Annotated in this window: 111 protein-coding genes, 1 tRNA gene and 2 pseudogenes (1 of these 114 running past the window's edge); 40 read left to right on the top strand and 74 right to left on the bottom strand. The window is 35.6% G+C overall.

Annotation, left to right across the window (positions count from 1 at the left end; translation table 11 throughout):
* The 7 genes from mgtE to SAUT_RS00530 all read right to left on the bottom strand — a co-directional run.
* On the bottom strand, positions 1-1,147 hold the 5' portion of the coding sequence (gene mgtE, locus SAUT_RS00560) for a magnesium transporter (protein ID WP_013325917.1). Its footprint begins 182 nt before the window's first position; only the first 1,147 of its 1,329 coding nucleotides appear in the window; its start codon is at positions 1,145-1,147; the stop codon falls past the left edge of the window.
* 18 nt (positions 1,148-1,165) lie between these two features.
* A complete protein-coding gene (locus SAUT_RS00555; RefSeq protein WP_013325916.1) occupies positions 1,166-1,909 on the bottom strand; it encodes a DUF481 domain-containing protein in 744 nt (247 codons plus the stop codon).
* A gap of 15 nt (positions 1,910-1,924) precedes the next feature.
* On the bottom strand, positions 1,925-2,575 hold the full coding sequence (locus SAUT_RS00550) for an AMIN domain-containing protein (RefSeq protein WP_013325915.1): 651 nt from the start codon (positions 2,573-2,575) through the stop codon (positions 1,925-1,927).
* 65 nt (positions 2,576-2,640) lie between these two features.
* Positions 2,641-2,919 carry a hypothetical protein gene (locus SAUT_RS00545; RefSeq protein WP_013325914.1) on the bottom strand — a complete coding sequence of 93 codons (279 nt, stop codon included), beginning with the start codon at positions 2,917-2,919 and terminating at the stop codon, positions 2,641-2,643.
* 7 nt (positions 2,920-2,926) lie between these two features.
* A complete protein-coding gene (eno, locus tag SAUT_RS00540) occupies positions 2,927-4,192 on the bottom strand; it encodes a phosphopyruvate hydratase (RefSeq protein WP_013325913.1) in 1,266 nt (421 codons plus the stop codon).
* 40 nt (positions 4,193-4,232) lie between these two features.
* Positions 4,233-5,270 carry a recombinase RecA gene (recA, locus tag SAUT_RS00535; protein WP_013325912.1) on the bottom strand — a complete coding sequence of 346 codons (1,038 nt, stop codon included), beginning with the start codon at positions 5,268-5,270 and terminating at the stop codon, positions 4,233-4,235.
* Positions 5,271-5,430: 160 nt separating this feature from the next.
* Entirely contained in the window at positions 5,431-5,913 is a 483-nt protein-coding gene (locus SAUT_RS00530; RefSeq protein ID WP_013325911.1) for a general stress protein, read from the bottom strand.
* A 102-nt stretch (positions 5,914-6,015) separates the two neighbouring features.
* Between SAUT_RS00530 and SAUT_RS00525 the strand changes: the two genes are divergently transcribed.
* From SAUT_RS00525 to SAUT_RS00515, 3 genes are read left to right on the top strand one after another with little or no spacing between them, the layout of a single operon-like run.
* Positions 6,016-6,879 (top strand): menaquinone biosynthesis family protein, encoded by an 864-nt coding sequence (locus SAUT_RS00525; protein ID WP_013325910.1) that lies wholly within the window; start codon positions 6,016-6,018, stop codon positions 6,877-6,879.
* Positions 6,879-7,145: a flagellar biosynthesis protein FliQ gene (gene fliQ / locus SAUT_RS00520; RefSeq protein ID WP_013325909.1), complete on the top strand. Its 267-nt coding sequence runs from the start codon at positions 6,879-6,881 to the stop codon at positions 7,143-7,145. Before SAUT_RS00525 ends, fliQ begins: the two co-directional genes overlap by 1 nt.
* Positions 7,145-7,945 (top strand): UDP-N-acetylmuramate dehydrogenase, encoded by an 801-nt coding sequence (locus SAUT_RS00515; RefSeq protein WP_013325908.1) that lies wholly within the window; start codon positions 7,145-7,147, stop codon positions 7,943-7,945. The genes fliQ and SAUT_RS00515 overlap by 1 nt, the downstream gene beginning before the upstream one ends.
* On the opposite strand, the gene SAUT_RS00510 is transcribed toward SAUT_RS00515, so the two are convergent.
* The 7 genes from SAUT_RS00510 to SAUT_RS00480 form a co-directional block, all read right to left on the bottom strand.
* On the bottom strand, positions 7,946-8,698 hold the full coding sequence (locus tag SAUT_RS00510) for a TIGR04219 family outer membrane beta-barrel protein (RefSeq protein WP_013325907.1): 753 nt from the start codon (positions 8,696-8,698) through the stop codon (positions 7,946-7,948).
* 180 nt (positions 8,699-8,878) lie between these two features.
* Positions 8,879-9,385 (bottom strand): thiol peroxidase, encoded by a 507-nt coding sequence (tpx, locus tag SAUT_RS00505; RefSeq protein WP_013325906.1) that lies wholly within the window; start codon positions 9,383-9,385, stop codon positions 8,879-8,881.
* Between the two features lie 283 nt (positions 9,386-9,668).
* Positions 9,669-10,646 (bottom strand): tRNA (adenosine(37)-N6)-threonylcarbamoyltransferase complex transferase subunit TsaD, encoded by a 978-nt coding sequence (gene tsaD / locus SAUT_RS00500; protein ID WP_013325905.1) that lies wholly within the window; start codon positions 10,644-10,646, stop codon positions 9,669-9,671.
* Complete coding sequence (gene dxr, locus SAUT_RS00495; RefSeq protein WP_013325904.1) at positions 10,643-11,716, bottom strand: 1-deoxy-D-xylulose-5-phosphate reductoisomerase; 1,074 nt, start codon at positions 11,714-11,716, stop codon at positions 10,643-10,645. The genes tsaD and dxr overlap by 4 nt, the downstream gene beginning before the upstream one ends.
* The gene (locus SAUT_RS00490) at positions 11,717-12,472 is read right to left on the bottom strand and encodes a phosphatidate cytidylyltransferase (protein WP_013325903.1); all 756 of its coding nucleotides are present in this window, start codon (positions 12,470-12,472) and stop codon (positions 11,717-11,719) included.
* 40 nt (positions 12,473-12,512) lie between these two features.
* Positions 12,513-12,860 carry a hypothetical protein gene (locus SAUT_RS00485; protein ID WP_245534110.1) on the bottom strand — a complete coding sequence of 116 codons (348 nt, stop codon included), beginning with the start codon at positions 12,858-12,860 and terminating at the stop codon, positions 12,513-12,515.
* 41 nt (positions 12,861-12,901) lie between these two features.
* A complete protein-coding gene (locus SAUT_RS00480) occupies positions 12,902-14,230 on the bottom strand; it encodes an NFACT RNA binding domain-containing protein (protein WP_013325901.1) in 1,329 nt (442 codons plus the stop codon).
* Between the two features lie 44 nt (positions 14,231-14,274).
* Between SAUT_RS00480 and SAUT_RS11310 the strand changes: the two genes are divergently transcribed.
* The 11 genes from SAUT_RS11310 to cbiB all read left to right on the top strand — a co-directional run bounded on the left by SAUT_RS11310 (position 14,275) and on the right by cbiB (position 24,086).
* On the top strand, positions 14,275-14,430 hold the full coding sequence (locus SAUT_RS11310; RefSeq protein ID WP_013325900.1) for a hypothetical protein: 156 nt from the start codon (positions 14,275-14,277) through the stop codon (positions 14,428-14,430).
* Positions 14,431-14,478: 48 nt separating this feature from the next.
* Positions 14,479-16,401 (top strand): TonB-dependent receptor, encoded by a 1,923-nt coding sequence (locus tag SAUT_RS00475; RefSeq protein ID WP_013325899.1) that lies wholly within the window; start codon positions 14,479-14,481, stop codon positions 16,399-16,401.
* A gap of 11 nt (positions 16,402-16,412) precedes the next feature.
* On the top strand, positions 16,413-17,231 hold the full coding sequence (locus SAUT_RS00470) for an ABC transporter substrate-binding protein (protein WP_013325898.1): 819 nt from the start codon (positions 16,413-16,415) through the stop codon (positions 17,229-17,231).
* Complete coding sequence (locus SAUT_RS00465; protein WP_013325897.1) at positions 17,224-17,949, top strand: ABC transporter ATP-binding protein; 726 nt, start codon at positions 17,224-17,226, stop codon at positions 17,947-17,949. Before SAUT_RS00470 ends, SAUT_RS00465 begins: the two co-directional genes overlap by 8 nt.
* The gene (locus tag SAUT_RS00460) at positions 17,942-18,910 is read left to right on the top strand and encodes a FecCD family ABC transporter permease (RefSeq protein ID WP_013325896.1); all 969 of its coding nucleotides are present in this window, start codon (positions 17,942-17,944) and stop codon (positions 18,908-18,910) included. Before SAUT_RS00465 ends, SAUT_RS00460 begins: the two co-directional genes overlap by 8 nt.
* Before the next feature lie 275 nt (positions 18,911-19,185).
* Positions 19,186-19,611 carry a hypothetical protein gene (locus tag SAUT_RS00455; protein WP_013325895.1) on the top strand — a complete coding sequence of 142 codons (426 nt, stop codon included), beginning with the start codon at positions 19,186-19,188 and terminating at the stop codon, positions 19,609-19,611.
* Complete coding sequence (locus SAUT_RS00450) at positions 19,611-20,411, top strand: phosphotransferase (protein ID WP_013325894.1); 801 nt, start codon at positions 19,611-19,613, stop codon at positions 20,409-20,411. Before SAUT_RS00455 ends, SAUT_RS00450 begins: the two co-directional genes overlap by 1 nt.
* Positions 20,412-20,420: 9 nt before the next feature.
* On the top strand, positions 20,421-21,431 hold the full coding sequence (locus SAUT_RS00445; protein ID WP_013325893.1) for an aminotransferase class I/II-fold pyridoxal phosphate-dependent enzyme: 1,011 nt from the start codon (positions 20,421-20,423) through the stop codon (positions 21,429-21,431).
* Positions 21,428-21,859 (top strand): thioredoxin fold domain-containing protein, encoded by a 432-nt coding sequence (locus tag SAUT_RS00440; protein WP_013325892.1) that lies wholly within the window; start codon positions 21,428-21,430, stop codon positions 21,857-21,859. Before SAUT_RS00445 ends, SAUT_RS00440 begins: the two co-directional genes overlap by 4 nt.
* A gap of 3 nt (positions 21,860-21,862) precedes the next feature.
* Positions 21,863-23,251, top strand: a complete 1,389-nt coding sequence (locus SAUT_RS00435) for a cobyric acid synthase (RefSeq protein ID WP_013325891.1) — start codon at positions 21,863-21,865, stop codon at positions 23,249-23,251.
* Positions 23,244-24,086 carry an adenosylcobinamide-phosphate synthase CbiB gene (gene cbiB, locus SAUT_RS00430; RefSeq protein ID WP_013325890.1) on the top strand — a complete coding sequence of 281 codons (843 nt, stop codon included), beginning with the start codon at positions 23,244-23,246 and terminating at the stop codon, positions 24,084-24,086. Before SAUT_RS00435 ends, cbiB begins: the two co-directional genes overlap by 8 nt.
* A 3-nt stretch (positions 24,087-24,089) precedes the next feature.
* Here cbiB and SAUT_RS00425 read toward each other — a convergent pair whose 3' ends face one another.
* Entirely contained in the window at positions 24,090-25,784 is a 1,695-nt protein-coding gene (locus SAUT_RS00425) for an EAL domain-containing protein (RefSeq protein WP_013325889.1), read from the bottom strand.
* A gap of 242 nt (positions 25,785-26,026) precedes the next feature.
* Here SAUT_RS00425 and SAUT_RS11530 point away from each other — a divergent pair, with 242 nt between their 5' ends.
* From SAUT_RS11530 to SAUT_RS00400, 6 genes are all read left to right on the top strand, one after another.
* Positions 26,027-26,158, top strand: coding sequence for a hypothetical protein (locus tag SAUT_RS11530; protein ID WP_013325887.1), 132 nt, complete (start codon positions 26,027-26,029; stop codon positions 26,156-26,158).
* Between the two features lie 37 nt (positions 26,159-26,195).
* The gene (locus SAUT_RS00420; protein ID WP_013325886.1) at positions 26,196-26,405 is read left to right on the top strand and encodes a hypothetical protein; all 210 of its coding nucleotides are present in this window, start codon (positions 26,196-26,198) and stop codon (positions 26,403-26,405) included.
* A 10-nt stretch (positions 26,406-26,415) separates the two neighbouring features.
* Positions 26,416-26,979, top strand: coding sequence for a lipid-binding SYLF domain-containing protein (locus SAUT_RS00415; RefSeq protein WP_013325885.1), 564 nt, complete (start codon positions 26,416-26,418; stop codon positions 26,977-26,979).
* Between the two features lie 15 nt (positions 26,980-26,994).
* Positions 26,995-27,804 carry a peptide deformylase gene (locus tag SAUT_RS00410; protein ID WP_013325884.1) on the top strand — a complete coding sequence of 270 codons (810 nt, stop codon included), beginning with the start codon at positions 26,995-26,997 and terminating at the stop codon, positions 27,802-27,804.
* Between the two features lie 23 nt (positions 27,805-27,827).
* Complete coding sequence (locus tag SAUT_RS00405) at positions 27,828-28,883, top strand: nicotinate-nucleotide--dimethylbenzimidazole phosphoribosyltransferase (RefSeq protein WP_013325883.1); 1,056 nt, start codon at positions 27,828-27,830, stop codon at positions 28,881-28,883.
* Between the two features lie 61 nt (positions 28,884-28,944).
* Positions 28,945-30,534 carry a methyl-accepting chemotaxis protein gene (locus tag SAUT_RS00400; protein ID WP_013325882.1) on the top strand — a complete coding sequence of 530 codons (1,590 nt, stop codon included), beginning with the start codon at positions 28,945-28,947 and terminating at the stop codon, positions 30,532-30,534.
* Between the two features lie 12 nt (positions 30,535-30,546).
* On the opposite strand, the gene SAUT_RS00395 is transcribed toward SAUT_RS00400, so the two are convergent.
* A complete protein-coding gene (locus SAUT_RS00395) occupies positions 30,547-33,342 on the bottom strand; it encodes an SUV3 domain-containing protein (protein ID WP_013325881.1) in 2,796 nt (931 codons plus the stop codon).
* A gap of 125 nt (positions 33,343-33,467) precedes the next feature.
* Between SAUT_RS00395 and SAUT_RS00390 the strand changes: the two genes are divergently transcribed.
* Positions 33,468-33,788 carry a hypothetical protein gene (locus tag SAUT_RS00390; protein WP_013325880.1) on the top strand — a complete coding sequence of 107 codons (321 nt, stop codon included), beginning with the start codon at positions 33,468-33,470 and terminating at the stop codon, positions 33,786-33,788.
* Positions 33,778-33,963, top strand: a pseudogene (locus SAUT_RS11455) (DUF309 domain-containing protein); the annotation flags it as partial. The gene SAUT_RS00390 and the pseudogene SAUT_RS11455, both read left to right, overlap by 11 nt.
* An 83-nt stretch (positions 33,964-34,046) precedes the next feature.
* Here the strand turns inward: SAUT_RS11455 and SAUT_RS00380 are convergent.
* Positions 34,047-35,180, bottom strand: coding sequence for an MFS transporter (locus tag SAUT_RS00380; RefSeq protein ID WP_013325878.1), 1,134 nt, complete (start codon positions 35,178-35,180; stop codon positions 34,047-34,049).
* 82 nt (positions 35,181-35,262) lie between these two features.
* Between SAUT_RS00380 and SAUT_RS00375 the strand changes: the two genes are divergently transcribed.
* The 4 genes and pseudogenes from SAUT_RS00375 to SAUT_RS00365 all read left to right on the top strand — a co-directional run bounded on the left by SAUT_RS00375 (position 35,263) and on the right by SAUT_RS00365 (position 38,833).
* Complete coding sequence (locus tag SAUT_RS00375) at positions 35,263-35,748, top strand: PAS domain-containing protein (protein ID WP_013325877.1); 486 nt, start codon at positions 35,263-35,265, stop codon at positions 35,746-35,748.
* Positions 35,717-36,706, top strand: a pseudogene (locus SAUT_RS11600) (methyl-accepting chemotaxis protein); the annotation flags it as partial. The gene SAUT_RS00375 and the pseudogene SAUT_RS11600, both read left to right, overlap by 32 nt.
* Complete coding sequence (locus SAUT_RS11445) at positions 36,683-37,153, top strand: CZB domain-containing protein (RefSeq protein ID WP_425358063.1); 471 nt, start codon at positions 36,683-36,685, stop codon at positions 37,151-37,153. The pseudogene SAUT_RS11600 and the gene SAUT_RS11445, both read left to right, overlap by 24 nt.
* Positions 37,154-37,333: 180 nt before the next feature.
* Entirely contained in the window at positions 37,334-38,833 is a 1,500-nt protein-coding gene (locus tag SAUT_RS00365) for a B12-binding domain-containing radical SAM protein (protein WP_013325875.1), read from the top strand.
* Here the strand turns inward: SAUT_RS00365 and SAUT_RS00360 are convergent, their stop codons facing one another.
* Complete coding sequence (locus tag SAUT_RS00360) at positions 38,834-40,330, bottom strand: HD domain-containing phosphohydrolase (protein ID WP_013325874.1); 1,497 nt, start codon at positions 40,328-40,330, stop codon at positions 38,834-38,836.
* Positions 40,331-40,381: 51 nt separating this feature from the next.
* On the opposite strand from SAUT_RS00360, the gene SAUT_RS00355 reads away from it, so the two are divergent.
* Positions 40,382-44,707 carry a PAS domain S-box protein gene (locus SAUT_RS00355; RefSeq protein ID WP_013325873.1) on the top strand — a complete coding sequence of 1,442 codons (4,326 nt, stop codon included), beginning with the start codon at positions 40,382-40,384 and terminating at the stop codon, positions 44,705-44,707.
* A gap of 16 nt (positions 44,708-44,723) precedes the next feature.
* Here the strand turns inward: SAUT_RS00355 and SAUT_RS00350 are convergent, their stop codons facing one another.
* Genes SAUT_RS00350 through SAUT_RS00325 form a run of 6 tightly spaced genes read right to left on the bottom strand, consistent with a single transcriptional unit; the run spans position 44,724 to position 48,841 of the window.
* Positions 44,724-45,152: a hypothetical protein gene (locus SAUT_RS00350; protein WP_013325872.1), complete on the bottom strand. Its 429-nt coding sequence runs from the start codon at positions 45,150-45,152 to the stop codon at positions 44,724-44,726.
* Between the two features lie 15 nt (positions 45,153-45,167).
* A complete protein-coding gene (locus tag SAUT_RS00345) occupies positions 45,168-45,599 on the bottom strand; it encodes a methyltransferase family protein (RefSeq protein ID WP_013325871.1) in 432 nt (143 codons plus the stop codon).
* Positions 45,589-46,365: a metal ABC transporter permease gene (locus SAUT_RS00340; RefSeq protein WP_013325870.1), complete on the bottom strand. Its 777-nt coding sequence runs from the start codon at positions 46,363-46,365 to the stop codon at positions 45,589-45,591. Before SAUT_RS00340 ends, SAUT_RS00345 begins: the two co-directional genes overlap by 11 nt.
* A complete protein-coding gene (locus SAUT_RS00335; protein WP_013325869.1) occupies positions 46,356-47,234 on the bottom strand; it encodes a metal ABC transporter substrate-binding protein in 879 nt (292 codons plus the stop codon). Before SAUT_RS00335 ends, SAUT_RS00340 begins: the two co-directional genes overlap by 10 nt.
* A gap of 9 nt (positions 47,235-47,243) precedes the next feature.
* Positions 47,244-48,512: a hypothetical protein gene (locus tag SAUT_RS00330; protein ID WP_013325868.1), complete on the bottom strand. Its 1,269-nt coding sequence runs from the start codon at positions 48,510-48,512 to the stop codon at positions 47,244-47,246.
* A gap of 53 nt (positions 48,513-48,565) precedes the next feature.
* The gene (locus SAUT_RS00325; protein WP_013325867.1) at positions 48,566-48,841 is read right to left on the bottom strand and encodes a hypothetical protein; all 276 of its coding nucleotides are present in this window, start codon (positions 48,839-48,841) and stop codon (positions 48,566-48,568) included.
* Positions 48,842-48,945: 104 nt separating this feature from the next.
* Between SAUT_RS00325 and SAUT_RS00320 the strand changes: the two genes are divergently transcribed.
* From SAUT_RS00320 to SAUT_RS00310, 3 genes are all read left to right on the top strand, one after another.
* A complete protein-coding gene (locus SAUT_RS00320; protein ID WP_013325866.1) occupies positions 48,946-49,374 on the top strand; it encodes a winged helix-turn-helix domain-containing protein in 429 nt (142 codons plus the stop codon).
* Between the two features lie 223 nt (positions 49,375-49,597).
* The gene (locus SAUT_RS00315) at positions 49,598-50,224 is read left to right on the top strand and encodes a hypothetical protein (protein WP_013325865.1); all 627 of its coding nucleotides are present in this window, start codon (positions 49,598-49,600) and stop codon (positions 50,222-50,224) included.
* A 12-nt stretch (positions 50,225-50,236) separates the two neighbouring features.
* Positions 50,237-52,930, top strand: coding sequence for an SIR2 family protein (locus tag SAUT_RS00310; RefSeq protein ID WP_013325864.1), 2,694 nt, complete (start codon positions 50,237-50,239; stop codon positions 52,928-52,930).
* Between the two features lie 338 nt (positions 52,931-53,268).
* On the opposite strand, the gene SAUT_RS00300 is transcribed toward SAUT_RS00310, so the two are convergent.
* The 4 genes from SAUT_RS00300 to cobU form a co-directional block, all read right to left on the bottom strand.
* Positions 53,269-53,356: transfer RNA gene (locus SAUT_RS00300), tRNA-Ser, on the bottom strand.
* A gap of 29 nt (positions 53,357-53,385) precedes the next feature.
* Positions 53,386-53,949 (bottom strand): histidine phosphatase family protein, encoded by a 564-nt coding sequence (locus SAUT_RS00295; protein WP_013325863.1) that lies wholly within the window; start codon positions 53,947-53,949, stop codon positions 53,386-53,388.
* Positions 53,946-54,671, bottom strand: coding sequence for an adenosylcobinamide-GDP ribazoletransferase (cobS, locus tag SAUT_RS00290; protein WP_013325862.1), 726 nt, complete (start codon positions 54,669-54,671; stop codon positions 53,946-53,948). The genes SAUT_RS00295 and cobS overlap by 4 nt, the downstream gene beginning before the upstream one ends.
* Positions 54,668-55,162, bottom strand: coding sequence for a bifunctional adenosylcobinamide kinase/adenosylcobinamide-phosphate guanylyltransferase (cobU, locus tag SAUT_RS00285; protein ID WP_013325861.1), 495 nt, complete (start codon positions 55,160-55,162; stop codon positions 54,668-54,670). The genes cobS and cobU overlap by 4 nt, the downstream gene beginning before the upstream one ends.
* A 69-nt stretch (positions 55,163-55,231) precedes the next feature.
* On the opposite strand from cobU, the gene SAUT_RS00280 reads away from it, so the two are divergent.
* On the top strand, positions 55,232-57,154 hold the full coding sequence (locus tag SAUT_RS00280) for a DUF1538 domain-containing protein (protein ID WP_013325860.1): 1,923 nt from the start codon (positions 55,232-55,234) through the stop codon (positions 57,152-57,154).
* A 14-nt stretch (positions 57,155-57,168) separates the two neighbouring features.
* Here SAUT_RS00280 and SAUT_RS00275 read toward each other — a convergent pair whose 3' ends face one another.
* Genes SAUT_RS00275 through SAUT_RS00255 form a run of 5 tightly spaced genes read right to left on the bottom strand, consistent with a single transcriptional unit; the run spans position 57,169 to position 62,556 of the window.
* Positions 57,169-58,542, bottom strand: a complete 1,374-nt coding sequence (locus tag SAUT_RS00275) for a chloride channel protein (RefSeq protein WP_013325859.1) — start codon at positions 58,540-58,542, stop codon at positions 57,169-57,171.
* A 57-nt stretch (positions 58,543-58,599) separates the two neighbouring features.
* A complete protein-coding gene (locus SAUT_RS00270; protein ID WP_013325858.1) occupies positions 58,600-60,042 on the bottom strand; it encodes a TrkH family potassium uptake protein in 1,443 nt (480 codons plus the stop codon).
* A complete protein-coding gene (locus SAUT_RS00265; protein ID WP_013325857.1) occupies positions 60,032-61,345 on the bottom strand; it encodes an NAD-binding protein in 1,314 nt (437 codons plus the stop codon). Before SAUT_RS00265 ends, SAUT_RS00270 begins: the two co-directional genes overlap by 11 nt.
* A 21-nt stretch (positions 61,346-61,366) precedes the next feature.
* Complete coding sequence (locus SAUT_RS00260) at positions 61,367-62,044, bottom strand: hypothetical protein (RefSeq protein WP_013325856.1); 678 nt, start codon at positions 62,042-62,044, stop codon at positions 61,367-61,369.
* Between the two features lie 14 nt (positions 62,045-62,058).
* Entirely contained in the window at positions 62,059-62,556 is a 498-nt protein-coding gene (locus SAUT_RS00255) for a YajQ family cyclic di-GMP-binding protein (RefSeq protein ID WP_013325855.1), read from the bottom strand.
* A 137-nt stretch (positions 62,557-62,693) separates the two neighbouring features.
* On the opposite strand from SAUT_RS00255, the gene SAUT_RS00250 reads away from it, so the two are divergent.
* Positions 62,694-64,409: a nitrite/sulfite reductase gene (locus SAUT_RS00250; protein WP_013325854.1), complete on the top strand. Its 1,716-nt coding sequence runs from the start codon at positions 62,694-62,696 to the stop codon at positions 64,407-64,409.
* 5 nt (positions 64,410-64,414) lie between these two features.
* Here the strand turns inward: SAUT_RS00250 and SAUT_RS00245 are convergent, their stop codons facing one another.
* The 9 genes from SAUT_RS00245 to fliK all read right to left on the bottom strand — a co-directional run bounded on the left by SAUT_RS00245 (position 64,415) and on the right by fliK (position 76,007).
* Positions 64,415-65,122, bottom strand: a complete 708-nt coding sequence (locus tag SAUT_RS00245; protein WP_013325853.1) for a succinate dehydrogenase/fumarate reductase iron-sulfur subunit — start codon at positions 65,120-65,122, stop codon at positions 64,415-64,417.
* A gap of 5 nt (positions 65,123-65,127) precedes the next feature.
* Entirely contained in the window at positions 65,128-66,651 is a 1,524-nt protein-coding gene (locus SAUT_RS00240) for an FAD-binding protein (protein ID WP_013325852.1), read from the bottom strand.
* Positions 66,648-67,583 (bottom strand): D-2-hydroxyacid dehydrogenase, encoded by a 936-nt coding sequence (locus tag SAUT_RS00235; RefSeq protein WP_013325851.1) that lies wholly within the window; start codon positions 67,581-67,583, stop codon positions 66,648-66,650. Before SAUT_RS00235 ends, SAUT_RS00240 begins: the two co-directional genes overlap by 4 nt.
* An 8-nt stretch (positions 67,584-67,591) precedes the next feature.
* Positions 67,592-69,001: an HD-GYP domain-containing protein gene (locus tag SAUT_RS00230; protein WP_013325850.1), complete on the bottom strand. Its 1,410-nt coding sequence runs from the start codon at positions 68,999-69,001 to the stop codon at positions 67,592-67,594.
* A gap of 16 nt (positions 69,002-69,017) precedes the next feature.
* Positions 69,018-70,181 (bottom strand): formate-dependent phosphoribosylglycinamide formyltransferase, encoded by a 1,164-nt coding sequence (gene purT, locus SAUT_RS00225; RefSeq protein WP_013325849.1) that lies wholly within the window; start codon positions 70,179-70,181, stop codon positions 69,018-69,020.
* Positions 70,182-70,234: 53 nt separating this feature from the next.
* Entirely contained in the window at positions 70,235-72,364 is a 2,130-nt protein-coding gene (gene flgE / locus SAUT_RS00220; protein WP_013325848.1) for a flagellar hook protein FlgE, read from the bottom strand.
* 192 nt (positions 72,365-72,556) lie between these two features.
* Complete coding sequence (locus tag SAUT_RS00215; protein WP_013325847.1) at positions 72,557-73,819, bottom strand: flagellar hook protein FlgE; 1,263 nt, start codon at positions 73,817-73,819, stop codon at positions 72,557-72,559.
* A gap of 10 nt (positions 73,820-73,829) precedes the next feature.
* On the bottom strand, positions 73,830-74,492 hold the full coding sequence (locus SAUT_RS00210) for a FlgD immunoglobulin-like domain containing protein (protein WP_013325846.1): 663 nt from the start codon (positions 74,490-74,492) through the stop codon (positions 73,830-73,832).
* Between the two features lie 12 nt (positions 74,493-74,504).
* Positions 74,505-76,007, bottom strand: coding sequence for a flagellar hook-length control protein FliK (gene fliK, locus SAUT_RS00205; RefSeq protein WP_013325845.1), 1,503 nt, complete (start codon positions 76,005-76,007; stop codon positions 74,505-74,507).
* Between the two features lie 96 nt (positions 76,008-76,103).
* Here fliK and SAUT_RS00200 point away from each other — a divergent pair, with 96 nt between their 5' ends.
* Positions 76,104-76,322, top strand: coding sequence for a hypothetical protein (locus SAUT_RS00200; RefSeq protein WP_041675087.1), 219 nt, complete (start codon positions 76,104-76,106; stop codon positions 76,320-76,322).
* On the opposite strand, the gene SAUT_RS00195 is transcribed toward SAUT_RS00200, so the two are convergent.
* From SAUT_RS00195 to SAUT_RS00150, 10 genes are all read right to left on the bottom strand, one after another.
* On the bottom strand, positions 76,319-76,738 hold the full coding sequence (locus tag SAUT_RS00195; RefSeq protein ID WP_013325844.1) for a hypothetical protein: 420 nt from the start codon (positions 76,736-76,738) through the stop codon (positions 76,319-76,321). The genes SAUT_RS00200 and SAUT_RS00195 overlap by 4 nt on opposite strands.
* Before the next feature lie 44 nt (positions 76,739-76,782).
* Positions 76,783-77,178 carry a thioredoxin family protein gene (locus SAUT_RS00190; RefSeq protein ID WP_013325843.1) on the bottom strand — a complete coding sequence of 132 codons (396 nt, stop codon included), beginning with the start codon at positions 77,176-77,178 and terminating at the stop codon, positions 76,783-76,785.
* Positions 77,179-77,184: 6 nt separating this feature from the next.
* Entirely contained in the window at positions 77,185-77,592 is a 408-nt protein-coding gene (locus tag SAUT_RS00185) for a hypothetical protein (protein WP_013325842.1), read from the bottom strand.
* Between the two features lie 15 nt (positions 77,593-77,607).
* Positions 77,608-79,278: a DNA primase gene (dnaG, locus tag SAUT_RS00180; RefSeq protein ID WP_013325841.1), complete on the bottom strand. Its 1,671-nt coding sequence runs from the start codon at positions 79,276-79,278 to the stop codon at positions 77,608-77,610.
* A 100-nt stretch (positions 79,279-79,378) separates the two neighbouring features.
* Positions 79,379-82,435: an efflux RND transporter permease subunit gene (locus SAUT_RS00175; protein ID WP_013325840.1), complete on the bottom strand. Its 3,057-nt coding sequence runs from the start codon at positions 82,433-82,435 to the stop codon at positions 79,379-79,381.
* A gap of 9 nt (positions 82,436-82,444) precedes the next feature.
* Positions 82,445-83,578 (bottom strand): efflux RND transporter periplasmic adaptor subunit, encoded by a 1,134-nt coding sequence (locus SAUT_RS00170; RefSeq protein ID WP_013325839.1) that lies wholly within the window; start codon positions 83,576-83,578, stop codon positions 82,445-82,447.
* Entirely contained in the window at positions 83,571-84,746 is a 1,176-nt protein-coding gene (locus SAUT_RS00165; protein ID WP_013325838.1) for a TolC family protein, read from the bottom strand. Before SAUT_RS00165 ends, SAUT_RS00170 begins: the two co-directional genes overlap by 8 nt.
* A gap of 71 nt (positions 84,747-84,817) precedes the next feature.
* Positions 84,818-85,135 carry a hypothetical protein gene (locus tag SAUT_RS00160; RefSeq protein ID WP_013325837.1) on the bottom strand — a complete coding sequence of 106 codons (318 nt, stop codon included), beginning with the start codon at positions 85,133-85,135 and terminating at the stop codon, positions 84,818-84,820.
* Positions 85,136-85,149: 14 nt separating this feature from the next.
* Positions 85,150-86,292 carry an SO_0444 family Cu/Zn efflux transporter gene (locus SAUT_RS00155; protein WP_013325836.1) on the bottom strand — a complete coding sequence of 381 codons (1,143 nt, stop codon included), beginning with the start codon at positions 86,290-86,292 and terminating at the stop codon, positions 85,150-85,152.
* 7 nt (positions 86,293-86,299) lie between these two features.
* Entirely contained in the window at positions 86,300-86,851 is a 552-nt protein-coding gene (locus SAUT_RS00150) for a c-type cytochrome (protein ID WP_013325835.1), read from the bottom strand.
* Between the two features lie 69 nt (positions 86,852-86,920).
* On the opposite strand from SAUT_RS00150, the gene SAUT_RS00145 reads away from it, so the two are divergent.
* The 3 genes from SAUT_RS00145 to SAUT_RS00135 all read left to right on the top strand — a co-directional run bounded on the left by SAUT_RS00145 (position 86,921) and on the right by SAUT_RS00135 (position 88,108).
* On the top strand, positions 86,921-87,232 hold the full coding sequence (locus tag SAUT_RS00145) for an ArsR/SmtB family transcription factor (RefSeq protein ID WP_013325834.1): 312 nt from the start codon (positions 86,921-86,923) through the stop codon (positions 87,230-87,232).
* A gap of 2 nt (positions 87,233-87,234) precedes the next feature.
* Positions 87,235-87,846 carry a Crp/Fnr family transcriptional regulator gene (locus tag SAUT_RS00140; protein WP_013325833.1) on the top strand — a complete coding sequence of 204 codons (612 nt, stop codon included), beginning with the start codon at positions 87,235-87,237 and terminating at the stop codon, positions 87,844-87,846.
* A gap of 70 nt (positions 87,847-87,916) precedes the next feature.
* Positions 87,917-88,108, top strand: coding sequence for a YgaP family membrane protein (locus tag SAUT_RS00135; protein ID WP_013325832.1), 192 nt, complete (start codon positions 87,917-87,919; stop codon positions 88,106-88,108).
* A 47-nt stretch (positions 88,109-88,155) separates the two neighbouring features.
* On the opposite strand, the gene SAUT_RS00130 is transcribed toward SAUT_RS00135, so the two are convergent.
* The 9 genes from SAUT_RS00130 to SAUT_RS00090 form a co-directional block, all read right to left on the bottom strand.
* On the bottom strand, positions 88,156-88,773 hold the full coding sequence (locus SAUT_RS00130) for a prepilin-type N-terminal cleavage/methylation domain-containing protein (protein ID WP_013325831.1): 618 nt from the start codon (positions 88,771-88,773) through the stop codon (positions 88,156-88,158).
* An 86-nt stretch (positions 88,774-88,859) separates the two neighbouring features.
* Positions 88,860-90,068 (bottom strand): type II secretion system F family protein, encoded by a 1,209-nt coding sequence (locus SAUT_RS00125; RefSeq protein WP_013325830.1) that lies wholly within the window; start codon positions 90,066-90,068, stop codon positions 88,860-88,862.
* Positions 90,068-91,723, bottom strand: coding sequence for a GspE/PulE family protein (locus SAUT_RS00120; RefSeq protein ID WP_013325829.1), 1,656 nt, complete (start codon positions 91,721-91,723; stop codon positions 90,068-90,070). The genes SAUT_RS00125 and SAUT_RS00120 overlap by 1 nt, the downstream gene beginning before the upstream one ends.
* A gap of 50 nt (positions 91,724-91,773) precedes the next feature.
* Complete coding sequence (locus SAUT_RS00115; protein ID WP_013325828.1) at positions 91,774-92,658, bottom strand: type II secretion system protein; 885 nt, start codon at positions 92,656-92,658, stop codon at positions 91,774-91,776.
* Positions 92,659-92,670: 12 nt separating this feature from the next.
* Positions 92,671-93,564: a hypothetical protein gene (locus SAUT_RS00110; RefSeq protein ID WP_013325827.1), complete on the bottom strand. Its 894-nt coding sequence runs from the start codon at positions 93,562-93,564 to the stop codon at positions 92,671-92,673.
* Positions 93,561-95,069: a type II secretion system protein GspD gene (locus SAUT_RS00105; protein ID WP_013325826.1), complete on the bottom strand. Its 1,509-nt coding sequence runs from the start codon at positions 95,067-95,069 to the stop codon at positions 93,561-93,563. The genes SAUT_RS00110 and SAUT_RS00105 overlap by 4 nt, the downstream gene beginning before the upstream one ends.
* On the bottom strand, positions 95,048-95,530 hold the full coding sequence (locus SAUT_RS00100; RefSeq protein ID WP_013325825.1) for a hypothetical protein: 483 nt from the start codon (positions 95,528-95,530) through the stop codon (positions 95,048-95,050). The genes SAUT_RS00105 and SAUT_RS00100 overlap by 22 nt, the downstream gene beginning before the upstream one ends.
* Positions 95,517-96,032, bottom strand: a complete 516-nt coding sequence (locus SAUT_RS00095; protein ID WP_013325824.1) for a hypothetical protein — start codon at positions 96,030-96,032, stop codon at positions 95,517-95,519. The genes SAUT_RS00100 and SAUT_RS00095 overlap by 14 nt, the downstream gene beginning before the upstream one ends.
* Positions 96,029-97,420 (bottom strand): type IV pilus biogenesis protein PilM, encoded by a 1,392-nt coding sequence (locus tag SAUT_RS00090; protein WP_013325823.1) that lies wholly within the window; start codon positions 97,418-97,420, stop codon positions 96,029-96,031. The genes SAUT_RS00095 and SAUT_RS00090 overlap by 4 nt, the downstream gene beginning before the upstream one ends.
* 170 nt (positions 97,421-97,590) lie before the next feature.
* Here SAUT_RS00090 and rpsU point away from each other — a divergent pair, with 170 nt between their 5' ends.
* Complete coding sequence (rpsU, locus tag SAUT_RS00085) at positions 97,591-97,803, top strand: 30S ribosomal protein S21 (RefSeq protein ID WP_013325822.1); 213 nt, start codon at positions 97,591-97,593, stop codon at positions 97,801-97,803.
* 104 nt (positions 97,804-97,907) lie between these two features.
* Positions 97,908-99,041 (top strand): methyl-accepting chemotaxis protein, encoded by a 1,134-nt coding sequence (locus SAUT_RS11520; RefSeq protein ID WP_013325821.1) that lies wholly within the window; start codon positions 97,908-97,910, stop codon positions 99,039-99,041.
* A 16-nt stretch (positions 99,042-99,057) separates the two neighbouring features.
* Here the strand turns inward: SAUT_RS11520 and SAUT_RS00075 are convergent, their stop codons facing one another.
* From SAUT_RS00075 to SAUT_RS00045, 7 genes are all read right to left on the bottom strand, one after another.
* Positions 99,058-100,125 (bottom strand): deoxyguanosinetriphosphate triphosphohydrolase family protein, encoded by a 1,068-nt coding sequence (locus SAUT_RS00075; RefSeq protein ID WP_013325820.1) that lies wholly within the window; start codon positions 100,123-100,125, stop codon positions 99,058-99,060.
* The gene (locus tag SAUT_RS00070) at positions 100,125-100,655 is read right to left on the bottom strand and encodes a PhnA domain-containing protein (protein ID WP_013325819.1); all 531 of its coding nucleotides are present in this window, start codon (positions 100,653-100,655) and stop codon (positions 100,125-100,127) included. Before SAUT_RS00070 ends, SAUT_RS00075 begins: the two co-directional genes overlap by 1 nt.
* A 34-nt stretch (positions 100,656-100,689) precedes the next feature.
* The gene (locus SAUT_RS00065) at positions 100,690-100,908 is read right to left on the bottom strand and encodes a hypothetical protein (RefSeq protein WP_013325818.1); all 219 of its coding nucleotides are present in this window, start codon (positions 100,906-100,908) and stop codon (positions 100,690-100,692) included.
* A gap of 8 nt (positions 100,909-100,916) precedes the next feature.
* Positions 100,917-101,750 carry an FAD-dependent thymidylate synthase gene (locus SAUT_RS00060; RefSeq protein WP_013325817.1) on the bottom strand — a complete coding sequence of 278 codons (834 nt, stop codon included), beginning with the start codon at positions 101,748-101,750 and terminating at the stop codon, positions 100,917-100,919.
* 61 nt (positions 101,751-101,811) lie between these two features.
* Positions 101,812-102,450, bottom strand: a complete 639-nt coding sequence (locus SAUT_RS00055; RefSeq protein WP_013325816.1) for a protein-L-isoaspartate(D-aspartate) O-methyltransferase — start codon at positions 102,448-102,450, stop codon at positions 101,812-101,814.
* Between the two features lies 1 nt (position 102,451).
* Positions 102,452-103,192, bottom strand: a complete 741-nt coding sequence (locus SAUT_RS00050) for a carbon-nitrogen hydrolase family protein (protein ID WP_013325815.1) — start codon at positions 103,190-103,192, stop codon at positions 102,452-102,454.
* The gene (locus SAUT_RS00045) at positions 103,179-104,201 is read right to left on the bottom strand and encodes a ribonucleotide-diphosphate reductase subunit beta (RefSeq protein WP_013325814.1); all 1,023 of its coding nucleotides are present in this window, start codon (positions 104,199-104,201) and stop codon (positions 103,179-103,181) included. Before SAUT_RS00045 ends, SAUT_RS00050 begins: the two co-directional genes overlap by 14 nt.
* Positions 104,202-104,273: 72 nt before the next feature.
* On the opposite strand from SAUT_RS00045, the gene SAUT_RS00040 reads away from it, so the two are divergent.
* Positions 104,274-105,245 (top strand): hydrolase, encoded by a 972-nt coding sequence (locus SAUT_RS00040; RefSeq protein WP_013325813.1) that lies wholly within the window; start codon positions 104,274-104,276, stop codon positions 105,243-105,245.
* A 33-nt stretch (positions 105,246-105,278) separates the two neighbouring features.
* Here SAUT_RS00040 and typA read toward each other — a convergent pair whose 3' ends face one another.
* A complete protein-coding gene (typA, locus tag SAUT_RS00035; protein ID WP_013325812.1) occupies positions 105,279-107,081 on the bottom strand; it encodes a translational GTPase TypA in 1,803 nt (600 codons plus the stop codon).
* A gap of 86 nt (positions 107,082-107,167) precedes the next feature.
* Between typA and SAUT_RS00030 the strand changes: the two genes are divergently transcribed.
* Complete coding sequence (locus tag SAUT_RS00030; protein ID WP_013325811.1) at positions 107,168-108,406, top strand: CCA tRNA nucleotidyltransferase; 1,239 nt, start codon at positions 107,168-107,170, stop codon at positions 108,404-108,406.
* Here the strand turns inward: SAUT_RS00030 and SAUT_RS00025 are convergent.
* The 5 genes from SAUT_RS00025 to dnaA all read right to left on the bottom strand — a co-directional run bounded on the left by SAUT_RS00025 (position 108,395) and on the right by dnaA (position 115,233).
* Positions 108,395-108,862, bottom strand: coding sequence for a hypothetical protein (locus tag SAUT_RS00025; protein ID WP_013325810.1), 468 nt, complete (start codon positions 108,860-108,862; stop codon positions 108,395-108,397). The genes SAUT_RS00030 and SAUT_RS00025 overlap by 12 nt on opposite strands.
* 16 nt (positions 108,863-108,878) lie before the next feature.
* Positions 108,879-110,270 (bottom strand): bifunctional diguanylate cyclase/phosphodiesterase, encoded by a 1,392-nt coding sequence (locus SAUT_RS00020; RefSeq protein ID WP_013325809.1) that lies wholly within the window; start codon positions 110,268-110,270, stop codon positions 108,879-108,881.
* Positions 110,271-112,589, bottom strand: coding sequence for a DNA topoisomerase (ATP-hydrolyzing) subunit B (gyrB, locus tag SAUT_RS00015; protein WP_013325808.1), 2,319 nt, complete (start codon positions 112,587-112,589; stop codon positions 110,271-110,273).
* 86 nt (positions 112,590-112,675) lie between these two features.
* Positions 112,676-113,743, bottom strand: coding sequence for a DNA polymerase III subunit beta (gene dnaN, locus SAUT_RS00010; protein ID WP_013325807.1), 1,068 nt, complete (start codon positions 113,741-113,743; stop codon positions 112,676-112,678).
* Between the two features lie 182 nt (positions 113,744-113,925).
* The gene (dnaA, locus tag SAUT_RS00005) at positions 113,926-115,233 is read right to left on the bottom strand and encodes a chromosomal replication initiator protein DnaA (protein ID WP_013325806.1); all 1,308 of its coding nucleotides are present in this window, start codon (positions 115,231-115,233) and stop codon (positions 113,926-113,928) included.
* Between the last annotated feature and the right edge of the window lie 110 nt (positions 115,234-115,343).

Below are 115,343 nucleotides of genomic sequence, written 5' to 3'. Positions count from 1 at the left end.
CAACACCAAGCAGCGGTATATGAAACCACATCCAGGCTATTATAGCCATAACTACAGCAAAAAGTAGACCATTCATTAAAGAAATCACTACCTCTTTTTTTATAGTTCTAAACGCATCCGTATGCGATATTTCACCTAAAGCCAGTTGACGAACAACAACAGTCAAACTCTGCGTTCCTGCATTTCCGCCCATAGAAGCCACAATCGGCATCAGTACAGCAAGAGCAACCATTAAGTTAATCGTATCTTGAAATAAGCCAATTACAAGAGAAGCTGCTATCGCCGTTAAAAGGTTTATGCCCAGCCATGTTGCACGCTTTTTACTGGCTTTGAGTATATCTTCATCCTCTTCGGCTTCATCATCGACACCGGCAAGATTATACATCTGTTCTGTTGCATGTTCGTTAATGATATCATAAATATCATCAGATGTAATACGACCGACTAAAATTCCCTTCTCATTCACAACCGGCATGACGGATAAATCATACTCTTTAAAGTAGTTTACTACCTCTTTAATATCCTCAGTGTCAGTTGCAATTTTAGGCTCAAAAGAGTCTTCGCTCTGCTCTATATTTTCTTTTATAGTTTTTGAAAAATCAAATATTAATAAATCATCTAAACCGACAGTATATAAAAGTCTGTTGTTTTTATCTACAATAAATAGATTTTGAACATTTTCAAGCTCATTTTCTTTTCTAAGACGAGCAAATCTTTTAATAACATCCTGAACTATTTCATCTTCTCTAGCCGTAAAGACCTCAAGTTGCATATAAGCACCGGCTTGATCTTCATCATACTTTTTAAGTTTTGAAATCTCTTTTTTATCTTCGGCATCAAGTGTGTTAAAAACTTTTGAAGCGACATTTTCATCAACATCTTCAAGCTCTTGCATAAATTCGAGCTGATCATCTGATTCAAGTTCACTGACTGCGTGTGAAAGCTCATCAACGCTTAGGTTTTCAACAACATCATCAAAATATCTATCAGGCAATGCAAGTGCGACATCCCCGACAAGATCTTTTGGTACCAGCTTAATTGCCTTGCTGAAATCTTTGTCATTGAGACCTTTTAAAATTTTTGCAATCTCAGCCGGATGTATCTCACTCGCATTATGAGATTTTAAATATTTACTTAATTCTTTCATTTATTATCTTATTTGTATTTAAAAATCATACACAAAGCTTGTTTTTTGTACAAAATCATATTTTTGCACCCCAATTGCCGGCTTTGTATCTTGATTATATGTTAATTCAAAATTAATTGAAAGCTGCTTGTAAATTTTGACTTTTAATTCTGCAGAATTTGATAAAATATAGTCGCTGAATATATCTACTCTCGGTTGATAATAGCCTATATATGAAAATTTCACACTCTTGGTAAATTTATTTTTGTATGCAATATACATATTTAATCTTACATTATCCTCGCTTGGATCAATATTTGTTGTATAGTCAATATGTTCTGCAAAACCACCAAAACCCAAATATATATTTCCATAACTTTGCATTGCTGCATGATATCTTAAGCCAATACCTGCTAATAATCTTTTTTGAATTTTTGTAAATTTATCTGTTTGAGACTGTACAAAAGCTTCCCAGTTTAAATCTTTTTTATAAAATGTATGAATATAACGGATATGTGCATATGTTTTATTTGTATTTGTTTGTCCTGATGCTTTCGCATAACTGAATGCTATATCACCCCATATGATATATGTGTTATTATTATCATACTGTACTCTTGCGCCTGCACTGTATTCATCACTATCTGTATTTCCTCTTTTAGTTACAAAGGAGCCTTTAACACTCCCGCTCAAACCAGGTTGTGCACCTATATCAACCGGCGCAATAGTAATTACGGCCTGTGCACTCATTATACTCATTATGAATAAAATTAAAAACTTCATTTACAACCTTGTCTTTTATAAAAGTTTAATCATATATCCACCCGGAATATGATCTAATTTGTAGCTGTAATATCCATCCAGCTCTATAACTACTCTATAGTAGTCTTTATGTGTTCCCACCCGTATTTTCGTAAACAATGATTTTTCATTGATACTTTTTATAAAACTGCCTATATCTGTGTCACGTTTAAAATCACATACTATTCTATGTGGTTTAACAAGTAAAAAGTTTCTTAGTATTTTATCTTTTGTCAAAATTTTAAGCTTATTTTTCTTTGCATAAAATGATATAAACTTTAATGATGCAATTTTTTTATAATTCACTTTTTTTGCCTGTTTTATTACTTGCTTTTTCACTACAGTTTCGCCATTTGATTCATTGTAGTTTTGCGAAATAAAAATAGGCAAATGCCAATCTATGGTATTTTGAATCAATACTTTTTTATGTGCAATTGAACCGTCAAGATTCTTATACTCTACTGTTACACTTTCTATGGTTCTTGCGGTTGAGGGCAAAGTAGCAGTTGCTCTTTTTAGCATAGGTAAAGTATTTGCCTGATTTGATGTAAAAGGAATGTCTTGGGCAGTATCTATAGGAAAAAATGGGTTTTCTCTTGCTTGAAGCAGTAAAGAACACAGACAAATCAATAATAAAACTCTTATCATATAAATAAACCCTACTTTTTTACAAACATTATAGCAAATTATATGTGTCAAACCATAATAAATGATTATTGTGCAGAAATTTCTTTGAGTTCAAAATACTCACGTTGCAATTGGGCATTTTCTTTTTTCAAATGAACAACTTCCTCTTGAAGATAGTTTTCATAATCTTGCAGCCCAAAAAGGACTTGCAGGGAGTTTGTCCCATAAAGCAGTACGCCTAAATATATGCCTAAAGCTATTACTAAAGCAAATAAAAGAAAAAACTTTTTTAATGAGAGCCCCAAATATTTTTGGGTAATCGTTTGTGATGTATCAATCTCTTCAAAAAGTTCTTCTTTATTCATAAAAGACCTAGGTAAATAGTGCTGACCCTAAATACTCGCTGTATACAATTTCATTTTCAATCTCTAACAAGCGATTATATTTTGCAGTTCGCTCACCTCGGGCAGTTGAACCTGTTTTAATTTGACCACAGTTAAGTGCCACAGCAAAATCAGCTATAAAAGCATCTTCACTTTCACCTGAACGGTGGCTCATTACACATGTATAGCCGTTTCTTTGTGCAAGACGAACTGTAAGCATTGTTTCACTTACAGAACCGATCTGGTTTGGTTTGATTAAGATAGAATTGGCAATACCTCTTTCTATCCCTTCGTTTAAAATGCTTGCATTTGTAACAAATAAATCATCTCCGACAATCTGGATTTTATCACCCAATTTTTCTGTCATCAATTTGAATCCATCCCAGTCATCTTCACTTAGACCATCTTCAATAGATACAATAGGATACTTCGCGCATAAATTTTCATAATAAGCTACAAGTTCCTCGCTGCCCAGTGTACGTCCTTCAGATTCAAGTCTGTAACCACCATCTGTAACAATTTCGCTTGCTGCGACATCTAGTGCAATGCCGATCTGCTCACCCGGTACATATCCGGCTTTTTCTATCGCTTCCATAATAACTTGAATAGGCTCTTCATTTGATGAAAGATTCGGCGCAAAACCACCCTCATCACCTAAAGATGTACTGTGACCTTTTGCCGATAAAATCGATTTAAGATTATGATACACTTCAGATGCAGCGCGAAGAGACGTTGCAAAATCTTCAAAACCGACAGGCATAATCATATACTCTTGAAAATCCACGTTATTGTCTGCGTGACTTCCACCATTGATGATATTAAGCATCGGTGTCGACATAACCATCGCATTTGCTCCGCCTAAATAGCGGTACAAAGGAATACCAAGACTCTGTGCAGCTGCGCGTGCTACAGCCATAGAAACACCAAGCACTGCATTTGCACCGAGGTTACCATAGTTTTGCGTACCATCAAGCTCTTTCATTGTTGCATCAATCACAGCCTGATTAAAAGGACTCATACCTATAAGCACATCAGAAATTTGAGAATTTACATTTTCAACCGCCTGCAACACACCTTTGCCCATGTAGCGCTCACCGCCGTCACGAAGTTCTAATGCTTCACGCTTTCCTGTACTTGCACCTGAAGGCACAATAGCACCAGCAGTTGTTCCGTCACTCAATCTTACCGTCGCTTTTACCGTCGGATTTCCGCGAGAATCCATTACCTCGATTGCACTAATATCATCAATAAACATATATCTTACCTCATTAAAATTTTAAAATACCAAAGGCTTCTTATGCGTCAGCTTCTGCTATTTCAGAAGTATCCATCGTCATAAGCGAGCTCATGCCCATAGCCTGTTTAATCTTCTCTTCAATCTCAGATGCGAGTTCCGGCTCATCTTTAAACTTTGCCTTCACATTTTCGCGGCCTTGACCGAGTTTAGTCTCTCCGTAAGAAAACCAGGCTCCGCTTTTATCTACAATGTCTAGTTTCACACCGTAATCAACAAGCTCACCCTCTTTAGAGATTCCTTCTCCGAACATTATATCAAATTCTGCCTGACGAAAAGGAGGGGCTACTTTATTTTTTATAACTTTTGCTTTTACTCTGTTACCGATTTGGCTCTCACCCTGCTTGAGTGAAGCGATACGACGAACATCTATACGTACTGAAGCATAAAATTTCAGAGCATTTCCACCTGTTGTCGTTTCTGGCGAGCCGTATCCCATCATCCCTATTTTCATACGAATCTGGTTAATAAATATAACCGTACAGTTCATTTTACTCAAAACACCTGTAAGTTTTCTCAGTGCTTTAGACATTAAACGTGCCTGCACACCGACCTGCTGGTCATTCATTTCACCCTCAAGCTCAACTTTTGGCGTTAAAGCTGCAACCGAATCTATTACAATCAGATCAATTGCACCGCTTCTTGCTATTGTTTCTACAATGTCAAGTGCCTGCTCGCCGTAATCAGGCTGAGAAACTAAAAGATTGTCAATATCTACACCGAGGTTTTTTGCATAGACAACATCAAGAGCATGTTCTGCATCTATAAAAGCACATACTCCGCCGTTTTTTTGACACTCAGCTGTTATCTGTAAAGCAAGTGTCGTTTTACCCGAACTCTCAGGTCCATATATTTCTACCACGCGTCCTTGAGGTACACCGCCTATTCCTAATGCCAAATCAAGTCCCAATGAACCTGTACTAATTGACTGAATTGGCACAATATCTTTATCACCAAGGCGCATCAGGGCACCTTTTCCGAAGGCTTTATCTATCTGCTTCATCGCCAAGTCTAATGATTTTTGTTTGTTTGCATCCATTTTGGACTCACTTATTATGAAATTTAGACTTATTCTATGTAAAATTTATAAAGCTGCTTAAAATTATGACAAAATGACATATTTTTAAGTAAATTCTTTTTACATGTAAATATGACGAATTTTAGCCAAAGAAAATAAAAAAAAGGAAATAAAAAATTATTTACTCTTCGCCTAAAGTTTTTTTTGCTATTTCTATGGCATCTTCATCGCCGTGAACGATAACTAAAATCTTATTGTCTTGTATCATATCGCCATACTCTTTTGCTAAAGATTTTTCAATTCCCAAATCAATAAGCCATGCCGTCATTGCACCTGTTGCACCAAACATCACAGCAGCGCCTGCCATGCCTGCTATGGCTGTCAATATTCGTCCAGTTGCTACAATCGGTCCGACTCCCGGAGTCCAAAAAAGAATTCCACCGCTGAGTAGTCCCCAGAGTCCACCCCAAAAAGCGCCCTGTTCACCCCAAAATATCATATTTTCACTGTTTTTATTATATTCAAATTCATTTTTTTCTTCCTGCTCGCCTTTTGCAATTACAGAAATATATTTTTTCAGTACGCCGTTTTCCAACAATTTATTCACAACTTCAGCAGCCTCATCATATGTATCATATACTTTTACCAATACTTTTTTACTCATAACTATTTCCTTATATTGAAAATAATGTTAATTTATTATACTCCTATTATTATTAATTTAATCAAAAAGTTCCTTTTATCTATTTTTTGATAAAATAAACCTATGAAAAAAACTCTTATAGCACACTCACCTGACGCCGACGATATTTTTATGTACTATGCCATCAAATTTGGATGGGTAGATATGAAAGATACGCACTTTGACAACATTGCAAAAGATATACAAACACTCAATGAAGATGCACTTAATGGTGTATACGACATTGTAGCCATCAGTTTTGCTCTGTATCCACATATAAAAGAAGAATATGCACCACTAAGAACTGCTGTAAGTTTTGGTGAGGGTTATGGTCCTAAGGTAATTAAGAGAAAAGGTCAAAAACTCAAACGTAATTTCAAAGTGGCTTTAAGCGGGGAGCATACAACAAATGCAATGCTTTTTCGCATAGCTTACCCTGACGCACGAATAACTTACATGAATTTCTTAGAAATTGAAGATGCCGTCAAAGAGGGAAAAGTTGATGCAGGTGTACTCATACATGAGAGCATCCTTACTTTTGCGGATGAGCTTGAAGTCGAGCGTGAAATGTGGGATATTTGGCAGGAACTTGCAGGAAAAGAGTTACCTCTGCCTCTTGGCGGGATGGCAATTCGCCGTTCACTTCCGCTTAATCGTGCGATTGATTATGAAAATACCCTCACAAAAGCCGTGCAAGTTGCACGAGATCATAAAGAGAGACTCTCACAAATGCTTCTAGAACGCGATTTGGTTCGCATAGATGGAGCGACGCTTGAGAAATATCTTGAACTTTATGCAAATGATGATTCAATCACTTTAAGCCCTGTGCAATATGAAGCAATCAATAAACTCTTTGAAATTGGCTATGAGCATGGCTTTTATGACAGACCTGTCAATGTTCATGATTATCTCATTCCTACACAATACACAGAACTAAGAGAGTCGTAATGGAAGCAAAACTCATCGGTTTAGGCGTTCAGACATTTCAAATAGCACTTTATTTGGCACTGCCGGCACTGCTTACGGGAATGCTTGCAGGTCTTGCTATCAGTATATTTCAGGCAACAACGCAAATCAATGAGATGACCCTTTCTTTTATTCCAAAAATCATCGGTGTTGTTATAGTCATTGTTCTTACTATGCCGTGGATGCTCAATGAAATGACCGATTTTTCTATCGGCGTTTTTAATATGATTCCAACATTTGTCGAGTAATGCAGTTTAAAACTATTGATTTTTCAAAATATTCCTCTTTTAAAATCGGAGGCATTGTAGATGTTGCTCTTTTACAAAATAATTTTGAAAATATTAATGATTATTACCTTATAGGCTCATGCAACAATACTCTCATTGGCCCAAATCCCCCAAAACTTATGATGCTGGACAAACAATATGACTATATTAAAATAGAAAACGACCTGCTAAAAATCGGCGGCGCTACACCCTCTGGAAAAATCGCCTCTTTTTGTAAAAAACACAATATTACAAACTTTGAGTTTGTTTCTCATCTTCCGGGAAAACTCGGAGGGCTTGTCTATATGAATGCGGGACTCAAAGAGTTTGAAATTTTCAATCATCTTGAATATATTACAACGCCTAACGGGCTCAAGAGAAAAAAAGAAATTAACTTCGGATATAGATTTACAAATATTCATGAGCCCATACTTGAAGCAGCTTTTGAATTAGAATATGGATTCAGCCGAGAAAAAGTTGCAATGTTTAAAACTATGCGGGTAAACCAACCATCGACGCCAAGTGCAGGAAGCTGTTTTAAAAATCCTGAGGGAGATTATGCGGGAAGACTCATAGAAGCAGTCGGACTCAAGGGCAAAAAAGTCGGCAATATGGAATTTAGCACAGAACATGCAAATTTTTTAGTCAATCACGGCGGCGGTACGTTTGAAGATGCCGTTTATCTTATAAATGAGGCACAAAAAAGAGTTTTTGAAGAGTTTGGTATAAAACTTGAGTTAGAAATTATTATACTCGACACGCAGACAAAAACTCTTTTTTGATTAAAAACGCAGCATTAAACCTGCAAAGAAACCTGAAAAATCCATATCTGTTTTTACATCCAAATTATTTTCATCTATTTTAATTTTTTGTTTTCTGTAACCAATTTCAAGAGCGGGTTGCACAACTGGCGAAATATTAAATGTATAATCAACTTTTACGCGTGCATCATATATAGTTGATGAGCCTGTTGTCACATACTTTGCATCACCTTCTAGTCCAATATTTGTTGTTGGTATTTCTACTCTCACTCGTGCATATACAAGTGGAATTGGTGCTGTGTAAGTGTCTTCATACCCGGTAAATAAGCCATTTGGCTCTACTTTATAATCCAAATCCAATACTTTTATATCAAGTCCCAAATCAAGTGTTGTCCAAAAAGTATTGTCAACAAGATTATAGTATGGAATAATATCATACTCTTTAATGTCCAAAACACTCTTTGTGTTTGCAGGTGCGTTTAAACCATTCCATGAACCACTTGCCTTACCGGTTGCATGAATACTCGTATATTCCAGTCTGATGTTTGGAACTACGGGAATCGGATGTTTAATAAGCATCCAAACATAAGGAGATGTATCTTTTGTCTCATCAAAAGTATTTGTACCAGTTATTCCTAAACCTCTGTCATAGTTAGCTGTCCCCGATGGTGTCTGTCCCCATGCACCTGCACCGATTTCAACTTTTGTAATATCAGCACAGAGCGAGACACTCAAAAATGTGCTCATAGCAATAGTAGATAATATTTTTTTCATAGATACCCCTGTTTTATTAATTTTGTTAATTATATCAGAGATTTTTAGAGAGATTATTAAATTTTTTGATTAATTAGCGTTTGTATTTTGAAAAAATTCAAAATACAAACAGAAGGAGAAATAAAATGAGACGTGCTCACTTCATTTGTTTGCCACCAATGGCGGCAAGAGAAGAAGTTACTATTTTTTAGCAGCTTCTATTGCAGCGTCATACTGAGGTTCTTCAGTAATTTCTGGAACAATCTCTTTATACGTTACAACACCGTTCGCATCAATAACGAATATAGCTCTTGCAGTAACACCGGCAAGTGGAGAACCACCTAAAAGTACACCGTAAGCGTTTGCGAAATCTTTGTTTCTGAAATCTGAAGCAACAGTTAATTTGTCGATTCCTTCAGCTGAACAAAAACGTCCTGCAGCAAATGGAAGGTCCATAGAAACAACAACAGTTTTAACACCGTCAAGTTCTGAAGCTTTTGCATTGAAGTTACGAGTTTCAGTAGCACATACACCTGTATCTAAAGAAGGAACTACGATTATAAGTTGTTTCTCACCTTGAGCTCCACCAACTTTTACGTCACCTAAACCTTCTGAGTTAACAACGTTAACCTCAGGAGCTTTATCTCCAACATTTACTTCATTTCCTAATAACTCTACGTCTGTACCTTTGAATTTAGTTGTTGCCATATTCAATATCCTTTTTTTAAATTTAAGGGAACCTTTTTCATTTCCCTTTTTCGCTTCTGTGCTAAAGCACGACTTAGAAAAAAACTAAATTTTTTTCTGAACGCTCGGTTTCACCCCGAGGGCACTTACGCCTTCGGCAGGAAGCCCAAAATGCACTTGCATTTTTTTGAGTGATTTAAGCCGTAAACCTCTCTTTTGCGTTTTGATAAGTGAAGTATATTTTAATTCGGATAATATTTGTCTTATTTAGTGAACAAATCTTTTTGCTTAAGAATAAATTCAGCTAAATGATACTTTTTGGCGTAATATCCAACGCTTCTAAAGAACTGAACATTCCTTGTTTATACATATCTACGGCTACGCGTCCTATCATTGCCGCGTTGTCTGAGCAATACTGTAAATCACTCAAAAGTAACTTTGCATTATAAGGAGCCAACAACTCCTCAATCTGTTTACGCAAATAAAGGTTAGCGCTTGCACCGCCGACAATGGCAAAGTTTTTCGGCGGATGTGTTTGAAAATATTTTTTGAGTTTATGCACAAGATGTTTTGTTGCAATATGCTCAAATGAAGCCGCTATATCTTTATAATCTTTTTCTTGCGACTTTTCTACTGCCAATCTGACTGCATTTTTTAGCCCTGAGTAGCTAAAAGCAAGTTTTGGAGTGCGAAGCAGCGGAACGGTAAAGTCGTATCTTTTTCTGTCGCCCTCTTTTGCCAGTTCTTGTATGGCCGGACCGCCAGGATAACCAAGTCCCATCATCTTTGCTACTTTGTCAAAACTCTCTCCAAAACTATCATCCATACTTTTGGCGATTGTTTTAATATCAGTCAGGCTCTGTACTTCCATAACCTGTGTATGTCCACCAGATACCAGCAAAACAGTTAAAGGAAAAGTCGTCTCTTTTTCAATAAAAAGCGAATAAATATGCCCTATAAGGTGGTTCACACTAATAAGTGGGATATCAAGTGCGACACTCACAGCCTTTGCCAAAGTCACACCCTCTATAAGTGTCACAGCAAGTCCCGGACTCGAAGTCACTGCAACGGCCTTTAAATCTTGAAAATAAGGCTCGCATTGCTGCAGTATTTTTGGCAGAGCCTCTGCATGAAGTCTTGCTGCAAGTTCAGGGACAACACCACCGTAAACACTATGCTCAAGTTCTTGAGAGATTTTTTTATGAAAAACAAGCTTGTTTGTAGCTATCTCGGTAATGGAAATTGCACTGTCATCACAAGAGCTTTCTATACTTAAAATCATCTGTTTATTCCTACAAATTTTCGTACTTCTTTATCTATCAAAAATATATCGTTTACATGTAAAGGGAGGGCATCGCTAAAATTTTCATATGCATTGATGATGGTTTTGCTGATATCCATAAAGCCTATTTTTTTAGCGATAAACATCTCAATTGCTGCTTCATTGGCGGCATTTATGACAACGCCTCTTTGGGGATTTTTAAGTAAATCCTCTTTAATCTGCCAAATTGGGTAGCGTTCTTGATTTATCTCGCGAAATTCCAAACTCCCGACTTTGAGTAAATCAACATGCGGTAATATTGCTTCATCCATCTTTTCATCCAGCGCGTATGCTATTGGCAGCTGCATACTTGCGTTTGCCAAATGTGCCGTGGTTGAACCGTCTTTAAAGTCTATCATCGCGTGAATCAATGACTGTGTTTCAATAATGGCATCATATTCACCCTCGCCAAAGAGCCAGCGCGCTTCAAGCAGTTCAAACATTTTATTGACCATCGTTGCAGAATCTATCGTGATTTTTTGTCCCATCGACCAGTTTGGATGATTTTGTGTGTCTTCTAACGTGGCAGTTGCAAGTCTTTTTATATCCCAGTCACGAAATGCTCCGCCGCTTGCAGTAATTATCATTTTACTTACGGGTCTATTTTGAAGCAGATACCAAAGTCCGAAATGTTCACTGTCGATGGGCTGTATTTTTGAAGTATCTATAAAACTGCCGCAGGCAACAAGTGATTCTTTGTTTGCCAAAGCTACTTTTTTATCGCATTCTATTGCTTTAAGTGTCGGGCGCAGTCCTAAAAAACCTACAAATGCATTGACAACAAGTTTTGAGGTTGAATCCTCAATGACCTGTAAAATTGCTTCTTCACCGGAATATACATGAGAATGATTGACTTTATAAACATCCTCTTTATTTGCAACAACCACAACTTTTGGATTGTGTTCTTTTATTTGTTCATTGAGTAGTTTGATGTTTTTTCCACAGGCTAAAACCTCAACTTCAATGCCAAAACGTTTGGCAACAATTAAAGCATTGACTCCTATAGAGCCTGTAGAACCTAAAAGAACCAACTAGACTAACCCGCGAAGCAGTACAAGCATGACAATCGCACCAAAAAGATAACCGTCAATCCTGTCTAATATTCCACCGTGGCCGGGAAGTAAGTCTCCGCTGTCTTTCACACCTGCACTGCGCTTGAGCGAAGATTCAAATAAGTCGCCAAATATAGAACTCAGAGCAACCATAAAAGAAATAACAAGTGCAATCCAAAAGTCAACAACAAAAACTCCAAGATATGCCCCGACAAATGTTGCCAGTGCTACTCCGCCTATGACGCCCTCAAGTGTTTTATTGGGGCTTGTCTCGCAAAATTTGGTTTTTCCTATGCTTTTACCTACAAAATAAGCACCAATATCAGTCAATGCAACCACACCAAGCAGCCATACAAGTGATAAAACACCATACTCTTCATACATTGTCAGAATAAAGAGCAATCCTGCAGTCGGATAAATAAACGGTAAAAAATCAACCCATTTAAGGTTTTTGTCATAAGCCACGGCACCGGCATAGGCAACACCCGCCAAAACAAACAAGTCATCACCATAAGGATAAATCGCAGCTATAAGCCAAAGTGCTGCAGCATATGGTAAAAGATTATCTTTTTCTACACCAAAAAGTACCACAGCCTCTTTAAAGGCCAATAGATATACAGCCCCCAAAAATAGCCACATAACAAAAAAATTGTCTATCAGACCGACAACCGCCACAACCGCTAGCAAGACTATACCCGTGATAATTCTCTCTTTGGAATCTCTTAATATACTCATAAATATCCCTATAATTTTTCAGATGAAATATTATATCAAATCAGACTTTAATATCTAATAGGTGCAGCGGTTTGTCTGATTCTTCTTCACTCTCTTCTTCAACTATTTTATGATTTTTTTTCTTTGGAAGGTTTTGTGTCTCTTCGTCCGCTTCTTCTCTTTGGTGTTCACGATCAGGGTCAATTTTATGGCTTTCTTCTGTAGGACGAACTTCTTCTATCTCTTTTTCTTTTTCCTGTACAGCTGTCTGGGCGGCAACATTTTGCAAATCAAAGCGAGTATACTGGTTACCTTGCACAGGCGTTACGGCAGGTGTCATTTGGTTTACTAAAACTACATTGCCGATAGCTCCGACACTCATGACATCCTCCTCTATCTTTTTATCCATAAAAAGTGTTGTTTTTTGAGAGTTTACATGTAAACACTTTTTTATTCTCTTGTATCCACCTCTATTGTCTTGTATTTATTATACAATACATTTGCACCATTTTGTATGGTAACTTCTCGTCTTGGAGTATAATCGACCAAAAACCTGTCTTTTGAAGTTGTGCTAAACTCTACACAGAGTTTTGCTGCTGCCATTATGATGTTTTGCGGCAGGTTTTGTTTGTCTGTTGTGATAATAACATGCGCTGAAGGGCGGTCTTTCATATGCAGCCAAATATCTTTTGCTCTTGCATTTTTTAACAGTTCTACATTGCCTTTTTCATTTTTTCCCAGTTGTACTTTATAGCCTTCTACCCAAAATACCTCTATAGAGTCATTTTGCTTTATCTTTTTGTTTTGTACTCTTTTAGGAAAGAGCATCTCTATTTTTGCCACGTCTTTTGCCTCTTTGACAACATTTATAAAGAGTTCAAGGTGTTCTATTTTAGAGTGCAGAGACTTTTCTTCTATGTGCAGGTGCTTTGCTCTCTGCTTTGCTTTTTTACTTTTACTAAAAAACATTTCGCTTATCATAAAAGGTGTGGCATATGGCTTTGACAGTGTTACTTTCACTTTTGAGCCGTCATAATCATCCAGCTCGACTTCTGTTGCATAAGGCTTAATATTTTGTACGTTTGAGAGCACCAAATTACCTAAATGCTCACTCTTTTGTGCCTCTTGTTCCAGACTCTCTTTTGAATCCAGTTTTTCATAAAGTTTTTTAAGCTTTTTAAGCTTTTTAGATAAAAATGCAATCTTTTGTTTCTTAAGACTCTCGAGTTTACTGTTTTGTTCTTTTGCATACACCTCATACAAAAACTGCTCCACATCTTCAAGCGGGTACTCTTTTGCCACAAAAGGTGCAGGCGGAACATCCAACAGTTTTTGTCCTACACGCACCTCACGAAATGAAGAAAACAAATCAACATGACGCAGCGCTTCAAGGACAACATTGTCCTCATCCAAAATAATAACATTGGTATATTTTCCCGTAAATTCTATTTGCAGGTAGGTTGTTTCTTCTTTATAAGCAGAAGATAAAGAGGTCTTCATACGTATTATTTTGTCATTGTTTAACAGCTTTACATGTAACACATTAGCACGGTTAAAACGTTTGGCAAGAATGACATCAAAAGGGGCATTGTAGACTTTTGAACGGGGATACTCCTGACACCTGAAAATACTCGAATTTGAGCGTTGCATGTTAAAATAGAGTGCGTCGTTTTTGTCAAAGACTATTTTGATAATACTGTCGCTGACTCTGTGAACAGCCGATATTTTTGTAAAATTTTGTAAATAATTGATGATTTGTTTTAAATGTGAAAGTTTCATAAGAGTATTTTAGCTAAAATTTCAAAAAAACAGAGAGAAGACAAGTGCATACACCTAAGGGTTTTGGAAAAAACTATTTTACTTTAGCAGCCATACAAGCCTATATATCACTCAAAAAGATAGTAGCACTCAGCTCTTCAGTATGCACACTTGACGGCAAACCTCTCAAAATAAAGATAAACTCCCCTCCCGCAGCATAATCCACTTTTATTACAACACAAAAAAATAACCATACAATAAGGATTATAATGCAAAAAACAATACAGTTATCACTTCTCTTAGGTGCTCTTTTGAGCCAGTTACATGCGCAGGAAATCACGCTAACACCTCTTGAAATAACTTCCACAGCTATTAAAACCGATGAACTTAAGTCTACTGATGCCGTTGAAGTCTATACACAAAAAGATATAGAAGCGGCACATGTTCAAAATGTATATGAGTTTTTAAACCAGCAAACTTCTGTTATTACAATGCCATCTTACGGAAATCCATTTTCTCAAAAAATCGATATGCGAGGTTTTGGTATAGGAGACGGTTATGAAAATATTGTTATTAAAGTAAATGGCAGAAGACTGAACAATATTGACGGTGTGCCTCAACTTTTAGCAAGTATTTCACCCGATGCGATTGAAAAAATAGAAATCATTAAAGCAAGCGGTATTGTAGAAGCAGGCGATGGTGCCAATGCAGGTGTTATCAATATAATAACAAAAAAATCCAATAATGCTCAGGTAGGCTTTTATACAGGAAGCTACAACACTTTTGACGGAACTTTCAATATAGGGCATATTGATGATAAACTCTCTTATAATCTTAACGGAGAAGCTCAAAAGCATGGAGGGATCAGATATATTGACAGTAACGGCAATAAAGATGAAAATAAATTTTCAAATTTCGGCTTTGATGTTGCATACAAAGCGCTTGAAAACTTAGAGCTAAGAGCAAATGGGCTCACCTCTGATATAAACGTTTGGTATGCAAGCAGTCTGACACTTGATCAATATAATGAAGACCCGACACAAAAAAGCAATTCTTTTTATTCGGGTGTACATCAAAAAGCCAGCAGTGATGTTATCGGGGCGGGAATCACATATGATATCAATGATGCACTTTCATTAGACATAGATTACAATCATGAATACAAAACTTCAAACTACATCACATACAGCAGTGAATACAAATATAGTTACAACTCTGCAGACATGGCTTTAAAATATATAAAAGAAAACTTTGAAGTTATTGCGGGAGGATATTTGTTTGACGGGGATAGAAAAGGTGCTACGAATATAACTGGCAAAAAGAATCAAGCCGCATTTGTGAAAACAAATATTTACCTTGGTGCATCAACACTTAAAGCCGGTTACAGATATGAAAATGTTTCCTATAAATATGCCCCGACTGCAGGTATTACACTTAAACAGGATGATTCTCTGCACGGTATAGAACTTGGGTACAACTATATGTTAAACAAGGAACAGTCCCTCTTTTTAAATTATGCAAAAAGTTACCAGGCACCTAATATAGATAGATTCTTTAATTATGGTGGTACTTTTAACCAGTTTATCAAACCATCAAAATCAGACAGTTATACACTTGGCTACAATATTATTACAAAAACGAACAAACTCAAAATATCAGCATATTACATCAATATGCATAATGAAATCTATTACTATGCAGATCCAACTTTTTTAAACTCTAAAAACACAAACCTTGACAAGTCTCATAAGTATGGTTTTGATGTTTATGATAAATACCTTCTCTCCCAGGAAATTAGTATGGTCTTAAATTATAACTATGTAAAAGCAATCATAGATGATGAAATTGAAAATGGTAATAATTACTCAGGAAATGAACTTCCGGGCGTAAGTAATCATAATGTAAAAGCAACACTGAACTATTTGCCAAACAAATTTGCGACACTAGCATTGACTGAGGTGTATCGTTCAAACGCCTATGCTGCAAATGATTTTAATAATAACTTGACACAAAAGCAAGAAGCGTACACCTCAACAGACGTCTCGGCAACATATGCAAAAGATAATTGGGAAGTTTTCGCTAAAATAAATAATCTGTTTAACCAAAAGAACGGCTTATGGATTAGAGATAATGCTATATACCCTGTAAATTTCACAACAACAGCAATTATCGGCTTTAAACTCAAATATTAAAAGGTAAAATTATGAGTATAAAAACACTTCTCCTTATCTCACTTTTTATACTCAACCTTTGGGCAAATGAGAGGGTTGTCTCTTTGAGCCCTTCTATTACCGAAATTATTTACGGTCTGCATCATGGCAATGCACTTGTTGCCACGAGCAGCTATTCGCTCTACCCCAAAGAGGCACAAAAGCTGCCTGTTATCGGAGGGTATCAAACTCCTAATATAGAAAAAATCATAGCACTTTGCCCTACTCTGGTTGTAGGACAGACTTTTAACCAAAACACTTTGGAGCAACTTAAAAAGTTTCATATAAAAACAGTTATGCTTACGCTAAAAACTCTGCCTGACATACAAAACTCTATAAAAAAACTGGGTGAAATTCTGCATGCACTAAAAGAGGCAAAAAAGCTCAATACAAACATAACTAACGCCATAACAAATACACCAAAAGCCAAACATCCGCACAGTGTAATGATAGTTTACGGGCTCAAAGAAGATTTGCGAAACGGTATCTATATAGCGGGGCATGGCATCTTTTTTGATGACATTATCAAAGTCTGCGGCAATACAAACGCTTACACCTCACACACAACAAACCAACCTGTTTTAAATTATGAGAATGTTATTGCTTTAAATCCTCAGCAAATCATTATTTTGCATTCTCATGCTACCGAACCAAACGTAAACATAAAACAAGCTTTGCAAAACTGGTATGCCCTGCCCACCAAAGCCGCAAAAAACAAAAAGATTTCTATTATTGATGAAGATTATCTGCATATTCCTTCACAAAGAGTTGCTCTTACCATAAAACGGCTCTGTGGGGAAATGAATGATTAAGCTTCACAACCTTACATGTAAGTATGAAAACAACACTGTTTTTGAAAACATCTCTTTGGATATAAACACACATCTGAGTATTCTCGGTGCGAACGGTTCGGGTAAAAGTACACTGGCAAAAGCAATTTGCTCTCTTATAGATTATGAAGGAGAAATATTTCTTGAGCATAAAAACACAAAAGCACTTTCGCTCAACGAAAAAGCAAAACTCATTGCTTATATTCCCGCAAAACTGGAAATTTATGACCCTGATATATCTGTCAGTGAATTTGTGCTTTTAGGCAGGTTTGCCTACAAAAAGAGTTTTTTTGACTACTCTGAGGAAGACAAAAACATTACAAAAGAGATGCTGGAGTTTTTAAATATTATACATTTGAGTGAACATCTTGTAAGTCAGCTCAGTTCCGGAGAACAACAGCTCGTTCTCATTGCACAAGCACTCACGCAGCAAAGCAAAATCATCATTTTTGACGAACCTACAGCTAACCTGGATCCTCACAACTCAAAAATAATCGCCTCTCATATAAAAGAGCTCAAAGCCAGACACACCGTCATACTCATCACCCATGACCTGCACCTCGCTGCTTCGGTTAATACGCCTGTTCTTTTTATAAAAAACAAATCGGCCACCTATTATGAAAAAGATTTCTTTAATGATGCCTCGCTGGGGCAGCTTTACGGCGTTGCATTTGAATCTTTGGCGGTGAAGTATGATTAGAAAACTTATTTGGCTTCTGTTAGTAGGTGTATTTTTACTCTCAGCCTTTGTCGGTTCTGTTGATTTGAGTCCGAAAAACATCTTCCATGTAAACTCTTTAGATGCAAAAATTTTCTTTGATTTGCGTCTTCCTCGGGTACTTTTTACCTTCTTTGCAGGTGCTGTTTTGGCAATCAGCGGACTATTGTTTCAGACACTTTTTAGAAATGCTTTGATGACTCCTTATACGTTGGGAATATCAAGCGGAGCGGTTTTGGGTGCAGGTATTGCTATAAAACTCTCACTCGGCACGCTTCTTTTTGGTTTTGCCGCCATCTCTATTTTTGGTTTTTTGGGCGCTTTGTTCACTGTCTTTTTACTGCTCTATCTCGCCCAGTTCTTACGTCAAAGTCATGCGGAGTCTCTTTTACTTTTGGGTATTGCGCTTTCTCTTTTTTACAGTGCCGTTTTGATGGTCATTTTTTACCTCGGCAGTGCTATACAAAATGACATGCTCATACGTTTTACTATGGGTTCTCTCTCCGTCATCGGCTGGCAATATCCTCTTATAATCAGCATTGCAGCCATCATACTCTTTGTATTTATTTACATGTACAGGTTTGAATTGCAGCTTTTAAGTGTTTCCTCAGAGCAGGCACAGCTCAAAGGTGTAAATACAAAAAAAGTTACCCTGATTTTACTCATTGTTTCCTCTTTTGCCATCGGTATTCTTGTCAGTATCAGCGGTCCTATTGGTTTTGTCGGGCTTATTGTTCCGCACATTGTGCACAAACTCTACCCTGTGAATATCAGCAAAAGAATTATAAAAACAACTCTGTTTGGCGGCCTTTTTTTGGTACTGTGTGATACAATTTCACGAACGATGCAGACACAAAGTGAACTGCCTATCGGCATTATTACAGCCATTATTGGCGGGCCGTTTTTTATCTATCTTATCATGGGCACTTCTAAAAAACCCTAACCAATCTCAGAGGCTAAAGATGAAGTAAGATTGTGCAGAACTTTTTTTAAAGCATAGCCATAGCTACGCTGAAAAAAAATTGTGTGCAAGATTGCTCCATATTTAGCCTCCCTATGGGCATTATAACAAGTAAACTACTACTGCGTTCAAACCATTTGAGGCTACCTGTAGCCTCTGCGTAGTTTCACCTTATATTAGTTTACTTGTTATAATGCTGAGAATGATTAGGGTTTGTTAGAGGTGCCCTTTCAAAAGCACAAAGCAAAGGAGTCTAAATGGGTTACGAAACATGGGTGCAAGAACATGCGACAGCACATAAAAAAATCATAGATAAACTCCTGCAACAAGGTTATGACAAAGAGCAAATCATAGACTACTTTGATTTTGAAAACATGAAAGAAAAAGAGAGTGATTTTTGTCCGCTGTATGCCAAGAATAAAAAATGTCATGATATGGAAGAACTTAACTGCTATCTTTGTTCTTGTCCTAATTTTCGTTTTAATGACAAAGGCATTAAAAAAATAGACAACAAAACACAGTTTAGCTACTGTTCCATTGAATCAAAAGACGGCAGGCAAGGTATTTACGGTGAAAAAATTCATCAAGATTGTTCAGGCTGCACTGTGCCGCATCACAGAGCTTATGTCCAAAAACATTTTGATTTGGACTGGGCTAAAATCATGCAGGTCTGCAAAGTCTAATGGGTGTAAAAACGCCCATTACACTCCAAGAGGCAAATCTTCTTTTTCCGGCATATGATTTTACTCAAATTACACCGACAAAAAATGGCATCATAGATACAACCTACATCATAAACAACGCCACGTCTGCATATATTTTAAAAAAATATGAAAGAGATATAAGTAAAAAAATTCAAATCGACAAAACACTTTTAAATCTTTTATCTGCTCATAATCTTAATGTACCAAAATATCTGCAAGAAAATCAAGAGTGGTATTTGTATACAAAGCTTAGCGGTGAAATACCAAAAAATGTGCAGTTATATCACATTCACGCTCTTGCAAGATTTATGGCAAAGTTTCATAATATCAGCAAAAAAATCACATATACAGCGCCTTTTCTTGTATCATATGAGATAAATAAACTCCTTGCAAGTGTAAAAAAAAGTCACTATGCTTATTATAAAAAACTCTCTTGCCTACACAATTTAGACCAAAAACATGATGGCTTTATTCATGGAGATATTTTCACAGACAACACCCTTTTTGATAAAGAAAAAATAGCAGTATTTGATTTTATAGACGGCGGTCTGGGTGAGTTTAGTTTTGACACGGCCATAGCCTTGCTCTCATTTAATCCAAGCAATAAACGCTTACATGTAAATGCCTTTTTGCGTGCCTATAATCAAACTTCAAAAAAGAAAATATCGTATGATGAACTACAAAAGCAGCTCAAAATTGCAGCCAAATTTTATGCCCTGCTTCGTATAAGCCATGACAAAAAAACCAAGCGTGCCCAAGAGTTAGCAAATTTTTGGTAGAATCCGCTTATGAAACACGGCGCAAACATATATAAATATGCAGAACAACTCGGATGCAACAGTGATGAGATTATAGATTTTTCATCCAATATCAACCTCTACCGGCCGCAAACCGCTTTACATGTAAACAATGCTGCACTCACAAAGTATGCAGACAGCAGTTACAAAGAACTCAAAACAGTCATTGCAAAAAAATATGCACTGAAAAAATCGCAAATTGCCTTGTATAACGGTGCGACTGCCGCCATTTATGCTCTGCTTGACTCTTTAAAACAAAAAAAAGTCACCCTCTACGCTCCATTATACGGTGAATATGAAAAAGCGGCCCTGCAAAGTAAAAAAGATATTTACAAAATAAACCGTATTGAAAATATAGATAATGAAGTGAGTAAAAATTCTATCATAATTTTTGTAAATCCATCTACCCCGGAGGGAAGTTTTTATGAGCTTGAAGCGTTGTTTACGCAGTGGAAAAAGAAAAAATGTACCATTATTTTAGATGAAAGCTTTTTAGAATTTGAAAAGCATCCCTCCTTTCGTAATATGATAGAGAAGTATAAAAAGCTCTATATTATCCAGTCATTTTCCAAATTTTACAGTTGTGCAGGGCTGAGAATCGGTGCTGTTTTTTCCAACAAAAAAAATATCAAAAAGCTCAAAGCACCCTTATGGAATATATCTTCGCTTGATGTAGAGTTTTTACAAGAGCGTCTTGGCGATGAGGCCTTTGTAGAAAAAAGCCTAGAACTTCACACAATACAAAAACAAGAACTGCTCAATATTTTAAAAAACTCTGGGCTTTTTGAGCAGATTGTGCATAGTGATGCAAACTTCATCCTTGCGCAATCATCAAAAGCGCAAGAAATTTTTACGCATTTACTGGAGTATAAAATACTCGTAAGAACATGTCAAAGCTTTGATTACCTTGATGAGAATTGGCTTCGCTTTGCGCTCAAAGACACAGATTCACACAAACAGCTTCAAGAAGCATTTACAACTTTTTTAGGAGATTTACCATGAAAATAATACTTAGCCTGCTATTTATAGCCCTTAGCCTCTTTGGAAGAGCAGACCTTGATGAATATGCCCAAAAGATGGGTTTTGAACGTGACTACTATACGGCACTTGCAAAAGCAAAAAAACTGCACCGTCCGCTTATGCTCACCGTTACCAAGGCGGAATGTCCTTGGTGTGACCGCCTTGAAGATCGTACACTAACTGATACAACAGTGCATGCACGTTTAAAAAAAGAGGCGGTTGTTGTACTTGTGTATAAAAATTTTGACGAGGGTGAATATCCTGCTCAGATGTTTCCGGCACCCTTTAGTCCCCGTACATTTTTTATAGACCCTTTTACGCAAAAAACACTTCTCATCATCAATGGATATGTAGAAAAAGACAATTTCCTTAAAAAACTCGATGCACTAAAGAAATTGTGGACCAAATAAACAATGCACTCTCTTAGCATCTTTGGCACGAGCAGTGATGCCGGCAAGTCTACACTTAGCTTTGCGCTGACTTATCTTTTGCATCACAGAGGCTTACATGTAGCCCCTTTTAAAGCGCAAAATGTCTCAAATAATTCACTTGTCACAGATATAGACAAAGGTGAAATAGCCATACCTCAAGCTTTTGCTGCCGAGGCTATCGGACTGCAAACCACATCTCTTTTTAATCCCATACTTTTAAAATCAGGCGAAGCGAACAGAGCCCATATGATTATTAACGGTAAAAGCGTCGGCGACACAGATGTCTGGGCATACTACAAAGATATGAAGCGGCTCAAGCCTATTGTAAAAGAGGCTTTTGTAGGTTTGCAAAAAGAGTATGAATGCATTGTTGCCGAGGGTGCAGGAAGTCCGGTTGAACTCAACCTCATGGACAAAGACCTCTCAAATATTTATGTAGCTGAGGAGTTTAACACTAAAATAGTTTTAGTCGCAGATATTCAAAGAGGCGGTGTATTCGCATCCATTTACGGTGTATACAATCTATTGCCTAACAAACTGCGTAAAAACGTTATAGGTGTTATAGTCAATAAATTTCAAGGCGATATCTCTCTTTTTGATGAAGGTATCAAAATAATCGAAGAAGATTTCGGTATAAAAGTTTTGGGCGTTGTGCCCTTTAAGCCTTTTAACCTCGGTTTTGAAGATTCGGCTTCGCTTATGGGCTACACACAAGATACCTCCAAGGCTATCATAAAAGTCGGGGTTATAAAACTGCCTCACATTAGTAATTTTACCGATTTTGAACCGCTTGTCGTTGATGAAGAGATTGAGCTAAACTTCATTACATCGCCGAGCCAGGCAGCTGTTTGCGATTTACTTATAGTACCGGGAAGTAAACGGGTTGTTGATGATCTGCTTTGGCTGCGTAAGCGTGGTTTTGAGCCTATCTTGACAGATAAAAACAGACATATTATAGTAATCTGCGGCGGATACGAGATGATGTTTGAACGTATTATTGATGAGCAGATGATAGAATCACCAAACAAGTTAGTCAAGGGGTTTGGAAGATTTAAGGGTAATGTTCATTTTCAAAAAGAAAAAATCGTACAAAAGGGTTGCTACAACCAGCAGGGAATTATGGTTGCAGGGTATGAAATTCATAATGCTGTTGCAAAAAAACGCTCTAAAAAGAAAAAAAATCTTTATGGCACTTTTTTGCATGGTATCTTTGAAAACGATGCCTTTCGATACAAAGTTTTTCATACAATAAACAAAAACTACAAAGGCTATAACTTCAAACACTTTAAACAAAATGCCATTGCCGACTTTGCCAAGCACATCGACTTACATGTAGATGTCGACTTTATACAAAAGAGACTGAGTGAATAACCTGCTTATTGCCATTTTTGCCTATTTGATTGACAAAAAATTCGGTGAATTTTCATTTATCAAGCACCCTGTTATTATTATAGGTGAATTGATAAGTTTTTTTGAAAAGAAGTTTTACAAAAACAGTATAACGCGCGGATGTCTGCTTGTCGTGTTTGTTTTAAGTGTTATTAGTTTTTTCAGTATTTCACTCTATCTGTATCTTCAGTTTTTTAACTCATTTTTAAATATTCTTATCAGCTCTTTTATAGCATCTATGTTCATAGCCCATAAAATGCTTCGTGATTCTGTTGCAGACATCTTACATGTAAAGAATAAAAAAGAGGCCCTCTCAATGCTGGTATCACGTGACACACAACATATGAGCGAGAGCGATATTTATAAAGCTGCCATAGAGACTTATGCCGAAAATTTGAGTGACGGCGTTATTGCACCGTTGTTTTATTTGTTGCTTTTTAATCTTCCGGGTATTATTATCTATAAAGCCATCAATACCATGGATTCTATGGTCGGCTACAGAAATGAAAAATATGAAAATTTCGGCAAATGTGCTGCCAAACTTGATGACATTGCAAACTACATTCCCTCTCGGCTAACAGCACTGCTTATAACGGCACTGGCAAAACAAAAAAATATTTTTGCTTTTTACAAAGACGGGAAAAAACATGAAAGTCCAAATGCGGGGCACCCTATAACCGCTATGGCACTAGCTCTACATGTAAAGTTAGGCGGTGATACATCTTACTTTGGCAAAATAAAACATAAGCCTTATTTTGGCAAGGGCACAGATGAAATAACAAAAGAAGATGTGCAAAATGCGCTCAAACTACTTTAACGGTTAAATCAGATATTCTTCTGCCTTACCAATGTGATAGCCCTGTGCATAATCAATTCCGCAGCCTTTGATTAGTTCATATATCTCTTCATCTTCTACATATTCAGCAACCGTCTTGATACCGAGCGTTTTTGCCAAATTTACTATGGCTTTTGTAATTGTTCTGTTTCTCGGATTTGTTTTCAAGTCTTTTATAAAAAGTCCGTCTATTTTTATAAAGTCAAGCTGTATTTCCAAAAGTCTGCTAAAGTTTGAGTTTTCAATGCCAAAATCATCTACTGCAATTTTAAAACCCATTCCCCTGAGTTTATTGAGCTTTTTCGTAATTCTTTGAGAGCTTTTTGCCACGGTAATATTTTCTAAAATCTCAAAAGTAACACGATTCGGAGTTATATTGTACTGTTTGAGTTTTTCATTTAAAAATTTTATCAAATAACCCTCGAGCAAATCTCTTTCTGTAAGATTAATGGAGAACTGTACTGTTTTATCTTCAAAAAATGCAAAACTTTTATTTATCATCAGGCGTGTAATTGCAGTAGAGAGTCCAAGCTTCTCGGCAGACGCTATAAAGTAATAGGGAGCTATTATTTCATTGTTGTGAAATCCTCTTGCCAAGGCTTCGTACTTATAAATTTCACCTGTTTTGGTATTCATAATAGGCTGAAAATGTGGTACAATTTTTTCTTCAACTATTAACTCCCTTGTAAGTCTCAACCATTTAATGGCATCTTTTTCATCTACAAAAACAGCATGGTTTTCACTATATATTTCATAATGCCTGCTGCCGAGTTCTTTTGATTTATCAAGAGCGTACTCACAGTTTATCAGTGTTTCACTCACATCTGCTCTTACTTTGTCTACACCTATATTAAAAGTCACATTCAGCTCTGTATCGTCAACTTTAACATTTTTCATGTCAAAAAATGAAACTATCTGATCACAGTATTCATTGACTTTTTTGACTTCTGTACTTTTTACGAGTATGGCAAATCTGTCTGACTCTACTTTGTAAAGTTTTGCATCATTATGTATATGTTTTTCTAAAATTCTGGCTGTTCTAATGATAATATGCGTTGCAAAGTCTTTTCCGTATTCTTTGTTTAACACAGAAAAATGGGAAATATCCAAAAGCAGCATATAAGCATACTCTTGCGCCATCAAATCATCTCTGAGCATAATCTCATTAGGCAAATCGGTATAATACTCATGCAGGCATTTATGTTCTAACTCTTTTGTTTTTTCATGTACCATATTTTCTAAATTTTGCTGATACTCGGCTAGTTCTCTTTCTGTATCGATTCTGTGCACGACTTTTGAAAGTACCGACAAAAACTGATCCATTTCAAAAGGCTTTAATATATAGCCGTCAACATTGAGTTTAATACTTTCCAAAAAGAAACTTGTTTCTCTATGTGCCGAAACGATTAAAATAGGGAGATAAGGCTTTACTTCCCTTATCATCGCTGCAAGTTCCAAGCCGTTTATTTTTGGCATATTTATATCTGTAATAACTAAATCAAAATCATCGTCATTAAATTTGTTCCATCCGTCTTCCCCGTTATATGCTTCGATGATAACATCAAAAAACACGCTCATAAACTGGGTTAAAGCTTCTCTGGAAGTGTCATCATCTTCAACAAACAAAACTTTTAATGTTTTTGTACTGTTTATAATGCTTCTTAATGCAACTTTATCCATAAATAATCCATAAATAATCCCTAAATAATCTAAAAAGTCCTAAAGTTTATCACAAATATTACTTATATAAGATAAAATCATAGTAAAAAGAGGAAACATTATGTCAAAAATATCAAGAAGAAACTTTTTAAAAAGTGCAGTAGCTCTTAGTTCCATGCCTCTACTGGTAACTGCACAAGAAAATAAAAAAAAGACATTGAAGTTTATACATGTAACGGATTCACACATGGACCTCGGCGACAATGACAGTGCAGGGAACAAAAGTCATAGTCACACGCGGCTTTGTACGTCCACTTGATTTGGACATGTACCCGATGCGTTATGTTGAACTAGATGGAAACAGCGTTCATGAAAAGCTCATTTATACAGCGTAAATTTAGCATATTTAACTAACTTTGGCTAAAATATTTTATGCAAATAACAATAAACGACTACAACTTACAAAACCTAGAAACATTTACACAAATACTCAAAAAAGATGAGAGTACACTTATTAATGAAGCACTTGAACTCTTTTTTCAAGAACAACAGAAAAAACTGCTAGAGAAAAACATTGAAGATGAAAATGCACTCACCAATCTTGATTATGATGAATTTTGGAACGGTGTCGATATAGACTAAAGAATACACAATGAAAAAACTTAAAATTACTGCACTCCTGTTTACATTTATCTTACTTTTTTCCGGTTTTTGGTCGGGCAATTCAAATGCCGATAAAAAACAAGCACGTATCAAACAAAGCAAAAAGACACTGGCATTGTTATATAAACATGCACCTGAAGCAAAAAAGCTCCTTGCGAAATCCTACGGCTATGCTACTTTTAGCAGTGCCGGCGTAAATCTTATTTTTGTTTCCGCAGAAGGCGGTACAGGAATGGCACACAATAACAAAACAGGAAAAAATATCTATATGAATATGGCTTCCGCGGGAGTAGGTTTAGGACTCGGCGTAAAAGATTTCCGTATCGTATTTTTATTTGCAAATAAAAAAATTTTTGACAACTTTGTAAATAAAGGCTGGGAAGCAAACGCACAGGCAGATGCGGCGGCAAAAGCAAGTGAACACGGCGGAGCTGTCAATGCTTCTGTAACGGTAGCACCGGGCATGAGAATCTATAAATTGACAAAAAACGGTCTGGCTCTGCAGGCAACTATTCAGGGAACAAAATACTGGAAAGACAGCGATTTAAATTAAAAAGGAACTATACTCATGGTAAAAGAGATTATAAAATACCCGACAACACCAAGTTTGGAGTTTGGTGCAAATGTCAGGCACTTCAATCAAGAACTTTTTGATTTGATAAAAGATTTAAAAGATACAATAGAGGCAAACAATTTAGATGCACTCTCTGCTTTTCAAATAGGCTCGCCTTATGCCGTTATTGTTATAAAAAAAGATGACGGAGAATTTTTGGAATTAATCAATCCAAGGATTATTAAACGTGAGGGAACGATCACTCCTGTAGAATCAACAGCTTACTTTCCGGGTCTGAGTGCTAAAACAAAACGGTATGAAAAAATAAAACTGATGTATGAAGACAGAGATGCAAACCAGCAGTTTTTAGAAGCTGAGGGTGATTTAGCCGTCACCATACAAAGAAAACTTGACTATGTTTTCGGCTCAAATTTCAGGGTGAGACTTGATGACAATGAACGAAAACTTTTAGACTCAAAGCTTGAATTTGGAACAGATGCCATTACAGACAACGGCTGTCCTACCACATTTAAACGAGACAAATTACTGCATCTTATAAAATTTGTCTTTGTTGCATCACTTTTAGCACTGATTACAAAATTCTTTTTATCTGAAGAAAACCTCTCTATTTTAAAAAGCGCAGAAAATTATGCAATGCTGAGTATACTTATTCTGACTGTCATCTACTTTTTTTATGCAATACATGAAGGCAAACAGTATAAAAACTGTTCATCATGTCAAATAGGAAATATTATAGGGGTTACAGGTATAACTTTAGCTAAGTTATTGGTACTTTTTGGGGCAAATTACTTTTTACTTTGGTAAAATTACAAAAAAAGATTTTATTTATGCAAACATACAACATACTGACAAATGATTTAGATTCCCTGCCTGAGGGCAAAGCTGACTTTTTACTCGCAGCCAGTGTTACAAAGACTTGTGAAATAGAAGGCATAACACAAGCCGGAATTCCCGGCATGATTCCTCTTACCCCTACACTTGATGCGGAATTCATTACAAATGAAAAAGTGTTTTCACTCGGTGAACTTGCTGAAACACCCACAGGTGTACCGACACCCGCACTTATTACCCGTGCCGTACATAACCTAACACCTTTTAGCACTATAGAAATTTTAAATTTGGGACTCACAGCAGAGCCTCAAAACTGCACCGTGCACCACTTTGATATAAAACCCTCCCAAGCAATAAATGAGGGTGCAGATATTAATGCAAAAGAAGTTTTTGTAAAAGGCATGGAATTTGGAAAATCATATGAGCTTAAAGGGAACTATCTTATTCTTGGGGAGAGTACACCCGCAGGCACAACGACAGCAACAGCTTCAGCCTTGGCGCTCGGCTATGACTGTGCAGATGATTTTTCCTCAAGTTTCTTACATGTACCCAATAACATTAAAACACAAACGATAAACCAAGCACTAAGTTTAATCAATAAAGATATGACAAGTTTTGAAAAACTTGGCATAGTAAGCGACAATATGCTCATTTTTTGTGCCGGATTCTTACTTGAAGCCTCGAAACGATTCCAGATTGTTTTAGCCGGCGGAACACAGATGGCAGCGTGTTTGTTAATTGCTGACAAGCTCAGAGAAGATGTTTTAATGCGTGTAAAACATGACAACATTACATTGGCAACAACACAATGGGTCACACAAGATAAAAATTCAAATATTGCCCATATACTCGAGCAGTTAAGCTACAAACCTCATGCGATTTATGCAACATTTAACTTTAAAAATACAGCAATACCAATACTTAAAAAGTATGACGAAGGCGAAGCTAAAGAGGGTGTGGGTGCTGGATCCTGTCTGGCATATGCAAACAAAAACACCATCACAAATCAAACACTTTTAGAACAAATTGAGTATTTAATATACAGTATGTAACATTATAAAGACTTTTTTTAGTTATAATTATTTAAAATTTTAAATCTAGTAAGGTCTCTTTATGTTAGCATCAGTAAAATCAAAAGTAATTCTTTCCATTGTCTCTCTGAGTATCCTCGGACTCATTGGGATGTCTTATTATCTCTCTTCGACACTGCACAGTCTTTCAAATACTACGGCAAAAAAATCTTTAAAGATGCTCAGTGAATCAATCTTTCAAACTATGACAACAAGCATGATGATGGGTGATCCTGAAGTTGTTGAAACTGCCTTTAAAAGTGCAAAAGGTATTGATGGAATTGCTGACTTGAAAATTACTAAATCAAAGGCAGTTATAGAGGTATATGCTCCGAATGAAAAGTACACTACAGACCCTCTGCTAAGTGATGTCTTACAAAACAAAACGACAAAAATCATTGAAAGTGATGAAAACGGTAATCACATCATTCGTATGATTAAACCCATGATTGCGGAGCAGAGATGTCTGCAGTGCCACTATAATGCACAGGTTGGTTATGCACTTGGTGCAATGGACTTGACAATATCTCTTGATAAAAACGACGATGCAATCACTCAAACCAATACAACACTTATTATCTCTTTAATTATCGGCGGTATTGCTTTTAGTATTGTAGCTTTAATCTTTTTTGGCCGTGAAATTTTCACACCGCTGAATAATCTCAAAGAGAGAATTGCAGACCTTGTCAGCGGAGACAAAGACTTAACAAAACGACTTGCACATAAAAAAGGCAATGAGTTTGGAGAAACAGCCAATGAAGTCAACCATTTTATCCAAATGATTCAATCTACTGTCAATGAAGTGAAATCTTTGGGTGAACAAAACAATGAAATTGCTTCTGAAATTGAAATTTCCTCACATGTAATACGCAAAGGCGTACAGCAAGAGAGAGAAATCGTTTCACAAACAAGCCAAAAAAGTGAAGATATTCAAAATATTTTAGATGAAACCATACAAGCTGCAACGACAACACAAGAGACTATAATAGAAGCAGAAAAAGAACTGGCAAAAGCACATAATTCATTGGCGAACTTGAACAATGAAGTAGAAACTTTTGTAGAAAGTGAAAATGAACTCTCTAACGAACTTTTAGTCCTTAAAAATGATGCCGATCAGGTCAAAGATGTACTCAATGTTATCAAAGAGATAGCAGAACAGACAAATCTTCTCGCACTCAACGCTGCTATTGAAGCAGCACGTGCGGGTGAACACGGACGCGGGTTTGCCGTTGTTGCCGATGAAGTAAGAAAGCTTGCAGAACGTACACAAAAAAGTTTGGCAGAGATAGATATAAGCGTAAGCACCATTGTTCAGGCAATCAATGATGTCAGTGATAAAATGACAATAAATGCGCAAAATATAGAAGCACTTGTCAATATATCTGATGATGTCGAGCAAAAAATTTCACTCACTTCTAATGCGATGCAAACATCAACACAAATGGCAAACAAATCAAAAAATGATAGTGAAAAAATGTCTCAAAACATTCAAGAGATTATTTCCTATATTGGAAAAATTGAAACACTCTCAACAGCTAACGGTACAAGTGTTATGAGTATTGAAAGTGATTTACAAAAACTCGTGCATGTCGCTTCATCTTTACAAGAAACTATTGACGAGTTTAAAAGTTAGACACGAAAAGATTTAGCGCGGTGAGCGCCTGTGCCCTCTTTTATGCACATAATTCTTTTTAAAACACGACTGGCAGATACTGTATTTTGAATTTGTCGGCAATGCCGTACCACAGAGTTTACAGGTCTGTGCAAGCTGTGTTTGTCTGAGTGTCTCTTCTATATACTTGTTCAAAACGCCTCTGTATGCCCTTGCTTTGTTTTCATCTACAAAATACTCATTAAAACGATAACTCAGCCACAAATACAAAGAAATCTCTTTAACCATATCTTCCGCACGCAGGAGTTCTTCCGAGGTTTGTGCATACGAACCTGTCAGCTTGGGTGCATGATAATAGACCGGCTCTTTTTTCTCCAAAGCATTGATATAACGCTCATAAGCGCTGATAATATAAGCTGATTTTAAAGTCAAAGGGGCACAGGCGAGATGATACTTTGTTGCAATATCCAAATCATAGCTGTCTACTATACGCGATGCTTCAAGCATATCATCAAGTGAAGCTGCATAAAAAGGACCGTCAAAAACCATATTTTTTATAAAAAATCGCAAAATTTCTTCTAAAGAATTTTCTTCCAATATTGTGCTGACGAGTTTTATGTGTTCCAAATTTGCCATAACCTTAAAAGGAACATTTATCTCTTTTGCTCTCTTATTAAAATTCTTCTTGACTATATTCAAAGCATCTGCATGCAAAGCTCCGACATACCCGTTTTCATGCAGACCGTAACGCCCTGCCCGTCCTGCAATCTGATGTATTTCTGATGGAAAAAGATTTCTTTGTATGATACCATCAAATTTTTCGGCTTTTGAAAACAGCACAGTTTTTATAGGCAGATTCATACCCATTGCTATTGCATCTGTCGCAACAAGTATTTGCGTTTCACCTTCTCGAAAACGCCTTGCCTCTTCACGTCTGACTTCGGGAGAAAGGTTCCCGTACACTACACTTACTTCAAAATCTTTTGAAAAATTCTGCTTCAGCCTTAAAACATCTTTTCTGCTAAAGGCGATAATGGCAGTTGCTGCTTCTACATCTTTTGGGTGTGTCGGTTTTTCTAAAAGTTCCAGAGGATTTTTTCGTTCAAACTCTCTTATTTCAAGCTCCTCGCCCAAATACTCCGCAAGTGCAATAATCGCCTCTTTGACATTTGGCGAGCCCGTCATAATGACCTCTTTTGCAGGAGCACCGATAATAGCATTTGCCCATGCCCAGCCGCGGTCTCTGTCATCTATCATTTGTACTTCATCTATGACACAGACATCAACATCCACATCATAATTCATCATCTCAATCGTTGAACTGATGTGTGTTGCCTCGTCATCAAGAATCTGCTCTTCACCTGTTATGAGCGAGCTTTCAATACCCTCTGCTTTGAGCGTTTCATACCCCTCCAGCGCCAAAAGCCGCAAAGGTGCAAGATAATAGCCCGTGTCAGCTTCTTTAAGAGCTTGCATTGCTTCATAAGTTTTACCGCTGTTTGTAGGACCGATATGCAGTACAAGTTTTCTCTGCATACTCCGCGCAATCGGAAACAGGTTTTTAAAATCACGAATAGTGCGAGCCAAAAGTTCCTGACGCTGCTTTTTAATCAATTCATCATGAATTGAGTGCAAAAATCTGCGTGTTATTTTTCTGTGTATTTTAGGTGTAATAGTCAACGTCATCGGCAGCAGTTCAAACAAAAACTCATAGACTCTTTCATGCAGTTCTTCGGGTGTAAAGTGCAGCAGCTGTGCATATTCTGCACACTCTTTTACCAGCGCGTCAAGAGAGAGCAAAAAGTCATCTTCATGCTCTTTTTTTACCTCTGCCAAAATAGTATCAAAGTTAAATCGCTTTGAGTTCCATATCTCTTCTAAAAGACCGTCAAGCTCTACATGTAACTCCAATTTATAAGAAAATTTCTTATCGCTGTAAGGCAGATTTACCTGCTCATTTAGACGGATTAAAACCTCTTCATCATGAAGTTCAACACCCTCGGCATCTATTTTAGCTTTAATAATATTTTTTAAAACCTTGTGTGATATTAACGGATAGTTTACTTTTGATTTTGGAGGCGATGCCCGCAGGGAATCCAAAATCTCTTTGGTGCTCAAATAAGAATGAGGATGCTTTAAAGAGCTTAAAAATTTGTTAATACTCTGCTGCTTTTGCTTGAGTGTTGTAACTTTATCCTGCCCTATTTTTTCTACTATTGCCTCAAAAGGCGCAGTTTCGATGTACTCATAAGAATAAGGCTTGGTTTTAAGTGTCAAAATCTTATGAAAACTTTGCTCATACAGCTCATACTTTAATGAAGCATTGAACTCAAAGCAGTCATCCAAATCAAACAGTCCCTCTAACTCGCGTTCAAGCTTCTCTTTTTTCATCTCAAAACGAATATGACGCAGAGATGATTCCATTTTTTCTATTGTGATTTTTTTGCTTCTGACATTGGCATAAGCTTCATGCAGACGCACAGCCTCTTCCTGGTTAACATCAAGTTCTTCTAAAATAGCATTGATTTTATCTTCTCTGTCAAACCCCACATGTTCTTTTGGTTTTTCTGACTTGTACACCCGTCCGTCACTCTCAAAAAAGTTAAGAATATCATGACGCATACCGCTGTCTGCTTCACTCCAAATCATTCGGAGTGTTTTTACCATCAATGTTTTATTGTGGTCTATATCATATATGCCCAGTGTTGCAAAAAGTTCACTGAGTGTTTTTGCTTCAACACGTTCTATCCCCACATCAAAAGGGTCATCATCAAAATATTTTTTAATTCTTTGGTTAATTTTACTATTTTTTTTATTTTTTCTTGCCATATAGAGATTATAACACAAGTTTAGCAGTTACAAAGCAACTCAGCCTAGATTAAAACCTAGGTTCCGAGAAAAGTTTAATGCTACTTTTTAAATAAAATATAAAAGAGCTGCTATATAATAGTCGTATGAATTATCCCAACGAATGGACTCAAAAAGAGTTTTTACAAAATAAAAAAAAATTAGCACAGAAAGATGTAGATGTTCTCCTTGTTGACACTATTTTATCGCCTATTGAAAAAGCGGACACGATTACTTACAATCCTTATGAACTCAAACAATACCCACAGGGAAGCGTCTTTGTTTTTTACTGCGATACAGGAAAAGCAACACTTGACAGGCTGGGAGAGTACAAGCAAAAGTTTCCCCAGTACACTTGTATTTCGCTCAAAGGCGGACGCGGATACTGGAGAAAAAATATGATGCTTTTGGAAGAAGATGATGCATAAACATATACAAAAGTTTACAAAATGCTTGAATGAAGAGCGTTTCTATGATGCCCATGAAGCGCTTGAAGAAGCGTGGTTTCCGCGTCGTTTTGAAGATGACAAAGAGGTAAAACTGCTCAAAGGTTTCATTAATGCTTCAGTCAGTTTTGAACTTTTAAAGCGTGGCAGAGAACAACAGAGCAAAAAAGTCTGGGCAAACTACCTCAAGTACAGACCTTATATATTTGAAATTGACTCGGCGTATCAAAACAGTTATTATCAGCTTTCTCGACTTATAGAACAGCGCAGATTTTCAATTTTTTTATCATTTACAGCCATAAAAAGCAAAAACGCTCCAAACGCCATCAGACTTGATGTCAAAAACAAATATTTCGGATAATACTCATAAACATACCCGGCAATAAGCGCCCCGCCAAGACCTCCAAACCCGTAAGTCAACCCTGAAAAAAGCTGCTGAGAAAGGCTTTTATGCTTATACAGATGAAAAAGATAGCTGATAGCCGCCGTGTGAAAGAGTGCGAAACTCAGTGCATGCAGGGCCTGAGAGAAAAAGAGAATCGCTAAGTTCTGAGGGAATAAAAAAACCAAAAACCATCGCAAAACAGTTGCCAGTGCCGTAAAACGCAGTAAATTCAGCAGATTTCCCCGCAAAAGTCCGCCTTGAAAGAAAAACATCAGTACTTCAATCAACACACCGAAACTCCATAAATATACCGTCATATCCAAACTAATGCCATGGTCTGTTTCATAAATCGTAAAAAAGTTGTAAAAAGAGCCAAAACTCATCTGTACCAAGATAAGTCCGCCCCAAAGTCTCCAATCTTTAAATATATTTATATCATTTTTGACATGTTCTTCTTTAGCATAGGTTGTATCGGGTGCACGGTGCAATACCTTATAAGCAACAAAAGCAGTCAAAAGAGTCAAAACAAGCAAAAAATCAAGTGCCACATAGGCAGAACTTAAAAACTTCACCAAAACAAGTGCGACTGCTATAAAACCCAAAGAACCGAAAAGCCGTACTTTGCCGTAACGTTCTTTGCCGATACTGTGCAAAGAAATTACTTCCACAAAAGGCAGCATCAGACTCATGCCCAGTCCGAGAAAGACATTTGAGAGCAATAATGCATAAAAATGTTCCAAAGAGAAGTAAAAAGAGAGCGCACTTGCAACGACAATAAACAAAGAGCTCTTAAAAATTGTGGCATTTAGTGTCAGTCCACGCATAAACAAAAAAGGCAGGATAAAGCGCACTAAAGGCGATGCCGCAAAGATAATACCTATCTCACTTGCATCATACCCCACACCGCTGAGAACTTTTGGTAAAAATATAATGTATATTCCTACAATGGAAAAATAAAAATAATAAAAAACAGACAATAATACGAACATAGCTTTCCTTATCACAAATTATAGCAATAATGAAATAAATATATGCTACAATATCCGCGAGTAACATTAAGAAAGGAAAATAATGGTAAGAGAATTAGGTGAAAATGACTTTATTGTCTCTAAGACAGATACAAAAGGCCGTATCACATATGTCAATAAAAATTTTATGAATTTAGCAGAATACACAGAAGAGGAACTCCTTGGAAAGCCTCACAGCATTATTCGTCATCCAGATATGCCAAAAGCAGTTTTTAAACTGCTTTGGGACAGAATTCAGGCAAAAGAGGAAATTTTTGCCTTTGTTGTGAACAAAACAAAGAACAACAACTCTTACTGGGTGTATGCCAACGTAACACCTTCTCTGGATGAACGCGGCAATATAATCGGATATTACTCAGTCAGAAGAAAACCCAATGCGCAGGCACTTGAAGCAATCAAACCAATTTACAGCAAAATGCTTCAGGCTGAAAAAAGCGGCGGCGTGGAATCAGGCATGAAAATTTTAACAGATTTACTAGATCAAGAAGGAGTCAGCTATGATGAATACATCATCTCTCTTCAAAAATAATCAGGCACTTGTACTTTTTGCAAGTCTTATCGGCGTTGGCATTTATGCTCTTTTTAGTGCAAGTTACATTTTAGGGGCACTTGTTTTCATTATAGTCATTGCAACACTTTTTATTCCGAGTGCCGCAACTGCTAAAAACTCAACTATCTTAGATAATGCAGAAAAAATTTTAACAGATGCGGCACAGGGAAAACTCGAAGGACGTATCACACACATTCCAAATGATGACTCACGTGATGCCAAAATTGCCTGGGCGGTTAATAATATGCTTGACCAAATAGAAGCATTTATGCGCGATACCGAAACTACTATAGAAGCTGCTTCTGTCGGGAAAACATACAGACATACCTATCCGCAAGGGCTACACGGGCTCTTTCATAATACTTCAGAAAAAGTCAAAAAAGCCATCAAATCTATTGCAAACGGTTATAGAACAAAAATGCTTGGCGAGCTTTCACATGAGTTTACAAACCTTGGTGGTGGTATAGGAGAAGGTCTTGCTATCATTCAAACAGATTTAACAAGTTCATCGAATGAAGCGAAAGAGATTGTCGATGTTTCACAACAAACGGCAGAACAGGCAACAGGAAGTCTCAACAGCGTTCTTGAAATAGGCCAAAGACTCAACACTCTTGTTGAGCTTATCTCCTCTTCACATGAGGGTATCGTCAACCTGGAAGGCCGTTCACGTGATATTTCAGAAGTTGTAGGTCTGATTAAAGATATAGCGGACCAGACAAATCTGCTTGCACTCAATGCTGCCATAGAAGCAGCGCGTGCCGGTGAGCATGGACGCGGTTTTGCCGTCGTTGCCGATGAAGTAAGAAAACTTGCAGAACGTACGCAAAAAGCAACAACGGAGATAGAAATCAACATATCAACGCTCCAGCAAGAAGCCAACGATATGCGAGGCAACTCTGATGAAATCAGTACAATTGCGCAAGAATCAAATGAAGTAATTCATGAATTTGAAAATACATTCTCAGAACTTAATGAACAGGCTAATTCAGCACACACTACAGCTATCGGAATCCAAAACCGCCTCTTTACGACACTTGTAAAGGTTGACCATATTTTATTTAAATCAAATGCATATTCAACCGTGCTCAATGAAGATGCGGACAAAGAGTTCCCTGACCATAAACACTGTAGAATGGGGAAATGGTACTTAGGTATCGGTCAAGAGCGCTTCGGAAATACCTCTGCCTTTAGAAAAATGGATGTGCCGCATGCAACTGTCCATGACAACGTTGCTAAGAACATGGCATATGTAAAGGAAGGCAGTATATTAAAAGCGAACCATCCTCAAATAATCACTGATAATTTCAGAGTGATGGAAAATGCTTCACATGAACTCTTTAAAGATTTAGATTTAATGCTTGAGGAGTATGAACAAAAGGGGTGATTTTACGCTATTTACCTAACATTAACTTATAATAAATATAATTCTATATCTCAATTATGTTTTCCCCTTTCATAAAAGAGATATATACTCCTATAAATTTTTAAAACGGTCGAGTTTTCCCCCTTTTTATTCTCGGCTGTTTTTCCTCCATCTTTGTAAAATCTATGTTACACTTCCTTTATGAAAATTATACTAACCACTTTAAACTCACGATTTACCCATTCAGCTATCGGTCTACGTTACCTTTATGCGAATATGCAAGAACTAAAAAACAATACAAATATACTTGAATTCAGCATCAATGATGCCATTCAAACAATTGCAGAAAAACTGCTTATAAACAAGCCCGACATTATAGGCATAGGCGTCTATATATGGAATGCTTCTGAGGTACATGAACTTATTCACATTATCAAAAAAGTATCTCCTCAAACACGCATAATTCTTGGCGGTCCCGAGGTCACCTACCAGCCTTTTCGTGTAAATTTTGATGACGCGGACTACATTATACAGGGTGAAGGTGACTTGGCTTTTTATGAACTGTGTAAAAAAATCATCAATGAAGAAAAGGTCGATAAAATCATCAAAATGAGTGCGCCAAATCTCAAAGAGATACAACTGCCTTACATGTACTATACAGATGATGACATCAAAAACCGTTACATTTATGTAGAAATTTCACGAGGCTGCCCTTTTGAGTGTGAGTTTTGCCTCTCTTCTATGGATGAGAAAGTGCGGGCATTTGAGCTTGATGAAGTTTTGGCCGAATTTGAAAAACTCTGGGAGCGAGGTGCGAGAAATTTTAAATTTGTAGACAGAACCTTTAACCTCAATATGAAAGCGGCAAACAAAATCTTAGACTTTTTTTTAGAAAAAGAGCCGCCCTACTTTGCCCATTTTGAAGTGATACCCGACCATTTCCCCGCATCTTTGCGTGAAAAAATAAAACGCTTTGCTCCCGGTGCTTTGCAGCTTGAAATCGGTATACAGACACTCAACCCTGTAATTGCAAACAACATATCAAGACAGCTCAAACTTGATAAAATCAAAGATAATATTCGCTTCTTGGAAAATGAAACAACAGCACATATTCATCTTGATTTGATTGTTGGACTGCCGGGCGAGAGTTTAGAGAGTTTTGGACGTAATTTAGATGAACTGATGAGCATGAGCAGCTGTGAAATTCAAATAGGCATCCTCAAAAAACTCTCCGGCACGCAGATCAACCGCCATGATATAGAAGAGGGTATGGTTTACAGCGATATTCCGCCTTATGATATTTTAAAAAATAATCAACTCAGTTTCCTTGATATTCAAATAATGAAACGCTTTGCAAGGTTTTGGGACCTCTACTACAACAGCGGAAACTTTAAAACAAGCCTGCTGCTGCTTTGGCAGGAGACAAGCATTTATGAAAATTTTTATGCTTTTGGATTGTGGATTTATGAGCAGACAGACTCTACCTGGAAAATTTCACTCCAACGCCAGGGAGAACTCCTGTTTTCTTATCTGAGTGAGGTGAAAAAACTTGACAGACAAAATGTAGCCGATGCAATGCTGGAAGATATGATGAAACTCAAAGGAAGAGCCGTTCCGGCTTATCTTAAACCTTTTGCAGATGATTTTCAAACCAATGCAAAGCTGGGCACTTCAGGATTTAACAAACGACAGCAGGCATAATCAAAGTTTTTCTAAATCATCTACAGTTATAGTTTTTTTTGCAACCAGAGAAAGTTCCAGCATATCAGATTCTATGATAGTTTCAGCCAAAATTTCTTTGATTTGCTGCTCTATTTCTGTCATGTTGCATTCTCCGTTATCAAGTATGGCAAAATCATCTCCAAAAATTCTAAAAACCATAGATAAGTCAAAACATCTTTGTAAAGATTTTGCAATTTTTTCTAACACTGCGTCACCTTTTTTCCATCCGGAATCTTTGTTATAACGCGAAAAATTTTTCAGCCGTAGAAGATGCAGCTTTGTATATTTTATATCATAAGAATTTTGGCTCAAAATAACATCAAGATAACTTTGATTGTACAAATCGGTCAGGCTGTCTTTGTAAAAATAGGCAAAACGCTCTTTTTCTATCTCGGTATGGGGCAGTTGATTTATATCTTCAGCAATAACCACATCTTTGAGTACTCGCAATGCTGCTTTGACAGCATCAGAATCATACTGGCTTGTACCAAGGCTTTGTATTTCATCAAGTGCCTCTTGACATGTTTTTCGACCCTTATATATTCTGTTGGTTGTCATGGCATCAAAGGTATCCGCAATCATCATCACTTTTGCAAGTTTGTCAATCTCATTCGCCTCAATGCCCCTCGGATATCCGCTGCCGTCGCAGCGTTCATGATGATCGCGTACCGTATCGGCGAGATCTTTATACATTGGGATATTTGCCAAAAGTCTATACCCGACCTGGGGATGTTCTTGAATCAGTTTATATTCCAGAGCATTTAATTTTTTAGGTTTTAAAAGCACTACATCCGGCGTTACGATTTTGCCGATATCATGCAAAATTCCGGCTCTGTAAATCTGATCGCATTCTTCTTCGCTACAATCCATCTCTTTGGCTATCATTTTAGAATAGTTCGCAACTCTTTGCGAGTGTCCGGCTGTGTAAGTATCTCTCTCTTCTATGAGTTTTACCATAGCCAGGAGTGTTTTTTCATAATTATCATGCTGAAAATGTATCATGGAACTAAGCTCGGCTGTTTTTTGTTCCACCATGCGCTGCAGAGTTTTTTTGTATGCCTCGTTCTCTTGCATTACTTCTAATTTTTCACTTGTTTTATAAAGTTCATAATTAAGCTGTTCATAATCAAACGGTTTCACAATATAACCATCCACGCCTATTTTAATAGCCTGTGACATATAATCAGATCCGCTGTGCGCAGTTGTAATCAAAACAGCCTGAGAGGGATTTATCTCTCGAATCTTTTGCAACATCTCTATACCGTTCATTTTAGGCATGGACAAATCTGTTATGACTATGTCATATTGCCCTTTTTTGTACGTTTGCAGACCCTCTTCTCCATCATTCGCGGTTGTCACTTGAGAAAATAAATTTTTCAAATACTCAGCCAGTGCATTTTGTACGGAGATGTCATCTTCTACATATAGAACTTTAAATTTTTTTGCTAATGCTTGTAACTCTTTTAAATTTATCATACGCCAATCTTATCAAAATTATGCTAATATATACAAATATTGGAGTGTCATATGAAAGATTCTGTATTTATCGGCATAGGTGCAAGTGCCGGAGGGTTAGAAGCCTTAAAAGAGCTATTGCCGCTGTTGCCGCAAGACGAAGGTTATGTTTACATCATTGCACAGCACCTTGACCCGCATAAAAAAAGTGCCTTAGGTGAAATTTTGACAGCATACACTGCTATGCCGGTAGTTACAATTTCCCAAAAATACACGTTCCTGCCAAACAGTGTAAATATTGTTCCTCCCGGATACAATCTGACATATGCCAAACATAAACTGCTGCTTGAAAAAATTTCAAAAACCCCGCATACACCCACACCCTCTGTTGATGAACTCTTCAAAGCACTCAGCAGTTATAAAAAAGAAAACTGTGTAGGCATAGTTCTCAGCGGTGCAGGACATGACGCAACAGCAGGTGTCAAAACCATTAAAGAAAACGGCGGTATCACCGTTGCACAGTCCCCAGATGAAGCACAATATGCCGATATGCCTAAAAATGCCATACAAAGCGGCTATATTGACTATGTGCTTAAGGTAGCACAGATTGGTGAAAACCTTGAGAGCATTATACATATAATGCCCGAGCCTTTGATGAAGATTACAAAACTTCTTGAAGAAAAAGAGTGTCTCGACATCGACAAATACAAAAAAGAGACCATTATGCGGCGGTTGAACAAACGTATGATGCTTACCAAATGTGCGGATCTCGACGAGTATTTTGATTATATTCAGACACATCCTGATGAACTTTACCTGCTGTATCAAAATATTTTAATCGGAGTGACAGAGTTTTTCAGAGATAAAGAATCTTTTGAAGTATTCAAGCAGCATCTTGAGCATTATCTCTTGGACAAGCCTGATCATTATGACTTGAGAATCTGGTCTATTGCCTGTTCTACCGGTGAAGAGGCTTACTCTTTGGCTATCATCATTGATCAAATCAAAAAAAAGCTCAAGAAAAACTTCAGTGTTCATATTTTTGCCACTGACATTGATGAAAAAGCACTTGAGATTGCAAAAAAGGGTATATACACAAAAAAATTACTTGAAAAAATAGATAAAAAAATTATTAAAACCTATTTCAGCGCACTGGATGAGGGATACAAAATAAAAGAATTTATACGCTCACAGATTGTTTTTACCAAACACAATATTTTAAGTGACCCGCCTTTTATCAAGCAGGATATCATCAGCTGCAGAAATTTTCTCATCTATATCTTGCCAGAAGTCCAGCAGGAGCTTTTTGTGCTCTTTCATTATGCGCTCAAAGACAAAGGGCTGCTCTTTTTGGGTTCATCGGAATCTACACTCATGAGTGTAGATTATTTTAAAGCCTTAAATCAGGAACATAAGGTCTATGTCAAAGAAGCACTGCAGAATCCGCCGAGAATATCTTCGCATTACTTTTCCTCACATATAAATACAAAACAAAACCAGACAGGAATAAAAACATCTACACTCAAAGACATAAATATAAAAGAGGAAATAACAAACACCGTCTTTGAACTCTTTTCTCACGAATGTATTATAGTTGATACAAATTTTACTATTGTTTATAAGCAGGGGAGCAATCCTTTTTTAGAACTGGGTGATGGTTTTGTGACTTTAAATATTGTTGAAAATCTGAAAAAAGAGCTTCGATACAGTGTAAAAAAGATTCTCAAACGAACTCTCAAAACAGCGACACTTCACAGTACAAAATTTATTGAAGTCAAACTCGATAATAAAGAACAGACCTTTGTCAAAGTTATTGCCGCCCCTTTTGCAAACAAACAAAACACTCCGTTTATTTTGCTCTATTTTCAGGAGTTAAATGCACATGGTCTGGAGTTTGACACTCGCGAAATTGTACTGCCAAATGAATCTTATGTCGTTGAAAACCTTACAAACCGGGTAAAAGAGCTCCAAGAGGACTACCATGCTCTTTTGGATGAGTTGAGTATATCAAAAGAGAATATGCAGCTGCTCAACGAAGAGCTGCAAAGATCCAATGAAGAGCTCCAAAGTGCCAACGAAGAGCTTGAGACATCCAATGAAGAGCTCCAAAGCTCAAACGAAGAACTCCAGGTCTCCATCATCAATGAACAAAAACTGCAAAGACAACTTGCATTGATACTCAACTCCACCCATGACGGCATCATGGGTCTTGATCTTGAGGGAAGGCATACTTTTGTCAATGCAGCCGCACTTGAAATGCTGGGCTATACCAAAGATGAGCTTTTGGGCAAAAATGCCCATAGAATCTGGCATCACACAAAACCGGACGGCAGTCATTATCTTTTTAGTGAATGTACTTTGCATACTCATCTTGTTGACGGTCTTTCCGTGCGAAAAGAAGATTTCTTTTTCAAAAAAGACAGTACAGGTTTTAATGTAGAAGTATTGCAAAACCCGATTATAGAAGAGGGTAAAGTAAAAGGAGCCGTGCTCTCTTTTCGTGATATTACAGAGAAGAAAAAGCTGCAACAAGAGGCTGAGTATGAGCACAGGCTTGCCAATTTATATGTCAATACAACAGGCACTCTTGTAATGGTTTTGGATTTAGCAGGCAGTGTCAACATGATAAACAACAGCGGCTGCGAGCTGCTGGGACTGCCAAAAGAAAAAATTATCGGCAAAAATTTTATACACAATTTCATACCAAAAGCAAGACAGCCGGAAAACCAAAATGTTTTTGACTCACTTATTAGTGAAAAAACAGATATTTTAAAAGAGTACAAAAACATCATCATTGATGCACAGGGCAAAGAGCATATCATTTCATGGAGAAACAACTACATTAAAGATGACAACGGCACACTTACTTCTCTTTTGAGTTCCGGCATTGACATCACCGACAAAGAAGCACTCACAGAAAAACTTTTCGAGCAGGAACATCTTTACAAACTGACCTTTGAAGAAGCAGACATTGGTATAGCTCATGTCTCTCTTGATGGCAGATGGATAGACACCAACGAATACCTCTCAAAACTTTTAGGATATACAAAAGAAGAGTTTCAAAATATGCATGTTTTCGACATTACCTTCCCCCAGGACAGAGATACCGACATGCATATGATAGAGCAACTGCATAAAGGAGAAAAAAAGTCTTATCATATCGAAAAACGCTATGTGCATAAAAACGGCAATATCATCTGGGTGAGTCTGGCTGTCGTACTTTTACTTGATGAGCAGAAAAAACCGCTCTACTTACTGAAAATAATCCGTGACATATCACAACTCAAGCTTTTAATGTACCAGATAGAGATTGAAAAAAACAGATTTCAAAGAATCATAGAGTTTACGCCGATTCCGACTATGCTTTACAACACAGACGGAGATATTTTAATACTTAACAAAATTTTCCAGGACAACACAGGCTATACCCTGGAAGAAATCCCGACAATTGACAAAATGGTGGAAAAACTTTTTGTCAATGAAGATGCAGACAGTATAAAAAGTATAAAGCAGTACTACAAAGAGCCTACAAAACTGCCAAAACAGCAACAATGCATTACCACAAAATCAAAAGAGAGAAGAGTCGGAATTCTTGATGCCGTTAAGCTCGATGAGGAGGGCAACAGTAGTGAAATTTTATATCTTATCGCAATAGTTGATATAACCGATATACAAAAAAAAGATGAACTCATGGTCGCACAATCCCGCCAGGCTGCAATGGGAGATATGCTCTCAATGATAGCCCATCAATGGAGACAGCCTTTGAGTGTTATTTCTATGGTCGCAAACAATATTCAAGCACAAATAGAACTGCAGAGAAGTGTTGATGCAAAATCTCTGCACGATCTCATACATACGCTCAATGAGCAAACGCAATATCTCTCACACACCATAGATGATTTTAGAAATTTTTTCAAACCTGACAAAAATAGAGAGTTTATTAAAATAGATGTCATTTTAGAAAAACTTACCCATCTGATTGAAAAATCTTTACAGAATAATGCAATCAGTTTAACACTGCCTAAAAAAAGCGATATTGAGTTATGCACGTATCAAAATCAACTGCTGCAGGTGCTTATAAATATAATTAACAATGCCAAAGATGCCATCAAAGAGCACAGAGCACAAGACGGAAATATCAGCATAGATGTTATAAAAAAGAAAAAAGAGATTCTCTTGAAAATTTGCGACAACGGCGGAGGCATAAAACCCGAAATACTCAAAAAACTCGGAGAGCCTTATGTGACATCAAAATCTAAAAATGGCACAGGTTTAGGCATATATATGTCAAGAATAATTGTAGAAAAACATCTTGGCGGCAGACTCTCCTGGGAGAGTAACAGTAAAGGAAGCTGTTTTTATATTTCACTGCCCAAAGACACAATCTGTGAGTCATAAAAGAGAGCCTATACAGCTAAATAGCTCTGGTATTTAGTCCCTTTGTCAAAGAATCATCCAACTCCAATTTATACTGGGGGTTAAATCTCTCCAGCTCTTTATCAAGCTTCAAAATGATGTCTTTGTTTGTATTTGGGTGCTGACAAATTCTTAGCAGTAGTTCTGAATATATTTCAAATTTTGGATTTACTCGCATACCTAACTTTTTAGGGATTTTCCAATAATACTTTAAAATCAAATCAACTGCTTCTTTGAGCTCCTGCGTTGTCGATTTTTTATCTTTTATAACTTCAAGCAGTGTGCTTAAATCAGGCTGTTCTTCAGGTATATTTTGTATTTTTTTAGCAAATTTTTTTGTATGTGAAAGATAAAAATATAGAATGATTAAAATAGCGAATGCTCCGATCAGAGCAGCTATAGATTTTATTAGTAAAGTTATATCCATCTCATAAACCTTTATTTAAAAAACGAAAGGTAGCAATCGTTTTGTTTTTTGTAAATACTCAATATAAGCCGGGTTGTGACACTTCCATAAACTCTCTTCATAAAATAGTTTTACCAAAAGTGTTATAAGTAGTATTACAAGCAGTGCAAATTCATAATAGGTGAAATAAATCACAGCTAACCCAAACATACTCAATAGTACACTAAGATACATCGGATGTCTTACATAAGTGTAAATACCACTCGTAACCAATTCACAGTTTTCTTTTATATCGGGGCGAATATTAAAGTTTCCGCTCTTATGTTCTTTAAGTGCCAAAAGCCCTATAATTATTCCAAAAATTAAAATCAATGAACCAAGATATAGATGCTGAGTCTTTGTTCCCAAAGGTAAAATCATTAAAAATATGATAAAAAACTGTAACCCAACCAATATTTTACTCTTCATTGTTTACCTTCGCTTGTGTCTCTTTTATTATACTTGAAACTATAACAAAAACAAGTGAAAATAAAACAGTTACAAATATAATAGCATAACCTGTAGGCAAATCCAAATAATACGAGCCAAACAATGCCAAAATGATGCTCAGTGAACCAAACAAACAGGCAAACAAAAGCGCATTCATTTTCATTTGTGCAAGTCCGGCATATGAAGGGGCAATCAAGAGCGCAAAAACGACTAACACACCTGCTGATTGTACAGAGGATGTCACAGTAAGAGCAAGCATTACAAAAAATAGAAACTCTTTTTTTACTCCGCTAAGTCTTGGATATACAATAAACATAACAAATGCCACACCACCATATAACAAAAGGCTTTTTAAAAGATCATCACTTGAAGTAAAAAGAATATCGGCCGCACTTAACTTAGAAAAAAGCTCCGTTCCCTCTGCACTTTGTGCAAGTATAAGCATAATAGAAGAGATACCAAGCGCATACAAGAGCCCTATAAAAGCTTCGATTTTTTGTACTTTTTTTGTAGCCCAGGTAATAATAGCAGCTGCTAAAAGTGCAAATAAAAGCGTCATAATGTTTTGATACTGTGAGTCCATAAAGGCAACGCTCAATGCCATCCCGATAGCCGCTATCTGTCCTATAGCCAAGTCTGTGAAAATTACACCCCGTTTAATAATCTCCAAACCAAAGATGGAGTGAATAAATACCAAGGCAATGGCCAGCACAAAGGCCGGCCACAATAACTCTACTATTGACATATTCTGTTAGCGATTTTGTTATAAAACTCTTGCAGTGTTTTACTGCCATCAGCACCCAGATCATGTGGAATTATCAGGACTTTTGCACCGGTTTTAGCCGCTATAAATTGTGCCGTTTTACGCTCATGGTAAACATCCTGCAGAATCTTTTTCACACCATTTTCTCTCATAATATTTATAAGCTCTATCGTGTGCTTTGAGCTTGGTGCAATCCCCGGAAGCGGCTCAATTGTTCCATAAATTTTATAGTTGTATCGCTTTAAAAAATAGTTAAAAAGTTCATGGTATTGCACAACTTTTTTATCTTTACATGTAAGCATCTTCGCATCAAGTTTGTTTAAATACGTTTGCCATTCATTTGTGAATTTTTTCAAATTGGCTTCATAGCTTTTTTGGTGTTGCGGGTCTATTTGAGAGAGTTTTTGCGCTATTGCCTTTGCCATTGGCACTATGACATAAGGGTCTGTTGTATAGTGGGGATTACCCTGTGCATGCACATCTCCAAAGGCACGAGAAATAGAAGCCGGAACGTCTATCATATGCACAAAATGAGACATATCCAAAAAGCCTTTGGCCCCGTTTTGAATTTTGGCATTGTTTGCAGCACGCAATAGCGGTGGCAGCCAGCCTAGTTCCAATCCTCCGCCGTTTATGATGAGCAGATCCGCCCGACGGAGTTTTGAAATAAGAGAAGGTTTTGGCACTATAAAATGCGGATCATATTTTGGGCTGCCAAGAACCGTTACATGTACCAAATCACCTCCGATTTTTTGTGCAACAGCACCTGCTGTCGAGTAGGTTGTATCTACTTTTACAGATGCAAATGCCAGGTTTGTTAGTAAAACTGTTAGTAAAATAATTCTTCTCATAATTTTCTCCTAGTAGTCGTGAGCGCCATGCGCACCCGCTGCAATATTTAACGACATCATCACTTCACTCATATTTTTTCTCTCACCTGCGATGATCTTTGTTCTGTCATATGTATATGAGAGTCTTAGTCTTGACATAGGAAAGGGTTTATACTCCAGCATTGCCGTATATCTGTCTAAATTATTTGTATCAATGCCTGCATAAGATGATAAATCCGTATCATTTTTCGTAATGGCATCATATCTGAAACCTGCAGAATAATTATTGTTATACTGGTAAATAAGTTCAGAGTAAAGCCCCGCCTGCTTATCGTTTCTTGGACCTATATCTTTGTTTCTATAAAGGTATTCACTCTGCCAGGTAAGCGCGCTGTAACTGCCGAGCTGTTCACGTAGTGTTAAATCAATACCGTACACATTCGTCGGATTTGTTGCATTATTTTCGCTGTTTTTTCCATGAGCCAAACTCACGCCGCCCAGAATGGACAAGTCATCACCGACATCCACACTCGATTTCACATAACCTACATACAAATTATTTTCTTCGGTATCACCGAAACTTCTGTCATTCGTTCCCTGCATCGCTTCAAGACCTGCCATAACGTAAGTATCTGTCGGTGCTACCCACTGCAGTTGAATTCCCGCATCACTAATGCTGTCTGGTCCAAAAAGCGCCTTATAAATAATAGGCTGAGAATCAAAATGCCATGAGTGTTGGTGTTTTGCATTTATGCGTCCAAAGGCACTCTTAAATTTACCCGCTTTCACGCGTAAACCATAAGGCAGTGCGCGCGTTCGGACAAAGGCTTCCTCAATCTCCAAACTATCAGGATGCAAATGCAAAATAGCAAAAGCATCAAAATAAGGATCAACTGTTGAAGCAAGTGCCAACTCTCCGTAGTTGAAGTTAAAGCCTCTATCTTTATTAAACGGCAGTTCGGCATCACCACTGTTGATAAATCCCGGAATTGCAAAGTTTTCATAATCAGAATTTTTGACATCACGACCTACTGCCGACATATTTAAAATCAATGCAATATCTGGCAAATAGGCTTTTTGTGAAAAAGAAGCCGAAGTATTAACAGCAGGAGCACTAGCCTGTGCACTCTTTTGTGCTTGCTGCATTTGTGTCTGTTTTTTGCTCAAGGCATCAAGTTTGGCTTCTAATTTTTGCATCACAAGTTTTTGTTGTGCTATCTGCTCTTTGAGTGCATCTAAATCTGCATCTGCAAACAATGATGCACACGCAAACAGAGAAAGGTATATGGTTTTTTTCATTATTGTATCTCCAATATTTTTGTAATAGTTTTTTTGTAGTTTTGTTAAAATAATTAGGAGATTTGAGGAGGGGCTCTTGCGTTGAGTTGATTGTCAATCTTCTTTACATGTAAAGAAGCTAATAGAGTGATGATAGATTCATTTACAATCTCTAAATCTGTAAGATAGTGTATTTCTACAGGCGTATCAGCATGTGCCAGGCTCGACTGCACCGTACAAATCTTACAGTCATTATGTTGTTTTAAATCATTATGATGGTGAAAAACACCCATAAAAGTTGCAAGTATAAAAATAATGCTGAGATATTTTCTAAAAAATCTATTTATCATAATGAAATTCTATCTTAAATAAAATTTTATGGCAAATAAAATTTTACACAGCTTTTACACTTTATAGTTACACTATTACTATTTTTTACGTCAAAGGAGAGCCTATGAGCAAAAATGTTGTACTGGTATTTGAAGCAGATGACACCGATATATTAGATATAGAAAGCTATATAGCTTCCCGTGGATATGAAATAAAAAAAATAAATGAGAAAACAAAAAAAAGTAACAAAAATATTATTGACTTTGGAGAATACTATCAATTTAATCTTAAGACCAAAGAAACTTTTTATAAAGGTGAGAAGGTCAAACTGACAAAAAAAGAGAGCCTTTTTTTAAAACTTCTTCTTCTGAATATGGGACATGTCGTCACTTTTGAGCAAGCCACAAACTATATATGGAATCAAGAAGAATTAATAACCGAAAATAATTTACGAACATTAGTATGGAGACTCAGGGGTAAACTAAAAACTGATCTCATTAAAAATAATCAGGGAATTGGTTATTATATTGATTTATTAGTGGTGGACAGCTAGGGAGTCTTGGACAAACTCGCTCAAAACTTCGTGAATTAGGCTTTTTAGTTTAGTGTCGGATAGTTGAAACGTCATAGTAAAACCTTTAAAATGTATTAGTGTTAAACGATATAATAGTAAATCTACTATTAAAAGAACTTGTTAACATAAGAAGCTTGTCAAAAATACTCATTACAGATATAATTACTGAAGAAATAATATAACTTTTATAGGGTGAAACAATATGAGTATTAAAGGGCTTTATTTTAAATATATCCTTTTCAATAATATAAAAATTATAAATATTTTTTTAACTATTTTCTGGATAGTTGGTGTTATTTTAGGGATACATATAGTAATTGAATATCTTAGTATAGAAAATGAAAATAAATATTTACTATTATCTTCACTTGGAATTATTATATCAGCTTTTATTGCGTCGATATCACTCGTAAAATCAATATATGAGAATAAAAGAACTAATGAGAATATTTTTTTATTGGAAAAACTTACAATATGTCAAGAACTTACAATATCAGAGTTTAATGAATTATTATTAAGACTGTCCAATGTATCCACAGCATTAGGTGGTTTTATAAATGCGGATGACGGAGAACCGACACGATTATGTGATTTAGGAAGAGAAGTCCTTAATAATTTTGAAAATAGACAATCTTATGTAAAACTTTTATGGTTGTTAAGAAGTTTTTTTACACACTTATCTGTCGACTTTGAAGATACAATGAGGAATATAAAACAAGCTAAAAATATAAATGAAGTTCAAACTAATGTATCTAATTTTCTATCAAAAATAGACTATGAACAACTAAAATATATCGTAAATAAAAATAAAATAAAATTTAAATCATAGTAAGGGTTATATATGAATAAAGATATCCAACATATTATCGAAGCAAATAATGATAATAGACTAGCATTTTTCATAGGTTCTGGTATATCTAAAAGTTCTGAAACTGAGAATCACAAAATGCCCTTATGGAAGGATTTGATTTCAGAATTAGAAAAAGATTTAGAAGGTGTTGAAGAAACTAACTACCTAAAACTTGCCCAATTATACTACTTAGAATATGGAGAATATTTATATTATGCCAAGCTAAAAAAAATTTTTGATATCAATTTAGAACCTTCAAATATACATAAGTTGATTTTTGAGATAAAACCTGATTATGTCATAACAACAAATTGGGATAAACTATTAGATAATACAGTCATTGACAACGCATTTATATATGATATAGTCGTTTCTGATACAGATTTAGTCAAATCAACTATACAGAAAAAACTTATCAAAATACATGGAGACTTTAAGCACCATAATATTGTTTTTAAAGAAGACGACTATTTAAATTACCAAACAAATTTTCCTTTAATTGAAAACTATATAAAAAGTATTTTATCTACGCATACAATAGTGTTTCTAGGGTATTCATATAGTGATTATAATTTAAAACAAATTATGAAATGGATTCAATCTTTTTCAAATGTAAAACCACCAGCTTATCTTGTAGGATTTTCTAATCAAAGCAGTGAAATAAAATATTTAGAAAACCATGGTATTAAATCATTAATTTTAGAAACAGATAGTAGTTTAGGTAATAATAAATACAATCAAGCAGTAGAAGACTTCTTATTAAGAATAAAAAATAAAAATGTTTTAGTGAGTGAAAATCTAACATATGAAAGCGTAGTTGATTACTTTTATAAAAAACTTGTGGCATTTGACCCAATGAATGTCCTAATGCCAGAACAAATCAAGAAAATTTTTAAAAAAGTATTTTATAGATATGACAGTGAATTTATAATCTTAGACCTTTTACAATTAGATAAGTCAAATAGCTATTATAATAAATTTGTAGAACTATTAACAAAATTAGATAAAAATGAAAACTCTTTCAAAGAACTTGAGTACAGATTAAATCACATATTTTCAATATTATCAAAAGCAGGTATTGGTGGGATTATGCTTAATGATAAAGAATACTATAAGTTTCAGTTTCCACTTTATAATGCCCTTGATTTAAGTAATATACTTAGTTTTAAGCTTGATACCAATGAGAATGCAAACGAGGCATTCATTTTTTATCTTTTAGAAAATAATGAAAAGGCTTATAAGCTTTATGAAAACAATATAAAAAGCTCTTTAAAATCAAAAAACTATATAGATTTATTCCTTTCAATGTTTAATAGAAACCAGTTATTGTCATTTTTAAAATATGATTTTTCAATAGACTATTCTAAATATGAAACAGTTGAAGAATATGACATAGAAGAAAAATATCAAGATGTCCCAAATAATATTAAACAAACTATCTCACCAATAATTTCAACTTTTAAAGATTTTAACTTTATTTATAGTTTTGCTTTTACTATTTCTTCCTTACTCAAAGAAAAAGAAGAACAAAAAAAATCGATTGAAAGCGGAAGTATCATTTTTTCAAATAACTCATTTGAAGCAGAATTAAGGCATAAAAACTTAATTTATTTCATACTTGGGAATGGACTAGCTATTGACAGGTATCGTGAATTTCAAACTATAATTGAATATTTCATAAATATTAGTTTGGTAAGGCAAGTTCAAGAAGAAAATATTGTTCTGAATCAATTGGAAATATTTTCTTGTATAAAGTTTTTAAAAGAAAAAAGCTTGAAACGAATTTTTGAATCTTATAGCAATAAAGAGTCTTCAAAAAGACTAGTGCTTGATACTGAAAATCAAAAATACTTATTACAAGTCCTTGCTAACACTGTCAAGCATATTAGAAACAACGATACAAACAATTTTTCAATTTTTGAAAACAGTTGGAAAAAAACAATGTATTTACTTTCAATATCTAAGTTAGAAAAAGAAATAATGGAAAATATTTTAGAAGGTTTTACTTTTATTTTAAATACTTCAAACAACTCTATTTCAACTTACCAAACAATTAATACTTTTCTTGGACTACAATATAGCTTATATAAAGAGCAATTTGATAGTTCTAAACTTATAAGCTTAATAGAATTGGTTTTAAATAAGATTATCTATCAAAACTATAATGGACGTGAATTATATGCGATAAAATCAAATTATATTAATAATATTTATGCCTATTTAGAAATGGACACAAATTTTAATTATGACAACTTAAAGTTAGTTCAAAAGTTGCTGTTTGAATTTAACAGTTGGGAGTTGGCTCAAAAGGTTGAAATTTCACAATACTTCTTAATAAGTTTGTATCACATATCAAATGAGAAAATTAAGGAAGAAATTAAAACATTTATAAATAATATTGAGTATAAAAATATTGAAAGTCTATTCGAACAGATAGACTTCCAACTATTTTTATTAATAACTGAATTTCAGTCAGTTGACATAGAAGATTTAAGTGAAAAAATTAAAGAAGAAATTTCACAATATGAAGACGGAAAATCTATGTCTAGTGGTTTATATAGCTTACAAAGTAGACTTCAATACTTAGTAGAGAAACGACAAATATTGGAATTTGAAAGCTTATTAAATGAACTAACGACAATCATTGAGAACTTCGAACAAAAACGAGGAAAAATGCTCTTTTAATATGTCTTTATTCGAGACCGTTAAATATTTCGTGTCAAAATAATTCTGATAGGAGAAATCCTATCACTCCCCTTTATTCAAATCTATATCTATTAAATAGTCTATATAGCTTCTTGTCTTCCTCATTTAGTTCTTTTATTAAATAATGAAGTTCTGGAGCTTTTGCCAATATCTTTGCTTTAACTGTTTCACACTTAATTTCTTGTAAATGTATTTTCCTCATAAGCTGACTTAATAGTCTCAAACCGTATTGGTTTTTGTCGTATAGTGTATCAATTTTGCTTTTGTCTCTTTGTTTGTTTCGTAGTAGCGGTTGTTTTAGGGGTTTACCGTTAAAGTGGTGGACAGCTAGGGATTCGAACCCTAGGTAGATTGCTCTACACCCGCGTTCCAGGCGAGCGCCTTCGACCACTCGGCCAGCTGTCCTTTGTTGTAGGAGCGGTATTATAGCCAAGCTAAGTTTTAATCGTGCTAAAAGTTTTTAAATCTGTGTCATAAAGCGTATAAGATGCATAAGGCAAAGCAAGTGTAAAGGCTTCTTCAAGTGATAAGTTTTGCACTATTGCCATTAAAACTCTTATAACGCCCGCATGTGTTATAACTAAAACGTTATCAGCTTTTTGTACTGCGAGTTCTTCAAAAAAGAATTTTTTTACTCTTTGAACATACTCTTTATAATTCTCCCCATCAAGTGCTTCTATCCATTGTGAAAAATTTTTATACACTACACCCTGAGCTGTTATTTCATCAAAATCGAATCCTTCATGTTTTCCCCATGATTTTTCCCGTAATTTTGGTGTATATAGAGCATTTTTTGCCTGGGTAAAGGGCTTCAAAGTCTCTTTTGCACGTCTCAAATCTGAACAGTACACCAAATCAAATTCTTTACATGTAAAGAGTTCGGCTAACTTTTTTGCTTCTTTTTCTCCCTTTTTAGAGAGCCCTATATCATTGTGTCCGTTATATTTTCCGATGTAAGGCACCTCAACCTCACCGTGACGAATGAGTGTAATTTTCACTGCAGACCAACTATAACAGCATTGAGCAAAACAAGTTCTGTCATTTCAATGCTAAAACCGTAAATATCTCCCGTAAAACCGTCATATCTTTTAATAAAGAAACTCTTGAGCACAAACATAACTAACAATGACACAAACATCAAGATATAACTCTCAAATAACACCAAAACCATAAATGAGTAAGCAAGTGCTACAAATAATTGCCAGCGATTAAACTCTGCTTTTGCCAAACTTCCCATACCGTTTTGCGAAATATAAGGATACAAATATATCTCTAATACAGCACTCAGCCGTGACAGCATGAGAATCACAGGCAGTAGATACACCGCATCCAGCGCCGCCAGGGAAGAAGCTTTAAGCAGTAAAAAAACAATGGAGAATGTTATACCCATTCCACCGTTATGCGGGTCTTTCATCACTTCCAGAGCTCTTTTTTTATCAACAAACAGCCCATCCACTGTGTCGGCAAAGCCATCAAGATGCAAAGCCCCCGTAAGCACAACCCATAAAGAAAAAATAATAATGCTTACATGTAAAGGCGGCAAATATGGTGTAAGCAGAATAAAGGCGCCGTATAAAATAAGACCGAGTAAAAACCCTACAAGCGGGTAAAACATCACGGCATAGCCATTGATGCCTTTGTAAAAATCATGTACCTTAAAAAAGGGTAAAATACTCAACATTGACAAAGCCAGAGCGAAGCCTTTGAAAAGTTTATTCATTTTATTTTTGTACTGATTCCAGCGACTACATGATATACTTCATCACATTTTTGGGCAACCATCTGAGAAAGCTTTCCGCTGATATCTACAAACTGACGTGCAAGTTTGTTATCAGGAATAATACCGCAACTTACATCATTGACAACAAATACGATATCCTGTTTTAGTTCCATTACAGTAGCTATTTCTGCTTCCATTTCCTCATAGGTTTTTTCATGATAGAGCATGTTGTTTATCCACATACTCAAACATTCAACCAGTACGGCACCCTCTTGCAGCGCTATTTTTTCTTTGAGATTAATCGCCTCTTCGACTGTAATAAAATCATCTGCACGCTGTTGTTGATGTTGCTGTATCCGCTCTTGCATTTCATCATCTATAAATTCAGTCGTTGCAAGATAAACAGGTTTTGCACCTGAGAGTTTTTTTATGTAGTTTTCGGCATTGTGAGATTTGCCACTCTTAATGCCGCCTATAAATAATGTTTTCATTTTAAAATTATAGCAGTTTTATAATATTTTTCGATATTATTGCATAAAAATAATGAGGGGACATATAACGTGCTGAGTATTTCAACTTTTTTACAGCTTTTAAAAGAGTCTTTTCGCGACCTTTTACCTATCATACTCGTTATCATGTTCTTCCAGCTTGCAATCATTCAAAGTGTACCGCCAAACTGGCTAAGCACTGCCATAGGTTTGGCCATAGTCGGTGTCGGTCTTGCGGTATTTTTACTTGGTCTTGAAGTCGGAATTTTCCCGGTTGGTGAAGGGCTCGCAAGCGAATTTGCCCATAAAGGTTCTACTTTTTGGATTTTGATTTTTGGATTTATGATAGGCTTTGGAACGACCATCGCAGAGCCTGCCCTCATTGTCATCGCTGACAAGGCAGCCAGCATAAGTTCTGGTAGAATTGATGCCACCATTTTAAGAACCGTCGTTGCTTTTTCTGTCGGTTTTGCCATAGTTTTAGGCGTATGGCGAATCATAAAAGGGCACCCTATCCAATACTACATTATTGCAGGCTATATTTTAGTTGTCTCCGCTACAGCTTTTGCCCCAAAAGAGATAGTCGGACTTGCGTATGATTTAGGCGGTGTAACCACTTCAACCGTTACCGTTCCTCTTGTCGCAGCTTTGGGAATAGGTCTGGCTTCAACCATTAAAGGGCGCAATCCTGTTTTGGACGGCTTTGGACTCATTGCCTTCGCTTCACTTACTCCTATGATATTTGTACAGTTTTACGGTATTGCAGTTTATCAGTTAATTGATGCCAGTACTTCTGTTTTACCGCCTGTTATAGAAGAAATCGAAGCTGTAAAAATGCACTTTGACATCATTTCTGTTCTACAAGGCTTACTTGGTGTTATCAGCGATGTTATTCCAATTTTAGGCGTTATTTTATTTTTCCAGTACATTATTTTAAAAAAACCTATAGATAATATTAAAAATGTCATTATAGGCTTCGGACTTGTCATACTCGGTCTTGATGCATTTATAGTCGGTCTGGAGATGGGACTTTTTTCTGTTGGCGAGACGATGGCTGCCGAACTTACGCAATATGACAGTGAGCTTATCATTTACTCTTTCGGTTTTTTAATTGGTTTTTCAACAACTATGGCTGAACCCGCACTGACAGCAATCGCACGAAAAGCCAAAGAGATAAGTGATGAAAAAATCAATGACTTTGTTCTGCGTCTTTTTGTTGCTCTTGGAGTTGCTATAGGTATTGCGCTTGGTGCATACCGAATCGTTGTAGGCGGTGAAATTGTTTACTACATTATGGCTGGATATATGCTCGTAATTGTTCTCACTTTTTTAGCACCTAAGTATATTGTTCCCATCGCCTACGACAGTGGCGGTGTCACAACTTCAACGGTGACAGTGCCTCTTGTTGCCGCACTCGGACTCGGTCTTGCTACAAATATTCCCGGACGAGATCCTCTTATAGACGGTTTCGGGCTCATCGCCTTTGCTTCTTTGTTTCCTATGATAACAGTCATGTTATATGGCATCATCACAGAAAAAATGGGGGTAAAAGGAGAGTCTGAAAAAGAAGAGATTCAGCTAAATGAACTGCGCCATGCCTTAGAAGATGTTAACAATATGGAACTCTCAACTGTAACCGTATCAGACACAAATTCCCGACACTCCTACCTTATGAGCTTTTCGGCTGTACATGTAATCGTACCGCAAAATAAACAAGAAGAAGCACTTATAGCGGCAAGAGATGCGGGTGGGAGAGGTGTGACGATTATGAGTGCACACGGTATGGGTCTTGAACATATGGAGAATTTTTATGACAGGCTCCATTCTGATGCAACGGATGCAAACTTAATGTTTATTACCCAGACAAAAAATGTAGATAAGATAATAAAAGAAATAATAACAAAACTTGACATTACAGGAGACGGAAGAGGACTTACTTTCGCCTATCCGGTTTCTCACATAAAAGGCTTACGATTAAAACTGGGTGATTTGTAAAAATTCTTTTTTTCTTAACGCTTTTTATTTTTTTTATGGAGTCTTCTGCGAAATTTTTCTATTTTATCCATCTCATGCTCTTCTAGCGAAATGTTTATATTTTCCACCTCTTCACCTATTTTTACACTTAACATCTCAGATTTTCTCATGGCCAAAATCTGTGAAGAAAATATACTTCTGTGCCCTGAAATCAAAAAGCTGATTACCGCTGCAAGTGCTGCATAATGCGCTATATCTATACCAAAAAGTTCCACAGCCATAATAGTTGAGGCAATAGGCGTGTTTGTAGTAGCCGAAACAACACTCACAAAACCGAGTGCCGCAAAAAGTGTAATATGTTCAGGGGAAATAATAGAACCAAAGAAGTGCCCACTTGTCGCACCTATGTAAAAAATCGGTGTAATGACTCCACCACTACCGCCTGCTGCAAGAGAAAGTGATGTAAAAACTGTTTTTAAAAGAAAAGTATACCAGTGAATATCTTGAGAAGCTGCTACATGCGGGTTAAGGGCATCAGCGATTGTACCAAGTCCCAAACCTATATACTGCTCACCGAACACAAGCGTTAAAGCGACAATAAGAAGTCCACCGACGAACGCTTTTATATATGTGCTTACTTTAATACTTTTGACAAGACTATGCGTATAAGAGACAGAGGTGATAACTATATCGGAGACAAAACCGAAAAAGAGTCCGGCAAGGACCACTTTCATGATAAGCCAAAAGTCCAAAGAGACATCTTGAAAAAAGTGCAAATCATAATATGTATATTCAATACCTAAGAACTGGGCTGTTGTAAATGCGGCAAAACCGGCGATAAATGAAGGCAAGAGCACATCATACATAATAACGCCGATAATTAAAACTTCAACACCAAATATAGCCCCTGCAATAGGTGTCCCAAAAACTGTTGCAAAACCGGCACTGATTCCGCAGATTACCAATTTTTTTCTGTCTTGTTTATGAAATTTTAAAAGAGTAGACAAATATGAAGCCACCCCTGCTCCGATTTGTGCACCCGGACCCTCTTTACCGACTGAACCACCTGCAAAAATTGTTAATACGGTTGCTAGTGTTTTTACAGGAATAACAGAAACATTGATTTTTCCGTCATATTTATGCACAGCTGATATTACTTTTTCTGTTCCGTGTCCCTCAGCAGAAGGAGCAAAAGTTTTTACAAGCCAGACAGTCAAAACAAGCGCAAAAGGAAGCGTATAATAATATTCAAAAGGCAGCAGTGAACGAGAGGATTCACTATATGCCAAGACTTTTAAAAATCCCGTTACAGTCGCACCAATTAAAATGCCTATAATAGAGGATAGAAATACCCATTTTGTAACACTGAAAAGAATGGCCGTTTGTTCGGTTATATGTTTTTGTATCATCTGATTTTTCTACTTTAAAGTCTTTAAAAAGATTATAACACTTTTTAGGTCTGTTTCTTAGAATTTTTTCCAAAAAGAGCTGCTTAGCAGCACAAAAACGGTATAACACTCCAATCTGCCTATAATCATAGCCACTGAAAGAAAGATTTTATCAAAATCGGAAAAAAAGGAGAAATTATCGGCAGGACCGACCATAGAAAATCCAGGGCCGACATTGCCGACAATTGCAAATGCACCGGAAATTGAAGTCATAGCATCATATCCCCGTGCATAAATATAGACGGTTACAATGGCCACAGTAATCATAAAAAGAGTAAAAAAACCAAAAGTAGAGGATAAAATTCTCTCTTTTTGTTTTACCCCGTCAATAAAAACAGAAATAATCATATTTGGGTGCAGTATTCTTTTGAGTTCCGAAGCCAATGTTTTAAAAATAATAACATGACGGATGATCTTAATACCACCTGCCGTTGAACCTGCATTACCACCCATTAAAAGCCCTATAAATATAATTGCTATAGCCAAATGAGACCAGGAGCCATAATCAATAGTCGCAAAGCCTGTCGTTGTCATTACAGAAGCTATTGTAAATGATGAGTGCTTCAAGGCATCATAAAAAGAATCTCCGCTTATATCTACATGCACAAGACTCAAAAGAATACTCAACACTATAAAAATAATAAAATACCATTTTACCTCTTCTGTTTTATAACCGCCGGCATCTTTATAATAAAGTTTTAAATGTGCTAAAAAGTTTATACCCGCAAGCATCATAAAAATTGTAGTTGTCCAAATAATACCGTCATTAGTAAAATAGCCCAAAGAGTCGTTTTTTGTAGAAAACCCACCTGTTGAAATTGTTGAAAAAGCATGGTTTATCGCATCAAACCAACTCATACCAAAAAACTTCAAAAGCATCATGTCAACAAGTGTCAATAACGTGTATACTATCCACAGACTCAGCGCTGTATCTTTTATTTTCGGTGTTAGTTTTTCAAGCACAACACCTGTTGATTCGGCTTTAAAGAGAGAGAGACTTCCCGTAGGATTTATAACAGACAAAAGTCCCACGCCAAGAACAATAACGCCAAGTCCTCCAAGCCAGTGCATCAAACTTCTATGAAAGAGTATCAAATGCGGTAAAGCTTCTATATCAGTGTAAACTGTTGCTCCTGTAGTCGTAAACCCGCTGATGGCTTCAAAGAATGAAGATGCAAAAGATATATCGGTATATAAAAACAGCGGTATGGCTCCGGCGACTCCAAGCAGTACCCAAAGCAGATTTACCACCAATATACTCTCTTTTATTTTTAAATCAAATTCATGATTTCTCAGCCACTGCCATACAGCAAGATTTACCAAAAAAAATAAACCGTCATAAAGCAAAAAATTTTCATACTGTTCTTTATATATAATGCCAATCAATGCATCAAGCAAAAAAATCACAGAAACAGTTATGCCTATAAGAGAAAGAATTTTCAACACATTTTTATAGTTCATAAATCCATTCTTTCACTTTAGAACTTATCTTTACCGCTGAAAATGCTACAATCAAATCATTTTCTTGAAGTTTAATCTTTTCTTTAAGGCTGTGCATCACGTTTTCTCGTATATAAAACACGCCTGATTCTTTTACATGTAAAGGTTTTATAACTTTGTCAATGAGTTTGGATGATGGAAAAACTTTACGCATAAAGACTACAGCCTTTGCTCCGCAATAACTTTTTTGAATAACAACACCGGTAGAACTAATCTCTTCCATAATTGTATTGTATGCACTCATTTTAGGGCCTCTGACTACTACTATGCCCAAAGAGTGCATCAGATTGTAATATTCCATTTCATTGTTAATAGCAACAACTTTTTTTATTCCGCTCTCTTTTGCTTCAAGACATTTTATTATATTGTACTCATCATTATTCGTAGCCGCTACAAAAATATCTGCACTTTCCAAGCCTTCGTCTTCAAAGATATCATGCGAACCATATTTGTAATTAATTATAGAAACTTTTCCCCTAAGTTCTTCATCTGCTATTTCACAAAGTTTTAAATCTTTTTCCACAAGTTTGACATCTTTGTCAACTTTGAGGAGTTCTCTTGCTATTTCGATACCTAGTTCACCTCCGCCAAAAACAACACATTTTTGAATATCAAGCATATTATCCAGATCCAGTTTTTGGCACACCTGCTTAATCTCCTTCTCATCACCGAAGAAATAGACAAGGTCATTAGGAAGTATTTCAATATTTTCATCAGGAATAAAAAAATCTTTCTTGCGCTCAATACCTACTATTTTAAAAACATCAGAATGTATAGTTTGAGGGAGGGTTATACTTGAAACCATTACAGAAATAAGCTTATACGGTGTATATTTAAAAAATTTTACATTATTGGCTTTTGGATATTTAAGAAGTGATGACACTGCCCTAGAAGCAAGCTTTAAAGGAAAAATAACTTTGTCAATATCAAGTTTCTTCTGAATAATTTGTTCTTGAAAAAAATATTTTTGCACTCTTACGAATTTTCTTTTTACATGTAAAGTAGCATCTACCATCATCGCAGAGACGAGATTGACATTATCAATATTTGTAACTGCTATAAACAGGTCGATTTCCTGACCTGTAAAACTCTTGTAGGTATTCGCATCTTCTACATCTCCCCGAAGCGGTAAAATATCCAAACTCTCTTGTATTCTGTCCAAAGCTTGCGAATTTTTATCAATTACCGTAACGTTATGCCCAATGCTTAGCGTTTTAGCAAGATTAAAACCCACTTTTCCGGCACCGGCAATAATAATATTCATACAACAGTTCCTTAAAAAAGATTAGCCAATTATATCACTATAGTCATATTTTTTGGTATCTATATAATATTTTTTTCCCACAACAATAATTCTCTCATCTTTTTTTGCACTCTTTTTAAACCTGGTTTTAATTTTTTTGATCTTTTTCTCTGAAAAATCATACTTTTTAAGGTGCTTATTTAAAGAAATGACTTTACTCGTCTCTACAAGTTCTGATTCAATCTCTGCTTCAATCTCTGCTTCAATTTCTGCTTCAATTTCTGCTTCAAGCATCTCTTCTTCTAGTGCTGTTTTCTGCGGTGCATTGAGCATAAATTGAGACGAAATACTGCTGAGAATATTTTTGAGTTGCTCATCTTTTTCTTTGTAGATTCTTTCTATCTTTTCACGTTCTTCTATAAGCATCTGCTCTTTTTGGTCTCTAAGGCTTCGTGTTTCACTTTCTAACGTATCTACACGTGACTGCAATTTTTTATTTTGTTCTTCAAGGAGTTTATAATATCTGTCATTATTTACTGCAGTGCGTCTGGGCTGAGCAGGTTTTCTTGCTCCTGTTTTCACCTGTTTCTCATCCACCATTACCATCTTCACGCCCTCTTGCAGCACACTTTGCAGTGAACCGCGTCTTATGCGGTTATGTATTGCCTCTTTTGAAACACCAAAATACTCCGCTGCATCATTTACACTCATTTTTTTCATCTGTTTTCCCTCTGCTATCGCATATTTTCAAAAACCAGAGGAGCTTCCCATTCACCCTCTCTTACCATTTTCATCACTTTTTGCAAATCATCAAGTTTTGCTCCTTTTACACGAATAGAATCTCCTTCTATTTGTGCATTTACTTTGAGTTTCATCTTTTTAATGTCTGCCGTAATTTTTTTGGCCTCTTTTGATTCTATATAGTCAACTATTTTAAAAGTTGCTTTACGTGTTGAGCCACTGGCATCTTCCACACGAAGTTCATCCAACACTTTTGATGAGAGTCCCTGTTTAAGCAGTTTTGCTACAACAATGTCTTTTAGGGCATCGAGTTTATTGTCACTTGAAGCTACAAGCACCAACACTTTATCTTTCTCTTTTAAATTGACTTCATAAGTAGTTCCCTTAAAATCATAACGATTTGAAACTTCTCTCTCTACCAAGTTAATAGCATTTTTCAAGTTTTGCATATCTATTTTTGCCGTTATATCAAATGAGTGCTCTTTTGCCATGGTTCACCTTTTTTTGTTTTAATTATAACATAGTTTGTTTGTTAGTAAAAAACACTAAATAAAAACTTGATACATATCATCAATATATAAAGAAAAAATTGCTATTATCTACACTATTTTTACATGTAGGTATTTTTATGCAAGAAAACGATTTGGAAAAAAAATTCAATAAACGCGAACGCTACAAAGCCAGACTTAAACCGTATGATTATTTTATCAAAGAGTTTGATACTATTGATTTTGAAAGTCTGGGTGAAGGCGATAGGTATTATCTGCAGGATTTCGGTATTTTTAATACCGATTTTTTGGAAGATGAATTTACCATCCGTGTCCGTGTTGCCGGTGGTAGAATCAGTACAAAACAGTTTAATTTTCTCGCAGACATAGTAAATGAATATGATTTAACCCTTGTTGTAACTGCGCGTGCAGGCTTTCAACTGCATGATGTCCAGGCTGATGATGTACATGAGCTTTTTAAACTTTTAAACGACAACGAGCTCATTACCTGGCAGAGCTTTGGCGATAATATCAGAAATATCGTAACCGATGTATATGATGGTGTGAATCAATATGCAAAAATCGAAGTCTACTCGCTTATAGAGCAGATGCAAAACTACATTATAAAAAATCCGAAATATGTCGGTATGCTGCCTCGCCGTGTCAGTATCGGCATCTCCGGAAACTCCGCCAATGTCAATTCATTTTTTGCAAATGACATCTACTTTGCATTGGCCAAAAAAAATAATATTTATGGTTTCAATGTCTATATGGGCGGAAAAAACACCGAAATAGCGCAAGACGCGGACATATTTTTACTTTATGAAGAAGTATTTGATTTTTTTACAGCCTTTGTTGAAACTTTTTATACGCATGGCTCACGATTTTCACGCTCAAAAACCAGACTTTTTTATATGATAGAAGAACTTGGTTTGGACAAACTCAAAGAGCTTATGGAGGATGTATATGGCAAAAAATTTAACCGTGCCGGCGAACTACAGCTCTTACATGGTGAGTTTAATGAGTTTGAAGTTTTAAATAATAATAAATACGCCTTTTGCTATCAAACAGATTTTGCACGTCTCTCGCCAAAAGAGATACGCAAAATCAGTGACTATGCTAACAAACACAATGCCGAAGTTCGTTTGGGTATTGACCAAAATATATACATTATCGGTATAGATGAAAAAGTGGCTCCTTTTGCCTCACCGGTTCTGAGCTCAACTATTGTTGCATGTGCTGGAAACCTTTGCCCTTACGCTGTTTGGAGCATTAAAGATGAGAGTGCCGAGTATCTGCCCTTAGAAAAAATCTATAAACATAAAATAAAGGTCGGGTTTTCAGGCTGTGCAAAAGGATGCGGACGCCACCGTCATACAGATATAGGGCTTATAGGGCTCAAAACAAATAACTTCGGAGACACAGACGGTGGTGCGAGAGTTTTTATAGGTGCAGAGCATGACAGCGGAGAGAGTGTGGCAAGACAGCTCTTTTCCATGGTGCCTTTTGTGCACTTAAAAGAGACAATAACACTCATTGTAGGGCTTTTTGAAAAAAGCAAATGTAAAAATTTTCAGTTGTACGCACATCATATTTTAAACAAATACTCTGAAGATTTTTTAAGTCTCTGGCATCTTTACAATCTTAAGAACAAAACATCGCTAACACTTCCAAAACAAGACAATGCCCTTACATGTAAAGAAGAAGAAAAACTGCTTTTTGAGAGTTTTGCAGACGTTGCACTTGTAGAAGATGATTTTAAAAAAACAGTGAGCGCTCTGGCAAAAGAGCTATGGACAGTAGCAGGAAAAGACCCCCACTACAAACCACCGATAAAAAGAGTTAATGTCAGATAGCGTGCTTAAAAGCTAGGACTCCCGTCAAATCCAAAACCGCCATCGAAGCTTTGCGTGAAACTTGGGTCTGCGTATCCTGCCATTGTTGACTTCATACGAAGTTTTTCTATGTCTGCTTTTGATGATATACCTTGAGGACAGACTAAAGTACACTCGTTGCACAAAGTGCAATCCCACACACCGTTTGTCTGAATGGTGTCTATCTTTTCTTTTGGTTGCGCTTCACGTTTATCACTCACATATTTCCAAACACCCGTAAGAGCAAATGGTCCTAAAAACTCTTCATTTACAGCATAAACAGGGCAGGCAGAATAACATGAACCGCATAAGATACAGTCACTCTGCAACGCATTTATTTTTTCATCTTCATGGGTAAGTTTTGCTTCTTTGTTATATGTTTGCAGCCATGTTTTTGCACGCTTTTTCGTCTCTAGAGCTTTATCCATATTGACAACCAAGTCCCGTATCACTTCGATATTTTTAAGCGGCTCTATTACATCGCCATCCTGCACTTTATAGGCACAGGCAAGGACCTCTTTTTCATTGACCCGCATAGAGCAGCTCCCGCACACAGAGCTTCGACATCCGCTGCTAAAAGCCAATGAATTGTCTTGTTCGGTTTTTATAGAGCTTAAAACTTCAAGCAAAGTGGCATCGGGCAACTCGACATCATACGCTACAAAATCTGATTCTCTTTTTACATGTACTTTCATTATCCCTATTCCTCTACCACAAAATGAGCGCCGCAGCTCTTTTTTCTTGCCAATGCACTCGAAACTACTCTCTCGCATATATCAAGCATATTTCTAAACTCTATAAATTCCATAAGGTTGGTATTATAAACTTTTGAAGTATCTTTGACGCCCATCAAAGGCAATTGTTTTTTTAGCAATTCTATCTCTTGCTTTGCTTCTTGAAGTTGGCTCTCTTTTCTTATGATTCCAACTTTTTTATAAAATAGCTCGCCTAATTCAGTACGTTTTTGATAAAAATCAATCTCATTTTTATACTCTATGAGTGCATCTAAAAAACTTTTTTCCTTTTTAAAATCAAAATCATTTTGGCATTTCTCATCACAAAATACAAAATTTGCAGCGCTTTTCCCCGCCTCACGTCCAAAAACAATAATCTCCAGCAAAGAGTTGCCCCCTAAACGGTTGGCTCCGTGGACTTTATGATTTGCGCACTCACCACAGGCAAACAAACCGCTCACACTTGTTTGTGATTTGTTATCAACCTCTATACCGCCCATTGTGTAGTGTGCAACAGCTTTTATAGGTATTAAATCTTTCACCGGGTCAACATTTTCATACAACAGTGCCAACTTTCTCTCTTGAGGCAGATTTTCATCTATAAACCTCTCTCCCAAATGGCGAATATCCAAAAAGACTTCTTCTCCTGCTACAATCTGCTCATTTATAGCACGGCTGACTTCATCTCGGGGTGCAAGCTCATTCGTAAAACGCTCTCCCTTGGAATTTAGCAGATACCCGCCCTCTCCTCTGGCACTCTCGCTGATAAGTATAGAAGAATTTTTGAGTCCTGTAGGATGAAACTGTACAAACTCCATACCAAGAAGCTTTGCCCCTGCTCTTGAAGCTGCAGCAATGCCATCGCCTGTTGAAGCCGTAGAGTTCGTAGAATATTTATCATAAATACGGGAATAGCCGCCCGATGCCAGTACAACACACTTGGCAAAATGGTGTTCAAGTTCGCCGCTTCTCATGTTGAGTATCAAAGCACCGCAAATGCTGCCGTCTTCTTTTGTCAGCAAATCAACTAGATAACGCTCACTGAACATCTCAACATCTTTTTTCAAACATCTCTCATAGAGTGTATGTAAAATTTTCAGCCCTGTATAATCCTGTGCATAGCAAGCTCGTGGGGCCGATGCTCCGCCGAGTCTTCTTTGAGCAATTTTCCCCTCCGGTGTACGAGAAAAGCAGACACCGATTTCATCAAGCCAAGCAACGGCATTCGGTGCTTCGCTGCACATGTAACGTACTGCCTCTTCGTCTGCTTCACCATGTGCGGATTTAAGCGTGTTTTGAATATGATCTTCTATAGAGTCATGGCTTACATTGCCTAAAGCTGCGTTCATTCCACCTTGTGCCATACAGGTCTGGCTTCGTGTCGGGTACTCTTTTGTGATGACCCGCACATCTGCGCCTGCATCTTTTGCAGCAAGTGCCGCGGTAAGTCCTGCCCCGCCTGAGCCTATGATTAATACATCTGTTTTCATTTGTTTTCCGTCAAACTGCTTTTTATATTTTCACATACACCGGCGATGAGTTTGTCTCTTGCTTCGACAGATGTCCATGCTATGTGTGGTGTCATATAGAGTCTACTTTTGTTCTTTACATGTAACAGTGGGCCTTCTAATGGTAGCGGCTCTTTTTCAAATACATCCAGACCAAAGAAAATATTTTTTTCATCTACAACCTTGGCAACTGCTGCTTCATTAATGATGCCGCCGCGTCCAAGATTTAACACAACTGCGCCCTCTTTACATATTAACAACTGTTCATAGTCTAAAAGATTCTTGGTTTTGTCATTGAGAGGTGCATGAATGCTTATAATATCGCAGCTTTTTAAAAGCTCATCAAGATTCATTCTTTGAAAATCCTCTGTACGGTTTACTCCGCTTGTAGAGTAGTAGCAGACCTCTGCGCCGAAACATTTAGCTATGTTTGCAACGCCTCTGCCTATTTCACCCAGACCGATGATACCCCATTTTTTACCCTTTATTTCAAAAAAAGGATGACTGACATCGGTAAAAATGCCGCTTTTTGAATACTCACCGTTTTTAACCACTTCATCATAATAACGCGAATGCCCTATAAGATAAAACAGCATTGAAAATGTATGTTGAATGACCGAATCAGTTGAATACCCGGCTACATTTTTCACAGCGATGCCCAACTCTTTTGCAGCTTTGAGGTCCACATTATTTGTTCCCGTTGCCGCCACACAAATGAGTTTAAGTTTCTTTGCATTTTGCATATGTTCACGCGTTATAACAACTTTGTTTGTTACTATAACCTCTGCTTCTTTTACTCTTACGTTAGTAAGCGATGCTTCTGTTGAATCAAAAACCTCAACTTCTCCAAATTCATTAAAGCAACTTAAATCCGTATTGCCAAATGTTATGGCATCCAAAAGCACTATTTTCATTCTCTTCCTTATTTGTTTTCTGACATTTCTTTTACCAATTTGGCATACTTGTCAAAATTCTTTAAAATAATATCGACAAGTTTAGGGTCAAATTGTTTTCCTCTTTGAAAAGCAATAAATTCTTTTGTCTTATTATCATTCCATTTCTCTTTATACACTCGCTTGGATAAAAGAGCATCAAAAACATCCACAATAGCAACTATTCTGGCAAATATAGGAATTTCCTCCCCTTTCAATCCGGCTGGATATCCTGTTCCATCATATTTTTCATGATGATAACGGGCTATTGTAGCAGCTGACTTTATTATACTTCTATCTGAATGTTTTAAAACTGTATAACCCAATTCTGCGTGAGTTTTCATAATTTTATATTCATCTTGTGTTAATTTACCGGGTTTAAGCAATACACTGTCTGATATACCTACTTTACCTATGTCATGCAGAGGAGATGTCATCTTAATCATTTTAACGTCCTCATCGCTTAAACCGTACTCCTTAGCAATCAAAGCACTTAATGTTGCCACTCTTTTTGTATGATTTTTAGTATCTTTTGAACGTATTTCTTCCATCTCGCCCATGGTAAACATCGTTTCACACAGGGTTTCTTCTATCTCCTTATTTAATTCTGCAAGTTCTTTATTCTTATTTTCCAATGCTTCTTCTTTAGAGATGACCATATGAGTAAAATCATTGATTTTTTCCGCCAAGGCTTCCATCTCTTTGACTTCATATTTTTCGGAATCAATCTCTTTTTTATATTTATATGCTTTTTTTCCGTCATCAATAATTCTCAGCAGAGGTTTGATTATAAAATTATCAATAAAACCAAATAAATTAAATATAACAACCAAGGCAAACAGTATAAGAATTGCTATGAAAATATATCCATAATGTATGACTAGATTTTGGTATTGTTTTATATCCATAGTAATTTCAATAGCCCCGAGCAAATCATTTTCTCGCACATGATGACACTGCAGACAATTTACATCATCATGAATTATTGCTAAGTAAGGGATGGTTGCTGTAATCTTTCCGTCTATATCATTCCATACAAAGGACGGCTGCTTGGAGGTTAAAAGATTTTTATCTGAAATATAGTTTCTTTCATTTTCTAATGTAGATTTTCCGAACTGCTTTACGACCGAAGCAGCTCTGTCTATTTTTATTGATTTAATATCATTTAGTGTTTTTATCTCTTGAAGAAAATATCCTCGTTTGTCCATAATGCCGGCTTTCATATGTGACGTTAATCCGGCTTCAACAACTTTTGCTACTTCGAATGCTTTATTCTTAACAGAATGCTTAAAAAACTCCCTGTAACTGAGAAAACTTATACTTGTAATAATCACTATGGCAAGAAGAAATATCTTGACTAAACGTTTAAAAGTTATATATTTAAGATTTTCTTTTTCCATAACCGTATTACCCTCTTTAGATATCTTTTATTTTACTAATGAGTTCTCGTGCTTTTTCTAAAGCTGCATCTACTTTGTCAAAAACCAAAGCTACTGCCAAACGGCGTCCTTTATGTGCTTCTGGTTTTCCAAAGACTCTTACAAATGAATTGTCACTAAAAAGGCTTTCATCCACCTCAACCACAGGAGCAAAATTGTGTTTTTCACTTTTAAATGCCGCAGATGCACCGTCACCGTAAAAAGTGAAACCTAAAGGCAGTCCCAAAACAGCGCGAAGGTGTAGTGCAAATTCACTCTGACTTTGTGTGATGAGCGTTACCATTCCAGTATCGTGAGGGCGTGGTGAGACTTCAGAAAAATAAACCTCATCGCCTTTTACAAAAAGTTCAACACCAAACAGTCCCTGACCGCCGAGACCGTCAGTTATCTCTTTTGCTATCTTTTGCGCATTTTGTTTTGCTGCTTCACTCATCTGCATCGGCTGCCATGAAAAGACATAGTCACCGTCACGCTGTTCATGCCCTATCGGCTCACAAAAAACAGTCTCTTTCCCGTTACGTGCTGTAAGCATTGTAATTTCATAATCAAAATCAACAAAAGCCTCAACAATTAACTCACTCGCATCACCGCGGGCTTCTTTTGCCTCTTCCCAAGAAGCGGGAATATCTTCTTCACTTTTCGCTATGCTTTGTCCATGCCCAGATGAACTCATAACAGGTTTCATCACACATGGAAAACCAAGCTCACGGGCAGCTTCGAGCATACCCTCTTGTGTTGTTACAAATTTGTAAGGTCCGGTTTTCAGACCTAAAACCTCTGCTGCAAAAGTACGGATGTTTTTTCTGTTCATTGTTTTGCTGACTGCATTTGCATTTGGAATTACATTGTAGCCTCTGTCTTCTGCGGCAAAAAGTGCATCAATGTTGATAGCTTCGATTTCAGGCAGAATATAGTCAGGTTTTTCACGATAAATAATCTCTAAAAGAGCATCTTTATCAAGCATATTCACAACATGAGAGCGATGTGCTACCTGATGAGCCGGAGCATTTTCGTATCTGTCAACTGCTATGGTTTCAAGACCTAAGCGCTGTGCTTCTATAATGACCTCTTTACCGAGTTCGCCGGAGCCTAAAAGCATAATTTTCTTTGAGTTTGATTTGAGTGGAGCTGAGAATTGCATGCAATAATTCCTTCAATTTGTATTGAAGAAATTATATCAAAATAGAGTTAAAATTACTGTTTTAATCCTATAAGCGTCTGAAGAAGCTGATCGGAAGTGGTAATCGTTTTACCGTTTGCCTGAAAACCACGCTGGATGATGATAAGCTGCGTCAGTGCTCGTGAAAGGTCAACATTTGATGCTTCAAGTGCGGCAGACTGGATAAATCCGCGACCTGCAGTTGCAGCCGTTCCGATAATAGGATCTCCAGAGTTGGCAGTCTGCACGTAAACATTACCGCCTTCGGTTGAGAGTCCTTCATTATTTGTAAACTTCGCCATTCCGATTTGTGCCAGACCAAAAGAACGACCATTTGAAAATGAACCAACTAAAGTACCGCTTTGATCGATTCTGATTCCAACTAAATCACCACCGGTATAACCATCTTGGCTTATTCCCGAAGTAGCTGAACGTGAATCAAAACTCGTCATACCGTCAAACTTGTTAGCCGTACCAAAAGAGAGATTAACCTGCTGGTCAGGTGCAGAACCGTTGTTTCCTGAAAATGAAACATTTGGCGGATTATACGTTGCAAGTGAACCGTCATTATTAAATCTTATTGAACCTTTTTTCTCATATGTTGGGGCAATTGTGTCAATTGTTGCAGGCTCTGGAACAGTTATTACTATGCTCCAAGTAGAACCTGTTGTTGTATCAAGTGCTGTTTTTCTAAACTCCATTCTGAGTGTATGTTTTGAACCGAGTGAATCAAAAATATCAATTGAACTAGAGTGTGTCGCCGCATTAAAAGCCTGTGAAAATGCTTTACCGGTCGTTCCTGCCGCTAAAACAGTATTTAATGCTTCCATATTTCTTGTAAAGCGTGTATTTTCAGTAATACCAGACCCCGATATACCGGTTACTTTGAAGTTCAAATCTATACTTCCGGAATCTGTGTTAGAAAGTTCAATTTTACCTTGATCATTTACAATTACTTTAATACCCGTAGCACCTGCTTCTGAATTAGCTTGATTTTCTAAAGCTTGACGAAGATCTGCTATGGTTGTAAACTCTTTATTTGAACCGGCAACTACTGTAGGACTTGCAGAATTATAGCTATATTTATATGCTGTTGTATCATCTTCAGATGCGTCAAATGGGTTATTTGCTCCTGTTACAGAAGCAATGTCAATATTATGTGATGCCGAAGAGTTACCATTTGTGTTGGTTAGTACAATCTTATTAGAACTATCAATAGTAGCCGTAATCCCTGTTGTTGCAGTCAAGGCATTAATAGCTGCTGCAGTTACTGAAGCATTCTGTGCGGCAGTATTTGCTGCTAAAATTGTATATGATGCTGTCGCTGTTGCTGGCGAAGAACCAGGATCAAGATTAAATACTATTGTTTCCGCCTCATCTGCCGCAAGTGCAGTATCTGAACCTTGTGCACTATTTGTTGAAGTTGATGTTGAACTTATAAATGAAGCCCAAACTCCTTGTCCGTCTTGAAGGGAAAATGCTTCTCCAGATTCATTAAACATTACACCAACATTGCCTGACTCTATAGGGTTTCCATTTCCATCAATAGCGGGGAGTGCTGGATCTGTTGGCGCACCTGTTGGAACTTGATATGCCGGAGAAAAGCTCTCAACTATAGCACCGGAATTGAGGTTTGCCTTAAGCACAACTTCTTGTGTAGGTTGTGCCGGTGTTGTAAGACCCGGAGCAATATTAATATTTTCAATCGGTGCAGTAGAATCCACTTTTCCCGTAACCGGATCACGAAGCCACCCTTGTGCTATAAAACCGTTGTTATCAACAAAGTTTCCGCCTGCATCAAATTTAAAGTCACCTGCACGTGTATATTTGTATGTATTTCCGCCATCGGGAGAGATGATGAAAAATCCGTCACCCTGAATTGCGACATCCGTATTTTTATCTGAATTTTGAATAGAGCCTTGAGAAAATATACGTGTCATAGAACTCACAGTAGAACCAAGTCCGACCTGAACAGGATTTTTACCGCCAAGCTGTCCTTGAGGAGCCGTAGCGATTGCCTTTGTCTGAGCTAAAAGGTCTGAAAAGTTTGCACGGGAGTATTTAAAACCCACTGTATTTACATTGGCAATATTATTTGATTCCACATCCATCGCAACTTGATGCGATTGTAGTCCGGAGACTCCGGAGAAAAGTGATTTTAACATATCTTATCCTTTAATTTATTTCATAAATTTAAGGGAACCTCGTCCACTTTATTTATGACGTTTTCAGGAGTAATCCTGACAACTACGCTAACACTTGGTTTCGCTCAGCGCGAAGCTCAAAAACAATTATGTTTTTTTAATTATTTCAATAAGAAAATATAGCATGAATTGTTCCAACTTTGAAAAGCTTTCTTATGCGTCCATATTTAATGCTTTTTGCATCATTTGGTCTGCTGTGGTGACAGATTTTGAGTTTGCATCATAGGCACGCTGAAGAATTATCAGCTCAGTTAACCCGTAACTCATTTCAATATTGGACCCTTCAAGCTTAAAGTTTGCCATATTGGTACCTATAATATTCTCACCTTTTTCATCTTTAAAAAAAAGAGCTTTACCACTATTGGTAGATTCTTGAAATCGTGTTCCGCTTATTCTATTTAACCCTTGATCGTTTTGAAAATGATATACTGCTATTTTTCCAACACTGCTTTGCATACCGTTTGTAAATGTTGCAATAACCTCACCATTTTTATTTATATCATACCCTTGTAAATCACCACCTATAGTACCATCTGCCGTACTTGAAGCACTAATAGGAACATTTGAAATTGAAACAACACCATCAAAATTATTTCCTAAATCAATACTCACTGGAGCTCCATTATTATCAATTGTTGTCAAAGTATTTGATATTAAAGCTCCTGATGCATCAAATGAAACCTGTCCAGTTTGGGTATCATAGAGCTTGGTACCATCTAATGATTGTGTTTTTGCAACAACATCCCATTGTGTACCGGGAGGTGTTTGTATTTGAGATAACGAAAACTCTAATCTCAAATCATTTTTATTATTTTGCGGGTCTACAACACTAGCGCTCATTGTTCTTGTAAACGGTTCTGTTCCAAGATTTCCAATAAATTTTGCATTAGATGTTGCTTCAGGAGGAAAAGTAAGAGACTTTGGAAAACGAAGCGGTTCTTGTTCAACGACATCTTTTAATTTAACTTCTGGAAGCTGTTCAATCAATACATCATTATCACTTATATTATTACCCATCGTCCCCAATACATGAAAGCCATCTTGCGTAACCAAGTCATCATCTTTGTCAAAAGTAAAGTTACCATCACGCGTATACAAAGTATTCCCATTTCCCTTAATACCAAACCATCCATCCTCAAAGAGTGCCAAATCAGTACTCTTATCTGAAATCATAAATGAACCTTTTTGCTGTACCATAGGAGAGGCTTGAAGTTGAGAACCGACACCTATACTACTGTTACTTGGAGTACCTAATGTATCTGTTGACAACATATTTTCAAAAAGAGAAGAAAATTCATAATCATTGCCTCGAAACCCTATTGTATCAATATTTGCCATATTATCAGAAACAATGTCAATACCCGTTGAATTGGTTTTTATACCGGATATCCCTGTGTAAAATGCCTGTGTCATCATGGTAAAACCTCTAATAGACTTCTTTGATGTTATCTAACGGTACATAGTTAGAACCTACTTTTACCAGAGTATTTCCCTGATCAAAGCGAACTGATTCAATGGGGTATGCCCCGAGTCTTGTTTGCTGCGCTACACCGTTTGCATCACTGTATTGTGCATTTACATGATATACTGCGCTGTCTGCCTGATTGCCTAAGCTGTCTGTTCCATCCCATGTAAACTGATACACTCCTGCTGGATTTGTTCCTACATTTAAAGTTTGTACAGTCTTACCATCTGCATCTGTTATAGAAACAGTGCCTTGTTCAACTGCATTTGGAAAATAAACTTCAAAAGTGCTTTGTGTTCCCTTATCATGTGCGATGGCATCACTGCCAAGGTCTGCCGTTTTACCGATAGCTGAGATTGTCGAGAACTGTTGTGCATTCCCTAAAGAAGCTGCTAATTTTTCCAATGCAGTTTTCGTGTTATCCGCTGATTCCAAAGAAGCAAGTTGCGATGTTTGTGTTAGAATTTTTTCAGTATCCATAGGCTCAGTTGGGTCTTGATACTGAAGCTGTACTAAAAGCAGCTTCATAAAATCATCTTTTCCAAGTACACCTTTTGGATTACTCTCACTTGAAGTTGCAGCTGCTAAAGCCGAACTTGTTGCCGATGTTGCATCTATTGCCATAATATATTCCTTTTATGCGTAGTGTGGAACTATAATTTCTAAAGAGCTTATCACTTCTTCATGACTCTCTTTTGATTCAAAATAGTTATACTCTTCATCAGCTCTTTGCTGATTTTGCCTTTGCTGTTCTTGCTGTCCGGCTTGAGAATTCTCACTTTGGGCGTTGCTGTTAAAGTTCAAAGAAGCATTATTTATTCCATTATTGTTAAGCTGTGCTTTCAAATCATTTGCATTCATGGCCAAAGTATTGATTGCCGTGTTGTTTGAGCTGAGGTTTATATGCAGGTTTTTGCCACGTTGCACTATGGTTAGGTCTACTTCACCGAGTCTTTGCGGATTAAGCTGTACTTTTACTCTTGTAAATGGCGATTTGTAATCTTCGATTGCCGATTTTACATCCTGAGACAAATACTTTACCATCTGTTTTGCTTCATGAAGTTTCACTTCAAAACTGTCTGCTTTTGAGACATTCCATCCATCTGTTTTTGTCTGTATATCACCATCATCACTCACGTCATTTTTTAAAAGTGATGCCAATGACTTATCTACTTCTTTTGTCGCTTGCGGTGCAATTACTTTGGCTGTTGCCACTGAAAAATCAGCCGTAAGTCCAATGTCATTTTTTGATACTTTTTCCCCACGCAGCAATAATTGCAAAGTCTCATCTGCTTTTTGCTTTGGATTTTTTTGTGCTGTTAGGTTATTGACTTTCGTACTTACAATCTGCTGAGTCGTAATTTCCGGTGCAATTGTGTTTTGAGCTTTAAATAAAGGGGTAAGCTTTACTTCTTGTTTTACCTGCTGCGTATTTTTAACTGTCTCTTTTTTTGCCATATCCAGATTTTCTTCTGTTGTATCTATCTCTTGTGTTTTTACAGTATGTACTTTGTGTGTTTTTACTTTAATTTCAACCGGCAACTCTTCATTCTCAGGAACCACATCCTGCTTGACTTCTTTATTTACATGTAAAGGTTCTTTTTGCTCTTTTTGGGGTTTTGTGGTTTTACTGTTCGCCTTTACATGTAAAGGTTCTACACTTTTTATACTTGCCTTTGGTATTTGAGCTTTAACCTCTTCAAGCGTGATTTTTGAAATGTCGATACCTATTTTTTTTGCAACCTGAACAAGCCCGCCCAGTGTTTTTGGAATGGCATCAATTTCTGCTTTTTTAAACCCTTCGCTCTGCACAATTTTATCTTTTAAAAACTGTTTAGCCTGTTTTATAAGAACCTTCAAATCCTCGGGTGTCATCGCTGCACTTACTTTAGGATCAAGTTCAAGACTCTCAAGTTCTATCATATCTTGCATATTTTGAGTAGAAAGTAGATTCGCCGGAGCTTTTTCATCTTTAAGTGCGAGAATTAATGAGCCGTTTTGAATAATTTTATCGTCTAATTCCTGAGTCCCTTTGAGTAGTGCCGAAAAAGAAAGTGCTCCCTCTTTTTGCTCTGTTGGCGCTATATTTAAAGGCGGTAATAAAGAAGAAGTCTCTTTTTTTATATCCAATGAAATCATTCTTTGCTCCTGTTCTTCTAAAAAGAATTTTAAAAAATACAGCACTTATTGTTCCATGATGTTTAATATTTTAAAAGAAGTGTCGATATTAGGAGTATGAAAAGTATATTTTTTACGCTCTTACCATTATTAGTATCTGCAGAAACGATATATGCCGCAAAAGCTTCCAAGCAAAATATTGAAGCGATGCATAACCCCAAAATAAAGTGCAGATGGGTGTGCGATAAAAAGATTTATAAAGAGCAAAAAATATCTGAAGCTGTCTCTTTTTACAAAAACTCCAAATATTATAAATTCAGCAAGAAAAAATTTTAGTAATCTCTGGTAAATCTATCGAGACAGTGCAGTTCTTTTTTGAAAAAAGTGCTAACACTGTCTTGCATATTTTCAAGCAGAGACTTAGAAGTTTCACCGTCTACGGGATAGCTGAGTAAAAAAGAGCCTAAATGCTTGGCAAAAAAATCATCAAACATCTTTTTTACAATTTCTGCTCCATATTTATCTGTATATGGCAGTACAAAGAAATAATCGCCTCCGCTGTTTGCGATAGAGTCAGATGAACGCAGTATTTCAAGCAAAGAGGCATCCACTACACTTTGCTCAATCCCTAAAAAATCGCAATACAGCAGAGTGAAACTCTCAGCACGATTTTCATCCAATCGGTCAGATATTCCGATGTTCAAATCTACCAAATTCTTAAAATTATCAAATGAAAAATGCACCCCTGCCATATTCAATTCCTTATGCCAAAATTTTCTTTAGTATAACAAAAAAACTATTTAATCAGGTGTGCAAAATCTTTTTTGTTTTTATATCCCATAATCTTTGTAAATTTTGTATCATCTTTATAATCAATAATATAGGTAACAGGCACAATAGGTGTTGTAAACCTCTTTGGCAACACTGCTTCTTCACGGTTAACAATTAAAGGAATAAAACGCTTGTGTATATCTGTGTTTATTTTTTCTTTGGCAAGTACTTTTTTTTCCAATTTTCTGCACCACGGACAGTAGTTTGTTACCTGTACCATCAGTATAGGCTTCTTCTCTTTTTTTGCTTTGGCAAAAGCTACACTATACACAGTTTCATATCCGTAATCTCTTGCAAAATCTTTGTAAGACTGTGCAAAAGAGAGTGTTGCTAAAAGTGCAATCAGTAGTAATTTTCTCATTCTTCATTATCCTCCATGTAAGAGATACTCCACGGTATCTATTATATCTTCATCCATATTTTCAATCTCTGAAATATCGCATTTTACGTAGGTGAGCGCAAAAACCTCTTCACCATCATCGAGTCTTTTGACATCTTCACCGACTAAAAGTTTAGTTCTTAGTACCAGTTTTTTTCCAACGGCAACACGATCTATAACAATAGCCATAGCTCTTTGCGAATATTCTTTTGTATTGATACCGAGTTCATCGGTGTATGATTTAAGTATTTTTGTGATTTTTACTTTATATTCGGGCGGTACTTTGTCTGTGTGAATTTCCACCAGAGGGTAAGCGCTTTTAAATTTGGTTAGAACAAAAGGTGTTTGTGCAAAAATAAGCGTATATGTAAAGAATGCTAGCAATAAAATTTTCATAACATTTTTTCCTTCTTAGTCGCTGAGGGTTACTAATTCACCTCTTTTGAGTTTCGCAATTTTTCCTCGAAATTTTCGAATATAAAAGGCTTTTTCCTCAAAACTGATATTTGAAGCAATGTTGACTTTTTTCAATTCTCTTTCATAATATTTTGTCAAAAAAGTAATCAGTTCTGCATTTAAGGCTTCTTCGTCTTTGAGCGAAGTGATAGTATCATCTACCATTATAGCCATAACTTCCGGTGCATCTTGCTTACCCTGCAAAACTAATGAAAATTCATAAGAGTGAAACTGCAGCAGACTCGGGTCAATTACATCCAAAACCTGCTCAATATACTCGGGTTTTTCTAAAATCGTTTTAATTAAAGCAAGCTCCCACATATCTCTATGCGCACTGTTTCTTTGTTGTGGTATATTTTGCCTGTTAGTGTTTGTTTGGGTATTCAGCTTCAAGAGTGATGGAGAAACACCAAGTCCTCCTAAACGTGAGGCAAGATAGGTTTTATACTCCTCTTGAAGTATGGGTGAAAGTGTTTTAAGATAGGCTATACCCTCTTGCATACAGGATTCTTTTGCTTTTGGATCTTTGAGATTATAAAGTGAAAGAATTTCATCAAGTACAAATTCTATAAATGGTTTTGCTTCTCGAAACATATTACTCAACTCTTCAACACGCCCCTCTTTAACCATGTCGGCAGGGTCAAGTCCTCCGCTAAAGACAACAACTCCTCCGTTAAAACCCGAAGCACTTAAAAGTTTTGAGGCTTTGAGGGCTGCAGCACGCCCTGCCTTGTCTCCGTCATATGCCATCACAACACGAGGAGATCCTTTTCGAAGTAGTGGCAGATGTTCATGTGTCAAAGCCGTTCCAAGTGTTGCTACGGCATTATCAAACCCGGCTTGGTGCAACATAATAACATCAAGATAACCCTCTGTTATAATAATCTCCTGCTTTTTGTGTAGACTCTGTTTTGCCAGATGGTAGGCATACAAAAGACGTGATTTATTAAAAAAAGCAGTTTCGGGAGAATTTACATACTTAGCCTGATGCCCGGTTATAGTTCTGCCGCCAAAACCGACGATGCTGCCGTTTGCAGAAAAAATAGGAAAGGTTATCCGCTCAACAAAACGTGCATAGGTCTGGTTGCGTTCTTGATTGTAACCGACCACCCCCATATCTATCGCTTCTTTTATAGAAAATTGCTGTGAGCGTATATAGTTGAGTGTTGCCTGTGACTCGGGAGCATACCCTATACCGAATTTTTCTATACTGCTCTCATAAATACCGCGCTCTTTTATATAGTTCAGTGCCGTCTGGTTTTTACTCAGCAGCATTTGATACCATTCATTGAGTTTGTCCATAACCTGTGAGCGTGGTTTGTTATGTTTGTTATCGGTGTAGGTAAGTGTAAAGTTATAGGAATCTGCCAGTTTTTCCAAGGCTTCTGGGTAGTTAAGCTTTTCATACTCCATAACAAACTTCACACTGTCACCGCCGGCTCCGCAGCCGAAACAGTGGTATATCTGCTTTTGCGGGCTTACTACAAATGAGGGGGACTTTTCATCATGAAACGGGCAAGGGGCTTTAAAATTACCGCCTGCTTTTTTAAGCTCTATATAGTTGCCTACTACATCAACAATATCAAGTCGTGCCTTGAGGGCTTCTATAGAGTCTTGGGAAATCATAAAAAGATTATACTCGCACTTTGGTTAAAATTTCATATATCCATTAACGTGGCATATTTGTCATAATCACGCAACAAGGTCAGCGAAAAGTCAGCATCGGCTAACTTTTCTCCTTTTCATAAAAAAGCAGATATGTTGATGGCAGTATCAGCAATGTGAGTAGTGTTGAGCTTATAATTCCTCCTGTTATAACCACCGCTAGAGGGTACTGTATCTCACTTCCCACACCTGTCGCATATAACAACGGTAAAATTCCAAAAAGTGTTGTAAATGCTGTCATAAGTACAGGTCTTAAACGCAGCAGTGTTGCATCTTTTAAGAGTATCTTCAAATCTACATCAGGATATTTAGCACGCAGTTCATCTATAAAGCTTACAAGTACAATACCGTTGAGTATCGCAATGGCAAAAATTGCCAAAAAGCCCACTATAGCTGAAACCGACAAATATATACCGCCGATAAGCAGTGCGATAATTCCACCTATAAAACCAAACGGTACGTTTAAAAGAATAATCATCGATTTTGTAAGAGAATTAAATGCCGTATAAAGCAGTAAAATCACTAAAAAGATTGTAATAGGGATGATAATCATCAGCTTTTGTGTTGCCTCTTGCATATTTTTAAAATCACCTGCCCAGCCTATGTAGTATCCTGCAGGCATTTTTACTTTTTCTTTGATGATTTTGTCTGCTTCGGCAACAAATGAAGCCATATCACGGCCTTCAACATCCATTGAAACAACCATATAACGGCTCAGATTTTCTCTTTTTATAAAAGAGGCTCCCTGAACAATTTTTATGTCACACACATCTTTGAGTCTGACAATATTTCCGTTTTTAGAACGCAGTGTTACATTTTTTATAGAGTCGATGTCTTTTTTTGCTCCCTGCACTTTGGCAACAATAGGGAATCGTTTAATGCCCTCTAGCTTTTGCGTAATACCCTCTTCTCCGATACCGTTACGAATAATTTGCATCACCTCTGCAACACTGATACCATAACGTGCAAGCGAGAGATAATTTGGAATGATTTGGATTTGCGCCTGACCAAGCTGTGTCTCTACTTCCATTCTTTCAAGTCCATCTACATGTTTAATTGCACTCTGAATATCTTTGGAAATTTTATCAAGCACTTTTTGATCATTTCCATAGATTTTTATAGCAAGTTCTGCTTTTACACCTTCGAGTAACTCTTCTATTCTCATCGCAATCGGCTGTGTCGGCACAAACTGTACAAAAGGAAATTTGTGTTCCAAGTCTTCACTCATCTCTTTGGTTAAAAGTGGTAAATCTTTAATGTTTGGTTTTAAAGTGAGAAGGATTTCCATATAATTTGGCTGTGCTGTTTCTCCTTTTTCACTTCGTCCTATCATCGCTAAAACTGATGAAACATCATCAGGATATTTTTTAAGTATATAACTCTCTACCTCTTTTGAAACATCAAGTGATTGAGAAAGTGCTGTTCCAGGGATAGCAATGACTCTATACATGATGGACTCTTCATTAAGTGTAGGTAAAAACTCACGCCCCTGTTGCGTAAGAATGTATGCAAGTACTATAAAAACAACACTAACTACAGCTAATATCTTCTTGGCATTATCAAGAGCGAATATCAAAGCAGGCGTATAGAACTTTTTAATAGATTTCATCACAATATTTTCAGCTGATTTTGTCGGTTTTAAAAGCATCAAAATCAAAACAGGCACTAAAACAAGAGCGACTAAAAGAGAACCAAGCATAACAAAAACAATGTTCAATGCCATAGGCGTGTAGAGTTTTCCTGCAAGTCCGTCAAGTGAAAGTAGCGGAATAAATACTGCAGCAATAATTAATACAGCAAAAGTTACTGGTTTAGCAACACCTTTTGCAGCTTCACTTACAACTGTTAATTTATCTTTCTCCGGTTCATCATGTAGCAGTCTAAAACTGTTCTCTACGATAACAATAGTACCATCAACTATCATTCCCACGGCGATAGCCAAACCGCTTAAACTCATAAGGTTTGCTGAAAGATTGTAATAATCCATGAGTAAAAATGCAATGAGCAACGAAAGCGGAAGTGATATAATAACAATAAAAGCACTACGCAGTTCAAACAAAAATAAAAAGAGCACAATAGCAACTAAAATTACACCACTTAAAAGTGCTGATGTCATAGTATTCACCGCTTTATGTGTTATTTCTGTTCTGTCATAAATTGTAGAAATTTTTACACCTTCAGGCAGTGCCGTGTTTACTGTTGCAATTTTTTCCTTTATTCGCTCAACCACTTTTGCTGCATTAGTAGCTGTACGTTGGAGCACCATACCCATTACGGCTTCTTTGTTATCTATACTCACCGCACCAAATCTTGGAGCAACCCCGGGAGTAACACTTGCAACATCGCCAATAGTAATAGCCTGTCCTTGAGTCGGTTTTACTACCGTGTTTCTAATATCATCGAGTGTTTTATACAGACCTGCACCACGGATGAGATACTGCTCACGATTAAATTCTAAGTACTGTCCTCCGGCTGCCTGATTAGACTTTTGTAAGGCTTTGACTATATCATCATAGGTGATGCCAAAATCCTGGAGTTTTTTTGTGTCAATCAAAACATTGTACTGTTTCTCATCACCACCCCAGCCTATGACCTCTTCAACACCGCTGACACTTTTAAAAAGCGGCTTGACGATGTACTCCTGCATCTCTTTAAGCTTTTGAAGGGAATATTTCCCTGTTGTATCTTTAACTTCATACCAAAAAACCTGCCCAAGACCTGTTGTATTTGGTCCCAAAACCGGCTTTCCCCATCCTTTTGGAATATCTACATTTGAGAGACGTTCTGCAACAAGCTGTCTCAAAAAATATATATCCATATCATCTTCGAAAAAGACCGAAACATATGAAAGTCCAAAGATAGAATTTGACATAATAAGCTTCACCCCTGCCATACCCGAAACTGCAGATTCTATAGGATAAGTAATGAGCTTTTCTATATCTTCAGCAGAATTACCCGGGCTTTCCGTATAAATTACAACCTGTTTAGGCGTAATGTCCGGGAATGCATCTATAGGAATCTGTGTATATGCCCTGTAACCAGATACTGCAATAGCAATAAAGGCAACAAGTACTAATAGTTTATATTTGAGCGAAAGCTCTATGAGTTTATCCAACATACGACACTCCTAATCCCCATCGCCAAGAGATGATTTTAGTAGTGCTGATTTTACATAATAACTTTCACCACTCACATACTCTTGTCCTAACTCTAAACCTTTTACACCGACATATTTATCATCTTGTGCAACTATTTCAACAACTTGCGGTGCGTATGGAACTGAAATCTCCTCTTCCTCTTCACCTTTTTCTTCTTTTTTCTCATTGCCACCCAGGTGGTCTCTCTCTTGAGCTTTGCTCAATTCACCTTGATCTTCTTCACTTGGAACAAAAACAACCCATTCGTTATTAAAAAACGAGAGTGCTGATTTTTTTACAGCGACATAACTTCTTGCATCTGCAAAATAAATCGTTGCTTTGACATACACATCAATAAAAAGGTCATCTACCTTTTGATCAACACTTGAAAGTACAACAACCCTTTGTGTTGTTTCATCTACTTTTGGCATAATCTGTGTTGCATGCGTAATAATCTCTTTGCCTGCATAGTCCACTACAATTGTGTCTCCAATTCGTGCTTTTGTAGCATACTCAAGCGGTAAATATGATTTTACGTAATAGGCTTGATTCTTTACGATTGAAACAATCGGTTCATTAGATGATACAGAAGAATGTAGAGGTTTTAAAAGTGCAGAAACACGCCCGCTGCTATGTGCATACAAAATAAAATTAGCTGTTGCTTTTTTTAATTTTTTTATATCTATATTTAAAGTCTCTAACTGTGACTGTAATGCAGTCAAGTCTGCTGCAATTTCACTCGTTTTAATTGCCTCGGCATTGAGACTCTGCATTGATGTAAGTCCTTTTTTATAGAGCTTTTTAATCGCTTCATAATTTTTTTGTGCTGCTTCGTACTGTTTTTTTAGTGCAATATAATCTGCACTCATTTTTGATACTTGTATAGACTCTATAAGAGCAATTCTGTCCCCTTTTTTTACATCCTGAGCAGGCTTTACAAAATATTTTTCTAAATGTCCGCTCACTAATGAGCTAATGGACTGCTGTGCGTTTGAGAGTTGTATTACCTTTGCATTTAGCTCTACCGATTTTTTAAAACTGTGCATCTGTGTTTTTGCTATTGGAACTTCTGCTGCGAGTAAAACTGACCCGAGTCCTAACAGTGCTATTAATATTTTATTCATTATATTCTCCTACTTCATAGTTATAGATAACTATATTTTTATTTATTTTATTTTGAAGAGTTATCTCTTTTTCTTTTGTTTGTATCATCTGATTTTTAATGTTTTGCAATTCCAGCAGGTTAATGCTTGCGATTTTATAGCCATCTTCATACATTTTCAACAACTCTTTTTGAGAGTTATATAATTTTTGTGTTGAACTAATAACACTCTGCAAAATAAGTAATTCCTTTTTTAAACGCGTAAGATTACTTGAGAGAATTATTTTTTGATTTTGAAGTAAAAACTCACTCTCTTTTGCCTGTAGTGCGGCAATGCGCTTTTCTTCTTTTTTTGTATTAAAAACGGCCAGTGGAATATCTACTCCGACTCTGGCGATACTTTGATCCGGCTCTGCTTCATATTCCGCATATAAGTTCATCCATTCTATTTTATTTGTATTAAGCTTGGCCTTTGCCGATGAAGAGTTTTGTTGAGTTTGCAGATAATGTAACTCTGCGGAATTGTTTTGTGCTTCTTTTACTGCTCTGTTTGAGAGTTTAAAAACATAATTATCATCCAAAGCTTTTTCATCTTCTAAACCTGAAAAAGCCAAAAGTTTATAATAACTTGCTATTTGCATTGCCTTTTTTTCATCGAGTGCATTTTTACTGCCTGCAAGATCTACTTTTGCCCGAAGATATTTCACCTTTGCCGTAGTACCTGCTTCATATCTTTCTTTAGTAATGGCAGCAATATTTTTTGAGATTGCAAACTCTTCCTTAGCTAAATGAAATAATGCTGTCTGTGTTATGTACTCATTATAAAGCAGAGAAAAAACTTTCACAAATTCAGCACGCTTAAGTGTTACTAAGCCTTGCGCTTCTTCTTTTGTTGCGACTGCTAAGTTTGCTCTGTCATCACCAACACCCCATAAACGGATGGGTTGAGAAAGTGCTGCTCTGTAACCTGCTTTACTTTTACCGATATCAGGACTAAACTGTGACGCTTCAAGTGAAAGTGTCGGGTTTTTATATCTTTGTATCAAACTTGATTGCTCATCCGCGCGTTTGACTTCTAAGGCATTTGCTTTAAGATAAGGTGATGTTTGCATGGCATCTTTTAACAAGCCCTCATAATCTTGCGCTTGTAAGTTCCAAACAATAAATGGAACCAATAATAATCTTTTCATCTTTTTCCTTTTTTTATACAGACTTATAGTCTGTGGAGTTAATTTTTTGCGTAAGTGTAAATTGAAATAAATTAGGAGTTGATAGGGGGTTTTAAAAAGTTTTTCGTGGAGTTGTATTCATATTTTTTGTTATTTGCATACGGTTTTGCAGCAAAATTTTCGCGTGAAAGTATTACATTTGTTTCAGGAAGAATAAAAGCAATATGAAAAAAGTGATGCATATGACAAATATCATCTTCTGCTATATCATTTTTAAGATTATCATTAATATCATGTACATACTCACTCACATGACACGAGTGTGTGTCATGTGCTTCTATTACATAAGCATGTACTATATTGAAGCTCATGGACAAAAGTAAAAAAAGTGTGAGCAGTCTGTTTTTCATAATTTTATTATACCCTAAGCTGTGCAGCAACTGCCGTCACTGCACTCTTTATCTTTAAAGAAATATGGTTTTACGACATAGTAAAGTACAAATCCCCAAAGTATAAATGTTGAAGCCCAGGCAATCAAACCTGCATGCTCATCCATATGTACCAGCTCTTTGACATTGACATCACGAAACAGATAATCAAGTCCGAGTCCAAAAACAATAGAACCGATAATGATAGTTCCCAAATAGATATAGAGTGTTCTTGTACCTAACATTTTTTTCACAACACCGATTGTGACGGTATTTGTCGCAGGTCCTGCGCTTAAAAAGACAAATGCAGCTCCAGGACTTACACCTGCAAGCATCAATCCTGCCGCAATCGGCAGGGATGCTGTTGCACATACATACATCGGTATGGCAATAGCAATCACTATAATATAAGAGAGCCAGTTATACTTGATGAGTATCTCGCTCAAGTTATCCGGAACGGCAACCGTTATTAAAGCACCGACAAGTAGACCGACGAGAAGCGGCGATGCTATATCTTTTAAAAGTGTTGTAAACGCATAAGAAAAAGCACTCTTAACCATACAGCTTTTTTTATCATTGCAATTCTCACCGCTGCAACAGCTGCCCTCACTGCAGGCTTCTTCATTTGAAGTTGTTGCAACAGCCGAAAAATTCATAACCGATGCATTATTTGTCGGTGCAGCCATACTAAATGCAGGTTTTTTCTGCACGGTTTCTTCTTTTTCTTCATGTGCATAAATATTAGAGAGAATTCCTGCAATAATAGAGATAATCATCGAAGTAATAACCCTGTAAATAGTAAAAACCCAGCCAAACATTCCATATGTTGCCAACATAGAGTCAATTCCCGTAATCGGCGTAGAAATTAAAAAAGAGAGGGTTGAACCATTGCTTGCTCCGCTCTTTTTAATACTTGTCGCCAAAGGAATAACCCCGCACGAACACACAGGCAGAGGAATACCAAATATCGTCGCCTTGATAACGGAAAGTATAGAATTTTTACCCAGATGATTTTTTACAATACTGTCAGGTACCAGCTCATGTAAAAACCCCGCAAATATAAGCCCGAATAAAATATAAGGTGCCATGGCATTGCTTAAATCAACCAAGGCAGAGAAAAAGAGTGTAATATATTCCATCATAAACCTAGTGTGTTTGAATTTTTACGGCACCGCATTTTCCTGCACCGCACTTCATATTTTTATTTTTCATTTCACACATTTTACCGCCCATTGAGCCACCCCAAGAGCCTTTAAAATTATCATACAACCATGAAGCAACAGCCGTTCTTTCTTCTTTGCTTAAGCTCTTACCAATCGGTGGCATCGTTCCAAAACGTTTATATGCCATCGGCATACAAAATCCTTTCTTTTGTGAAGGGTTTTGAATATAATCATCAACAAATGTAATGAACTCTTCACGAGATTTAAGCATCATCTTTAAACGTTTTGAGACCATTGGCATCGGCGGCGCTTTCATATCACTTTTTTGCATTTTTTGCATCATCTTTTGGCGCATTGCCATTTTCTCTTCTTTTGAAGCATTTTGCATTTTTTGACGCATTTCTTTCATCTGAGTTTCATCCATCATTCCTTTCATAGCATGACACGATGCACATTTTGCTTTATAAACTTCTTCACCGGAATTTGCCTGCAGTGATACAAAGCCTAAAATAAATACAAGTAGTAACTTTTTCATAATTGAATCCTTTTATGATATAATTCATATAACGTAATTGTTATATAATAAAACTTCAAAAGAGATTAGATGGAAAAATTAGTTACTTTGGCAAAAATACTCTCAGATAGTAACCGTCTGAGAATCGTAGCACTGATGCACAGAGAAAAAGAACTCTGTGTTTGCGAGATATGTGACACTTTAGAACTTTCACAGCCTTTAGTTTCACGCCATCTTAAACAGATGCGTGAAGCGAGTCTGGTTCAAACAAAACAAAGTGGTAAATGGATAATATACTCGCTACATGAAAATAAAACTTTAGAGTGTCTGTTAGAAACAATAAAAAAAGATATACAAAAACTGCCAAAAATAATAGCATGTGCAGCACAAGAGAAGGAATAATAATGAATTTAGAAAACTTTCCATTCTATAAAGAACTCGAACCGCAGGCAAAAAATTTCTTGCAAATGCATTTAAAACCTGTAAGCGTGCCAAAAGATTCCATACTCTTTTTTCAAGGGGATATTTGTGACGGCATACTCTTTTTGACATCCGGCGAAGTCCGCCTTTATATTCAATCTGATAATGCAGATGAAATAACCCTCTATCACCTTAATCCCGGTGAACAGTGCATTGTCAATACCGCTTCAACACTGAGCCAGACCGAAGCTATAGGCTCGGCTGTAACACTTTGTGACGTTGAAGGCTATATACTTGATATGCACAGTGTAAAAGAGCTAGCTCATAATTCTGATGTTTATCAAAGATATCTTTTTTCTATTTATACGCTCCGCATGGGGAATCTGATAAAACTCATAAATGACATCAAATTCAAGAACCTTGACCAGAGAATTATAGACTGGCTTCAAAATAAAAATGAAAAAGAGATCAAGACAACACATGAAGCTATTGCCAATGAACTCGGCAGCACACGTGAAGTGATATCAAAGATACTTAAAAGTCTGGAAAATGACGGCATGGTTAAACTTGGACGAGGCAGCATTACGCTTATGTAACACATGTTACAGACCTAATACATTCTTTTATCTTATAATATCCATACAAATAAAGAAAAAGGATTCAATTATGTGTATCAATGTAGGAAAAGCTGATAGAATTATCAGAGTAGTTTTAGGGTTAGGTTTAATCGCCTATGGTTTATTAGCACAAAATTATATAGTAGCAGGCATCGGTGTAATACCGCTTTTAACAGCGGTATTCGGGTTTTGTCCGTTTTATCCGTTGTTTAAATTAAACACGGGATGCAAAAAAGATTAAAAGTTTGGAATCAAATTCCCAAGCTAAAGCTTGGGAACGAGGAGAAATTATAATTCTAATGACACATTAACAGTTTTAGTAACAGAAGCATCCGGCCAAGTATTAGACGTGCCATCAGTACCTGTTGATGTATCTGCGTATCTTCTAAATGAACCTGCACTCGGATTTATCGCACCATCTGTCATTGTATCAAATGCAATTGCAACATCTGTTGGCATACCAGTAATATAGAGTCTGTTTTTATATGTTCCATCTGTATGACTGTATAACCAATATAAATAAGCTGTTGCAGTTGAAGTGGTATACTTACCTTTTATTTTATACGCTCCACCATTTGATGTAGCTATATTACTTACCGGTATGTCTAGCCCAATAGCTTTAAGTTTATTTTGCACACTCGTTGTAGTATCTAATCTAACATTATCACATTGTCCATTCGGATCTGTAGCGGTTCCGCCATTTATAATACCATCACCCAAAACGCCACCTGTTCTGTCTTGATATGTATTAAATGTAACCTGCCACTGATTAACCCAGGTATTGTATATTTTCTTTTGATCTGCACTGTTAATCAAATCCTTACCCTTCATCACTGCGCCTATAATTAAACCGATAATAATCAGTACAATTGACAACTCTATAAGAGTAAAACCACTTCTTTTCATTCTAAATCCTTCAATATTTAATTTCTTACTTTCATTATATCGTATAGTTTTTGAAATAATTTAATAATTTGTAAAATTTTCACAAATTATTTTATTTGTGATATCAGATCATACATAGGCCCCAATAATCCGGCAATAACAAGAGCCATAAAACCACCCACAAAAATTAACACAATAGGCTCTATCACTTTACCTATATTTTCAGCATAGTAATTCACTCTCTCATAGTAATGTTCAGCAATCAAATCCAGTTGTGAGTCCAAACTTCCTGAAGACTCTCCGACCCCTATCATTCTTACTGTAAATGGTGTGAAAATACCTGTTTTTGAAAAAGCAGAAGAAATTTGAGAACCTTTACTTACTTCCCCTGTCGAGACACTTAATGCCTGTTTAAATACTTCATTCTTCAAATTATCTGTTAATGATTGTAATGCATTAAATATTGGTACACCAGATACAAGTGCTAGACGAAGATATTCAGAAATAAAGGCAATATTAAAACCGGATATAATTTCTTTTACAACCGGTATTTTTAAAATCATTTTATCTGTAAAAAGTCTTACTTTTTGATATTTTTTATGTAATATTTTAAATCCTACTATAAAAATTACAATCGAAGCAATCATATACATCCAATATGCTGATAAAAAATTTGATACTGCAATAATACCAAGTGTTAATGCGGGTAGTTTTATATCCATACTTTTAAAAAGATCCAACATTTGAGGAAGTACATATATCATCCATACAAGCATAGCACCTAATACTGCTACAAATGCAAATGTCGGATAAATAAGAGCCCCTTTTGCCTTTTTCTTTAAAGTAATGGTTCTTTTTAAAAACTCAGCTGCTCTTTTGAGAGTTACTTCTAATTGACCCGTCTCTTCACCTATTTTAATAAGATTTAAAATTATTGTACCTATTACATTTTTATATGCTTCAAAAGCAGTTGAGAGCGACTGTCCATTGTTAATAGCATTTGCAATATAAAGCATCATATCTCTAAAACGTTTATTATCACTCTCTTTTGCCAACTCTTGCAAACCTTCATACAGTGGCAATCCTGATTTTATAACAAGATGCAAACTCTCCATAAGTTCCACCACTTCATCTGGTGACACTTTGCCCTGTCCCTTTGGGATTATTTTGGATATAAAAGCGGGAAGTACTTTGATATCAACAGGTATAGCCTGGTCTTGCTGAAGCTTTTTTAAAAGTGTAGTATAGCTTTGTGACTCTATAAAATCAAAACCTGTTTTTCCATCTTTTGTAATAAATTTTACAAAAAAATACATCAATCAATAACCCTATCAATCTCTGAAAAAGAAGTTATCCCCTGTAAAACTTTGATATAGCCGTCTTCTTTCATGGTGTGCATTCCCTTATGTTTTGCAACTTTAAGTAGTTCTAATGTACTTGCTTCTTCTGTTATGAGAGACTCTATCTCTTTATCTACATCTAATATTTCAACAACTACTTCACGTCCGTTATAACCAGTATATTTACACTGTTGACAGCCTACAGCTTCATAAACTTTATAATCGGAATACTCATTTATAATTGTTTCAGGAACACCCATTTCTATAAGCTCTTTCTTATTTATATCAAGCTCTTTTTTACAGTAATGGCAAAGTTTTCTTACTAATCTTTGTGCAATCACTCCTAATAAACCAGATCCAATAAGATATGGCGGAATCTTTAAATCAATCAATCTTGGTATCGTACCAATAGCATCATTTGTATGTAAAGTTGAAAGAACCAAGTGCCCTGTAATTGAAGCTCTTACAGCCAACTCTGCAGTTTGCGGATCACGTATTTCACCAACAAGCATTACATCTGGATCTTGTCGCATAAAAGCACGAATAGCCGCATCGAAAGTATAGCCTGCCTTTTCATGAAGCTGCGTCTGTTTTATAAAAGTAAATTTATACTCTATCGGATCTTCAATGGTCATTACATTCTTTTCCAAAGAGTTCACTTTTCGAAGTGCCGAATAGAGCGTTGTTGTTTTCCCGCTTCCCGTCGGTCCTACAATAAGAACAATACCATAAGGTTTTGAAAAATAATTCTCAACTTTTTTACTGTTTTGTGCTGTTAACCCCAAATGAGCCAGACTAAAAAGAGATGTCCCTTTTCCCAAAAGTCTCATAACAATATTTTCGCCATAATTTGTCGGCAGTGTCGACACCCTTAAATCAAAATCTTCATTTAAAAAAGTGTAGCTGAAAGAACCATCTTGCGGTTTTCTCTGCTCTGAAATATCTAGATTACATGTAATCTTTATACGTGCTACAATTTGTGAATGTAATTTTTTCGGCAGTGAAAAATAATGTCTCAAAACACCGTCTATACGGTAAAATACATGTATAGCGGAATTTTCCGGTGTTATATGAATATCTGTAACTCTGTCTTTAATTGCATTATTTAAAATCAAGTCAACCAAATGAGGTACATCTATTTCCTTGTTATTCAAAGTTTGTTTAACTAGTTCTGCTATTTCAGCTTCAATCGGATTAGTCATTTGATAATAGTAAATTTCGCTATATCTTGCAATCGAAGCTTGATTTGCTACAACTAATTTAACCTGTTTTGATGATACTTTTTTTAAATAATCAAGTGTCATAATATCATTAACATCTTGCATAGCAACTACTAAAGTATTGTTTTCTACAGCAATTGGCAAAATATTTTTATTTTTAGCAATTTCATGTGGTACCAGTTTTAGAGCTTCTGCAGTTGGAACTATTGTTGAGAGATCTACATACTCAAGTCCGTTTTGCATAGCAATAGCTTCTGCAATTTCATTGGAAGTTACAAAATCCAAATCCTGAAGAATCTCTCCAAAAAACATTGGGTTTGATTTTTGAACATTCAGAGCAACCTGAATCTGTTTTTCATTAATAAAACCAGCATCTTCTAAAAGTTTTCCTATTGGTTTATTTTGTGCCATTTGTGTCCTTTATTTATAATAGATATTTAAGATAGTTCATAGACACGACATTAACCGCCAAAACCGCCAAAACCGCCAAAACCACCGCCACCAGAACCGCCACCTGTGCCAGATGCTTGGTTAACTGTTATAGCGAACTTCTTTCTCACAGTTTTCCCATCTGCACTTACACTACAATCTACCGTCACAGTTCCAGCTGTAGCACCCCCTGAATTCGTTATAGAAAAATTATTATAGGAAAAATTATTAGTAGGTGAAAATGTACAGTTATCTGCAGTTGGTGCTGAATAGTTTCCATCTATGACTATCTTAGCCTGATAAGAAGCAGAATTGAGTGTATCTGTATCTGGAAGTGATGAGTTCACAATACGAAGCAAATTATTTGAGCATTTTGCCTCTTGCTGTAATTGGGAAAGTGTCACCCAATCTACAATATCATCATAATAATCAATAATATTTACAGGGGATGTATTATCATCAACTTTTGTAGAATAATCATAAGTTTTAACGCTAAAAGTTCCATCTCCATTATCTTTAATTGCTGTCTGCATATTGTGGTTTGATGATTCGGATGCGATAACAAAAGCAACATTATCAATAGTTCTTGCCGCTGTTACAACTTTTAAGTTTGTAGTGTTGAAACTGCATACATCGATATTTTCTAAATTTGTATCATCTGCATAAAAAAGCTGATGTTGATTGTTTTTTATAGGAGAAAGATTTTGATTAAAAAAAGTCACAGAGGGAAGTGTATTGCTATTTTGAACAGTATTACCTATTACAGCTTCTTTTGCAACCTGCACATCATCTTGAGCCCTTGAAGTTTGTGCTCTGTCTCGCATAATTTTAAGAACTTTAAAAGATCCTCCGACTAGCAAACCTATAATAACCAATACTATTGATAATTCAACAAGTGTAAATGCTGATTTTTTCATTACAAATCTCCTCTATCTATATAACCTGGATTTTAAAGCTTTATGAAGTCCATTGGTTTCATCTGTCCTGTTATAGACATTTTTATAAAGATTTATGGCTTGCATCTTTTGACCAATTATATCTAAATATCTTGCATAGGCATACATATTATAAATATCATTTCTATTTTTTCCATACGCCATTTTATAAAATTCACCGGCTTTTTTCCCATTAGCATTTTGTTCAAAATAATAGCCTGCTAAAAGTGCAAGATGTCCGCTTCTGTCAAGCATAATATAATCAATCAAATCTGTATAAAAAGTTTTTTGGGATGTTTGTACTGCTCCATTAGCGTAGGCATAAATCAATCCAGATGCGTATTTTGATTTATCTATAATATCTTTAGCCTGCCCCCAAGCACCATTCTTTCCATATAAATAACATAAATTATTTTTTATCTTATCACTTTTAGCACCTGCTGAGAGTAACATTTCATAATACATCATAGCTTTGGACTCATTTGCATTCTTATACGCTTTATTTGCTTTAGCAATCATTTTGGAGATGACATATTTTGATAATTTCGGACTTTGATGCTTCGTCTTGTTTGGCATATACCATCTTGTTGTAGTGATTATGTATGCTCTTTTATAGCCGGCTTTCTTTACTTTTTGTAATTTTGATCGTATCTCATCATATTTTGATGCCTGAGAATAACAAGCTACAATTTGATTTTTTACTCTATGTAAATGAATTTCATCCCTTAAATTTAAAGGCGTTTTGTTAATAATCTCTTCTTCTGAATGAGTATTCTTAGTAGAAAAAAGCTGTATACTATAAACTCTTTTTTTTTGTCCAAATGAAATACCATCTGATGCAAAAGCAACTGAAACTAAAAATACAACTCCTAGTATAAGTCGAATCACTCAATTACCTTTAATCTCAATAAAATCACCAACTCTTTTTTCTCTTTTGTATTGTTTACTTGAGTGAATAAAGAACCGACTAGCGGTAAATTAGATAAAAATGGAACTTCTTGCTTATTTTTTTTAATACTTGTACTCATCAAACCGCCAATTAAAACCAAGTCATTGTTTTTTGCATATATAATTGTACCTGCCTCTTTTATGTTAATAATTGGTGCAGTTGCGACAGAAACTCCTTGATCATCGTGATATACCTTTTCACTTTCTATACTGGATGAAATCGGTGTCACATTTAACATAATCCTTCCGTTTTCCATTACGGTGGGTGTTACTCCCATAGTAACACCATCAAGAACATCACGACGATTATAGGTTACGAGTATATTGTTGGTTGATGTACCCTGTGATGTATCAACCTGTTTTTCCCAATATGGAACCAATTTCCCCGATGATATAATCGCGGACTGTCCATTGAGGACTTTTATTCGCGGGTTTGAAATTGTATCTATATTTCCGTTTTGATCTATTGCATTTATAAGCGCGTTAAAATTATTTGCACTATAGTTAACAGTTCCGGCGACAGCACCTGTTAAACCAAGACTTTGTTGTATATTTAATGTATCGCCCGGTGAAAAAACACTTTTACCGACAACATCCCAATTTATCCCCAGTTGATGAGATTTATTTAATGTTACTTCTAATATTTTTGCCTCAATTAATACTTGTTTATTAAATTGTTTTTTTACATCTTTTATGAGATTAGATATAGCATCAATATTTTGCTTTTTATCATAAACACTGAGTACTCCACTAAATTTATTGAGTGTGTATTTTCCATTTTTACTTATTAGCAACTTAATATTATCATCCAAATGTTTATAAAAATTATTTGCATCTTTTGGTGTATCATATTTCAATGAATATTTTCCCGAAATCCCTTGTGTAGAAGAACCACCGGAAGAACCGCCTGAAGAACCGCCTGATGTTGCAGAACTTAAAGTATCTCCACCTAATTTTGTTGAAAATGAAGAATTTGAATGCACATATGATATATTGAATCTTTTTCTCATATACTCTTTTACATGTAAGATATTGCCTTCTAATTTGTAATAGCATCCGCTCATCTGCATAATAATACTTAAGACATCTTCGAGGTTTGCATCTTTAACAGAGAGTGTCACAGGAATATTATTTTCAACATCCCTGTCTATTATAAGATTCAACCCTGCTATTTTTGATACAGAATAAAGAACTTTATATAAATTTGCATTTTCTGCACTAAAAGTAATGTTTTGTCCATCAAATACAGACACCTCTTCATATACAGGAGGTAAAATCATAGCAGGAGCAAGATTTTGTTTCTCATCATTATATTGCTGAAAACTTTTTATAACTTTTGTTGCAGATTTTATACTCTCTTTTTTCTTTGCCGCTGGAGTTACTGATGTAGTTGCACATCCGCTTATTAACAATAATATTAAGCCTAGTGAAATAAATGAACCCATTTTAAACCTTTGTTTGTTTTAAGTAATACACTGTCAAATTTGATTTGTATAATCTTCGCTTTGTTAATAATAGAACCCTTATGAACAAATTGTGAGTTTATTATAGCCATATCATACTTAGGAAAAACAGCCTCTAAATTCCAAAGTTGTTTATGCTCACTTATATTGGCTTTTTTTTCACTTTGCGTAAGTTGTTTTTGATAAAGCACATTGCTAGTTATCCATTTAAGTGAATTTTTTCTCTCTTTAACGTTTTTAACAACATCATTATATGTGTGCATCTCTTGATCAATTCTCAAATATTCATCTACATTTTTATGAAAATCCTTATTGCTTATACTTTTAAACGTTGGAAACTTTGAGTGCATGAAAGTTAATATTTCATCTTGAAAAAATAATAAAATAATTCCTAATAAAAATGGAGTTAAAAGTTGAATTATTTGCTTATTACTGAGGTACATCTTCTAAACTCCTTTTTTTTATTTTTTTATTTTTTGACGGATATGGTTGTACTACTATCAATTCGCCATTTAATATTGTTTTTTCTATATTAAAACTCTTTATAAATAAATAGCCATTTTTATACTCTTGTTTCATAAATTTAAATAAATTATTATAGTTATCTCTTGATATTGAATACTTTATATTTAAAAAATGTGCCATTTCATCTTTATATATAAATTTTTCAACTTGAAAACTATACTCTTTTGCATGAGTATCAAAAAAATGAATCAAGTTTATATCTGCATTTTCAGTACTTTTTGGTATTTTTATAAGATTATGTTTTACATTTTCATTCAGCCAGTTGTCAATCTTTTTTATCTCTTTTAATTTTCTGGTATCACTTACATATTTCTTATTTATCTTTTGTATTTTAATATCTTGTTGCTCATACCATGTATTTAAAAAATATAAAAATATTGCCAAAACTACATTTATGACAATGAAACTAATTTTTATCATGGTCTTCTTGCCCTTGTGCTGTTTAGTTTATTTTTCTTACTAAGTGTGCTAAGCTGTACCTTGTATATAAGTTTTTTATAATCAATTATAACATTTTTGTTAATTTTCATACTGCTGTTTATATCATTTAATCTCTTATTAAATTCTTTTTCAAATTTATATAAATTTATCAGTTCTGTAAAGCTTTTTTCAAAATCTACTTTAAAGTAGATAAGTCCATTTTCATCTTTATATTCAAACTTAGACGGTTTACTTAGTTTAATAAGAGGTTTCAAGATTGCCAGTGTATTGACAGGAGTATTTTTAAGATATTTGTCCACCATAGATATATGATTTACATACTTTTCAAGTTCTTCTTGAGAAAGCATTTTTGTTTGTGAAAGTACTTTTGAGTATTTAGCTTCCAAAACTTTATTTTGATTTGATAAATTACTATATTTTTCATATTCATTGAAGGTAAAATAAAACATACAAAACACTAATATTAATGATGCTGCAAGGCCAAGTGCTGATGCAATATTAAATTGTCGTATTCCTAAAATCAACTTAGGTAAAAATTGATTCGATTTAGACACTAATGCAGTTCCCAAAGAAAGTATATATTCCTGAGACTCTTCAGCATTAATATTTTTAATAAAAGTATTTGGATACAAAACAGATATATTTAAATTATTAAACATTACAATGTGCTGTGGAATTATATCATCAAGTGCAATTGAACCAGATAATGCCAAAGTTTTAAACTCTATATCTCTAAACTGATTATTTATATAAGAGATAGTTTGTGTTATATGTTCCGTTATATCCATCTGCATCGTTTCCATACTGGATGGCTCCACAACAATAGTACGAGAAAAGATCAACTCTTGTTGCTCTACAGCTAAGACTATTATTGTTGTTGCAGTTGTATATACACAAATATAATGATCTTCATCTATACATCGGTTTGCCAAACTTAAAAGTGCAAATTTACTAGTAGTTGATGATTTTATTTTACTAAAATCATCAATAAAATCCAAAGTATTTAAATAAGCTTTTTCATCCAAAACTTCTATATTGTAGCTAATATTTTCTTCATCATTTTGTTTTGGAAGTTTATGAAAATTAAACAAAACATCTATATCGGGATTAGACTCTTTTATTTTATATAAAAGATAATTTTTGATATTTCTACTCTTAGCAATTGCTACAGGTACTTGTATATTTTGAGAAAATTCAAATTTTTGTAAAGTACTTATATAAAGATTCTTTTTTTCTTTAATAAAAGATGCCAGTTCAGATACTTCTATCTCTTCATTATCTAAGATACTAAGATTATTATTATTTTTTTCTAAATATAAAATAAACGCATATCCATTCACTACAGATATAGAATAAAACTTAGACATAAATCTCCATATAATTTTTAAGTATTTGATTATACTAAAATTATTGTAATAAATCTAACTATTTTAAATAAAACAATTTTCCAAAACAAAAAATTTCAAAATATAGCATTCTGACTAAAAATTATGGTATAATTTCATTTCAAATTTAAACAGAAAGTGGGTGATGTGATATGCCTGGTATTGTACTACGCTCAGATGATAATTTTGATGCTGCTTACAGACGTTTCAAAAAACAAGTTGACCGTAACTTAATCGTTACAGAAGCTCGTGCTCGCCGTTTCCATGAAACAGAGACTGAAAAACGTAAGAAATTCAAAATTGCTTCTCGTAAAAAAATGCTTAAACGTCTTTATATGATGAGACGTTACGAATCACGCCTGTAAACGTTTCTCCTTAGGGAGAACGTTTCTCTTCTTATACAAAATATTTCCAAAACTTAATTTTAATGCTATAATACTTCCTTATATATTTACTTAAGGATAAATCTATGACTTCACTTTTTCTCCGTATGAGACTTGTTCACTGGATTGGCATTGTACTACTGCTTATAAATGCTTTTGTTTTCACCGATAATATTATCTCTCAAATCGTACAGGTAATTATTGCCATTGTTATTTTGGTACATGATATTGATGAAAAAATAAACGGTGTTGATGTTGCAAAAAAAATCATAGCTACACTGGCTGATTTTAAAGCAGGAGATACAATAAATATTAAATTGGCATTTTCCAAAGAGTACAGAGAAATGGTTGAGCTTATTAATAAATTTACGGCAAAAGTAAATGAAGCAAAACAGTTAGCGGCAACATCCAGTAAAATAGACAAAGATTTAGAAGAACTAAACCAAAGTGTTTTACAATTAGAAGATGATTTTAGCGCATCAGCGAACTCTGCAAACAATCTTCTTAAGAAATTAAACCTTATAGAAGATGAATCCAAACAAAATCTTGAATTTTCAGAAGATGTGTTAAGTAGCCTAAATAATGTTTCAGAAAAATTAGACAATTCAGTTTCACAAATGTCTATGTTGGAAAATCAGGTAATGCAAACGCATGACGGAGAGATAACTGTTAACGACGATCTTAAATCATTAACACAAAATGCCGAAGATATTAAAGGCATTTTAAATATCATATCCGATATATCCGATAAAACAAATCTTTTAGCTTTAAATGCAGCTATTGAAGCAGCCCGTGCCGGTGAACATGGACGCGGTTTTGCAGTCGTGGCGGATGAAGTAAGAAAACTGGCTGAAAATACCCAAAGAGCACTTACGGAAATTAATGCAAGCGTAAATGTAATTGTGCAAAGTATTTCAGATGCAAGCGGCAGCGTAGAAGTAAATGCCAAGTCTACTCTTGAACTTGTAGAAATTTCAAAAGAGTTACAATCAAGTCTAAGTGAAGCAAGTCATGAGGTAGAGAGTGCATACCAAAAAAGTTTAGCAGACACAGAAAATTCAAAAATTATCAAAAGTGAGGCACAAAATTCTGTAAATGTTACATCTGAGCAAATTGATAAAATGCATACTACAAAAAAGTTTATAGATACTATAAGAAAAAAACTTTTACATGTAGATAATGTAACAAAAGAATTAGTTACTAAAATATCACATATATAATAAACTATTGCACTTATTATATATTTGCATACATTTCATTATGAAAATTCACTGCGTATCTATCGCTCATACTTGCAATATAGTCAGCTATAACGCGGTGTTTATTTCTTACATGTAACTGCTTATAATAAAATTGCGGAAGCATTTTATCTTGTTCCATCAAGCCTTTATATAGACCTTTTATTGCCTGTTTTCCGGCATACATTTTTCTAACTATATTTTTATGCTGATACATTTTTACAAAAAGAATTTTTTTCAACTTTTTGATTTGAGTTTCAAGCTCTTTTTCAAAACCTATAGGCATCTCTTCGCGATGAGCAACTTTTTGTTTTGAATATTCAAGTAATGAATAAACTAAATGATTGATAAGGTGCGAACTGAACCTATAGCGAAACATCTCATCGTTCTCATCTGTAACACCTTCGGCAGCAACTTTTTCTAATATTTCACATGCCAATTCACTCGCTCTTAAATCTTCAAATGTAATAATTCCGGAATTAACTCCATCATCAATATCATGACTCATATATGCTATTTCATCAGCACGATCCACAACCATAGCTTCATAAGTAGGATGTCTGCTTAAATCAAACTGTTCATCTATTATACGTGGGAGAAAGAGCTTTTTGTATGGATAGGAGTGTTTTAATATACCTTCGAGTGTTGCAAAAGTAAGATTGAGCCCGTTAAAACCTTTATACCTTTTTTCAAGTTTTGTAACAACTCTAAACGATTGAAAATTATGCTCAAAACCGTTAGAAAATCCGTCAGCTTTTAAACATTCATCCAGAGTATCACCACCGACATGGCCAAAAGGCGTATGACCCAAATCATGCGCAAGTGCTATGGCTTCGGCCAATGATTCATTCAGTTCTAATTGAGAAGTAATAGAGCGGGCAATTTGAGAGACTTCTATAGAGTGTGTCAAACGAGTGCGAAAAAAATCACCCTCGTGATTTAAAAAAACCTGTGTCTTATACTCCAGTTTTCTGAATGAACCGGAGTGAATAATTCTATCTCGATCACGAGCATAAGGATTGCGAAAATCCTTCTCTATTTTATAAAATCGCTCGTATGGTTTCATTAGGCTTTTTTAATAAATTCAGTTTTTAAATAAATCTTTGTTCCGTTGACACGACCCTCAACATGGTCATCTATATCATTAGGAAGCGCAATACGAGTTACAGTAGTACCGCGTTTTGCAGTGAATCCCGCACCCTTTACATCTAAATCTTTGAGTATTACAATACTGTCGCCGGCTTTGAGTTCAACACCGTTTGCATCACGAAAGACTACTTTGTTTGCATATGCATTTATAGCAGCATCTGCAAGTTTTTGTTCTTCCTCTTCAAGATACATCATATCTGTCATATCTGTACGACCCAGCTTATTCCATAAAATATATGACATTACTTTCACAGCCGGCACTTCACTCCACATTGCGTCATTCAGGCAGTTGAAGTGCGTTTCATCAAGCTCATCATTTTCTATTTGATTTTTACATGTAGCACAAACATAAACGCTTTGATCTTCACTTGAGTCACTCACAGGCAGTTCTAAAAGACTCACATCTTCACTGCTTCCACATAATTCACATACTTCACTTCTAGCCATATTTTATTCCTTTATAAATCTTTTTGGAATTATACTACTTTTCTATGTGAAATTCTATATCTGAGTCAGATACTTTTTTCTCATTGACAACTTTGTTGAATGCTTTGTCGGCTTCTTTTTCACTGTATGCCTTACACTCCTGTGGTACTGTAGCACCCGGTTCACTCTCGAGCTTATCACACATTGCAGCCGTTATAGTAATGTTTGAGCATCCTGTAAAAAAGAGTGTTGCCAGTATTAAAATTTTATACATAAAAAGTCCTATTTTTTCTTGATAATTAAATCAAGGTATTTCTGAGGAGTAACTTTCATCATCTCCTGAGCAAGCCAGCGTATTTGAAAATATGCGGCACCGCTGTCACGTAATGTAAGATAGTTTTTCAAACTTCTGAGGTTAAATGTCACCACCATATCTACTTTGACATTGTCTGTAATAATGTGCTTAAAAGCATCGCCTACGTTTCTTTTCTTTTTTCCTGCCTGCAAAGCATTATAGAGTTCTTGAGATTTGCCTTGAAGTTCTTTAATCAAATGAAGTGAACTTTTAGCTACGGCAATATCATGGAAATTTTCTACTTTTTTTGACTGAAAATCAAGCTTCTCATACATTCCCCCGATTTCAAGTCTGTTATACGCTTCATCTGCAGTTACAAACATATCAAATTCCAAAACTTTATTTATAAAAAACTCTTTATCTTCGCCATGTTTTGATGCTACAAAAGCATTAATAAGAGAGCTCATAGTATAGCGAGTGCTTCTTACGCTAATGGCCTGTATACGGTGTCTTGCATGCTCTTGTAAAACACCTCTGCTTGTTGAGCGAATAAGATAACTAAGATTTGCATGTTCCAAAATAGAATGGTGAAAGTAAGTCCATGCCAAATCATCAAGCAGCTGCGATTCTTCTATATTGTTAAGAGACTCGCACATTTGCGTATCAGGCAGTATATTTTCAATCTCTTGAACAACTTCATTCTCACTGTTGCAAAAGCTGTCATAACATGTGCGCGCAGCCGTTTCAGCCACTCCAATACCAGTCTCTTGAAGCAGAACAACTTCCGGCTTTGAATACTTTATGCCATACATATCTTCCATAATCACGCCCTAAATTGAATTAATACTATTCTACTATAAAAATATAAAAAAGCTTATAAAGCTACTTAAGCACACCGTCAAGTATAGGGACAAAATCACAATCTTCAAGCTCTTCTTCTTCAATATAGTCACCATTTTTTATAAAACGGGTAATCACCTGCGTGTTTCTTTTTTGTAAAGGGGCCACAAGTATTCCTCCATCAGCTAACTGCTCAAACAGTTTTGTTGGAATCTCTTTTGCCGTTGCAGAAAAAAGAATCCTGTCATAAGGTGCATATTGAATCCATCCGTTTTGTCCGTCATCCGTGCGCGTATGTATGTTATTTATACCCAGCTCACGGAATCTTTTTTTTGCTTCAAGTATCAAAGGTTCTATGCGCTCTATGGTAAATACCCCACGAAAGAGGTGCGAAAGAACGGCTGCCTGATAGCCGCTTCCACATCCGACTTCCAAGACCCTGTCTGCTCCGCGAGGGAAAAGATACTCTGTCATTTTTGCAACTGTTAAAGGGGAACTGATGTATTGATCAGCACCTATAGGCAGAGCATCAAGTTTATAAGCATTATGTTTAAATCCTGTCGGCACAAATGCTTCTCTATTTGTTGAAGCAATAGCCTTTTTTACTTCATCGCTCAACTTAAATTTTGCATCACACTCATTTGCCAAACGGGCTGTTTTTGTCGCTGTTATTCTATCCAAGTTATCGTATCCCTACATCCATATATCTTCTCATTAATGCTATCTCTTTTTTATTATATTCTACTTTTAAGCAAGGCTTATTCCCATTTCTAAACGCCTCACCCTGCGGTGTAATAATGCCACTCATTGCAGTACATTCTTTGTTTGCGCTGTCACTTGCAATAACATAACATTGATTCATCAGAGCCAGCGCCTGTGTTAAAATTTTAAAATGCTCCGTTCTTAACTCTCCCCACCATGAAGGCACGGCAATAACATCTGCACCCTCTGACTTTTGCCACAGCTCTTTAAAACGCAGTTCAAAACAAACAAACACAGCTAACTTAATGCCTGCAACTTCGACTATTTTAAAATCTTCATCATTCCCTGCTTGCATGTACTTGTCTTCATCGCCGAACTTAAAGAGTTTCGCTTTTGCTCTTTGAAACACAACCTCACCATTATAAAAAACTTTGGCAAAATTAAAGACTTTCCCCTCTTTTTCTTCTAACATTGTAAGAATAATTATTTTGTTATAAGAAGCCTTTTTTATAGCTGCTGTTGCTTTAGAAGCAAAGAAAAGCATTTCATCCATACGCTCATAATCATAGGAAGTCAAACAAACCTCAGGTGCAACAATAATAGAATTTTCTTGTGTTTGTGTTAGCAGTGTTAGTAGTGTCTGTAAGTTATGTTCGTAATTATCTGTTGTTTCAAACAACAATGAGCATAGAGTATGCTCAGAGGTTTTAGAAGTCATCATCAAAAGAGAGACTGCCTTTTGAATAGTTTGTTACTGTTCCTTCAAAGAAATTTGTTTTTTGGTCATTAAATTTTGCAAAATCATCAACCCATTTTATAGGATTTGAGACATTGTAGAGTTTATCAAAACCGACAGAGTTCAATCTGTCATCAGCAAGATACTGAATATACTGTTCAACTATTTCATCCGTAAGACCAAGAATCTGCCCTTGAGTGATATATTTGCCCCACTCTGTTTCAAGTTTTACCGCTTCTTTAAACATCTCAATTACATCTGCTCTAAGTTCATCAGTAAAGAGGTCAGGTCGCTCTTTTCTGAGTGTATTGATAAGATTTTGAAAAAGCACCAGATGTGTTACTTCATCACGTTGTATAAAACGAATCATCTGTGCAGAACCGAGCATTTTTCCAGAGCGTGCAAGTGTATATATATAAGTAAATCCGCTGTAAAAGTAGATACCTTCAAGTATCTGATTTGCAAAACATGCTTTTACAAAGTTACTGTCAGTCGGATTTTTTGCAAGCTCCTGATACACTGCGGCAATCGTATCATTTTTGTGTTTTAGCATCATATCTCTACGCCACAAATCATATATCTCTTCTGAGTTTGTAGAAATACTGTCAACCATAACGGCATAACTTTGTGAATGCAGCGCCTCTTCAAAAGACTGACGAACTAAAATAAGATTAATTTCAGGTGCAGTTACATAGGGATTAACATTGTCAATCAGGTTGTTAGTTTGAAGTGAATCCATAAAAATAAGCTGTGAAAGTGCTTTATCATAGGCTGTTTTTTCAGCATCTGTAAGCTGTTTGTAATCATTGACATCCCGTGTCATATCTACTTCTTTGGGAAACCATGTGTTGTTTAGCATCATTTCCCACAGATTATATGCCCACTGATATTTTATATTATTCAGTTCAAAAATACCCGTTGGGTTTCCACCAAATACTTTTCTATCATTAACATTTTCAGTTGAGTCAGGATTGTATATCTGTTTTCTATTCATGTGGTTCCCTCAAATTAATTATTAGTATATGATTATAACCATCTATAGATAAATTTTTGATAAGATAAGAGTATGAATTTTAAACCATCATTTTTATTAAAAAACAGACACCTACAAACTGTGTATGCCAGCCTCTTCAGAAGACTTCCTATTAAAAATTTTGAAATAGAAAAATTCAGACTCAGCGACGGAGATTTTCTTGAATGTTACTGGCAAAAGATTGATAATCATCAAAAAGACACTCCTATTGTCATTCTTTTTCATGGACTGGCCGGTTCTTACAAATCTCCTTATGTTCAAGGCACAATGCAAGAGCTCAAAGAGGCAGGGTTCAGTAGTGTAGTGATGCATTTTAGAGGCTGTTCCGGCAAAGAGAATCTCAAGCCAAGATCATATCACAGCGGCGATACGCAAGATGCCTATGAATTTATAAACAGTGTCAAAAAAAGATACCCACAGGCAAAACTATTTGCCGTCGGTTTTTCGCTTGGAGCAAATATGCTTTTAAAGCTTTTAGGTGAGAGAAAAAGTGACTGTATTCTTAGTGCCGCTGTTGCCGTATCTGCACCTATGCTTTTAGACGTTTGTGCCGCACATATGAACAAAGGCTTTTCAAAGTTTTATCAGAAACTTCTACTTAAAGATTTAAAAAGGGATTTAGACAAAAAATATGATAAATTTCCAATGCAAAAACTCATACATCTTAAAAGAAGCGATATAAAAAAATTAAAAACTTTTTGGGCATTTGATGAGGCCTATACTGCACCGATTCACGGTTTTTCTTCTGCGCAGGATTATTATACAAAATCAAGCAGTAGACAATTTTTGAAATTTATTACAATTCCCACTCTTATTATTCATGCAAAAGATGACCCTTTTATGCCCTCTGATATATTACCGACACATAATGAAATATCACCTACTATTAAGTTAGAAATCAGCGAATATGGAGGTCATGTAGGATTTATATCGGGAAGTTTATTTCATCCTGAGTATTGGATGGAAAAAAGAATTGTAAAATTTTGTAAAACATTTTTGGAGTAAGAGTTTCAAGAAAAAACTTGAAACTCTTTTTTTTTATTTACGAGCGTGACGTTTTCTTTCACTCTCAGTAAGATATTTCTTACGAATACGCACATTTTTAGGTGTAACTTCTAGAAGTTCATCATCTTCTATCCATTCTAATGCACGCTCTAATGACATATCACGAGGCGGAACAAGTTTGATGGCTTCATCAGCTCCACTTGAACGTACATTTGACTGTGCTTTTCCTTTAATAGGATTAACAACAAGGTCATTTGAACGTGAATGTTCACCAACAATCATACCTTCATACACTTCAGTTTGAACACCGATGAAAAGAACACCGCGGTCTTGAATACCAAATAGTGAGAATGCAAGTGTAGAACCTGCTGTCATAGACACAAGTGCACCGTACGAGCGTGATTCAACTTCACCTGTAAATGGACGGAATTCCAAGAAAGAGTGATTCATTACACCCTCACCTTTTGTGTCTGTCAAGAATTGTCCACGGAATCCGATTAATGCACGAGCCGGAATTTCAAACTCTATACGTTGAAAACCTTGTCCCATTGGAAGCATTGATTTCATTTCAGCTTTTCTTTTACCTAAACGTTCAATTACTGTACCGCTTAAATCTTCAGGAACATCAATTACCAAATGCTCAAACGGCTCACATTTAACACCGTTAATCTCTTTCACGATAACTTCCGGACGGGAGATTGAAAATTCAAAATCCTCACGACGCATATTTTCAGCAAGAACTGTAATTTGAAGTTCTCCACGACCTGAAACTTTAAATTTACCCTCACCGATTATTTCAAGTTTCATGGCAACATTTGTATTCATTTCAAATTCTAGACGTTCACGAAGTTTGTTTGAAGTAACGTGTTTACCTTCTTTACCCGCAAGTGGAGAATCATTTACGGCAAATACAACTGTAAGCGTAGGCTCTTCTACATGCATAGGATCAAGTGCAACCGGATTAGTAGGGTCACAAACAGTATCTCCAACATCAACAGTTTCCATACCGGCAAAAGCTACGATATCACCAGCTTCTGCTTGATCAATTTCCATACGGTTAAGCCCAAGAAAACCGATAAGTTTAGAAATCTTCCCTTTTACCATTTCACCGTCAGCTTTTGCAAGCATAACATTGTCGCCTTTGTTCACTGTACCATTAAAAATACGGCTAATACCAATTTTACCGACATAGTTGTCATAATCAAGTGTGAATACCTGTGCTTGCAAAGGATTTGCAGCATCACCTTCCGGTTCAGGAATATTGTTTATAATTGTTTCAAAAATACATTCAAAATTTCCATCCGGGTCTTCCATATCTAATTTTGCCATGCCATCACGAGCAGCAGCATAAATAATAGGAAAATCCTGTTGCTCATCAGTAGCACCCATCGCCGCAAAAAGGTCAAACATTTCATCTACAACACGTTCAGGATCAGCTGAAGGTTTGTCGATCTTGTTAATAACAACGATTGGCATTTTACCAAGTGCTAACATTTTTTTAACAACGAATTTTGTTTGCGGCATAACACCTTCATAGGCATCAACAAGTACTAAAACACCATCTACCATTTTAAGTACACGTTCAACTTCTCCACCAAAATCGGCGTGACCCGGAGTGTCAATAATGTTAATTTTGTAATCTTTATAACGAATAGCTGTATTTTTAGAAAGAATCGTGATACCACGCTCTTTTTCTAAATCATTGCTATCCATAGCTCTTTCATCATGTTGTTCATGAGAACCGAATGTACCAGATTGTTCTAGTAAACCATCAACCAGTGTAGTTTTACCGTGGTCAACGTGAGCGATAACGGCAATATTTCTAATTTTTTGCATTAGGGGGTTTCCTTCTTGGGAAAATTTTTCGTGATTATACCCAAATAATTATTATATCCTTGTAAAATTCATGATATACTTTGCTTATGATTAAATATCCAGAGAGTCTTGATACGATTTTTAACAAACTGTACAAACATAATATAAAACCTGTTATTGTCGGCGGTTATATTCGTGATGTAATTTTAAATATACCCTCAAATGATATTGACATTGAACTATACGGTATTGCATCTCTTGATGAAGTAGAACACATTTTACAGGAATTTGGAGATGTAAACAGTGTCGGTAAAAGTTTTGGTGTGTGTAAATTGTTATATAATAATTTAGATTTGGACTTTTCACTGCCAAGACAAGACAATAAAATTGCTTCTGGACACCAAGGTTTTAAAATAACTGTTGATACAAATTTAGATTTTAAAACGGCTGCAAGCAGAAGAGATTTTACAATTAATGCAATCGGATATGATGTCAAAAATAAAAAAATATTAGACCCGTATCACGGCAGAGAAGATTTAGATAAAAAGATATTAAAAGCGGTAGATAATGAAAAATTTAAAGAAGACCCGCTAAGAGTGCTTCGTGCTGTAGTTTTTGCATCACGCTTTGATATGAAACTAGACAAATCCCTTGAGTTTACATGTAAACATATGATACAAAACAAACTCCTTAATGAACTGCCCAAAGAGCGAATTTTTCAGGAGATAAAAAAGCTTCTGCTCAAATCAAACAACCCTTCCTGCGGATTTTATCTGCTCAAAGATTTAGGAGCATTTTCATTTTTCCAAGAATTTAACACACTTGATGAAAAAGAGTATGCAGAAATTTTAAATGCCCTGAAAAAACTAAAAACCTTTCAAATAACAAGTGATAAAGAATTTGTTATACTTGCTTTAGCTGTTATAACATCAAAGTTTTCAGATATACAAACTCAAACTTTTTTAAATAGAATAACAAATGAAAAAATAATAATTGAAAAAGTTTTTACACTCCATCAAATTAATTTTAATCTAGAAAGCTTGAATGATTATGATATATATACACTTGCTAGAAAAATAAATATTAAGTTTTATTCACATTACTTACATGTAACACAAAATAAAAAAGAAAAGATAGAGTATTTACTCAAAAAAGCAAAAAAGATGAGTGTCTTACACCAACCAATCCCCCCTCTTATAAAGGGAAAAGATTTAATAAAACTGGGTCTGCAGCCATCAAAAGAATTTTCAAAGATACTTGAGTATACTTATCAGGCGCAAATTCGAAATGCTTTTAAAGATAAACCAAGTGCTCTGTCCTGGCTTAAAAAGAATCTACTTTCCTAAAACATTCATTTTTTTTTGCAATTGGACATATTGATTTATAGTATTTATGGCTGTGTTAAGAGTATCGGCAAGCTTTGAGGCATATATTTGTTTGTTTCGTGTATCAAAATCATCTACAATCTCTTTGTAATTTTCTAAAAATTTTTGAGCCAGTTCAATTGTTTGTATATCTATTTGCTTACTTGACAATATAGCAATAAATAAATCAAAAGCTTTTTTCTTTTTTACATCCATATCATCACTTTTAATATAATATGTTTGTGTTTTTTCATCAAGTGAAGTAAGCTTTTTCATAATTTCGTTAATTCCATCAACACTGACTTTAAAGTCTTTCATACTGTTTTTTACATAAGAACGCATCTCTGTAAGATTCATTTTTAATATTTTTTCAATTAAATGTGAATCTGTTTGTTCATCTTGACTTTTATTTTTTTTACCAAATATCTTAGCAAACATATATATTCCTTACATTTTAATTTGCATTATTTTGAATCTTTGACAAATATTTTCCTTCTACATAGTCAATATCCATCTCTTTGACTAGAATGTATGTTGCTTCATCTTCTATATTTTTTATCCACGTTTTTACACCATTTTCATGAGCCATAACATTAAAACCATCGATTATACTACGATTTTGGCTTATTTTGTCTATATTTGAATAATATGTATCGAATCTAACAACATCAATATCTAATTCTCTCAAATACAAAAAGCTGGTATGAATAGCCCCCAATCTGTCTATTGCTATAAGCACACCCAAACTTTTTAATGATTTAATAATACTGTTATACCTGCTTATATAAGAATAATATTGCATTTCATTCAAAACAAACATCACTTGTGTACCGGCATACTCTTTTAAAAGTTCTTTTGTTTTTGCAAGAAATTTATCATTTCTTAACGATGTCGGCAGAATATTTACTGCATAAATATTTTCTTCATATATACAGTTCTTAAGTATTTCCTCTAAAACCATCAAATCAAAACTAACACCAAGTCCTAATTTATTAATAACTTTCAAGTATGTTTTAGGATGAATTATTTTATTATTTTGACCTTTAAGTTTTACATAACACTCTCTAAATACTATACCATCTGCATTATTATAAACTTCTTGTGACATAATGAGCAGGTTTTTATTTTCAATAGCATCAATAACTAACAGTTCCAATTCGTTTGGATTGATAATTTCTTCTTCATATTTGCTATTTTTATTTTTATTTTGAAGTTCAAAAAGGTTTTCAATTAAATAATTCAAATCTTTTGAATAACTTGTATCAGTAATTACCCCTGATATTTTGACTTCAATATCATCTATATTTAAGTTATTTGATTTTAAGCATAAAAGTTCCAATAAAGTGCTGTATTTATCTTTGAAACCTTCAAGTCCTATAATAAAATCACCACCTTTTATATGACCTATTGGAATATTTTCAATGCCCTCTTTTTTTAAATACTCCATTATCCAATCAGCAACATACTTTAAAACTTTATCACCATTTTTTATTCCATAAAGAATATTGATGTCATTTAAATTATCTATGCTTATAAGAATAAGTGTGCAATCTTTTTTATGTCTTATCTCTTTTTGCAGATATTGATACAGATATTCTCTTGTAAAGGTTTTTGTCACGCTGTCGGTTATTTTTACATCAAAGCCTCTGTATATCAGAAAAAAAATAAAATAGACACTTACAAGCAAAAGTAAAATTGCTTCTATATAAAATGAAGTTTGCAACGTTGTATAATTAGTGATGAGTGTGTGAAAAATTAAAGCAAGTATAAGAGCAAAGATAGGCAAACCCATTCTAAGTGCCAACTTAAAACGGTATTCCCTCTCTTTAGTTTGAGACAGCATCATTTATACGTCTAAATGCTTCACATCTTTTGCATGTGTTTCAATGTAGTTACGGCGAGGCTCAACTTCATCTCCCATAAAGAGAGTAAATGCATCTGATGCAACTTCTGCATCTTCTATAGATATTTGTAAAAGTACGCGGTTTTCAGGTGTCATTGTTGTTTCCCACAACTGTTCAGGATTCATCTCTCCCAGACCTTTGTAACGCTGAATATAAGCACCTTTTTTTGCATAATCTTTAATATCTTCAAGTACTTCTATAATATCTTTGTCAAAATGGATATCCCACTCCATAATTTTTTTATAAACAAAACTTGCTTCATTAAAATGTGGAGCAGAAAACAGATCATCATTTATAAGCAGCTCTTCCATTCCGGTCTGTGTTTGAACAAAAAGATGAATTTCATTTGTCTCTTCATTGATAGTGTAGGTTAAAATATTATTGCCTATTGAAGTTAAAAATTTCTCTATCTCGACAAACATCTCTTTAGCAGGCAATGCAATTAAATCAGGATTTTCAATAAAATGACGAATCAATTTTACAAGAGCATAACGGCGGTTAAGTGCTTCAAGTGAAGAAGCATAATGATCAACCATTTTAAAATAAGCAACCAAATCATTATGCCCTACACCGTCTATATCTAATGATTCTATACCGTTGTCAATCAAATAATCATTCATTGCACGGTCATCTTTAAAATATATCTCTTTTTTACCTTTTTTATAACGGTAAAGAGGCGGCTGTGCAAGGTATAAATACCCTTTTTCAATAATATCACGGAAGTATCTAAAAAAGAAAGTAAGCAGAAGCGTTTGAATATGAGAACCATCGACATCCGCATCGGTCATAATAATGATTTTATGATAACGGAGTTTCTCTTCATTATATTCTTCACCGATTCCACAACCCATAGCCGTAATCATATTGGTAATTTCATCAGATTTTAAAATCTTTTCAAGTCTTGCTTTTTCAACATTTAAAATCTTACCTTTCAGTGGTAAAATTGCTTGAAAAACACGGTCACGTCCCATTTTTGCCGAACCGCCCGCAGAGTCCCCTTCCACCAGATATAGTTCACAAATACTTGCATCTTTACTTTGGCAATCAGCAAGTTTCCCCGGAAGTGTTCCAACACTCATGGAATCTTTTCTACGTGTTAGTTCTCTTGCTTTTTTAGCAGCTTCACGACCGCGTGCTGCCATGAGAGCTTTACTTACAATTGCTTTGGCTTCTATAGGATTTTCTTCAAAATATTTATTAAGTGCTTCACCGGTTGCTTTTTGAATTAACGGGCGAACGTAAGTATTTCCAAGTTTTCCTTTTGTCTGTCCTTCAAATTGTGGTTCTGGAACACGAGCTGACACAATGGCAATTAAACCTTCTTTAACATCATCTCCGGAAATTTTGACATCTTTTTCTTTTGCAGCACCGTTTTTAGAATTATAATTGGATATAACACGTGTTAATCCTGCACGAAAACCAGCTTCATGTGTTCCACCGTTTGGAGTACGAATATTATTGACAAAAGAGGCAAGCTTTTCTTCATAAGAATCATTATACATGATGGCTATATCAAATTCTATATCTTCAGCTTTACCGCTAAAACTGTATACATTTGCAACAACTTCTCTTTTGTTCATATCCGATACATATTGAGCTATACCGCCTTCAAAATGGTAAACCTCTTTTGTATTAGTTCTTTCATCATTAAATTTTATAGTAATAAATGGATTTAAATAGGCGAGTTCTTTAAATCTTTTTGCAAGATATTCATATTCAAAAGTTATTGTCTCTGTGAATATACTTGGATCCGCTGCAAATTCAATAGTCGTACCGGTTTTACGAGTTGTCCCTGTAACTTCAAGCGGACCTTGAGGAATTCCCATTTTAAAATCTTGTTCATGAATTTTACCTTCACGGTAAATAGTCATATGCAAATCAGATGAAAGAGCATTTACAACCGAAACACCAACTCCGTGAAGTCCGCCGGAAACTTTGTAAGTATCTTTATCAAATTTACCACCGGCATGAAGTACTGTTAAAACAACAGTAGCAGCACTCATATTTTCAGTCGGGTGCATATCAGTTGGAATACCGCGACCATTATCACTTACTTTACATGTACCGTTTTTTGTAAGAGTTACCGTAATAGTGTCACAATATCCTGCCATAGCTTCATCTATAGAATTATCAATGACTTCATAAACTAAATGGTGAAGACCGCGATGTCCAGTATCACCGATATACATACCGGGACGTTTACGAACAGCTTCTAAACCTTTGAGAACTTTAATATTACTAGCGCCATATTCTTGTTGCATTTAATACTCCATTGCCATTTTGGCATAATTGTAGTTATTTTATCTAAAATATTCTTATGATAAGTTTTATGTGAAAAACCTATAGTTTAGATAACTATAGGCATTACGACTGTGATGAAGTTTTGATCTTTTAAAATAAAAGGAAGATTTCCTTCATTGAGTCCGATTGTAAATTCAGAAGAGTTTATAGAATTTAAAAAATCGAGTAAATATTTTGAATTAATTGCTATTGAGAAAGGCTTACTGAAACCTGTATTGTAACTGATCTCAGTTTTTGCTTCAATATTATCATCACTTAAACTTTCAAAACTGATAATGTCGTTCATAAAAGTAATTTTTAAATCTGTAGATATAGTAGTAATTTGTTTTATAGAATCAATCATAATAGCTTTAGGTAAAACTAAATTGTATTTTGTTTCTTTGGGAATAATTCTTGAATATTCAGGAAATTTTCCATTGATGAGTTTAGTGAAAAAAGTGTATTGTTGTGAATGTATTATAAGATTTGTTTCATCATAATAAAGTTCAATATTATCAAAAAAGAGTTTTTGAATCTCAACTATTGCTTTTTTTGGAATTATAATAGACAACTCATTATCACTTTGATTATCTATAGTCACAACTGCTAATCTTCTAGTGTCTGTTGCTGCAAAGTTAATAGAATTCTTTTGTATGTCAATTAAGGCACCATTGAGTTCAAATTTAGGGTTATTTGTATCAATAGCCGGTGTTATTTTTTTTAATGATTCGATAAGTGTATGTGATTCAATGGAAATTCTTGGTTTTCCTTCATAGGCTGGAAATTCAGGAAATTCATTATATGAAAATGTAGGTAATTTAAAGTTTGAATGACCTTGTGATATTAAAAGATTGTCATTTTTTACTTCTAAATTAATTTCATCATCTTTTAATATTCTGACAATATCTAAGAATTTTTTACCGTTAGCAGTAATGCTTCCTTCTTTTTCAATTTTTAAATTATCGGTTGATACTAAAAATCCTATTTCATAATCAGTAGCTTTAAGAGTTAACTCTGAATTAGATACATTCATATATACATGTGAAGTAATCTGCGATGTATCTTTTTTCTCTAAAAAAGGTGAAGCATGAATGAGTATGTTTTCCAATATAGATTTTGAGACGGTAATTTTCATTTTTTAAATCCCTATATATTTATATAATTTTAGTAAGTAGTAGTAGTATCGAGTGAATATGTGACAAATTCATTTAAACGCCTACAGGCTTACTTTTCTAGATGTGAATAAGAGTCAAGGCTTCTTTCACATCTATTCACTTTTACAATTATATCTTTTTTTTTAATGCTTTTAAAATAAAATTAGGATGATGATGTTATTTTATTTGTAAGTTCATCAATTTTTACTTTAAAATCCTCATCATCTTTGATTAAACTGTTGATTTTTTTAATTGTATGACTGATGGCGGTATGATCTTTCATTCCAAAATACTGGGCAAGCTGAGGCATTGTATTTTGTGTGAGTTCACGACAGATGTATATAGATATTCGGCGGGCATAAACAATATTTTTACTTCTGCCTTTTGAGCGTATTTCACTAGGTTTTATATTTAAATCTTTAGCTACGATTTGGGTTATAGTTTCCATTGTAAGGTTTGCTCTGTTTTCATTCATTTGGTCTTTGAGCACATTTTTCGTAAAATCTAAATCAATATCAACATGCATAAGTTGTGAATAGGCATGTAGTTTTGAGAGTATGCCTTCTATTTCTCTTACATTACTATCTATAACGGTTGCTATATAGTTGACTATGTCTTCAGAGAGTTTTACTTTATTGATTTCACATTTTTTCTTAATAATGGCTATTTTTGTTTCAAGTTCCGGTGGTTGTATATCAGCCACGAGTCCCCACTCGAACCTGCTTTGCAGACGAGCTTCAAGACCGCCGATTTTTTTAGGATGTTTATCTGCTGTGAGGATTATTTGTTTTCCTGCACCTTTTAATGCTTCAAAAGTGTGAAAGAATTCTTCTTGAATTCCTTCTTTATTGCTTAAAAACTGAATATCATCTATCAGAAGTACATCACATTTACGATATTTTTCCTGAAAACGTTCCATAGTCTTGTTTCTTACGTGTCGAATAAAATCATTTAAAAACTGTTCGACTGTTGTATAAATAACAACTTTACCTTCATTTTGAAAAACATTGCCGGCTGCCTGCATAAGGTGAGTTTTACCAAGACCGACACCACCGTATATAAAGAGAGGATTATAAACCTTTCCTGCATTTTCACTGACACTTTTTACGGCAGCATAGGCAAACTGGTTGGAACCGCCGACCATAAAGTTGTCAAAAGAGTGTGAAGGGTTTAAAAGTGAGCTGTTTTGTTTAACTTCTACATTTTTTTTTGTCTTTCTTTTTTCTATTGTATTTTTGAGTGTAATTTTTATATTTACTTTGGAACCATTTTTAATTTCAAAAAGATGGGCAATTTTTTCTCTATATTTATTTTTAATCCAATTAACTACCAAGGCATTGGGTGCATAAAATATAGCTGCATCCCCTGTTGATTTTTTTATATCATAAGATAAATGTCTGATATACCTGTTATATTCCAGTTCACTTATCTCCTCTTTGAGAGCTTTTAATACTTCTTGACCTATATTCACATAAAACCTTATTTAATTATTTATATGTGAATAGTACTTTTTTTTTCCATAAAACAGGGTTAAATGGATGTGAATAACTAAATTTGCTTTATGTGAATATTTATACTTTT

The sequence above is a fragment of the Sulfurimonas autotrophica DSM 16294 genome, assembly GCF_000147355.1.
In the GTDB taxonomy this organism is placed as follows: domain Bacteria; phylum Campylobacterota; class Campylobacteria; order Campylobacterales; family Sulfurimonadaceae; genus Sulfurimonas; species Sulfurimonas autotrophica.
The sequence above is the reverse complement of the archived record's forward strand: the minus strand, read 5'-3'. Positions and strand labels throughout refer to the sequence as shown.

Bases quoted from the DNA above. Each gene is read 5' to 3' on its own strand.
- SAUT_RS00355 (WP_013325873.1), top strand. From the start codon at position 40,382: ATGAAAGATTCTGTATTTATCGGCATAGGTGCAAGTGCCGGAGGGTTA.
- SAUT_RS00380 (WP_013325878.1), bottom strand. From the start codon at position 35,180: ATGTTCGTATTATTGTCTGTTTTTTATTATTTTTATTTTTCCATTGTA.
- SAUT_RS00165 (WP_013325838.1), bottom strand. From the start codon at position 84,746: ATGAAAAGATTATTATTGGTTCCATTTATTGTTTGGAACTTACAAGCG.
- SAUT_RS00090 (WP_013325823.1), bottom strand. From the start codon at position 97,420: ATGTCTAAGTTTTATTCTATATCTGTAGTGAATGGATATGCGTTTATT.
- tsaD (WP_013325905.1), bottom strand. From the start codon at position 10,646: ATGATTTTAAGTATAGAAAGCTCTTGTGATGACAGTGCAATTTCCATT.
- SAUT_RS00030 (WP_013325811.1), top strand. From the start codon at position 107,168: ATGATTAAATATCCAGAGAGTCTTGATACGATTTTTAACAAACTGTAC.
- SAUT_RS00065 (WP_013325818.1), bottom strand. From the start codon at position 100,908: ATGTATAAAATTTTAATACTGGCAACACTCTTTTTTACAGGATGCTCA.
- SAUT_RS00135 (WP_013325832.1), top strand. From the start codon at position 87,917: ATGTGTATCAATGTAGGAAAAGCTGATAGAATTATCAGAGTAGTTTTA.
- SAUT_RS00320 (WP_013325866.1), top strand. From the start codon at position 48,946: ATGAGCAAAAATGTTGTACTGGTATTTGAAGCAGATGACACCGATATA.
- gyrB (WP_013325808.1), bottom strand. From the start codon at position 112,589: ATGCAACAAGAATATGGCGCTAGTAATATTAAAGTTCTCAAAGGTTTA.
- SAUT_RS00020 (WP_013325809.1), bottom strand. From the start codon at position 110,270: ATGATGCTGTCTCAAACTAAAGAGAGGGAATACCGTTTTAAGTTGGCA.
- SAUT_RS00230 (WP_013325850.1), bottom strand. From the start codon at position 69,001: ATGGAAAAAGAAAATCTTAAATATATAACTTTTAAACGTTTAGTCAAG.
- SAUT_RS00485 (WP_245534110.1), bottom strand. From the start codon at position 12,860: ATGGATAAAAAGATAGAGGAGGATGTCATGAGTGTCGGAGCTATCGGC.
- SAUT_RS00050 (WP_013325815.1), bottom strand. From the start codon at position 103,192: ATGATGACTTCTAAAACCTCTGAGCATACTCTATGCTCATTGTTGTTT.
- SAUT_RS00350 (WP_013325872.1), bottom strand. From the start codon at position 45,152: ATGGATATAACTTTACTAATAAAATCTATAGCTGCTCTGATCGGAGCA.
- SAUT_RS00460 (WP_013325896.1), top strand. From the start codon at position 17,942: ATGATTAGAAAACTTATTTGGCTTCTGTTAGTAGGTGTATTTTTACTC.
- SAUT_RS00425 (WP_013325889.1), bottom strand. From the start codon at position 25,784: ATGGATAAAGTTGCATTAAGAAGCATTATAAACAGTACAAAAACATTA.
- SAUT_RS00275 (WP_013325859.1), bottom strand. From the start codon at position 58,542: ATGATACAAAAACATATAACCGAACAAACGGCCATTCTTTTCAGTGTT.
- SAUT_RS00555 (WP_013325916.1), bottom strand. From the start codon at position 1,909: ATGAAGTTTTTAATTTTATTCATAATGAGTATAATGAGTGCACAGGCC.
- SAUT_RS00445 (WP_013325893.1), top strand. From the start codon at position 20,421: ATGAAACACGGCGCAAACATATATAAATATGCAGAACAACTCGGATGC.
- SAUT_RS00375 (WP_013325877.1), top strand. From the start codon at position 35,263: ATGGTAAGAGAATTAGGTGAAAATGACTTTATTGTCTCTAAGACAGAT.
- SAUT_RS00510 (WP_013325907.1), bottom strand. From the start codon at position 8,698: ATGAAAAAAATATTATCTACTATTGCTATGAGCACATTTTTGAGTGTC.
- SAUT_RS00120 (WP_013325829.1), bottom strand. From the start codon at position 91,723: ATGGCACAAAATAAACCAATAGGAAAACTTTTAGAAGATGCTGGTTTT.
- SAUT_RS00175 (WP_013325840.1), bottom strand. From the start codon at position 82,435: ATGTTGGATAAACTCATAGAGCTTTCGCTCAAATATAAACTATTAGTA.
- typA (WP_013325812.1), bottom strand. From the start codon at position 107,081: ATGCAAAAAATTAGAAATATTGCCGTTATCGCTCACGTTGACCACGGT.
- cobS (WP_013325862.1), bottom strand. From the start codon at position 54,671: ATGAATAAACTTTTCAAAGGCTTCGCTCTGGCTTTGTCAATGTTGAGT.
- purT (WP_013325849.1), bottom strand. From the start codon at position 70,181: ATGCAATTCTCAGCTCCACTCAAATCAAACTCAAAGAAAATTATGCTT.
- SAUT_RS00125 (WP_013325830.1), bottom strand. From the start codon at position 90,068: ATGTATTTTTTTGTAAAATTTATTACAAAAGATGGAAAAACAGGTTTT.
- SAUT_RS00330 (WP_013325868.1), bottom strand. From the start codon at position 48,512: ATGAAAAAAACCATATACCTTTCTCTGTTTGCGTGTGCATCATTGTTT.
- SAUT_RS00455 (WP_013325895.1), top strand. From the start codon at position 19,186: ATGGGTTACGAAACATGGGTGCAAGAACATGCGACAGCACATAAAAAA.
- SAUT_RS00335 (WP_013325869.1), bottom strand. From the start codon at position 47,234: ATGAGAAGAATTATTTTACTAACAGTTTTACTAACAAACCTGGCATTT.
- SAUT_RS00250 (WP_013325854.1), top strand. From the start codon at position 62,694: ATGCAAGAAAACGATTTGGAAAAAAAATTCAATAAACGCGAACGCTAC.
- SAUT_RS00365 (WP_013325875.1), top strand. From the start codon at position 37,334: ATGAAAATTATACTAACCACTTTAAACTCACGATTTACCCATTCAGCT.
- SAUT_RS00345 (WP_013325871.1), bottom strand. From the start codon at position 45,599: ATGAAGAGTAAAATATTGGTTGGGTTACAGTTTTTTATCATATTTTTA.
- SAUT_RS00490 (WP_013325903.1), bottom strand. From the start codon at position 12,472: ATGAGTATATTAAGAGATTCCAAAGAGAGAATTATCACGGGTATAGTC.
- SAUT_RS00415 (WP_013325885.1), top strand. From the start codon at position 26,416: ATGAAAAAACTTAAAATTACTGCACTCCTGTTTACATTTATCTTACTT.
- tpx (WP_013325906.1), bottom strand. From the start codon at position 9,385: ATGGCAACAACTAAATTCAAAGGTACAGACGTAGAGTTATTAGGAAAT.
- SAUT_RS00025 (WP_013325810.1), bottom strand. From the start codon at position 108,862: ATGTTTGCTAAGATATTTGGTAAAAAAAATAAAAGTCAAGATGAACAA.
- SAUT_RS00105 (WP_013325826.1), bottom strand. From the start codon at position 95,069: ATGGGTTCATTTATTTCACTAGGCTTAATATTATTGTTAATAAGCGGA.
- SAUT_RS00515 (WP_013325908.1), top strand. From the start codon at position 7,145: ATGCAGTTTAAAACTATTGATTTTTCAAAATATTCCTCTTTTAAAATC.
- SAUT_RS00240 (WP_013325852.1), bottom strand. From the start codon at position 66,651: ATGAAAACAGATGTATTAATCATAGGCTCAGGCGGGGCAGGACTTACC.
- SAUT_RS00410 (WP_013325884.1), top strand. From the start codon at position 26,995: ATGGTAAAAGAGATTATAAAATACCCGACAACACCAAGTTTGGAGTTT.
- SAUT_RS00185 (WP_013325842.1), bottom strand. From the start codon at position 77,592: ATGAAAATTTTATTGCTAGCATTCTTTACATATACGCTTATTTTTGCA.
- SAUT_RS00470 (WP_013325898.1), top strand. From the start codon at position 16,413: ATGAGTATAAAAACACTTCTCCTTATCTCACTTTTTATACTCAACCTT.
- SAUT_RS00140 (WP_013325833.1), top strand. From the start codon at position 87,235: ATGAATTTAGAAAACTTTCCATTCTATAAAGAACTCGAACCGCAGGCA.
- SAUT_RS00045 (WP_013325814.1), bottom strand. From the start codon at position 104,201: ATGAATAGAAAACAGATATACAATCCTGACTCAACTGAAAATGTTAAT.
- SAUT_RS00390 (WP_013325880.1), top strand. From the start codon at position 33,468: ATGAATTATCCCAACGAATGGACTCAAAAAGAGTTTTTACAAAATAAA.
- SAUT_RS00195 (WP_013325844.1), bottom strand. From the start codon at position 76,738: ATGGCAGGGGTGCATTTTTCATTTGATAATTTTAAGAATTTGGTAGAT.
- SAUT_RS00435 (WP_013325891.1), top strand. From the start codon at position 21,863: ATGCACTCTCTTAGCATCTTTGGCACGAGCAGTGATGCCGGCAAGTCT.
- SAUT_RS00260 (WP_013325856.1), bottom strand. From the start codon at position 62,044: ATGAAAAAAATGAGTGTAAATGATGCAGCGGAGTATTTTGGTGTTTCA.
- SAUT_RS00255 (WP_013325855.1), bottom strand. From the start codon at position 62,556: ATGGCAAAAGAGCACTCATTTGATATAACGGCAAAAATAGATATGCAA.
- SAUT_RS00310 (WP_013325864.1), top strand. From the start codon at position 50,237: ATGAATAAAGATATCCAACATATTATCGAAGCAAATAATGATAATAGA.
- eno (WP_013325913.1), bottom strand. From the start codon at position 4,192: ATGTTTATTGATGATATTAGTGCAATCGAGGTAATGGATTCTCGCGGA.
- SAUT_RS00450 (WP_013325894.1), top strand. From the start codon at position 19,611: ATGGGTGTAAAAACGCCCATTACACTCCAAGAGGCAAATCTTCTTTTT.
- SAUT_RS00315 (WP_013325865.1), top strand. From the start codon at position 49,598: ATGAGTATTAAAGGGCTTTATTTTAAATATATCCTTTTCAATAATATA.
- SAUT_RS00265 (WP_013325857.1), bottom strand. From the start codon at position 61,345: ATGAATATTATTATTGCCGGTGCCGGAAAAGTGGGTTTTAATCTTGCT.
- cobU (WP_013325861.1), bottom strand. From the start codon at position 55,162: ATGAAAACATTATTTATAGGCGGCATTAAGAGTGGCAAATCTCACAAT.
- SAUT_RS00040 (WP_013325813.1), top strand. From the start codon at position 104,274: ATGAATTTTAAACCATCATTTTTATTAAAAAACAGACACCTACAAACT.
- SAUT_RS00545 (WP_013325914.1), bottom strand. From the start codon at position 2,919: ATGAATAAAGAAGAACTTTTTGAAGAGATTGATACATCACAAACGATT.
- recA (WP_013325912.1), bottom strand. From the start codon at position 5,270: ATGGATGCAAACAAACAAAAATCATTAGACTTGGCGATGAAGCAGATA.
- SAUT_RS00170 (WP_013325839.1), bottom strand. From the start codon at position 83,578: ATGAATAAAATATTAATAGCACTGTTAGGACTCGGGTCAGTTTTACTC.
- SAUT_RS00325 (WP_013325867.1), bottom strand. From the start codon at position 48,841: ATGATAAATAGATTTTTTAGAAAATATCTCAGCATTATTTTTATACTT.
- SAUT_RS00465 (WP_013325897.1), top strand. From the start codon at position 17,224: ATGATTAAGCTTCACAACCTTACATGTAAGTATGAAAACAACACTGTT.
- SAUT_RS00210 (WP_013325846.1), bottom strand. From the start codon at position 74,492: ATGGCAATAGATGCAACATCGGCAACAAGTTCGGCTTTAGCAGCTGCA.
- SAUT_RS11530 (WP_013325887.1), top strand. From the start codon at position 26,027: ATGACAGTGCAGGGAACAAAAGTCATAGTCACACGCGGCTTTGTACGT.
- SAUT_RS00395 (WP_013325881.1), bottom strand. From the start codon at position 33,342: ATGGCAAGAAAAAATAAAAAAAATAGTAAAATTAACCAAAGAATTAAA.
- SAUT_RS00060 (WP_013325817.1), bottom strand. From the start codon at position 101,750: ATGGAAGATATGTATGGCATAAAGTATTCAAAGCCGGAAGTTGTTCTG.
- SAUT_RS00550 (WP_013325915.1), bottom strand. From the start codon at position 2,575: ATGATAAGAGTTTTATTATTGATTTGTCTGTGTTCTTTACTGCTTCAA.
- dnaG (WP_013325841.1), bottom strand. From the start codon at position 79,278: ATGATTTCCCAAGACTCTATAGAAGCCCTCAAGGCACGACTTGATATT.
- SAUT_RS00245 (WP_013325853.1), bottom strand. From the start codon at position 65,122: ATGAAAGTACATGTAAAAAGAGAATCAGATTTTGTAGCGTATGATGTC.
- SAUT_RS00420 (WP_013325886.1), top strand. From the start codon at position 26,196: ATGCAAATAACAATAAACGACTACAACTTACAAAACCTAGAAACATTT.
- SAUT_RS00525 (WP_013325910.1), top strand. From the start codon at position 6,016: ATGAAAAAAACTCTTATAGCACACTCACCTGACGCCGACGATATTTTT.
- SAUT_RS00405 (WP_013325883.1), top strand. From the start codon at position 27,828: ATGCAAACATACAACATACTGACAAATGATTTAGATTCCCTGCCTGAG.
- SAUT_RS00145 (WP_013325834.1), top strand. From the start codon at position 86,921: ATGGAAAAATTAGTTACTTTGGCAAAAATACTCTCAGATAGTAACCGT.
- SAUT_RS00360 (WP_013325874.1), bottom strand. From the start codon at position 40,330: ATGATAAATTTAAAAGAGTTACAAGCATTAGCAAAAAAATTTAAAGTT.
- SAUT_RS00530 (WP_013325911.1), bottom strand. From the start codon at position 5,913: ATGAGTAAAAAAGTATTGGTAAAAGTATATGATACATATGATGAGGCT.
- SAUT_RS00400 (WP_013325882.1), top strand. From the start codon at position 28,945: ATGTTAGCATCAGTAAAATCAAAAGTAATTCTTTCCATTGTCTCTCTG.
- dnaN (WP_013325807.1), bottom strand. From the start codon at position 113,743: ATGAAAATTACCGTCTCAAAATCTATATTGGAAAACATACTCATTCAT.
- SAUT_RS00115 (WP_013325828.1), bottom strand. From the start codon at position 92,658: ATGAAAAAATCAGCATTTACACTTGTTGAATTATCAATAGTATTGGTT.
- SAUT_RS11520 (WP_013325821.1), top strand. From the start codon at position 97,908: ATGACTTCACTTTTTCTCCGTATGAGACTTGTTCACTGGATTGGCATT.
- SAUT_RS00200 (WP_041675087.1), top strand. From the start codon at position 76,104: ATGAAAAGTATATTTTTTACGCTCTTACCATTATTAGTATCTGCAGAA.
- SAUT_RS00130 (WP_013325831.1), bottom strand. From the start codon at position 88,773: ATGAAAAGAAGTGGTTTTACTCTTATAGAGTTGTCAATTGTACTGATT.
- SAUT_RS00215 (WP_013325847.1), bottom strand. From the start codon at position 73,819: ATGATGACACAGGCATTTTACACAGGGATATCCGGTATAAAAACCAAT.
- fliQ (WP_013325909.1), top strand. From the start codon at position 6,879: ATGGAAGCAAAACTCATCGGTTTAGGCGTTCAGACATTTCAAATAGCA.
- SAUT_RS00475 (WP_013325899.1), top strand. From the start codon at position 14,479: ATGCAAAAAACAATACAGTTATCACTTCTCTTAGGTGCTCTTTTGAGC.
- SAUT_RS00070 (WP_013325819.1), bottom strand. From the start codon at position 100,655: ATGGCTAGAAGTGAAGTATGTGAATTATGTGGAAGCAGTGAAGATGTG.
- flgE (WP_013325848.1), bottom strand. From the start codon at position 72,364: ATGTTAAAATCACTTTTCTCCGGAGTCTCCGGACTACAATCGCATCAA.
- SAUT_RS00095 (WP_013325824.1), bottom strand. From the start codon at position 96,032: ATGATAAAAATTAGTTTCATTGTCATAAATGTAGTTTTGGCAATATTT.
- SAUT_RS00270 (WP_013325858.1), bottom strand. From the start codon at position 60,042: ATGAACTATAAAAATGTGTTGAAAATTCTTTCTCTTATAGGCATAACT.
- SAUT_RS00190 (WP_013325843.1), bottom strand. From the start codon at position 77,178: ATGAGAAAATTACTACTGATTGCACTTTTAGCAACACTCTCTTTTGCA.
- SAUT_RS00480 (WP_013325901.1), bottom strand. From the start codon at position 14,230: ATGAAACTTTCACATTTAAAACAAATCATCAATTATTTACAAAATTTT.
- SAUT_RS00075 (WP_013325820.1), bottom strand. From the start codon at position 100,125: ATGAAACCATACGAGCGATTTTATAAAATAGAGAAGGATTTTCGCAAT.
- rpsU (WP_013325822.1), top strand. From the start codon at position 97,591: ATGCCTGGTATTGTACTACGCTCAGATGATAATTTTGATGCTGCTTAC.
- SAUT_RS00440 (WP_013325892.1), top strand. From the start codon at position 21,428: ATGAAAATAATACTTAGCCTGCTATTTATAGCCCTTAGCCTCTTTGGA.
- SAUT_RS00100 (WP_013325825.1), bottom strand. From the start codon at position 95,530: ATGTACCTCAGTAATAAGCAAATAATTCAACTTTTAACTCCATTTTTA.
- SAUT_RS00235 (WP_013325851.1), bottom strand. From the start codon at position 67,583: ATGAAAATAGTGCTTTTGGATGCCATAACATTTGGCAATACGGATTTA.
- fliK (WP_013325845.1), bottom strand. From the start codon at position 76,007: ATGATTTCATTGGATATAAAAAAAGAGACTTCTTCTTTATTACCGCCT.
- SAUT_RS00155 (WP_013325836.1), bottom strand. From the start codon at position 86,292: ATGGAATATATTACACTCTTTTTCTCTGCCTTGGTTGATTTAAGCAAT.
- SAUT_RS00160 (WP_013325837.1), bottom strand. From the start codon at position 85,135: ATGAAAAACAGACTGCTCACACTTTTTTTACTTTTGTCCATGAGCTTC.
- SAUT_RS00150 (WP_013325835.1), bottom strand. From the start codon at position 86,851: ATGAAAAAGTTACTACTTGTATTTATTTTAGGCTTTGTATCACTGCAG.
- SAUT_RS00340 (WP_013325870.1), bottom strand. From the start codon at position 46,365: ATGTCAATAGTAGAGTTATTGTGGCCGGCCTTTGTGCTGGCCATTGCC.